Source organism: Microbacterium sp. NPDC087589 (assembly GCF_044743635.1).
Lineage (GTDB): Bacteria > Actinomycetota > Actinomycetes > Actinomycetales > Microbacteriaceae > Microbacterium.
In genome coordinates, this window is the sequence record NZ_JBIUWV010000007.1 from 1 (window position 1) to 108,619 (window position 108,619).

Annotated in this window: 117 protein-coding genes, 3 tRNA genes and 2 pseudogenes; 66 read left to right on the forward strand and 56 right to left on the reverse strand. The window is 66.2% G+C overall.

The window, feature by feature from the left end:
- Nucleotides 1–129: 129 nt before the first annotated feature.
- The 7 genes from ACIOU8_RS14200 to ACIOU8_RS14230 all read left to right on the forward strand — a co-directional run bounded on the left by ACIOU8_RS14200 (nt 130) and on the right by ACIOU8_RS14230 (nt 5,651).
- The gene (locus ACIOU8_RS14200; RefSeq protein WP_400790714.1) at nt 130–993 is read left to right on the forward strand and encodes a hypothetical protein; all 864 of its coding nucleotides are present in this window, start codon (nt 130–132) and stop codon (nt 991–993) included.
- 296 nt (nt 994–1,289) lie between these two features.
- Nucleotides 1,290–1,613 carry a hypothetical protein gene (locus tag ACIOU8_RS14205; RefSeq protein WP_400790717.1) on the forward strand — a complete coding sequence of 108 codons (324 nt, stop codon included), beginning with the start codon at nt 1,290–1,292 and terminating at the stop codon, nt 1,611–1,613.
- A gap of 123 nt (nt 1,614–1,736) precedes the next feature.
- Complete coding sequence (locus tag ACIOU8_RS14210; RefSeq protein WP_400790720.1) at nt 1,737–2,270, forward strand: hypothetical protein; 534 nt, start codon at nt 1,737–1,739, stop codon at nt 2,268–2,270.
- Between the two features lie 21 nt (nt 2,271–2,291).
- Nucleotides 2,292–3,083, forward strand: coding sequence for an ATP-binding cassette domain-containing protein (locus ACIOU8_RS14215; protein WP_400790723.1), 792 nt, complete (start codon nt 2,292–2,294; stop codon nt 3,081–3,083).
- 116 nt (nt 3,084–3,199) lie between these two features.
- Nucleotides 3,200–3,745: a hypothetical protein gene (locus ACIOU8_RS14220; RefSeq protein ID WP_400790726.1), complete on the forward strand. Its 546-nt coding sequence runs from the start codon at nt 3,200–3,202 to the stop codon at nt 3,743–3,745.
- A 1,066-nt stretch (nt 3,746–4,811) separates the two neighbouring features.
- Entirely contained in the window at nt 4,812–5,012 is a 201-nt protein-coding gene (locus tag ACIOU8_RS14225; protein ID WP_400790729.1) for a hypothetical protein, read from the forward strand.
- A 57-nt stretch (nt 5,013–5,069) separates the two neighbouring features.
- Nucleotides 5,070–5,651: a hypothetical protein gene (locus ACIOU8_RS14230; protein ID WP_400790732.1), complete on the forward strand. Its 582-nt coding sequence runs from the start codon at nt 5,070–5,072 to the stop codon at nt 5,649–5,651.
- Nucleotides 5,652–5,687: 36 nt separating this feature from the next.
- Here the strand turns inward: ACIOU8_RS14230 and ACIOU8_RS14235 are convergent, their stop codons facing one another.
- The 6 genes and pseudogenes from ACIOU8_RS14235 to ACIOU8_RS14260 form a co-directional block, all read right to left on the reverse strand.
- Nucleotides 5,688–6,707 (reverse strand): lipoprotein ABC transporter permease, encoded by a 1,020-nt coding sequence (locus tag ACIOU8_RS14235; RefSeq protein ID WP_400791326.1) that lies wholly within the window; start codon nt 6,705–6,707, stop codon nt 5,688–5,690.
- Between the two features lie 71 nt (nt 6,708–6,778).
- Nucleotides 6,779–7,429 (reverse strand): ABC transporter ATP-binding protein, encoded by a 651-nt coding sequence (locus tag ACIOU8_RS14240; protein WP_400790735.1) that lies wholly within the window; start codon nt 7,427–7,429, stop codon nt 6,779–6,781.
- Entirely contained in the window at nt 7,429–8,493 is a 1,065-nt protein-coding gene (locus ACIOU8_RS14245) for a peptidoglycan-binding protein (RefSeq protein WP_400790738.1), read from the reverse strand. Before ACIOU8_RS14245 ends, ACIOU8_RS14240 begins: the two co-directional genes overlap by 1 nt.
- Nucleotides 8,494–8,725: 232 nt before the next feature.
- Complete coding sequence (locus ACIOU8_RS14250; protein WP_400790740.1) at nt 8,726–9,196, reverse strand: hypothetical protein; 471 nt, start codon at nt 9,194–9,196, stop codon at nt 8,726–8,728.
- On the reverse strand, nt 9,193–9,513 hold the full coding sequence (locus ACIOU8_RS14255) for a hypothetical protein (protein ID WP_400790743.1): 321 nt from the start codon (nt 9,511–9,513) through the stop codon (nt 9,193–9,195). Before ACIOU8_RS14255 ends, ACIOU8_RS14250 begins: the two co-directional genes overlap by 4 nt.
- Nucleotides 9,510–10,667: pseudogene (locus tag ACIOU8_RS14260) on the reverse strand (S8 family serine peptidase); the annotation flags it as partial. The gene ACIOU8_RS14255 and the pseudogene ACIOU8_RS14260, both read right to left, overlap by 4 nt.
- Nucleotides 10,668–10,734: 67 nt before the next feature.
- Between ACIOU8_RS14260 and ACIOU8_RS14265 the strand changes: the two are divergent.
- From ACIOU8_RS14265 to ACIOU8_RS14280, 4 genes are all read left to right on the forward strand, one after another.
- The gene (locus ACIOU8_RS14265) at nt 10,735–12,939 is read left to right on the forward strand and encodes a helicase C-terminal domain-containing protein (protein WP_400790745.1); all 2,205 of its coding nucleotides are present in this window, start codon (nt 10,735–10,737) and stop codon (nt 12,937–12,939) included.
- A 95-nt stretch (nt 12,940–13,034) separates the two neighbouring features.
- Nucleotides 13,035–13,385, forward strand: coding sequence for a helix-turn-helix domain-containing protein (locus ACIOU8_RS14270; RefSeq protein ID WP_400790747.1), 351 nt, complete (start codon nt 13,035–13,037; stop codon nt 13,383–13,385).
- A 71-nt stretch (nt 13,386–13,456) separates the two neighbouring features.
- Nucleotides 13,457–14,044: an RNA polymerase sigma factor gene (locus tag ACIOU8_RS14275; RefSeq protein ID WP_400790749.1), complete on the forward strand. Its 588-nt coding sequence runs from the start codon at nt 13,457–13,459 to the stop codon at nt 14,042–14,044.
- Entirely contained in the window at nt 14,041–14,526 is a 486-nt protein-coding gene (locus ACIOU8_RS14280) for a hypothetical protein (RefSeq protein WP_400790752.1), read from the forward strand. Before ACIOU8_RS14275 ends, ACIOU8_RS14280 begins: the two co-directional genes overlap by 4 nt.
- 2 nt (nt 14,527–14,528) lie before the next feature.
- On the opposite strand, the gene ACIOU8_RS14285 is transcribed toward ACIOU8_RS14280, so the two are convergent.
- Nucleotides 14,529–14,957, reverse strand: coding sequence for a hypothetical protein (locus ACIOU8_RS14285; RefSeq protein WP_400790754.1), 429 nt, complete (start codon nt 14,955–14,957; stop codon nt 14,529–14,531).
- Nucleotides 14,958–15,334: 377 nt separating this feature from the next.
- The gene (locus ACIOU8_RS14290) at nt 15,335–15,568 is read right to left on the reverse strand and encodes a hypothetical protein (RefSeq protein ID WP_400790757.1); all 234 of its coding nucleotides are present in this window, start codon (nt 15,566–15,568) and stop codon (nt 15,335–15,337) included.
- A gap of 50 nt (nt 15,569–15,618) precedes the next feature.
- Between ACIOU8_RS14290 and ACIOU8_RS14295 the strand changes: the two genes are divergently transcribed.
- Complete coding sequence (locus ACIOU8_RS14295) at nt 15,619–16,026, forward strand: hypothetical protein (RefSeq protein WP_400790760.1); 408 nt, start codon at nt 15,619–15,621, stop codon at nt 16,024–16,026.
- A gap of 320 nt (nt 16,027–16,346) precedes the next feature.
- Complete coding sequence (locus tag ACIOU8_RS14300; RefSeq protein WP_400790763.1) at nt 16,347–16,559, forward strand: hypothetical protein; 213 nt, start codon at nt 16,347–16,349, stop codon at nt 16,557–16,559.
- Between the two features lie 52 nt (nt 16,560–16,611).
- Here the strand turns inward: ACIOU8_RS14300 and ACIOU8_RS14305 are convergent, their stop codons facing one another.
- Nucleotides 16,612–17,628 (reverse strand): DUF4236 domain-containing protein, encoded by a 1,017-nt coding sequence (locus tag ACIOU8_RS14305; protein ID WP_400790766.1) that lies wholly within the window; start codon nt 17,626–17,628, stop codon nt 16,612–16,614.
- A 63-nt stretch (nt 17,629–17,691) separates the two neighbouring features.
- Entirely contained in the window at nt 17,692–18,042 is a 351-nt protein-coding gene (locus ACIOU8_RS14310) for a hypothetical protein (RefSeq protein WP_400790768.1), read from the reverse strand.
- 124 nt (nt 18,043–18,166) lie between these two features.
- Here ACIOU8_RS14310 and ACIOU8_RS14315 point away from each other — a divergent pair, with 124 nt between their 5' ends.
- Nucleotides 18,167–18,424 carry a hypothetical protein gene (locus tag ACIOU8_RS14315; RefSeq protein ID WP_400790771.1) on the forward strand — a complete coding sequence of 86 codons (258 nt, stop codon included), beginning with the start codon at nt 18,167–18,169 and terminating at the stop codon, nt 18,422–18,424.
- Nucleotides 18,425–18,543: 119 nt separating this feature from the next.
- The gene (locus tag ACIOU8_RS14320; protein ID WP_400790774.1) at nt 18,544–18,765 is read left to right on the forward strand and encodes a hypothetical protein; all 222 of its coding nucleotides are present in this window, start codon (nt 18,544–18,546) and stop codon (nt 18,763–18,765) included.
- A gap of 45 nt (nt 18,766–18,810) precedes the next feature.
- Here ACIOU8_RS14320 and ACIOU8_RS14325 read toward each other — a convergent pair whose 3' ends face one another.
- Nucleotides 18,811–20,124, reverse strand: a complete 1,314-nt coding sequence (locus ACIOU8_RS14325) for a hypothetical protein (RefSeq protein ID WP_400790775.1) — start codon at nt 20,122–20,124, stop codon at nt 18,811–18,813.
- Between the two features lie 220 nt (nt 20,125–20,344).
- Nucleotides 20,345–20,427, reverse strand: a tRNA-Leu gene (locus ACIOU8_RS14330).
- Between the two features lie 341 nt (nt 20,428–20,768).
- On the opposite strand from ACIOU8_RS14330, the gene ACIOU8_RS14335 reads away from it, so the two are divergent.
- From ACIOU8_RS14335 to pknB, 7 genes are read left to right on the forward strand one after another with little or no spacing between them, the layout of a single operon-like run.
- Nucleotides 20,769–21,497 (forward strand): FhaA domain-containing protein, encoded by a 729-nt coding sequence (locus ACIOU8_RS14335; RefSeq protein WP_400790778.1) that lies wholly within the window; start codon nt 20,769–20,771, stop codon nt 21,495–21,497.
- Nucleotides 21,494–22,024, forward strand: coding sequence for an FHA domain-containing protein (locus ACIOU8_RS14340; RefSeq protein WP_400790780.1), 531 nt, complete (start codon nt 21,494–21,496; stop codon nt 22,022–22,024). The genes ACIOU8_RS14335 and ACIOU8_RS14340 overlap by 4 nt, the downstream gene beginning before the upstream one ends.
- 7 nt (nt 22,025–22,031) lie before the next feature.
- Complete coding sequence (locus ACIOU8_RS14345; protein ID WP_400790783.1) at nt 22,032–23,327, forward strand: PP2C family protein-serine/threonine phosphatase; 1,296 nt, start codon at nt 22,032–22,034, stop codon at nt 23,325–23,327.
- Nucleotides 23,324–24,709 carry an FtsW/RodA/SpoVE family cell cycle protein gene (locus ACIOU8_RS14350; protein WP_400790785.1) on the forward strand — a complete coding sequence of 462 codons (1,386 nt, stop codon included), beginning with the start codon at nt 23,324–23,326 and terminating at the stop codon, nt 24,707–24,709. The genes ACIOU8_RS14345 and ACIOU8_RS14350 overlap by 4 nt, the downstream gene beginning before the upstream one ends.
- Nucleotide 24,710: 1 nt before the next feature.
- Nucleotides 24,711–26,165, forward strand: coding sequence for a peptidoglycan D,D-transpeptidase FtsI family protein (locus ACIOU8_RS14355; protein ID WP_400790788.1), 1,455 nt, complete (start codon nt 24,711–24,713; stop codon nt 26,163–26,165).
- Nucleotides 26,162–27,916: a protein kinase gene (locus tag ACIOU8_RS14360; protein WP_400790791.1), complete on the forward strand. Its 1,755-nt coding sequence runs from the start codon at nt 26,162–26,164 to the stop codon at nt 27,914–27,916. The genes ACIOU8_RS14355 and ACIOU8_RS14360 overlap by 4 nt, the downstream gene beginning before the upstream one ends.
- 55 nt (nt 27,917–27,971) lie before the next feature.
- On the forward strand, nt 27,972–29,669 hold the full coding sequence (pknB, locus tag ACIOU8_RS14365; RefSeq protein WP_400790797.1) for a Stk1 family PASTA domain-containing Ser/Thr kinase: 1,698 nt from the start codon (nt 27,972–27,974) through the stop codon (nt 29,667–29,669).
- A gap of 28 nt (nt 29,670–29,697) precedes the next feature.
- Here the strand turns inward: pknB and ACIOU8_RS14370 are convergent, their stop codons facing one another.
- From ACIOU8_RS14370 to ACIOU8_RS14380, 3 genes are read right to left on the reverse strand one after another with little or no spacing between them, the layout of a single operon-like run.
- Nucleotides 29,698–30,345 carry an anthranilate synthase component II gene (locus tag ACIOU8_RS14370; protein WP_400790799.1) on the reverse strand — a complete coding sequence of 216 codons (648 nt, stop codon included), beginning with the start codon at nt 30,343–30,345 and terminating at the stop codon, nt 29,698–29,700.
- Entirely contained in the window at nt 30,342–30,497 is a 156-nt protein-coding gene (locus ACIOU8_RS14375) for a hypothetical protein (RefSeq protein ID WP_400790802.1), read from the reverse strand. The genes ACIOU8_RS14370 and ACIOU8_RS14375 overlap by 4 nt, the downstream gene beginning before the upstream one ends.
- Before the next feature lie 21 nt (nt 30,498–30,518).
- A complete protein-coding gene (locus tag ACIOU8_RS14380) occupies nt 30,519–31,313 on the reverse strand; it encodes a class E sortase (protein ID WP_400790804.1) in 795 nt (264 codons plus the stop codon).
- Between the two features lie 86 nt (nt 31,314–31,399).
- Here ACIOU8_RS14380 and ACIOU8_RS14385 point away from each other — a divergent pair, with 86 nt between their 5' ends.
- Nucleotides 31,400–31,639 (forward strand): cell division protein CrgA, encoded by a 240-nt coding sequence (locus tag ACIOU8_RS14385; RefSeq protein ID WP_140035653.1) that lies wholly within the window; start codon nt 31,400–31,402, stop codon nt 31,637–31,639.
- 159 nt (nt 31,640–31,798) lie between these two features.
- Here ACIOU8_RS14385 and ACIOU8_RS14390 read toward each other — a convergent pair whose 3' ends face one another.
- Both ACIOU8_RS14390 and ACIOU8_RS14395 read right to left on the reverse strand, forming a co-directional pair.
- Entirely contained in the window at nt 31,799–32,701 is a 903-nt protein-coding gene (locus ACIOU8_RS14390) for a rhomboid family intramembrane serine protease (protein ID WP_400790807.1), read from the reverse strand.
- A 21-nt stretch (nt 32,702–32,722) separates the two neighbouring features.
- Nucleotides 32,723–33,280, reverse strand: a complete 558-nt coding sequence (locus tag ACIOU8_RS14395) for a peptidylprolyl isomerase (protein ID WP_215171201.1) — start codon at nt 33,278–33,280, stop codon at nt 32,723–32,725.
- Between the two features lie 145 nt (nt 33,281–33,425).
- Here ACIOU8_RS14395 and ACIOU8_RS14400 point away from each other — a divergent pair, with 145 nt between their 5' ends.
- Together ACIOU8_RS14400 and ACIOU8_RS14405 are read left to right on the forward strand one after the other, a co-directional pair.
- Nucleotides 33,426–33,926 carry a DNA helicase gene (locus ACIOU8_RS14400; RefSeq protein WP_400790810.1) on the forward strand — a complete coding sequence of 167 codons (501 nt, stop codon included), beginning with the start codon at nt 33,426–33,428 and terminating at the stop codon, nt 33,924–33,926.
- Between the two features lie 50 nt (nt 33,927–33,976).
- Nucleotides 33,977–34,438, forward strand: coding sequence for an aminoacyl-tRNA deacylase (locus ACIOU8_RS14405; protein WP_400791329.1), 462 nt, complete (start codon nt 33,977–33,979; stop codon nt 34,436–34,438).
- Nucleotide 34,439: 1 nt separating this feature from the next.
- Here the strand turns inward: ACIOU8_RS14405 and ACIOU8_RS14410 are convergent, their stop codons facing one another.
- Nucleotides 34,440–34,862: an NUDIX hydrolase gene (locus tag ACIOU8_RS14410; protein WP_400790812.1), complete on the reverse strand. Its 423-nt coding sequence runs from the start codon at nt 34,860–34,862 to the stop codon at nt 34,440–34,442.
- A 156-nt stretch (nt 34,863–35,018) separates the two neighbouring features.
- Between ACIOU8_RS14410 and ACIOU8_RS14415 the strand changes: the two genes are divergently transcribed.
- From ACIOU8_RS14415 to ACIOU8_RS14425, 3 genes are read left to right on the forward strand one after another with little or no spacing between them, the layout of a single operon-like run.
- The gene (locus tag ACIOU8_RS14415) at nt 35,019–35,468 is read left to right on the forward strand and encodes a hypothetical protein (protein ID WP_400790814.1); all 450 of its coding nucleotides are present in this window, start codon (nt 35,019–35,021) and stop codon (nt 35,466–35,468) included.
- 43 nt (nt 35,469–35,511) lie between these two features.
- Nucleotides 35,512–36,627, forward strand: a complete 1,116-nt coding sequence (locus ACIOU8_RS14420; RefSeq protein WP_400790816.1) for a M24 family metallopeptidase — start codon at nt 35,512–35,514, stop codon at nt 36,625–36,627.
- A gap of 51 nt (nt 36,628–36,678) precedes the next feature.
- A complete protein-coding gene (locus tag ACIOU8_RS14425) occupies nt 36,679–37,194 on the forward strand; it encodes a DUF3253 domain-containing protein (protein WP_400790820.1) in 516 nt (171 codons plus the stop codon).
- 6 nt (nt 37,195–37,200) lie between these two features.
- Here the strand turns inward: ACIOU8_RS14425 and ACIOU8_RS14430 are convergent, their stop codons facing one another.
- The 14 genes from ACIOU8_RS14430 to dnaA all read right to left on the reverse strand — a co-directional run bounded on the left by ACIOU8_RS14430 (nt 37,201) and on the right by dnaA (nt 51,378).
- Nucleotides 37,201–37,482, reverse strand: coding sequence for a hypothetical protein (locus ACIOU8_RS14430; RefSeq protein ID WP_400790823.1), 282 nt, complete (start codon nt 37,480–37,482; stop codon nt 37,201–37,203).
- A 127-nt stretch (nt 37,483–37,609) separates the two neighbouring features.
- Nucleotides 37,610–37,990 (reverse strand): hypothetical protein, encoded by a 381-nt coding sequence (locus ACIOU8_RS14435; protein WP_400790826.1) that lies wholly within the window; start codon nt 37,988–37,990, stop codon nt 37,610–37,612.
- A gap of 91 nt (nt 37,991–38,081) precedes the next feature.
- A tRNA-Ala gene (locus ACIOU8_RS14440) sits at nt 38,082–38,154 on the reverse strand.
- Nucleotides 38,155–38,179: 25 nt separating this feature from the next.
- Nucleotides 38,180–38,253, reverse strand: a tRNA-Ile gene (locus ACIOU8_RS14445).
- A gap of 85 nt (nt 38,254–38,338) precedes the next feature.
- Nucleotides 38,339–39,280 carry a DUF4097 family beta strand repeat-containing protein gene (locus tag ACIOU8_RS14450; protein ID WP_400790829.1) on the reverse strand — a complete coding sequence of 314 codons (942 nt, stop codon included), beginning with the start codon at nt 39,278–39,280 and terminating at the stop codon, nt 38,339–38,341.
- Nucleotides 39,277–39,963 (reverse strand): LuxR C-terminal-related transcriptional regulator, encoded by a 687-nt coding sequence (locus ACIOU8_RS14455; protein WP_400790831.1) that lies wholly within the window; start codon nt 39,961–39,963, stop codon nt 39,277–39,279. The genes ACIOU8_RS14450 and ACIOU8_RS14455 overlap by 4 nt, the downstream gene beginning before the upstream one ends.
- Entirely contained in the window at nt 39,951–41,219 is a 1,269-nt protein-coding gene (locus tag ACIOU8_RS14460) for a sensor histidine kinase (RefSeq protein ID WP_400790833.1), read from the reverse strand. The genes ACIOU8_RS14455 and ACIOU8_RS14460 overlap by 13 nt, the downstream gene beginning before the upstream one ends.
- A 136-nt stretch (nt 41,220–41,355) precedes the next feature.
- Nucleotides 41,356–41,760 carry a DUF3566 domain-containing protein gene (locus ACIOU8_RS14465; protein ID WP_140035642.1) on the reverse strand — a complete coding sequence of 135 codons (405 nt, stop codon included), beginning with the start codon at nt 41,758–41,760 and terminating at the stop codon, nt 41,356–41,358.
- The gene (gene gyrA / locus ACIOU8_RS14470; protein ID WP_400790836.1) at nt 41,757–44,321 is read right to left on the reverse strand and encodes a DNA gyrase subunit A; all 2,565 of its coding nucleotides are present in this window, start codon (nt 44,319–44,321) and stop codon (nt 41,757–41,759) included. The genes ACIOU8_RS14465 and gyrA overlap by 4 nt, the downstream gene beginning before the upstream one ends.
- Nucleotides 44,322–44,395: 74 nt before the next feature.
- On the reverse strand, nt 44,396–46,510 hold the full coding sequence (gene gyrB / locus ACIOU8_RS14475; protein WP_400790839.1) for a DNA topoisomerase (ATP-hydrolyzing) subunit B: 2,115 nt from the start codon (nt 46,508–46,510) through the stop codon (nt 44,396–44,398).
- 118 nt (nt 46,511–46,628) lie between these two features.
- Nucleotides 46,629–47,132 (reverse strand): DUF721 domain-containing protein, encoded by a 504-nt coding sequence (locus ACIOU8_RS14480; RefSeq protein WP_400790841.1) that lies wholly within the window; start codon nt 47,130–47,132, stop codon nt 46,629–46,631.
- On the reverse strand, nt 47,125–48,285 hold the full coding sequence (gene recF / locus ACIOU8_RS14485) for a DNA replication/repair protein RecF (protein ID WP_400790844.1): 1,161 nt from the start codon (nt 48,283–48,285) through the stop codon (nt 47,125–47,127). Before recF ends, ACIOU8_RS14480 begins: the two co-directional genes overlap by 8 nt.
- A gap of 64 nt (nt 48,286–48,349) precedes the next feature.
- Nucleotides 48,350–49,492, reverse strand: a complete 1,143-nt coding sequence (gene dnaN / locus ACIOU8_RS14490) for a DNA polymerase III subunit beta (RefSeq protein ID WP_400790847.1) — start codon at nt 49,490–49,492, stop codon at nt 48,350–48,352.
- Nucleotides 49,493–49,986: 494 nt separating this feature from the next.
- Entirely contained in the window at nt 49,987–51,378 is a 1,392-nt protein-coding gene (gene dnaA, locus ACIOU8_RS14495; RefSeq protein ID WP_400790849.1) for a chromosomal replication initiator protein DnaA, read from the reverse strand.
- 316 nt (nt 51,379–51,694) lie between these two features.
- On the opposite strand from dnaA, the gene rpmH reads away from it, so the two are divergent.
- The 12 genes from rpmH to ACIOU8_RS14555 all read left to right on the forward strand — a co-directional run bounded on the left by rpmH (nt 51,695) and on the right by ACIOU8_RS14555 (nt 62,469).
- Nucleotides 51,695–51,832 (forward strand): 50S ribosomal protein L34, encoded by a 138-nt coding sequence (gene rpmH / locus ACIOU8_RS14500; protein WP_042541555.1) that lies wholly within the window; start codon nt 51,695–51,697, stop codon nt 51,830–51,832.
- Between the two features lie 6 nt (nt 51,833–51,838).
- Nucleotides 51,839–52,183 carry a ribonuclease P protein component gene (gene rnpA / locus ACIOU8_RS14505; RefSeq protein WP_400790853.1) on the forward strand — a complete coding sequence of 115 codons (345 nt, stop codon included), beginning with the start codon at nt 51,839–51,841 and terminating at the stop codon, nt 52,181–52,183.
- Nucleotides 52,180–52,530, forward strand: coding sequence for a membrane protein insertion efficiency factor YidD (gene yidD / locus ACIOU8_RS14510; RefSeq protein ID WP_400790855.1), 351 nt, complete (start codon nt 52,180–52,182; stop codon nt 52,528–52,530). The genes rnpA and yidD overlap by 4 nt, the downstream gene beginning before the upstream one ends.
- A gap of 3 nt (nt 52,531–52,533) precedes the next feature.
- Complete coding sequence (gene yidC / locus ACIOU8_RS14515; protein WP_400790858.1) at nt 52,534–53,604, forward strand: membrane protein insertase YidC; 1,071 nt, start codon at nt 52,534–52,536, stop codon at nt 53,602–53,604.
- Complete coding sequence (locus ACIOU8_RS14520) at nt 53,601–54,092, forward strand: protein jag (protein ID WP_400790860.1); 492 nt, start codon at nt 53,601–53,603, stop codon at nt 54,090–54,092. The genes yidC and ACIOU8_RS14520 overlap by 4 nt, the downstream gene beginning before the upstream one ends.
- A gap of 34 nt (nt 54,093–54,126) precedes the next feature.
- The gene (gene rsmG, locus ACIOU8_RS14525; RefSeq protein WP_400790863.1) at nt 54,127–54,750 is read left to right on the forward strand and encodes a 16S rRNA (guanine(527)-N(7))-methyltransferase RsmG; all 624 of its coding nucleotides are present in this window, start codon (nt 54,127–54,129) and stop codon (nt 54,748–54,750) included.
- Nucleotides 54,751–57,666: 2,916 nt separating this feature from the next.
- The gene (locus ACIOU8_RS14530) at nt 57,667–58,089 is read left to right on the forward strand and encodes an ATP-binding protein (RefSeq protein ID WP_400790866.1); all 423 of its coding nucleotides are present in this window, start codon (nt 57,667–57,669) and stop codon (nt 58,087–58,089) included.
- 129 nt (nt 58,090–58,218) lie between these two features.
- On the forward strand, nt 58,219–59,094 hold the full coding sequence (locus tag ACIOU8_RS14535) for a ParA family protein (protein WP_400790868.1): 876 nt from the start codon (nt 58,219–58,221) through the stop codon (nt 59,092–59,094).
- The gene (locus ACIOU8_RS14540; RefSeq protein WP_400790870.1) at nt 59,094–60,068 is read left to right on the forward strand and encodes a ParB/RepB/Spo0J family partition protein; all 975 of its coding nucleotides are present in this window, start codon (nt 59,094–59,096) and stop codon (nt 60,066–60,068) included. Before ACIOU8_RS14535 ends, ACIOU8_RS14540 begins: the two co-directional genes overlap by 1 nt.
- A 64-nt stretch (nt 60,069–60,132) precedes the next feature.
- On the forward strand, nt 60,133–61,581 hold the full coding sequence (locus ACIOU8_RS14545; protein WP_400790872.1) for a sugar porter family MFS transporter: 1,449 nt from the start codon (nt 60,133–60,135) through the stop codon (nt 61,579–61,581).
- Nucleotides 61,582–61,590: 9 nt separating this feature from the next.
- Entirely contained in the window at nt 61,591–61,926 is a 336-nt protein-coding gene (locus ACIOU8_RS14550; protein ID WP_140038535.1) for a tryptophan synthase subunit alpha, read from the forward strand.
- Between the two features lie 12 nt (nt 61,927–61,938).
- Nucleotides 61,939–62,469: a GrpB family protein gene (locus tag ACIOU8_RS14555; RefSeq protein ID WP_400790876.1), complete on the forward strand. Its 531-nt coding sequence runs from the start codon at nt 61,939–61,941 to the stop codon at nt 62,467–62,469.
- 136 nt (nt 62,470–62,605) lie between these two features.
- On the opposite strand, the gene trxA is transcribed toward ACIOU8_RS14555, so the two are convergent.
- From trxA to ACIOU8_RS14575, 4 genes are all read right to left on the reverse strand, one after another.
- Complete coding sequence (gene trxA / locus ACIOU8_RS14560; RefSeq protein ID WP_042541543.1) at nt 62,606–62,929, reverse strand: thioredoxin; 324 nt, start codon at nt 62,927–62,929, stop codon at nt 62,606–62,608.
- Between the two features lie 66 nt (nt 62,930–62,995).
- Nucleotides 62,996–63,970 carry a thioredoxin-disulfide reductase gene (gene trxB / locus ACIOU8_RS14565; protein ID WP_400790879.1) on the reverse strand — a complete coding sequence of 325 codons (975 nt, stop codon included), beginning with the start codon at nt 63,968–63,970 and terminating at the stop codon, nt 62,996–62,998.
- An 88-nt stretch (nt 63,971–64,058) separates the two neighbouring features.
- The gene (gene murJ / locus ACIOU8_RS14570) at nt 64,059–65,672 is read right to left on the reverse strand and encodes a murein biosynthesis integral membrane protein MurJ (RefSeq protein ID WP_400790881.1); all 1,614 of its coding nucleotides are present in this window, start codon (nt 65,670–65,672) and stop codon (nt 64,059–64,061) included.
- On the reverse strand, nt 65,665–67,872 hold the full coding sequence (locus ACIOU8_RS14575; RefSeq protein WP_400790884.1) for a DUF6049 family protein: 2,208 nt from the start codon (nt 67,870–67,872) through the stop codon (nt 65,665–65,667). Before ACIOU8_RS14575 ends, murJ begins: the two co-directional genes overlap by 8 nt.
- A 99-nt stretch (nt 67,873–67,971) precedes the next feature.
- On the opposite strand from ACIOU8_RS14575, the gene ACIOU8_RS14580 reads away from it, so the two are divergent.
- The 4 genes from ACIOU8_RS14580 (at nt 67,972) to ACIOU8_RS14595 (ending at nt 72,528) form a co-directional block, all read left to right on the forward strand.
- The gene (locus ACIOU8_RS14580) at nt 67,972–69,504 is read left to right on the forward strand and encodes a methyltransferase (RefSeq protein ID WP_400790887.1); all 1,533 of its coding nucleotides are present in this window, start codon (nt 67,972–67,974) and stop codon (nt 69,502–69,504) included.
- 40 nt (nt 69,505–69,544) lie between these two features.
- Nucleotides 69,545–70,600, forward strand: coding sequence for an LLM class flavin-dependent oxidoreductase (locus ACIOU8_RS14585; RefSeq protein ID WP_400790889.1), 1,056 nt, complete (start codon nt 69,545–69,547; stop codon nt 70,598–70,600).
- Between the two features lie 132 nt (nt 70,601–70,732).
- The gene (locus ACIOU8_RS14590) at nt 70,733–71,026 is read left to right on the forward strand and encodes a hypothetical protein (protein ID WP_400790892.1); all 294 of its coding nucleotides are present in this window, start codon (nt 70,733–70,735) and stop codon (nt 71,024–71,026) included.
- 74 nt (nt 71,027–71,100) lie between these two features.
- Nucleotides 71,101–72,528, forward strand: coding sequence for a CCA tRNA nucleotidyltransferase (locus ACIOU8_RS14595; RefSeq protein WP_400790895.1), 1,428 nt, complete (start codon nt 71,101–71,103; stop codon nt 72,526–72,528).
- A gap of 297 nt (nt 72,529–72,825) precedes the next feature.
- On the opposite strand, the gene ACIOU8_RS14600 is transcribed toward ACIOU8_RS14595, so the two are convergent.
- Nucleotides 72,826–73,683, reverse strand: coding sequence for a response regulator (locus tag ACIOU8_RS14600; protein WP_400790898.1), 858 nt, complete (start codon nt 73,681–73,683; stop codon nt 72,826–72,828).
- Nucleotides 73,684–74,012: 329 nt separating this feature from the next.
- Here ACIOU8_RS14600 and ACIOU8_RS14605 point away from each other — a divergent pair, with 329 nt between their 5' ends.
- From ACIOU8_RS14605 to ACIOU8_RS14630, 6 genes are all read left to right on the forward strand, one after another.
- Nucleotides 74,013–75,338: a GAF domain-containing protein gene (locus ACIOU8_RS14605; RefSeq protein ID WP_400790901.1), complete on the forward strand. Its 1,326-nt coding sequence runs from the start codon at nt 74,013–74,015 to the stop codon at nt 75,336–75,338.
- 211 nt (nt 75,339–75,549) lie between these two features.
- Nucleotides 75,550–77,115 carry an aldehyde dehydrogenase family protein gene (locus tag ACIOU8_RS14610; protein WP_400790904.1) on the forward strand — a complete coding sequence of 522 codons (1,566 nt, stop codon included), beginning with the start codon at nt 75,550–75,552 and terminating at the stop codon, nt 77,113–77,115.
- An 81-nt stretch (nt 77,116–77,196) separates the two neighbouring features.
- Nucleotides 77,197–77,598: a DUF779 domain-containing protein gene (locus ACIOU8_RS14615; RefSeq protein ID WP_400790907.1), complete on the forward strand. Its 402-nt coding sequence runs from the start codon at nt 77,197–77,199 to the stop codon at nt 77,596–77,598.
- Nucleotides 77,599–77,656: 58 nt separating this feature from the next.
- Complete coding sequence (locus ACIOU8_RS14620) at nt 77,657–77,932, forward strand: type II toxin-antitoxin system Phd/YefM family antitoxin (protein ID WP_400790910.1); 276 nt, start codon at nt 77,657–77,659, stop codon at nt 77,930–77,932.
- The gene (locus ACIOU8_RS14625; protein WP_400790912.1) at nt 77,929–78,207 is read left to right on the forward strand and encodes a type II toxin-antitoxin system RelE/ParE family toxin; all 279 of its coding nucleotides are present in this window, start codon (nt 77,929–77,931) and stop codon (nt 78,205–78,207) included. Before ACIOU8_RS14620 ends, ACIOU8_RS14625 begins: the two co-directional genes overlap by 4 nt.
- 98 nt (nt 78,208–78,305) lie before the next feature.
- Complete coding sequence (locus ACIOU8_RS14630) at nt 78,306–78,770, forward strand: HIT family protein (RefSeq protein ID WP_400790915.1); 465 nt, start codon at nt 78,306–78,308, stop codon at nt 78,768–78,770.
- A 125-nt stretch (nt 78,771–78,895) separates the two neighbouring features.
- On the opposite strand, the gene ACIOU8_RS14635 is transcribed toward ACIOU8_RS14630, so the two are convergent.
- The 8 genes from ACIOU8_RS14635 to ACIOU8_RS14670 form a co-directional block, all read right to left on the reverse strand.
- Nucleotides 78,896–79,669, reverse strand: a complete 774-nt coding sequence (locus tag ACIOU8_RS14635; RefSeq protein ID WP_400790918.1) for an ABC transporter ATP-binding protein — start codon at nt 79,667–79,669, stop codon at nt 78,896–78,898.
- Nucleotides 79,666–80,463, reverse strand: coding sequence for an ABC transporter ATP-binding protein (locus tag ACIOU8_RS14640; RefSeq protein ID WP_400790920.1), 798 nt, complete (start codon nt 80,461–80,463; stop codon nt 79,666–79,668). Before ACIOU8_RS14640 ends, ACIOU8_RS14635 begins: the two co-directional genes overlap by 4 nt.
- Entirely contained in the window at nt 80,460–81,320 is an 861-nt protein-coding gene (locus tag ACIOU8_RS14645; protein WP_400790923.1) for an ABC transporter permease, read from the reverse strand. The genes ACIOU8_RS14640 and ACIOU8_RS14645 overlap by 4 nt, the downstream gene beginning before the upstream one ends.
- On the reverse strand, nt 81,317–82,279 hold the full coding sequence (locus tag ACIOU8_RS14650) for an ABC transporter permease (RefSeq protein ID WP_400790925.1): 963 nt from the start codon (nt 82,277–82,279) through the stop codon (nt 81,317–81,319). Before ACIOU8_RS14650 ends, ACIOU8_RS14645 begins: the two co-directional genes overlap by 4 nt.
- 52 nt (nt 82,280–82,331) lie before the next feature.
- Nucleotides 82,332–83,825 (reverse strand): ABC transporter substrate-binding protein, encoded by a 1,494-nt coding sequence (locus tag ACIOU8_RS14655; RefSeq protein ID WP_400790927.1) that lies wholly within the window; start codon nt 83,823–83,825, stop codon nt 82,332–82,334.
- A 28-nt stretch (nt 83,826–83,853) separates the two neighbouring features.
- Nucleotides 83,854–84,549: a DUF1684 domain-containing protein gene (locus tag ACIOU8_RS14660; protein ID WP_400790930.1), complete on the reverse strand. Its 696-nt coding sequence runs from the start codon at nt 84,547–84,549 to the stop codon at nt 83,854–83,856.
- A gap of 385 nt (nt 84,550–84,934) precedes the next feature.
- Nucleotides 84,935–86,068: a hypothetical protein gene (locus tag ACIOU8_RS14665; protein ID WP_400790932.1), complete on the reverse strand. Its 1,134-nt coding sequence runs from the start codon at nt 86,066–86,068 to the stop codon at nt 84,935–84,937.
- A complete protein-coding gene (locus ACIOU8_RS14670; RefSeq protein WP_400790935.1) occupies nt 86,065–87,027 on the reverse strand; it encodes a hypothetical protein in 963 nt (320 codons plus the stop codon). Before ACIOU8_RS14670 ends, ACIOU8_RS14665 begins: the two co-directional genes overlap by 4 nt.
- Before the next feature lie 236 nt (nt 87,028–87,263).
- Here ACIOU8_RS14670 and ACIOU8_RS14675 point away from each other — a divergent pair, with 236 nt between their 5' ends.
- Nucleotides 87,264–87,623: a hypothetical protein gene (locus ACIOU8_RS14675; RefSeq protein ID WP_400790937.1), complete on the forward strand. Its 360-nt coding sequence runs from the start codon at nt 87,264–87,266 to the stop codon at nt 87,621–87,623.
- On the opposite strand, the gene ACIOU8_RS14680 is transcribed toward ACIOU8_RS14675, so the two are convergent.
- Nucleotides 87,624–88,211 (reverse strand): Lrp/AsnC family transcriptional regulator, encoded by a 588-nt coding sequence (locus tag ACIOU8_RS14680; RefSeq protein ID WP_258184332.1) that lies wholly within the window; start codon nt 88,209–88,211, stop codon nt 87,624–87,626.
- A 149-nt stretch (nt 88,212–88,360) separates the two neighbouring features.
- Between ACIOU8_RS14680 and ACIOU8_RS14685 the strand changes: the two genes are divergently transcribed.
- The 6 genes from ACIOU8_RS14685 (at nt 88,361) to ACIOU8_RS14710 (ending at nt 94,384) form a co-directional block, all read left to right on the forward strand.
- Entirely contained in the window at nt 88,361–89,947 is a 1,587-nt protein-coding gene (locus ACIOU8_RS14685) for an ABC transporter substrate-binding protein (protein ID WP_400790939.1), read from the forward strand.
- A 13-nt stretch (nt 89,948–89,960) separates the two neighbouring features.
- Nucleotides 89,961–91,022, forward strand: coding sequence for an ABC transporter permease (locus ACIOU8_RS14690; RefSeq protein WP_400790941.1), 1,062 nt, complete (start codon nt 89,961–89,963; stop codon nt 91,020–91,022).
- On the forward strand, nt 91,019–91,930 hold the full coding sequence (locus ACIOU8_RS14695) for an ABC transporter permease (RefSeq protein WP_400790943.1): 912 nt from the start codon (nt 91,019–91,021) through the stop codon (nt 91,928–91,930). Before ACIOU8_RS14690 ends, ACIOU8_RS14695 begins: the two co-directional genes overlap by 4 nt.
- Complete coding sequence (locus tag ACIOU8_RS14700) at nt 91,927–92,823, forward strand: ABC transporter ATP-binding protein (RefSeq protein WP_400790946.1); 897 nt, start codon at nt 91,927–91,929, stop codon at nt 92,821–92,823. Before ACIOU8_RS14695 ends, ACIOU8_RS14700 begins: the two co-directional genes overlap by 4 nt.
- The gene (locus ACIOU8_RS14705; protein WP_400790949.1) at nt 92,816–93,655 is read left to right on the forward strand and encodes an ABC transporter ATP-binding protein; all 840 of its coding nucleotides are present in this window, start codon (nt 92,816–92,818) and stop codon (nt 93,653–93,655) included. The genes ACIOU8_RS14700 and ACIOU8_RS14705 overlap by 8 nt, the downstream gene beginning before the upstream one ends.
- Nucleotides 93,656–94,105: 450 nt before the next feature.
- A complete protein-coding gene (locus ACIOU8_RS14710) occupies nt 94,106–94,384 on the forward strand; it encodes a hypothetical protein (protein WP_400790951.1) in 279 nt (92 codons plus the stop codon).
- Between the two features lie 249 nt (nt 94,385–94,633).
- Here the strand turns inward: ACIOU8_RS14710 and ACIOU8_RS14715 are convergent, their stop codons facing one another.
- The gene (locus ACIOU8_RS14715; RefSeq protein WP_400790954.1) at nt 94,634–95,335 is read right to left on the reverse strand and encodes a hypothetical protein; all 702 of its coding nucleotides are present in this window, start codon (nt 95,333–95,335) and stop codon (nt 94,634–94,636) included.
- Nucleotides 95,336–95,560: 225 nt separating this feature from the next.
- On the opposite strand from ACIOU8_RS14715, the gene rpsF reads away from it, so the two are divergent.
- The 5 genes from rpsF to dnaB all read left to right on the forward strand — a co-directional run bounded on the left by rpsF (nt 95,561) and on the right by dnaB (nt 99,410).
- Complete coding sequence (gene rpsF / locus ACIOU8_RS14720; protein WP_042541520.1) at nt 95,561–95,929, forward strand: 30S ribosomal protein S6; 369 nt, start codon at nt 95,561–95,563, stop codon at nt 95,927–95,929.
- 5 nt (nt 95,930–95,934) lie between these two features.
- A complete protein-coding gene (locus ACIOU8_RS14725; RefSeq protein WP_056311050.1) occupies nt 95,935–96,447 on the forward strand; it encodes a single-stranded DNA-binding protein in 513 nt (170 codons plus the stop codon).
- A 71-nt stretch (nt 96,448–96,518) separates the two neighbouring features.
- Nucleotides 96,519–96,773 carry a 30S ribosomal protein S18 gene (rpsR, locus tag ACIOU8_RS14730; RefSeq protein WP_042541518.1) on the forward strand — a complete coding sequence of 85 codons (255 nt, stop codon included), beginning with the start codon at nt 96,519–96,521 and terminating at the stop codon, nt 96,771–96,773.
- 11 nt (nt 96,774–96,784) lie between these two features.
- Nucleotides 96,785–97,237, forward strand: a complete 453-nt coding sequence (rplI, locus tag ACIOU8_RS14735; RefSeq protein WP_140038506.1) for a 50S ribosomal protein L9 — start codon at nt 96,785–96,787, stop codon at nt 97,235–97,237.
- 799 nt (nt 97,238–98,036) lie between these two features.
- Nucleotides 98,037–99,410, forward strand: coding sequence for a replicative DNA helicase (gene dnaB, locus ACIOU8_RS14740; RefSeq protein ID WP_042541564.1), 1,374 nt, complete (start codon nt 98,037–98,039; stop codon nt 99,408–99,410).
- Nucleotides 99,411–99,428: 18 nt separating this feature from the next.
- Here dnaB and ACIOU8_RS14745 read toward each other — a convergent pair whose 3' ends face one another.
- Together ACIOU8_RS14745 and ACIOU8_RS14750 are read right to left on the reverse strand one after the other, a co-directional pair.
- Nucleotides 99,429–99,890 carry a low molecular weight phosphatase family protein gene (locus tag ACIOU8_RS14745; RefSeq protein ID WP_400790958.1) on the reverse strand — a complete coding sequence of 154 codons (462 nt, stop codon included), beginning with the start codon at nt 99,888–99,890 and terminating at the stop codon, nt 99,429–99,431.
- A gap of 21 nt (nt 99,891–99,911) precedes the next feature.
- The gene (locus ACIOU8_RS14750) at nt 99,912–100,544 is read right to left on the reverse strand and encodes an ArsR family transcriptional regulator (RefSeq protein WP_400790961.1); all 633 of its coding nucleotides are present in this window, start codon (nt 100,542–100,544) and stop codon (nt 99,912–99,914) included.
- Here ACIOU8_RS14750 and ACIOU8_RS14755 point away from each other — a divergent pair.
- Nucleotides 100,531–100,860: pseudogene (locus ACIOU8_RS14755) on the forward strand (aquaporin family protein); the annotation flags it as partial. The gene ACIOU8_RS14750 and the pseudogene ACIOU8_RS14755 sit on opposite strands and share 14 nt — an antisense overlap.
- Before the next feature lie 257 nt (nt 100,861–101,117).
- Here ACIOU8_RS14755 and ACIOU8_RS14760 read toward each other — a convergent pair.
- The gene (locus ACIOU8_RS14760) at nt 101,118–101,873 is read right to left on the reverse strand and encodes an SDR family oxidoreductase (RefSeq protein ID WP_400790964.1); all 756 of its coding nucleotides are present in this window, start codon (nt 101,871–101,873) and stop codon (nt 101,118–101,120) included.
- An 87-nt stretch (nt 101,874–101,960) separates the two neighbouring features.
- Nucleotides 101,961–102,722 (reverse strand): SDR family oxidoreductase, encoded by a 762-nt coding sequence (locus ACIOU8_RS14765; RefSeq protein WP_400790967.1) that lies wholly within the window; start codon nt 102,720–102,722, stop codon nt 101,961–101,963.
- Between the two features lie 246 nt (nt 102,723–102,968).
- On the opposite strand from ACIOU8_RS14765, the gene ACIOU8_RS14770 reads away from it, so the two are divergent.
- Together ACIOU8_RS14770 and ACIOU8_RS14775 are read left to right on the forward strand one after the other, a co-directional pair.
- Nucleotides 102,969–103,868 (forward strand): RNA polymerase sigma-70 factor, encoded by a 900-nt coding sequence (locus ACIOU8_RS14770; protein ID WP_400790970.1) that lies wholly within the window; start codon nt 102,969–102,971, stop codon nt 103,866–103,868.
- The gene (locus tag ACIOU8_RS14775; protein ID WP_400790973.1) at nt 103,865–104,275 is read left to right on the forward strand and encodes a hypothetical protein; all 411 of its coding nucleotides are present in this window, start codon (nt 103,865–103,867) and stop codon (nt 104,273–104,275) included. The genes ACIOU8_RS14770 and ACIOU8_RS14775 overlap by 4 nt, the downstream gene beginning before the upstream one ends.
- Here the strand turns inward: ACIOU8_RS14775 and ACIOU8_RS14780 are convergent.
- Together ACIOU8_RS14780 and ACIOU8_RS14785 are read right to left on the reverse strand one after the other, a co-directional pair.
- A complete protein-coding gene (locus tag ACIOU8_RS14780) occupies nt 104,272–105,057 on the reverse strand; it encodes a DNA/RNA non-specific endonuclease (RefSeq protein WP_400790977.1) in 786 nt (261 codons plus the stop codon). The two genes, ACIOU8_RS14775 and ACIOU8_RS14780, sit on opposite strands and share 4 nt — an antisense overlap.
- Before the next feature lie 103 nt (nt 105,058–105,160).
- Complete coding sequence (locus ACIOU8_RS14785; RefSeq protein WP_400790980.1) at nt 105,161–106,057, reverse strand: SDR family oxidoreductase; 897 nt, start codon at nt 106,055–106,057, stop codon at nt 105,161–105,163.
- A 293-nt stretch (nt 106,058–106,350) separates the two neighbouring features.
- Between ACIOU8_RS14785 and ACIOU8_RS14790 the strand changes: the two genes are divergently transcribed.
- Nucleotides 106,351–106,908, forward strand: a complete 558-nt coding sequence (locus ACIOU8_RS14790) for a dihydrofolate reductase family protein (RefSeq protein WP_400790983.1) — start codon at nt 106,351–106,353, stop codon at nt 106,906–106,908.
- 18 nt (nt 106,909–106,926) lie between these two features.
- Here ACIOU8_RS14790 and ACIOU8_RS14795 read toward each other — a convergent pair whose 3' ends face one another.
- The 3 genes from ACIOU8_RS14795 to ACIOU8_RS14805 form a co-directional block, all read right to left on the reverse strand.
- Nucleotides 106,927–107,154 (reverse strand): RNA-binding S4 domain-containing protein, encoded by a 228-nt coding sequence (locus ACIOU8_RS14795; RefSeq protein WP_201470604.1) that lies wholly within the window; start codon nt 107,152–107,154, stop codon nt 106,927–106,929.
- Between the two features lie 38 nt (nt 107,155–107,192).
- Nucleotides 107,193–107,495, reverse strand: coding sequence for a hypothetical protein (locus ACIOU8_RS14800; protein WP_400790985.1), 303 nt, complete (start codon nt 107,493–107,495; stop codon nt 107,193–107,195).
- A gap of 162 nt (nt 107,496–107,657) precedes the next feature.
- Complete coding sequence (locus tag ACIOU8_RS14805; RefSeq protein ID WP_400790987.1) at nt 107,658–108,506, reverse strand: hypothetical protein; 849 nt, start codon at nt 108,504–108,506, stop codon at nt 107,658–107,660.
- Nucleotides 108,507–108,619: the final 113 nt, after the last annotated feature.

Here is a 108,619-nt window from a genome sequence, read left to right on the forward strand (position 1 = left end):
ACGCCGCCTCGGAAGACTCACGCCCATCGAGTTCGAGATAATCAACACACCGGCCGCTCACGCGGCCTGAAAACCCAAACAAGACGAGTCAACCAGATCGTCAGCAGTCCCCTGAGCTTCCCGGTCCTCATGACCGGTGCTTCATGTCAGCACCCCGGCCGCAACAAGTACGGGCCCCTCCGCGCAGTGAAGCAGCACTGCAAGGTCTTCGACCGCAACACGCGGTATCGCCTCATGGGCGACCAGGCCTACAACTATCACGACGTCGAGAATTTCCAGAACGAGATTCGTAAGCTCGGGTTCCGCGGCGTCTGGAACTTCGGCAGCCGCGACCAGAAGCGCTCAGGGATTCATGGATACATCGAGGATGCCGTCGCCGCGGACGGGTACCTCTACCTCAAGTGGACACCGAAGGACGCGCTGACCGCGACCACCGACTACGAGAATCGTCGCATCACGAAGGAGACGTTCAAGGCGCTCATCAGTGCTCGACGCCAGTACGCGCTCACCCCGCACGGACGCGCAGATGAGGATGGTTTCCAGCGCTGGACCTATCCGTCGCCGAAGGGACTCATGCTGTTCGATCCGGCGACGGGCGAGAAGCTGAAGCGCACGCCGACGCTCAGCAAGGGCTCCCTCACCATCGGGCCCGACAGTCCGGGGAGTCTGCGCATCATCAAGCACCTGTCCGCGGTGCAGTATTACACCGAGGAATGGCATGCCTGGTTCGGGCTCCGCAACCGCGTTGAGGAGAACAACGACTGGTTCAAGAGTGACGAGGCCACCGACATCGGCAACCCGAAGAAGCGACGGGCTCGCGGATACGCGTACAACTTCCTCGTCGCAGGCACCGCGGCAGCAGTGAGCAACATGCGCCGCATCGTCAACCACCTCGAGGCCGAAGCCCTCGAAGTCGTCGACCGTCCCACCCTCCGCGCGCGCCGACGACTCGACATCGACGGCAACCGACTCGAGCACGCCATCGCGGCCTGACCCACGAAGCTGGGGGTGCTCATGCTGAGCTCGCGCAGCTGACCTCTGGCAGGTAGCGCGTCCACGCATGGAAGAGCCCCGACTCGTGAGAGTCGGGGCCCACGCGCTGTTGCTACAGAGGGATCGACGCACCGAATGCGTCGAGCTCAGCGGCACCTGTCTCCAGGATCACGGACAACTTCTCGACTCACTGCCTGGAGATCTGGTCTGCGCGCATGGTGCCCGCAGAGCGACTCTGGCATGTTGTGTCCCGCGGTCGGCACTCGGCTGTCCGCCACTCACCCAGGGGGGTAAATATGCGAAAGACAACCAAGTTCCTGTCGGTTACCGCGGTTGCTGCCGCGCTCATCTTCGGATCGGTCGTGCCGGCATCTGCCGATGCGACAGAAGCGTACGTCGGCGACTGCGGTGGGCCCACCGCACCTACGAACAAGTTCAAGATCAACAGCTACGGCGATTCTGCCTGGCTCACCTCGAAGAACGGCTCTTACCTCACGAGCATCCAGTACGCGCCGAATACGGGCGTGTACCACACGGCAGGCCGCAAGACGAAGTCGTACAGCTACGTCTCGTACGGCGCCGGGAAGACGTTCCAGTACTTCACCCGCGCCTGCCTGTAACCGGAGGTGGCGGTCGTGAAAGGAAACCTCTGGCCTGTGGCCGCGGCACTCATCGTCTTGCTCCCTCTCGCAGGGTGCAGCGCCTCTGAGGAGTCAATCGACGCGATGCCGAAGCCACCTGTCATGCAGTCCGCAGAGAGAGATGGCCAACTTCAGGCTGCCCAGGAACAGGCTGAGGGACTCTTTCACGACCGCTTCCCCGACCAGCCCGTGCCGGAGGCGAGCCTGATTCGTGCGGTAGCCCCAAGCGAATGGTCCGAGACGACAGCCACGTGCATGACCGAGGCAGGGTTTGAAAGCCACGTGAAGTCGGGGTATGTGGAAACCGCCTCGTTTCCCGCAGAGCAGGAGCTAGCGCAAGCAATTGCTGTCTACCAGTGCCGCGTGTCCTACCCCATCGATCCCGCGTACCAGCAGCCGTACACCGCAGAAGAAGCCACGTACCTGTACCGCTATCTCGTGGACACCGTTGTCCCGTGCCTCGACGGCGAGGGATACACGGTGCCTGACGTGCCGAGTGAAGGTACGTTCGAAGATCAACTCAACTCCGGCCAGGAGTGGAATCCGTTCGACTCGCTGGATCCTGGCTCCGAGGAGAAGTACATGGCATTGATGGCGGCCTGCCCGGCCAAGCCTGCAGGATTCCGCGGAAACTGAGTCGCCCAAAGGAGGAACACCATGACACCGACGCTGCGCCTCGACAGGGTGGGCGTTCGTCGGCGCGGACGGGTCATCCTGAATGACGTCTCCATGGAGTGCCAGCGGGGCACAGTCACATCGATCCACGGCGCGAACGGGGCCGGGAAGTCGACACTTCTGGGTGTGGCGACCGGATTGATGGAGCCAAGCTGGGGGACCGTGCAGAATCGAAGCACCAGCGCCTCCTACCTGCCAGAGCGGTTCAATCCTCCATCCGGCATGAACGTTGCCACTTACATGAAGTGGGTCGCTGGTACCCGGGGGCTCCAGCGCCGCGCTCGCGACCGGGCTGTCTCGACAGCATTGAATTCATTGGGCTTCACGGGCCCGTGGGGACCGTTGCGACTGCTGTCGAAGGGGAATCTGCAGCGGGTCGGGATTGCCAGCGCTCTCATCGGAGCAACCGGGCTCATCGTGCTCGACGAACCGTTCACCGGGATTGATGCCGCAGGTACCGATCTTGCCACGCGAGCGATAGATGAGGCCCGTGCCATGGGGAGCACCCTGCTCGTCGTTCACCATGGTGCAGTCCCCTTTGCCGCTTCGCAGTCCCTCTGGCTCGAGGAAGGGAAGCTCACGCCTCGGGCACCTACCCGTTACGTCATTCACGCGTTGACCAACGATTCCCTGCCGGCGCTTCCTGACACGACGATGGTCATGCCCGCCTCGATGGGGCACGCCGTCATCAATTCAGCTTCTGACACAGTTGAAGCCACGCTCCGAGCAATTCTCAGCGCTGGGTGGGTCGTGGAAGGAGTGGAGCGGGAGTGAGGTCTACTCGTTATGTTCTGCGCCGGAATGTTGTCCGGCTGACGTGGCTCGGGCCCGCAGCGGGGTACCTCATCGTGGTGGTCGCGCTTATGCCGTACTCGGCGCCACTGCCGAGTATGTTGCCGATCCTTGGGATCGGATCCCTCTTCGTCGGCGCCTGGGTGTCGGTGACGACTATTGACGGCGATGACCCCAGCCAGAAGAGTGTGGTTGCGCTCGCGAGCGGAGGACGCGTCCGAGCTCGAGCGGGTGAGGCCTTGGCATCCTTCCTTTTCGTGACCGGATTGTCCGTCCTCGGATTGACGGCCGCGTTCGTCCGCGCGTCGCCTGCGCCGACTCCTGATGCGATAGTGCCTCAAGTCTCCGGCTGCCTCCTGGCTCTCACTTCGTCTGCGCTCGTCGGTGTCGCTCTCGGTTACCTGGGTGCCTGGCCAGTCCTTCAGCGCACCCCACTCACGCTGGGCGTCGTGTTCCTGGCCGCGGTCGCGCTCATCATCGTGCCGATGTCCCCGATGAACACACTGTTGAGGCGAGTGGACGACCATGTCGACCTTCTCGGAGTGGTTGCAGCGTCGGCCGGCATGCTCTTGATCGCCGCCGCGTGCTTCGGCGTTGGCAGCCTCCTCGTCGTGCGTCGGTGGCGACTCACCTCACCTAGTTGACGCCGGCGCCCTTACCGCGAGCACAGGAGCGTGTCGGAAGCGGCCGCCGGAATAACGGGAAACGACGTCTCCTACGGCCGACAACACCATGCGAACTACCATCCTCAGTTTCCGCCTTCGACTCTTTCCTCGACGCGGAAACAGGGTTGTCGATCTGCGAGTTCGAGACAAGTTCACTCTGCGGGACGATATCGAGCGGCCGCCCGACGATCCGTGGGTTTCTTGGCGATCCGCTCCGTTCGCTTCTCCTGTCGGGCCTGGGACCGAGGGGTACACACTGCGCTGGTGCAATCAGCCTGGTGGTCTACGTCGGAAGATGATGGACAGCACCTTCCGTGCGTTCTTCCCCCGTGGGCCTGTACCGAGAACCGCCACCCACATGATGGGCATGATGACGACGAGAGCGAGCAGCGACAACGGTCCGCTTGCCTCAGTGAGCAATGGGGCGATGTCGAACATCGCGTCTCCCAACTAGTGCGGAGCCCAGGACAAGGCACTGATGGTTGACGGGGATGCTAACGAAAGTTCGAGCGTGGCTGATGAGATCGACGACAAGTCGGGCCTCCGAGAGCCTGCCTGGGGACTCGAGGTATCCGTCTCGTTCGTTCTCGCCACTTCGCGTCCAGCGCGCCTGGCGCTTTCCGCGACACCGGCCGGGTTCCCGCCCGCTGCCGGTGTCCTGCCACCGCCGTGACGAATCGCCTACGGTGGTGTGTCGAAGGGCGAATCGCCCATCGACTATTGTTCCGCGCCGGCCTCTAGCCTTTGCGGATTCGCTCCCGGCCTCTAGCCGGTCGCGTCAAACTGTGCGGACTCAATCCGCCCATGTTCCCTTTCGGACTCCACCCGTGTGGGAGGAGTGTTCTCATCCACCTGGGACAGGAACGTCCCCCACAAAGTAGCACACACATACGCATCTGGTGTGCCGCCCACTTCGCACCATGCGAACCTAAGTTCGTGAACATGTGACGAACTACAGGATCTGAGACAACCATCGCGCGCCCCTGTCTGAGGCGGAGTTAACCTCGGCCGACGTCGGTGCGACCTCCGACACCCAAGCCTGCGGATGCACCGTGTAGCTGCGCGCTATTACCTGGACGACACGAAGCTCGAGATCCTGGAAGCGGATCAGAAGTGGCTCGACAATCGTGGCCTCATCACGCGCATCGGGCTCATCTGCCTGGCCGCGAGCATCGCCGTAGGGCTGGCCGGGTCCATCGCCGCATTCCCCCTAGAGGTCCCGCCGGCTCCGACCCCGACCCCCTAGGACGATTGCGTCTTTCGTGTCGATGGGTTCAGTCCGCGGCGAAAGCGCCCGCTCGTCATGTCCGAGGCTCCCGCTACCGTTCGAGAAACACACGAGGGAGGCGCGATGCACGTAGGGCATTCATCACTAACCGAAGACGATCAGGCACTGGTTGCCGACCTTCACGACTGGCTGACCGGCAACCGGCAGGTGGAAGGCCTGTTGAACGACTACGTGTTCCGCGGCAACGTGCCCCCGTGGTACTCCGAGCTCCTCTCCAACCTCACTCTGCTCTGCGGTGGCGACATGGTCGAGGCTGCATTCGTCGATGTGGACGTGGACACGTACATGGTCATTGTCCGGGTGGTGACGACACATCGGATCGTTGAGGCACGGGCCACGGGGCGTCGAGAAGCCCGGGACCTCGAGTGCCGTGCCGTCTCCCGTCGCGGCGTCAGCGAGATTCGCACAGAGGAGCCATTCGGTCTTGTCGACCGTGACGAACGACGCACCTGGCCCGGTGTCTTCGTGCTGACCGTCACCGTCGAAGGCTTCGATGAACCGTTGCGCCTTGCGCCTAGCAACCAGTCGAGCTTCGGAGCCCGCCAGCCTGACATGAACGCTCTGACACGCTCATTCCTTACCAACCTCGACGGGTAGAGACGGAGTGCGATAGGGCGAGGCCCCTCTTCGGCATCAGGGAACGCGGAGTTCTCGGATTGGTTCACGGCGGCTCGCAATCGTGGCTGGCACAAGCGCAGCGAGAAGTGCGGTGATTAGCGTGAGGATGCCGAGCGCCGCGGTGAACGCAAGCCCGGGCCATGGATCCCCGGAGGCGAATAGCATCACCCCGGAGAGCACTGACCCCACGAGGATCCCGGTGAGTGCGAGCATCCCCGTCTGAGCGAGCAGGAGACCGATGATGAGGCCGCGGGTGGCACCGAGGGCCCTACGCCGTCCGAAGTCCTTCCTTCGCATCATGACGAGGCTGTACAGGAGGACGGCGACGAGCATTCCAGTCAGCCCGAGAAGCGCGACGACCAGTCCCCGCGAGAATGATCCCAGTTGCCCTTCAATGAGCCCGCGAAGATGCGCGAGGGCTTCGCTGGTCTGAACGGTGATCTTCGTCGGGTCATCGGCGCCGAGGACAGAGACAACTGCGTCGCTGACCGGAGCCACCAACTGTGGAGAGTCGGCGATGACGATCACGACGCTCAGCACCTCATCACCCGAGGGCGTCGGTTGAGGAACAAAGACGGCCGGTTCGAGCCCCCGGAGGAAGTCGGGCACGTCGAGGATTCCCGCCACGCCGTAGGCGGCCCCGTTCGTGAGCGCCACCCCGCCGACACCATCGGGCATTCCGAGTTGCTCGAGTGCGGCCGCGGAGACCCACGCGGTCGACCCTGGAACCGCGATCCTGGACGGAACACCGAGACGCTCAAACTGAGACCCGAAGGCAAGACGCACCGGGACCTTGACGCCGTCGGGCACGGCCGAGTTCGTCGCGTCCACCGCCTGGGAGAACCCCGCCGCCCACTCGATGCCTTCGATGCCAGCGAGACGATCCATGACGCTGCTCGTGACGCCCGCACCCGCCTCGGCACGCACCGTGATGGAGCGGGTGCCTGCTGAGTCAATGGAACCGAGAACCTGCTGCTCCGCGCCCACTGTACGACCAGTGGTGAGCATCACGGTCAGGATCGTGCCGACGACCATGAGCACCGTGACAGCAGACGCTACCGGTTGTGAGCGCGCGGATGCGGCCCCCTCTCTGACTACGGCCCACATCAGAGGCGAATCTCCGCGTCGCTGGCTGCCGCGACACTTGGCGAATGGGTGACGACGATGACGGCATTGCCCGCGTGCGCGTGCCCTCTGAGCGCCTCGACAACGAGTTCACTGGTCGTCGGATCAAGGTTGCCGGTTGGTTCGTCGGCGAGTAGCACTCGTGGCGCGTTCAGAAGCGCCCGGCACAGTGCGATTCGTTGAGCCTGCCCGCCGGACACCTGGCCGGGTTTACGGTTCGGCGGGAGGTCGACCCCGAAGCGTTCCAGCAGATCTCGCGCTCTTCTCTCAGCGGCAGCGCGTGACTCGCGCCGGTAAAGAGCCGTCTCCGTGACGTTGTCGAGGATGCTCCGCGTCGCGTCCAGCGCGGCGTCTTGGAACACAAAGCCGAACTGCTGCGCGCGAAGGCGTGCTCGAGGAGCGTCCCGAGCGCTTGCAGCATCTTCGCCGTTGACGATGACCTGCCCAGCCGACGGGCGGAGCATCAATCCCAGTAAGTAGAGCAGCGTGGACTTCCCCCGTCCGGACGGCCCGGTGATGGCGGTCATGCTACCGGCAGAGAACTGCGCCGACCATCTATTCAGGACCAGCGAGCCGGGCACGTAACCGAAGTCGACGTTCCGCGCCTCTAATGGCACTCTCAGGTCCGTCATCAGCCTGACTCTTCCGTTGCCGGCACGCGCACCCGCAGACCCTCCGGCGCGCCCGTGATCACCGACATGCCTTTGGCTGAGGCTACGACCTCGACAGGCACTCTGTTGTCGTCGCTGTCGATCACGGCCGTGTCATTGGTCGCAGTCGTGACCAGCGCTGCGGACGGCACAACGAGCCCGTCGACCTGCTCGACGGTGACAATCTTGGATGGGAGCGTGGCCTGCCCCGATATGGGCACCTGACCACAGGAATCACCGCACAGCACCGCCCCCTCGGCTCCCGCCACGGCGATGGTCACTGTGCCGTCGTCCGCGTTCCTCTTCTGCTCTCCTGCAACGCCCGGCCACACCTGACCGTCCGGTGCCGTGACCTCGACGGAGCCTCCTGCCGGAATCATCGCTGCCTGCGCGTCCGTCACGGGGATCCAGAATGCGGGCGCCGGAGCCAAGCCGAGAATTGCTGACTCTCCACCAGAGAGGGTCAGCCCTCTCGCGATGAGCTCTGGATCGAAAGCCACACGCGACGGGAGCTGGGGAAGGAAGACAACATCTCCGAGAGCAACCACACCAGTCTTGTCCACGCCCAGCGACCCCTGCCACGACGTGATGGCCGTGACTGTTCCTCTCCCCGCCTTGCCGTCGATGGCGCCACCGTAAAGGCCCAGGGATGCAAGCATCTGCTGCAGTTGGCTGACATCCGCACCGGTAGCCTCCGCACCGATATCTCGGAACATCGGCACCTCGCCTTGTGCTGCGACCACGGGCCGGAGCCCGACTGTGTACAGGGTCGCCCCCTGAGCAACCTCAGCGCCCGTCTCGACGGTCATCTCAGTCACGATGCCCGTCGCCTGATTGGCGGCGACAGGGACCTGACTCCATGCAGCGACAGTGTTCAACGCGATGGAGGTACCGACTGACCCTGCCGTCACCTCGACGTAGGTGTGCTCCGTTGAAGCGAGCGGGTCATCCGTCGGGCGCAGGACCGCCAGCGCTGCCCATGCGCCTGCTGCGCCCAACGCCAGGATCGTGACGCCGGCCACTACTAGCCAGGGCCAGCGGTGCACTCGTCCCTCTATTGCCACGGCAGCTGCCCTCCACTCGCGTCGGCTCTAAGCGAGCGTATGAGCCGAACGCGGCTGTTCCCCAAGTGACGCTAGGTCCTGGCGCGAATCCTGTAGTCGTGGCCTAAGGAGGGGGCGACGAGCAGGCGACACCCCCTCGTTCACAGCCGTCACTCCGATTCGAAATGTCGGTGGCTGCCCTTTGCACTTCAGTCCGCACTATGCCGAACGCAGATCAGGGCAGGACGAACCCAAACAGGAGCACTGCAACACCGGCGCTCGCTGCGACGATGGCGACCAAGGTGGCAATCATCGACGTTTGCAACCACCAGATGCTCTTGCGGACCTCAGCCCGTTCCCACGCCTTGACCTTGTTCAAGCTGAGCGATTGAATCTTCGGCCAGCCGAAGGATGCCCGAAGGCTCCCGCCGACCGCGACGAGCGTCGCGACGAGAGCTGCCAGAACAACCCAGCCGCCCTGTATCCGCTGAGATTCGCTGGCCGTGGCCAAGACCTCCGGGGACGTCAGCAGCGACGCCGCGGCGACAGCAGCCCCGGAGAGCCCCAAACCGTTACGCCACTTCTCGGCAGCCTTGCGCACAACAGGCAACTGGTTCGCCTGCATTGCCTTGACGCGTTCATGGGTCGCAATCTGTTCCGTCGTGGGGCGGCGGATCGCGGTCACCTTGTACGTGCTGCCGGTCATGATGCCTCCAACTCGAGTGTCCACATCTGGCCGCAGCCGGGAACTCCAGCCGGGCGGCCCGAGTGCGCGGCGGAGCAGGTGCACTCGATCATCAGTACCTCCGATGACTCGGACTGGGCGACGAGGTCCGATGTGTCGCTCGGGACACCTTCGCGTTCGATCTCGAACTTCACCTCCCCCGCGCAGTACGGGCATGGTCCTTCGACCACCCAGGTCTTGCCTCCGTGGCCCTCTTTCACGGTGAACGCGAGGTACAGCTCGTCGTGGAAAGGCGCTGAGGGGTCTTGGCCCCACGCCGAGGCAATGTGCGGCATCATGAGCGGCCCCGCTCTCGCTGTCGGCCCTGCTGGCGCAGCTGCGCTTCTGCTGCCGCATGAAGATCCAGTTGAGGACGCCCGTGAGCGAGTAGCTCCACAGCGATTGCGTAGTCCTGGATCGGCGTATCCTTCTTCTGCGATTCGGTCCACGGGCTCGAGGAATGGGTGAGTACGAGGAAGTAGTTGTGGTCATCCGGGTCCCAGCCGCCCTGCCGGCGAATGCTCCGGCACATGACGGTGTCCAGGTTCACAGAGTTCGAGCCCGGCAGGAGGTTGATGGCGTTGCGGCCATCAGGCAGGTCGAATGCTGTCGCGCCGGCCGCTCGTTCCTTGACCGTCGGCTGTTGACGGAAGATCTGTGTGATCTCTTCGAGTGTGTGATTTCGATACAGCTGTACCTTGATGCGGCCGGAAATGTAGTCCCGGCGGCTGCGGCGCACCGCGGGATCGAAGGCGAGTGCCACGCGAAGCTCGCGGTCGAAGGTCTCCTTCGCGAACTCCTCCGGGATGGGGACAGAAATCACCTGGTAGGTGTCGCGTTCGATTTCGCCGTCGTGAACGAAGATCGCGCGGGGACCGTCGCTTTCGAGCACCTGAGAGGCGTCGGGTACCCCGTACGCGCTGTGGATGATGGCGGGCATGGGGTCAGGCGGCAATGCGGACAGCGCGGTGAGCGCCCGCAGGCGGTTCGCGCTGGCGTCCGGATAGCGCCTGGCGATCTTCGCCACCTCATGTGCGACGAATGGAGCCGCAAAGCTCGTACCGGCGACAGCGCTGAACAGTCGCCCGCCGGGTTGGGCGGTGAGGGTCGTCGTAGCGATGTTCGCGTCTTTGGTAAGCAGCACACCAGTGGCCTGATCCCAGGACCAGCTTCCGCCGTGACCGCTGAACTCCGGCTTGTGGCGACCGGTGACCGTGGGGCCAGTGCGGGAGAACGGAGCGGGCTGGCCGATGTCAGCGATGCGCACAGCACCCCGGGACGCAGTCGTGTCGGGGGCGTCAGAGTGTGCGACAGACCCGACGGTCAGCGCCAGCGCGGCCGCGCCCGGGGACGCGATTCGAGCGGAAGGGTCGTGGAGATACGTCGGGTAGTCAGTCTTCCAGTGCGTGCCATCGGGAAGCGCAGTGAGGTTCCCGGCGCTCAGGACCACGACGAGGTTGAGCTCTGGCGACTGGGACGCGTCAGCGAAGACGTCCTACGAGCGCGCTCGCGCGGTTGCCGTGACAACGTACTCCGCAATCTTCAACACCTCGCCCAAGCTCATCGACGCGGACGTCATCGTGTTCGACGACGCTCACGCCGGTGAGCAGTACGTGTCCCACGCGTACACCGTGGAGGTGTCCCGGGCGAAGCACAACGACATCTACACGGCGGTCCTCGAAGCCGTCCGCTCGACCCTGTCCCCGGATCGCTACAGCCAGCTCATCATGAACAACCCGGGTTCCGGCACCCGGGAACTCGTCGATGCCCTGTTCCTCGCGCAGCACGAGGACTGGATCGAGCCTCTCAGCAACGCCCTGAACCTGTTCGGGAAGAAGGACGACAGCGCAGCCCGGAGCGCCATGTTCGCCCACAGGGCCATCGACGGCCACCTGTCCTCGTGCACTCTGTACCTGGCGTGGAACAGGATGGAGATCCGGCCGGCGACACCGCCGACGTTCGAGAACAGCTTGTTCACGAACGCGAACCAGCGCATCTATCTGTCCGCGACCATGGGCGCGGCCGGTGAGCTGGAGCGTGCATTCGGCCGGCCGTCTATCAAGAAGCTGTCCCTCCCGCCCGAGGCGCCAACGCCACGATCCGGGCGACGTTTCCTCGTCTTTCCGCATCTTGTCGACGGCGTGGACCCGGAGGCGTTCACCAAGGAACTGCTGGCGAAGATGGGCAAGGCTGTGATCATCGCCCCCAGCGACCATGAGGCTGAAAAGGCAGAGGAGGTTCTCGTCCCTGACGGGTGGAGCGTGTTCCACAAGGGGGACGTGGAGGAGAGCTTCGATGCGTTCGCATCCGCCACCGAAGCCGCCGTGGTCCTCGCCAACCGGTACGACGGCATCGACCTGCCTGGTGACGCCTGCCGAGCGGTGAGCCTGTACGGCTTCCCCGGCACCACGAACCTGCAGGAACGCTTCTACAAGTCCCGTGCCCGTTCCAGCTCGGTCACGGACGAGCGAGTGCGCAGCCGCGTCGTGCAGGGGATCGGCCGTTGTACCCGACACCGCAGCGACTGGGCTCTCGTCGTCATCGCTGACTCGGAGACGACCACCTACCTGTCTCGCCCCGAAGTGACGCGCGCGTTCCCTCCGGAGCTGCAGGCAGAAGTGCTCTTCGGCCTCGAACAGTCGGAGACAACGCCCGCCGAAGTTCTCGAGAACATTGACGCATTCCTCGAACAGGGCACCAATTGGCGAGACAACGCCGAGAAAGACATCACCACCAACCTCACCTCCGTTCAACAGGTTGTGCCAGCGGCCGCTGACGCCCTGGCCAGCGCTGCACGCTATGAGGTGGAATCGCTGGAAAGCCAGTGGCACGAGGACTGGAAGACCGCGGCCGACAAACTGCACGAAGCCGCGACCGCGCTCGGTAGTGCCCAGGACGCTCGCGGCTACCGGGCGACGCTGCTGTTCCGGGCGGCCGTGCTCATGGACAAGGCCGGCAGGCTGAGGGAGGACCCCGCATTGGCGAGAGCCGCCGACACCCTCGCAGACCAGGCAGTCCGGGCAGCGACCCCTGCCACCTGGATGAACTCGTATCTGCCTTTCGCCGGGAGGACCGCGATGGCGGCGAGCCCGGCGTTCACCAGCGCCGTAGTGAGGCTGTCGGCGTACATCGGCGATGTCGGCACTCCTGCCCGGCTGTCGCAGATCATCTCCGAAACCATCTCCGGCCTCGGCGCCATCGACCACGGCACGTATGAGCCGGCGCTGAGCGCTCTCGGAAAGCTCGTCGGCGCAGACGCCACCAAACCGACCGGTGATGCCCGAACTGACTCGCAATGGTGCTGGGATGACCACCTCTGGCTCAGCCTCGAAGCGAAGAGCGAGCACGTGCCGGAGGGACTCATCGGTGCGGAGGATGTGCGGCAGGTCAACGGACATCTGGGGCTTGTGGCCCACGACCGCGGCGTTGCAGCGGTCCCCACGGGAAGCGCCGCGGTGATGATCTCACCGCGCACTCTCGTGAACCGGACAGCCATGGCTCTCGCCGAGCCGGGCACGTGGCGAGTCACTCCTGCGGACGTTCTCGCGCTGGCCGTCGACGTGCAGCGTCTGTGGTCTCACCTTCAGACGCTGCGAACGATGGATGTCAAAGCGCGGCGCGCGCCGGTCGCAGAAGCATTGAAGAATGCTCGGCTGACACCGGAGGACATCGTTGACCGCCTGACTCTGACGCCTCTGGGCGACGAGAACAGCGCCAGCGAATAGCCCCACCACCTGTGGCCCCGGCTGTCTCGCAGCCGGGGCCACACGTGTGCGTATCGAATATGGAACCAACCGGCGACTGCCGGACATTTCGAAGTATGGGGTCCACTGATCTAGTCGCTCTTCGAGAGCAGTGCTTCGCCCTCATCGAGGCGCACTTCAAGCGACCGGACGTCAATCCGGTCTGGCTCGCCCAGGAGCTGTACGTGTCCCGAAGGCAACTGGACCGGGCATTCGCGGGTGGTCCCGGAGTCGCGGAGATCCTGGGACGCCGACGACTGAAACAGGTGGTGATCATGGCCGCCCGAAACCCCACGGTGGCGATGTCGGTCATCGCCGTCCATTGCGGCTACAGCACGTACGAGTCGTTCCGTTCACAGTGCCACCGGTACCTGCACAGGACCCCTCGTCAGGCGCGCCGCGACCTCAGCGTCACCCTCGCCGCCTGAACCGTGCTTCTCACACGCGTCATAGACTCGATGAAGGTCTGGATGTCGACCGGAGTGCGTGAGGTGAGATCGTGTCGGAACCGGGTAGATCCACGGACGGCGAGCTCCTCTTCCGACTATCCCGCGGTGACGAGCCGGCGTATCGGCTACTACACGACCGCCATCAGGCGCCGGTGTTTCGGATGTCGCTCGTGCTGATGCAATCCACGTGGGATGCCGAGGAGGTCGCCGCCACCGCATTCTTCGAACTCTGGCGCAAACGCGACAAGGTCCGCGTTGTGGACGGCTCAGTACTGCCGTGGTTGCTCGCGACGACGTCTTTCGCCGCCAAGAACAGTCAGAGAAGTCGCCGCCGGTACCAACGCCTGCTTCATCGGATCCCCCACGACAACCACGTGCCCGACCATGCCGACGAGGTCGCACAGGCGATGGATTCCCTGAAGATCTCGCAGAGCGTGCGCGACGCGCTCCTGCAGCTGAACAACCGCGAAGCGAGCGTCGTGATCCTCTGCGTCATCCAGGAGATGCCGCTTGCAGACGCCGCCGTCGTCCTCGGCGTGCCTGAAGGAACAGTGAAATCACGGCTATCTCGAGTGAAGACCCGCCTGCGGGGAGCGCTGGAGCAGTACGCTCCGACATCAGAGGAGGCCCGCGCGTGACAGACCGCATGCCGCATCATCGCGAAGTCCAAGATCTGCTCATCGAGCAGATGCGCCGCGACCTTACCCGCCCGAAATGGTGGAAGACCATCTGGGGCCGTGCCGCCATCGCCGGCGGTGTCCTCGCTGTCGCCGGCACAGGTGTCGCCGCTGTGGTTCTGCTCAAGGAGAAGCCCGTGAGCGAGACCAGCGTCGTCCACTGTCTCGAAGGTCCGTACCGCAACTCCGACGGCACGCTGTCTGGTGCAGCAGCGAGCATCGCCACACCACACGGCGTTGTAGCCATCACGGATGCTGAGGCCGTCTGTGTGCAGATGTGGGAAGGGGGCGCCTTCGAAGACCACGACCCGTTGGTCGCAACACCTTCCCCCGCAATCGCGCCCACGGAGTTCACCACGTGCGTCACCGACGAAGGCGAAGCCGCGGTCGTGCCCGGGGTCATCGAGTGCTCAGTGCTGAGACTGCATCCGTTCCAGAGCTGACATCATCCCCATGTTCCGGTGGGGCGATACACGATGGACGATGTCTTCGCGGCGAAGGATCCGAGGGTGGCGCAGTACGGCGTGCAGTTCAGCAGTGTGCCGGTATAGCTCGTTCCGTCGTATTGCGTCGACCAGCAGTTGTTGAGGCCCTCAGCGGAGCGAACGTTGTTGTTCCATGTCGATGCGATGGTCGGGAAACCGAACGAGACGCCGTAGCACCCGGTGCCGGAGCCGTAATGGATGAGTACGGTGCCTGAGCGTGATGTGCCCGTCCACGCTTTCCCGACGATGACTGTCGCAGCTGCCGCGCGTGAAGCGAGATTCGTCTCACCGACCTGCTCGAGGTCGCCGGGCGCACCGTCTTCGATGAACTGTTCGGCTTCCTCGACAGAGGCGAAGCAGGAGATCACCGTCGGGGTCTCCTCAGGCATCGGAGTGCCTTCTGGGACAGCGACGCCGGCGACGGTGCAGGCAGCTGGTTCAGCGGCTGCGAGGGCAGAAGTGGGGGTGGCGAAAGCAAACGTTGCGATGACTGCAGCGGTCGCGAACCATGGGCGTAGGGACACGGGAAGCTCCTCCGATAGGGGTTGGATTCGCTTCGGTATGTCCAACCCGTGTTCGGGGGTTCCGGCGTGACCGGAGGGTTCTGCTGTGGTGCCGCGGAATTACGCGGGAGCGTCAGATAAACCTGGCGGGATTCCTGCATTCCAGGTGGGGACGGAGACACAGAGTTTGAGACAGCTCTTCATGTGTTCACGCGGGGTCGCCAATCCTGCTGCTCGTCGCATGTCACGATGACGTGGCAGCGTCACTCGAATCGGCGGTGCCACTCTGCGATGGCGTCGAAGGTGTAGTAGACGACGCCTTCGAAGAGGATTGCGCTCGGGGCACACCCGCTCCAGCGAAGAAGACGCAGACGCGCTCGGCTGATCCCGAGATCGTCAGCGAGCATCCACTCCGTGCGTGCGTTCTCCGCGAGGCGCAGACGCTGTGCCGAAGGATCACGGACGACATAAGCGTTCGAGTTGAGCAAGTGAGACATGGGACTCCGATCTGAGGGAACGGAAGCCCTATGCGCGAGGAGGAATCAGGATGAGGGACATCAACACCGGCGGCAACGTGTACGGGGGAATCCACGTACATGACCAGCAACAGCAGTATGTCCCGTACGAGCAGTGCAGTGACGAGCAGCTCAAAGTCGAGAGCGCTCGTCTCCGCGGGGGCCGCAACCACCTGCAAAAACGAAGGCTCATCAAGCTCGCTGCTTTCGGCACGCTAGGCATCGGCGTCGGGTTCCTTGGTCTTTGGCTCCTCAACACCGTCGATACGTCACTTCCAGGGATCGTCGGCATCGTGATCGCCGGACTCACGCTTTACTTCTCGTATGACGCGTGGGCAAGGCCCAAGGACCAGGAGGCGGGCTATGCGAGTTCGCTCCGACACATTCGACAGATCCAGCAGCACCGCGACGATCCGAGGAAGAAGCGAAAGGACAGGTAGAGCGCGGTGAGCGGTTCGGTCCTCCCGGAACCCTATGAACCAGTGACCTCCGACGTCGCCCTGTGGCGGAACGCTCTCATCGAACTCTCTACGCTGGAGAACGTTCGACCGGAGAGTGGTCTGCTGCAGCAGATTGACCTCGGACCCGTAGAGCTGGAAGTGACGCTCACCACGGGCCACCAGCTGACGGTGCCCCCACGGCATCGCGGGACGAGATCGCGGATGCCGTCTCGAACGTTCTCGGCGAAGCGGTCGCCGCGAACCCGAACCCAGAGTGGGCCCCACCGTTCCAGACGGAGAACTTCTGGTGGGCGGAGACGTTGTACAACTTCGGTATCCTCGCCCCGAACGGCACTGTCATGAAGCCCGATGTGCTGTTCCACCGCATCTCGCGACGCAATGGTGTGGCGACGATTGAGGCCAGCGACGACCACCGTCGGGTGACTGTCGACTTCGACCTGACGGCCGATGCTCCACCTGTCGACGTGGTCACACACGTCCTCGACGCTCTGACCAGCTCTTCGTCGACGTGATTCGAACGGTGGGCGCCTCGATACTCATCGAGGCGCCCACCGCTTCCGCGACTCAGCTGGCAGCAGCCCCGAGCATCTCCTGGAGGCCTGGGTAGGCGGCGTTGTCAGCCAGCACCCGCTCGTAGTCCTTCCGAGCCATCGCCTTCTTACCTTCCGCGAGGTACGTGTGCCCGCGCGCAACGAGTGCGAGGTGCCTCAGCTCGACGGGTCGTGACCGAGGCCGCAGCGCCTCTTTCAGCGCCTCCCGTGCAGCCTCGAAGTAGCCCTGCTCTCGAAGCGCCGTTCCCCGTTGGATGAGAAGGAAGGTCGCAGCGACATCGTCGTTGCTCAGGCCGTTGGTGAGATCGACGACATCAGCCCACCGCTCAGCCTCGGCATAGAGCTCCGCCAGCGACACCGCGGCGACGGTGGTCGGATCAAGACTCTCCACGACGGCGGTGGCACGTGGGAGGTTCCCGCTCGCCTGTTCAAGTTCTGCGACAAACAGCCCCATCGCCTGCCGGTCCCAGAGCATCTCGGCGGTCACTCCCGTCGCCACCGGGATGCTGATCTCGGGGTTCTCGAGGTACTTGATGATGAACGGGTCCCGGGACGGGTCGTAGCCCGTATCAAACAGCCATCCGAGGAGGACGCGGGCACGCTCTGCATCCTTATTGGGTCCCACGACCCGCAGGATCTCCACCATCGCCGCGGTGGCCGCAGCAACAGGGTGCTGCTGCCCCACGGCGTGGATAGCAGTCGCATCCGGAGTGCCCGAGAGCTGCTTGAAGAGCTGCTTCTCCCACGCCGGAGCGGTGAGCCCGGGCTTGACCTTCTTGGGCACGGGAGCGCGAACGGGTTGCGGTGCCCGCGCCGGCGGTCGAGCGGAGGAAGCGCGCTTCTTCGTCGATGTCGTGGACGTGTGCGAGACGCCGGTGCCCGGAATCCCGATGGTGCGCGTCGTGCGCCCATTGGTATTGACGCTCACGCGCGCACCGCGCACACCCGCAGACAGCCCGACGTTCTTGCTCGAGACGTTCAAGCGCACGCCGGGCGCGATCTTGATGGACTTACGGACCTTGAACCCCATGGTCGCCCTCACTGATTGTCATGTCTTCAGATGCACCCTACTGGCGGTCGGTCGACGGCACCTCTAGAGCGCAGTGATGGGCAGCGTCATCTGGACGGTCGCGGTCTCCACGTTGCAGTCCACGACGATGTGCTTCGCTTCGTTGCGAAGCAGAACCGCTACGACTCCGTGCCCGCCCATGTACTCCTGCAGATCACCGTCTGCCATGACGGTCATGTCCGTGGGATGGACGTTCTGCGGCTTCAACACCACGAGCGCGGCGTCCCTGTTCCAGAAGGACTCAAGGTGCAGAGCCTGCCACTGGTCCGGATACGAATCCTGGGCCGCTCGAATCTCTGCGAGTCGTGCCTCGACCGCGTTCACGGCAGCTCGAATGGTCGGCTCGAACGGTTGCATGGTGCCGTTGTCGGTCATGCCGCAAGGCTATCGAGGGGTACCACCGCTAGCCCGAGGCCTCGACTACAAGATTGAGGACCAAAACGGTGTGCCGCAGGGTACTTATCGACGCCCCACAAAGGGCGAAGAACGAGCCAAGCCCATGACCCCTACGACAGACAGTGTCGGCGCCCAGAGTCGCATCCTCCTCCGCGCACTCGACATCACGGTGGAAACTGACGGCCAGCTCGGCGGCGACATCGCACGGACGAGGGAGGCGGCCGAAGCCCTGCTCTCCGAGTCGGCCGGCGGCCCATATAGTGCGCGTCTGCGCGCCGCGCTCCGCGTCGGCGAGCACAACGTTCTCAGCCGTCGTGACCAGGACGCTCTCGCCGTGGTGCACAACCGTCTGCTCGTCTGAATAACCCGCGAACCTCATACGGTCGAAGCGTTTGGCTACCGAAAGGAACGCACATGTCGACACTGTTGAGCGGCGGAAACTGATGGGCTCGAGTCGAGGAGAAAGGTGCTGCCCAGAATGTGGTCTACTGGCGCGTGATCGCTTGGGAGAGCGTGGAGTCGACCAACTTCGATGAGAAGCCCGGGCTAGTCGCGTGGATCAACGGGCGTGAACCGATCCGCTCCGACTACTTCAAGGAACGCGTGTTCGGCGACTACATCCACACCGGCTACGTCGATGAACTTCCAGAAGATGCGGTGGTGAACAGCTGGTCCTCAGTTAGGCATGGGAGGCGTGCGTGAATCCTTGCGCACCCCCGAGCCAGCCAGCACTCGCCGAGTGCCTAACTACTGGTGTGCCGGGACTCGGGCGAGGGAGCGCAGAGCATCATCTCTAACAGCTTCCGGAAGCAAGACTGACGGCTCAGCCTGCGCACGCTCCGGCAGGCGGCGAAGCAGCGCCGTCAGGATGTCATCGACCGAACGGAGCATCCATGGCAACACGAACTCGTAGAAGATATGTGGGTCAATCAGATGACCGTCGGTGAACACCTGCCGAACTCCGTAGTTCCGCTGATCAACGAGCGTGTCCAGCGACTCCCGTACTCGTGACCCGACGTCGAAATGGAAGGCCAATCCCACTTGGTCAGCTCCGTGCTCGTCTCTGAACGGGACGATGGATGGCGCAACATCGTGAATCTCGTTGCGTATGACCCGCATGGCGTGATTAAGGCGCTTCGCGTACCCGTCCGCACTCCAGAGAGCCCGGAGCTCAGGGAACTGATCAATAGCCCGCTCGCACCACGCATGGTTCTGCCACTTGATCCGCTGAGGTTCGGTCTCTGGCTGCTTCAAGCACTCGTTGACTACACGTGCGAGAACATCATGGAACGCGACCATATCCACGAGGGCGTGGGTGAAGGTGAGCGAGATCTCCTCCGCGATGTCCTCCGTCGCCGGCTCGCTCGTCAGAAGGGCGATGCGATCCCGGGCCGCAAACAGCGAGCGTGCACGACTCAGCACAGTCAGGAGTCGGGCCGCAGTTACACGACCATCCCCGCGACGAACGAAACCCGCGAGTGACGGAATGTGCGCCTCCGCCATCTGCTGGTAGAAGCGTGTCGGTGTGGCCGTGAAGCTCCATGAATCTAGCTTCGCGGTGATGAACTCTCCGGCAGCCCGGAGGTAGAGGGCGACCAGCGCCAGTGCGTCGGCCGGCCCTGCGACCTGACAGTTCCCCCTCTCCAACAGTCGAGTGTCGAGGAGGGAGGCGCGTTCTGTGATCAGCAGATCGGCGCCGACCTCCTGAGCCACGGTAATGAGTAGAGCATCGCGTTCATCTGCCGCAGCCCGCTCTTGTCCAAGGATCATTCTCGCTTCGAAGACCTGGCCCTCGAAGAGAGCGCCACCCGTAACCCTCTTGGTGGTGGCTGTCGTGATCTCGTACGGGACCAACTGGTCGTCTGTCTCCATGACGACTGTCCAGCCGATTGCTTCCCCGCCGCCGAACAATGAATCCATCGGCCGACGCTCGACCCCATCCGGCGGGCCATCGTCTCCATAGAGCGTCATGGTTATCCGCTCGCTCAGAATCAGCGTTCGAAGCAGGATGTCGGGAAGGTCGTCGCTCTCTTGGACCCTCACCCAGGCTGATGCGTCCACGAGGACCCTCAGCGCTCGCGCCGCACGGCCATCGCGAAGCAGCGGATCGTCGCTGGCGTGGTGTGCTCGAAGCTGGAACGGCGGGTTCACTGTCTCCGCATGCCTCTCGCTCGATCACGACCAACTTCGCCGGATATAGAAAAGGCCGGTCAGTTTTTGGCCTGACCGGCTCTTTCAATTTACGAACAGATTGGGCTGAATAAACGAATACAGCCCGCTGTGCGCGAGGGGGGACTTGAACCCCCACGTCCATAAGGACACTGGCACCTGAAGCCAGCGCGTCTACCATTCCGCCACTCGCGCGAGTATGTCGGGCTCCGAAGAACTCAACTTCCCAAAGATATCACGCGTTTCGCGTGTCGATGAAACCGAGGCCAGCGCCGGGCGCAGGACCCTCGGCGCACCGGGCTCAGCACCCTCGGGAGGAGAACTGCCCCTGGGGAGGAGGATCTCCTCACTTTCCTCCTCCCCGGGCGCAGTTCTCCTCCCGAACGGCGCACCCACGACCGCCGCGAGACGCCATCTCAAGCCCGCACACCCCTCCCCACTCCCCCGGATTCTCGGCGTTTTCCCGCCTCGCGACGGCGTTCACCCAGCACACCTGGCTACGATGTCCCTACCGGTCGGCATGCCAGAGGAGCCCAGTGGGACTACTTGACAGCTTTGAGAAGGGTCTCGAGCGCGCTGTGAACAGCGCCTTCGCGAAGACCTTCCGCAGCGGCATCCAGCCCGTGGAGATCGCTTCGGCCCTTCGGCGCGAGGCGGACACCAAAGCGGCTGTGGTGAGCAGGGACCGCATCATCGCGCCCAATAACTTCGTCGTGCGCCTCAGCACAGACGACGCCGAGCGGATGCAGGGGCTCGGCGCAGCTCTCACCGATGAGCTGCACGCACTGCTCACGAAGCATGCGAAGGCCCAGGGCTACAGCTTCTCGGGCCCGCTCTCGATCTCCCTCGAGGGCGACGACAAGATCGCGACCGGCACGATCAACGTCAGCTCGGGCACGGTCGAAGGCCGCGTCAACTGGCAGGCCGTGATCGACGTCGACGGGCGTCGCCATCCGCTCACCCGCGCACGCACGGTCATCGGGCGCGGAACGGATGCCGACATCACGATCGCCGACGCCGGATCCAGCCGCAAGCACGTCGAGGTCCTGTGGGACGGCGAGCGCGCCATGATGCGCGACCTCGGCTCGACCAACGGCACCAAGGTCGACGGCCAGAAGGTGCGCGAAGCGGCGATGCCCTCCGAGACCACCCTGACCATCGGACGCACCGATCTGGTGTTCCGCATCGTTCCCGTCGCCACTCCGTCACGCCCGCCGCGGCCGCGCGACGACGACGCGACCCGCGCGTTCGGAGCCATCTCGTGAGCACTCCCAGCGAGCTCGTCCTGCTCCTGCTGCGCATCGGCTTCCTGCTGATCCTGTGGTTCTTCGTGTTCGGGGTCGTCTACTCGCTGCGCGCCGACCTGTTCGGCATGAAAGTGCGCAAGCTCCCGGCCGAGGCCGCCGCGGCGATGCCCGCCCCCACGCAGGCACCCGCCGCAGCCCCCGCATCTCGCCCCGCGTCTTCGAAGCCCAGCACGGGCCCCGCGACCGTCGCGACGGCCAAGCGCCTCGTGATCACCTCCGGGCCGAAGGCGGGGCTCGAACTCCCCCTCGGCACCGAGACCCTGACGATCGGTCGCTCGAGTGAGTCGGCTCTCGTGATCCGCGATGACTACACCTCCAGCCATCACGCGCGCCTGCTGCTCCGAGGAGACAGCTGGGCCATCCAGGACCTCGACTCGACCAACGGCACATACGTCGCCGGCCAGCGGGTGACCGGCGGTCCGGTCGGCCTCTCCCTCGGCACGCCGATCAAGGTGGGCGCCACGACCTTCGAGCTGCGAGCCTGACCCCGGCATGGTCTTCGAAGGCTCGAGCGCCGCGATCTCCCACACCGGGAAGGTCCGCTCCAACAACCAGGATTCCGGATACTCCGGGGCGAACCTGTTCGTCGTCGCCGACGGCATGGGCGGCCACGCGGGCGGCGACGTCGCCTCGAGCATCGCGATCCACCGGCTCGAGCCGCTCGACCAGCCCTACACCTCGGTCGAAGACGCGCAGGCCTCCCTTCAGGCCGCCGCGACCACGGCAGCCGGCGATCTGATCCGTGCCGCGAAGGACCGCCCAGAACTCGCCGGTCTCGGCACCACGCTCAGCGCCGTCATCATGGTCGACGACTACGCGGTCATCGGCCACATCGGCGACTCGCGCATCTATCTCTATCGCGACGATGCGGTCACCCAGATCACGGCCGATCACACCTTCGTGCAGCGGCTCGTCGACTCGGGTCGCATCACCCCCGAAGAGGCGCGATACCACCCGCGCCGTTCGGTGCTCATGCGCGTGCTCAGCGACATGGACGCCGACCCGGAGCTCGACATGTTCGTCATGCACACCCAGCCGGGCGACCGCTGGCTGCTGTGCTCCGACGGGCTCTCGGGTGTCGTCGACGAGGCGCACATCCTCAAGGCGATGCGCATGGGCATGGCACCGGGGCGCACCGCAGACAATCTGCTCAAGCAGGCACTCGACGGTGGCGCGCCCGACAACGTGACGATCGTCCTCGTCGAGGTCGGCGGACAGCACGCCATGCACTCCGGCACCGCGACGATCGTCGGATCGGCGTCGAACCCCGCCAACATCACCGTGCCGCCCGTGCGCGCACCGCGCGGCAACTGGCTGCATCCTGTTCGGCAGGCGGCGAACGAGCCCAGCCACTTCGAACCGGCCCCCGAGTACCTCGAGGAGCTCATCGAAGAAGACCGCCGGCGTGCCAAGCGCCGCCGGCTCGGCTGGATCGCCGGCATGCTGGTGGTCGTCGCGATGCTCGTGTTCGCCGCCTTCGCGGCCTATAGCTGGACCCAGACCCGCTATTTCGTCGGCGCCGACGAAGACAGTGTCGTGATCTACCAGGGCGTGCAGCAGAACATCGGCCCGATCACGCTGTCGACGCCACTGCGCGACACCGACATCCTGCTCGCGAACCTGCCGCCGTACCAGCGCGATTCCGTCGAGCGCACGATCACCGCCCGTTCCTTCTCGGATGCCGAGGCGATCGTCACGCGGCTGCAGGCCGGAGCAGACCGGGTGACCGGCGAGACTCCCCTGCCGACTCCCGCGCCCACCGCGACGCCCACGGAGGATGCCGGATGACCGCCGACGTCACGGCCGACACGAGCGTCATCACGGCCCTCAAGAAGATGCGGATGCCGCAGACGCAGCGCAACCGCGAGTTCTGGCTGCTGTTGTTCGCCGTCGCGATCAGCGGCGCGTCCCTCACCCTCGTGCAGCTCGGCGCCCTCGGCCTGATCGACCCGATGATCCTCGCGATCGGTGGTGGACTCGCCGTTCTGGCATTCGCGGTGCACTTCGTGCTGCGCGCCGTGGCCTCCGCAGCCGATCCCTTCATCCTGCCGATCGCCACCCTGCTCACCGGACTCGGCATCGCGATGATCTACCGCATCGACATCGCCGAGTCGCTGACCGGATGGAACGCGTACTCGACCAAGCAGCTCGCGTGGACCGCGATCTCGCTCGCGGGCGCGATCGCCGTCGTGATCCTGCTGCGCAACTACCGGGTGCTGTTCCGCTACACGTACATCTTCGGCCTCTCCGGCATCCTGCTCCTGCTGCTGCCGTTCGTGCCCGGCCTGCGCATCCCCGACGCGAACGCCCAGGTGTGGGTGTCGCTCGGCGGCATGTTCGCCTTCCAGCCGGGCGAGCTCGCCAAGATCTGCCTCGCCATCTTCTTCGCCGGCTACCTGGTGCGCACCCGCGAGAGCCTCACGTCGGTGGGCACGAAGTTCCTCGGCATCACCTGGCCGCGCATGCGCGAGCTCGGACCCGTGCTCGTCGTGTGGGCGATCTCGCTCGGCATCATCGTGATCCAGCGCGACCTCGGCACCGGAACCCTCATCTTCGGCATGTTCGTCGCGATGCTCTACGTCGCCACCGGCAAGACCAGCTGGGTGCTGATCGGCCTCGGCCTGGTCGCCGCGGGCGTCGCGGTCGCCACCCAGATCCTCAGCTACGTGCAGGGCCGGTTCACGAACTGGCTCTTCCTCTTCGACTCGGAGAAGGTCGACCCGGACGTCGCGGGATTCCAGCCCATGCAGGGCCTGTTCGGCCTCGCGCACGGCGGTCTGCTCGGCACCGGCTGGGGACAGGGTCGTCCCGAGGTCACCCCGCTGGCGCACAGCGACTACATCATCACCAGCCTCGGTGAGGAGATCGGCCTGATCGGGCTGTTCGCCATCCTCTGCCTCTACATGGTGTTCGTCAGCCGCGGCGTGCGCATCGGGCTCGCGGGCCAGGACGACTTCGGCAAGCTGCTCGCGATCGGCCTCTCGTTCACCATCGCGCTGCAGGTGTTCATCATGGTCGGCGGTGTGACCAGACTCATCCCACTCACCGGTCTGACCACCCCGTTCCTCGCCGCCGGTGGCTCGTCGCTCGTGGCCAACTGGCTCATCGTCGCGATCCTGCTGCGCATCTCCGACGGTGTCCGCAGCCAACCCAGGGCGGTGATCGGCTGATATGACGAAAGAGCTCCGCCGTCTCAGCATCGTGATGCTGTTCATGTTCCTGTCGCTGTTCGCGGCGACCAGCTGGATCCAGGTCGTCGAGGCCGATTCCCTCGGGCAGAACCCGAACAACAGGCGCACGCTGCTCGACAGCTACGAGATCCAGCGAGGATCGATCATCGTCGACGGCGTCGCGATCGCCTCCTCGACGCCCTCGGACGACCGCTACCAGTTCCAGCGCGTCTACACGGATGCTGCGATGTGGGCGCCCGTCACCGGGTACTTCAACCCCGCCCTGCAGTCGGCCACCGGTATCGAGCGGGCGATGAACGCCGACCTCTCCGGCACCGGCTCGAGCGCGTTCTTCGCAGAGATCGAGCGGATCCTCTCGGGCCAGCCGCAGAGCGGATTCAGCGTCGAACTGACTCTCGACACCGCTGCGCAGCGAGCGGCCTACGAGGGCCTGCAGGGACTCAACGGCGCCGTCGTCGCGATCGAGCCGAAGACCGGACGCATTCTCGCCTTTGTGTCGACGCCCGGCTTCGACACCAACCAGCTCGCGACCCATGACGCGGATGCCGCGAACGCGACCTACGATCAGCTCGACGAGGACCCCACGAAGCCGCTCTCGAATCGGGCGATCGCCGGTGACCTCAACCCGCCTGGCTCGACGTTCAAGCTCGTCGTGGCCGCGGCGGCGTATGAGTCGGGCAACTGGACGCCCGACTCGACACTCCCGAACCCCGCGCGGTACACGCTGCCGGGTTCGGACAACACGGTCGCCAACGCCTGGGGCGGCACGTGCGGCAGCGGTGACACCGTCACCATCGCCGAGGCCATCCGGTTGAGCTGCAACATCCCGATGGCGCAGCTCGCGGTCGAGCTCGGAGACGACGCGATCCGCGAGATGGCCGAGAAGTTCGGCTTCAACCAGAGCTTCTCGACGCCGCTCGAATCCACGCCGTCGAGCTACCCCCGGGCGCTCAATGACCCGCAGACCGCACTCACCGGATTCGGCCAGGGGCAGGTCACCGCGACACCATTGCAGATCGCGATGGTGGCGGCCGGCATAGCGAACGACGGCGTCGTCATGAACCCTCGCCTGGTCGACACGGTGATCGGCAACGACCTCTCGGTCATCCGTTCGTACGAAGACACACAGTTCGGCCAGGCCACCGATGCGACGACCGCCGAAGAGGTCGCGGCGTCGATGGTCGCCAGCGTCTCAAACGGCGCTGCGCAGGGTGCAAGAATAGACGGGGTCGATGTCGCGGGAAAGACAGGCACGACCGAGAACGGTAACAAGCCCTACACGTTGTGGTTCACCGGTTTCGCACCGGCGGACGACCCGGAAGTGGCAGTAGCGGTCCTCGTCGAAGACGGCGGCGGACAAGGGCAGTCAGGATCCGGCGACACCATCGCCGCTCCGATTGCAAAGAAGGTCATAGAGGCGGTGCTGGGCAGATGAGACCGACGCAGGGTGTGTCGTTCGGTGGTCGCTACGAGCTGCAGTCGCGTATTGCGATCGGCGGCATGGGCGAGGTGTGGGAGGCGACGGATCACGTCATCGGCCGCACCGTGGCCATCAAGATCCTCAAGGACGAGTACATGGGGGACCCCGGGTTCCTCGAGCGGTTCCGCGCTGAGGCGCGCCATGCCGCACTCGTCAACCACGAGGGCATCGCGAGCGTCTTCGACTACGGCGAGGAGAACGGCAGCGCCTACCTCGTCATGGAGCTCGTGCCCGGCGAAGCGCTCTCGACCGTGCTCGAGCGCGACGGCGCGCTGAGCGCCGACAAGACCCTCGACATCGTCGCGCAGACGGCATCTGCTCTGCAGGCCGCCCACGCAGCCGGTCTCGTGCACCGTGACATCAAGCCGGGAAACCTGCTGATCACGCCAGACGGCCGCGTCAAGATCACCGACTTCGGCATCGCCCGCATCGCCGACCAGGTGCCGCTGACGGCCACCGGTCAGGTCATGGGCACCGTGCAGTACCTCTCGCCGGAGCAGGCCTCCGGGCACCCGGCGTCTCCTGCGACCGACACCTACTCGCTCGGCATCGTCGCGTACGAGTGCCTCGCAGGCAAGCGCCCGTTCACGGGTGAGTCGCAGGTCGCGATCGCGATGGCGCAGATCAACGAGCAGCCTCCGCCGCTGCCGCCGACCGTGCCGATCCCGGTGCAGAACCTCGTCATGGCGATGATCGCCAAGAAGCCGGCTGACCGACCCTCGTCGTCCGCGACGGTGGCACGCGCCGCGCAGGCGCTGCGCCGCGGCGACCTGAACTCCGCAGCGATCGCCGTGCCGGCCATCGCGACCGGCGGCGTGGCATCCGACGACGCCACCCGTCTGCTCACCGCATCGGGCGACGACGGCACGACTCGCATCCTCCCCACCACCGCTCAGCTGCCCACCGGCGAGCAGGCCGATGAGGACGCCGAGAAGCCGAAGAAGAAGCGCAGCCCCTGGACGTGGCCGCTCATCGCACTGATCGCCCTGCTGGTGGTCGTGCTCGGCGGAACCGTGTTCGCGCTGATGAACCCGGGCGACCCCGAGCCCGCGCCGACACAGTCCGAGACGACCTCGCAGACGCCCAAGCCGACGCCCAGCGACACCGAGACGCCCGAGCCCGAGCTGGTCGACGTCGATGCTCTCGGCCTCGTCGGCATGCAGTGCGAGGCCGCGCAGGCCGCGGCGGTCAACGCCGGACTGCAGGCCGAATGCACGGTGGGCAACACAGTCGCCCCGAGCGCGAATCAGGTCGGAACGGTCGAATCGGTCCAGCCCGGCGGCAACGTCCCCGAGGGTACGACCATCATGCTGACGACCTTCAAGGAGCAGGTGAAGGTGGGCAAGCCCTCGGGCACCCCGACCATCGCCGGCACCGCCACCGAGGGCGAGCCCGTGACGCTCAACTGGCCGAGCTTCGAGTGCCCCTCCGGCACCCCGGCGCGGTCCGCCTTCGAGGTCACGCTCACCAACGCGACCTTCGAGGGCGGGAACTCGGGCGAGTCCATCCGCAGCTTCGGACCGAGCGTCCTCTCGACACAGATCATCCCCGGCACGGCTGGACAGACGATCACGGCCACGTTCCGCGTCTTCTGCGGAAGCGACATGCCGTCTGAGCAGTCCGACGCCATGCCGGGCGTCGCCATCCTGCCTGCCTCACCGGATGCCGGTGAGGGTGACGCAGACGGCGGCGACTCAGGCGAATGAACCGCTCTCGCCCTAGGCTGAGAGCATCCACAAGGTCGTATCAGGGGGTCAGTACGTGTCGACAGAGCCACGGGTTCTCGCGGGTCGCTACCGCGTAGACGAGCTCATCGGGCACGGCGGCATGGCGAAGGTGTACCGCGGGTACGACCTGACGCTGGGCCGCGCGGTGGCGATCAAGATCCTCGACCCCGAGCTCGCTCGCGACACTGCGTTCCGCACCCGCTTCCGGCTCGAGGCGCAGTCGGCCTCGCGCATGTCGCACCCGTCGATCGTCCGCGTCTATGACGCCGGCGACCCCTCGACCACCGACAGCAGCACCGATGAGCCGCCGTACATCATCATGGAGCTCATCAGCGGAACGCTGCTGAAGGACATCATCGCGAAGGGGCCGGTGCCTGTCGAAGACGCCGTGCGCTATGTCGACGGCATCCTCGAGGCGCTCGACTACTCGCACCGCGCGGGCGTCGTGCACCGCGACATCAAGCCGGGCAACGTCATGGTCACCGACAAGGGCCAGGTCAAGGTCATGGACTTCGGCATCGCCCGAGCCGTGTCCGACTCGTCGTCGACGGTCGCCGAGACCACGCAGATCATCGGCACCGCCGCGTACTTCTCGCCGGAGCAGGCCAAGGGTGAGCCGGTCGATGCCAGGGCGGACCTGTACTCCACGGGCGTGGTGCTCTACGAACTGCTCACCGGTCGTCAGCCGTTCCGCGGAGAGTCACCGGTCGCAGTCGCCTATCAGCACGTGAGTGAGACCCCCGTGCCTCCGACCGAGGTGAACGAGGACTCCCCCGGTGCTCTCGACCCGATCGTCCTGCGCGCACTCGCGAAAGACCCGTACCAGCGGTATCCGGATGCCGCGCACTTCCGCGCAGCGCTCGACTCTGCGGTCTCCGGCAATGCACCGAGCCGCAAGGAACTCGGCGCGCTCACCAGCGAGCTGTACGGCCCGAGCCCGCGCGCCGCGCAGGAGACCGCCCGATCGCTGCGCCAGCTGAGCACCGACACGACGATGGCTCGCACACAATCGGGCCCGCCTGTCGCGTGGATCTGGGCCGGCGTCGCGCTGCTCGCGGTGCTCCTGGCATCCGTGCTGTTCTGGGTGTGGACGCTCAGCATGCGCCCGGATGACGTGCCGTCGAGCGCTCGCGTCGTGCCGGACCTCGTCAACGTCTCATCCGAGCGTGCACAGGACGATCTCGGCGAGCTCGATCTGACGTCGAAGCTGGTGCTCGAGTCGAGCAACGACATCGTCGAGGGCAACGTGATCCGCACCGACCCCGAGAGCGGCACAGCCGTCAGCGAGGGTGATTCCGTCACCATCTACGTGTCATCCGGCAAGGAGACCGTGATGGTGCCGATTCTCGAGGGTCTCTCGTTGACGGCGGCCAAAGACGCCCTCGCTGCAGCCGGTCTCGAACTCGGCACAGTGATCCAGCGCAACGACAAGGGCCTGGCAGCAGAGACGGTGATGGAGGCGAGCGAGGCCGCCGAGAGCGAAGTCGCGCCGCAGACCGTGGTGAATCTCGTGGTCGCCAGCGGCCGCGTGACCCTCACCGACGTCACCGGGTGGACGATGGATGCCGCGCAGGCCGAGCTCGAACGCATCGGACTCACGCCGAGCCCGGTCGAGCTGATCGACTGCACGCCGACCGAGCCACCGACCGTGTCGTCGATGTCGGCCGCGCCGGGCGATGTCGCGATCGGCTCGACCGTCGAACTGCGCTACTGCGTCGCCGCGTCCGACTGACCCGCTGCACAGCGGTCGAGACGACACGTCAGTGACGCTTCGTCTCCCCCGCCAGCGGGTGCAGGTTCGATGACAGCGCCACGGCGTCTGCGTCGCCGCAGAGTTCGAGCCAGTTGGCGAGCAGACGGTAGCCGCCTTCGGTGAGCACGCTCTCGGGGTGGAACTGCACCCCGAGAATCGGCAACCGGGTGTGCGCGAGCGCCATCACGGTGCCACTGTCGGTGCGCGCCGTGACGACCACGTCAGGCGGCAGCTCCGACTCCGCGAGAGCGAGGGAGTGATACCTGCCCGCATCGAACGGCGAGGGGATGCCGGCGAAGAGAGCCGAACTGTCATGCGCGACGCGCGACACCATGCCGTGCATCAGCTCTGGCGCCTCCGACACGGCGGTGCCGAACGCCGCGCCGATCACCTGATGCCCGAGGCAGACCCCGAGGAGCGGCATCCGCATCCGCGTGGCGAGGCGCACGGCATCGATCGAGACCCCGGCATCGGCCGGAGCGCCCGGTCCGGGCGAAAGCAGCAGCGCATCGAACGCGGGCAGCATCCCCTCGAGCTGCGCGGCGTCGATGGCATCCGCTTCGATCAGGGTGACGTGCGCGCCGAGTTCACGCAGGTATCCGACGAGGGTGTGCACGAAGCTGTCGTGGTTGTCCACCACGAGCACGCGCGTCATTCGAGGTCGACCTCACCAGGGGTGATCAACGGGCTGACCCAGGGGAAGACGTACCAGAACAGTCCATAGAGCACGGCGGCGATCAGCGCGAGCAGGATGAACAGCTTCACCCACCACGGACCGGGAAGGATGCGCCAGAGTGCGGCATACATGAGTCGTCTCGTTCCGTTCGGCTAGATCGACGGCGCAGCCGGCGGAGGCGGGAGGTCGGTGAGGGCCTGGGGCGGGCCTTCGGCGCGCGGCTGGAAGCTCTCGAACACCCCGTAGGCGACGATGCGCTCGGCCAGCGAATACAGCGGAGAGCAGGCGGTCAGCGTGATGTACTTCTCGCCGGTCTCGACTCCGGGCATCTGCGGCACATCGAGCAGCACCTCTGTCTGGGTCGGTTTGACGTACTCGAGCGTTCGGAACCGATAGGTGAACCAGCCGTCGGGAGTCTCGACGACGATCGCGTCACCGACCTGCAGCTTGTCGAGCTGATTGAAGGGCTTGCCCCACGTGGTGCGGTGGCCGGCCATGGCGAAGTTTCCGACCTCACCGGGCATCTTCGAGTCGGTGTACACGCCGATTCCGAGGTCGTCGAGAGTGCGTGCGCGGCTGGTGCCGCCATAGATCCCGACGTTGTAGTCGGCACCGAAGCGCGGGACCTGCATCTGTGCGAACCACTGCGCGTCGGCGGGCACTGCAGGGATCACGGGCTCGTAGTAGGTCGTGCCGTCCTCCCCCTCGACCAGGGGTGGTGGCTCGGGCGCCGGACCCTCGGCGAGCGTCTGAGACATGGCCGCGCCCTCGTCGTTCTTCTGCGCCGCGATGATGATGTCGCCGATCCACATCTGCCACGCGACGAAGAGGAGCACGAGCACTCCACCGGTGAGCAGCAGCTCACCGAGGACGCTCGTGAAGGTGGCGCGCGACCGGGGGCGACGGCGGTGTGCACGTCGCTCCCCCGAGACGACGGATGCAGTCATGGCCAGATCTTATCCGTCGGACCTGGACACCAGCCGTCTGGCCCTGCTTTTCCGCGCGATATGACACTCTTGGGTACACTGTGGGAATGGCACGCGACCGCAAGACCGAAGAACCCGAAGCTCCGCGCAGCGAAGGGGAAGCCGCACCCAACGCCGTGTGGTTCAAGCCGGTGATGATCGGCTTCATGCTTCTCGGTCTGGTGTGGATTCTCGTGTTCTACATCTCAGGCATGCAGTTCCCGATCCCGGGTCTCGACAACTGGAACCTCGCGATCGGCCTGGGCATCGCCCTGATCGGCTTCCTGATGACCACTCGCTGGCGCTGACGCCGCCGCTTTCTTTTCGAAGAAGGCCCCTCTCGCTCCGGCGAAAGGGGCCTTCTCTCGTTTTCGGCGAGCGAGAGTTATCCACAGGTTATCCCCACCCTGGGGAGAATTACACCCATGTTATTCACAACGGTTGACAACCCTGTTAACAACTCTTGATCAGGAGTAAACCGTCGTGATCAGGAACGGTGCCAGGAAGGCGACGATCAGCACGAGCGCCACGACCACCGCGGAGAGCAGCAGAATCTGCAGCGTGCGCTGGTCTCGCCTTCGGGTTCTCGTGAGGATGAACGCGATCAGCGCACCGATGATCGCTCCGCCGAGGTGCGCCTGCCACGCGATGTTCTGAGAGAACACGAATCCGACGACGAAGTTGATGCCGAGGATCACGAGGATCCCCGTCACATTCGCACCGATGTGCCTGCCGATGATGAGCAAGGCCGCCATCAGGCCGAAGATCGCCCCGGATGCGCCGACCGTGGCGGTCCCCGGCGCGAGCAGGGCGACCGCGACCGATCCGCCGAGGCCGCTGATCAGATACAGCGCGAGGAAGCGGACCCGACCCAGCATCGGCTCGAGACTCTGCCCCAGCATCCACAGAGCGAGCATGTTGAGTGCGAGATGCAGGAACCCACCGTGCACGAAGACGGCGGTGAGGAGTCGCCAGGGCTCGAACGGCATGAGCGACAGGTTCGGATACAGATATCCCGCCGCGAAGAGCAGCTGGCCCGTGATCGCGTCGCCGATCCCTGGGATCAGCTGCACCAGGCCGATGAACGACGTCACCGCGAGCAGCGCGTAGGTGACGATCGGCTTGCCGCTGCGCACAGTTGCGGTCGCGGAGTTGCGGCCGCCCCAGCGGCGCTCTGCGCGCTTCTGGGCCGGAGTGCGACCCTTGCGCTGCTCCGCCATGCACTCGGGGCAGATCACTCCGACGGGCGCCTGCGTCTGGCACTCGGGGCAGATGGTGCGCAGGCACCGCTGGCAGAGCACGAAGCTCTGCCGATCCGGATGCCGGTAGCAGAAGTTGTCGCGGTTGTCCGCGAACTCAGGCGTGGTCATCCGGATCGGCCAGCGTCGGCGTCAGGCCGCGACGATGTCGATCGACTGCAGCACGACGGGCTCGATGGGGCGGTCGCCCGCGGCCGTCGGCACTGCGGCGATCGCGTCGACGACAGCCTTGGAGGCGTCGTCGGCGACCTCGCCGAAGATCGTGTGCTTGCCCTGGAGCCAGGGCGTGGGGTCGGTCGTGATGAAGAACTGCGAGCCGTTGGTGCCCTCGGGCTTGCCCGTGATGGCGTTGCGACGGAGGCCCGCGTTGGCCATGGCGAGGATGTAGGGCTCGTTGAAGTTGAGCTCCATGTTGATCTCGTCGTCGAAGTTGTAGCCGGGGCCACCGACGCCCTGTCCGAGCGGGTCGCCGCCCTGGATCATGAAGTTCGGGATGATGCGGTGGAAGACGACGTCCTTGTAGAGAGCGCCCTCGCCGGGCTTGCCGGTGGCGGGGTGCGTCCACTCCTGGGTGCCGTCGGCGAGACCGACGAAGTTCTTGACCGTCTTCGGGGCGTGGTCGCCGAAGAGGTTGATGACGATGTCACCGTGGTTGGTGTGCAGGGTTGCGACATGAGAAGCGTGAGCCATGCGTCCATTCTCGCAGAGCTTCCCATGAGTTGGCCCGCGTCTAGCGCTGTTCGCCCTTCGACGCAAGGGTTCGGCGATTCCCTCGCCCCATCCAGGGTCGCGTGGCAAGATGGGGAATCCGTACTCCAATCGACAGGAGAGCATCGTGAGCATCAGCCGCAAGCGGAAGAAGGAGCTGCGTCGTCTTCAGAACGACGCCAACCAGCTCTGGGAGAACCAGCAGGTCCTGGTCGGCCACGCCGCCGACGTCGCCCGTGAGGCCGGACGCCAACTCGGCCACTTCGGCCGCGAGCAGGTCGGCCCTGTCGTGCAGGACACGTACAACCGTCGCGTCGCCCCGGTCGTCGACCGTGGCGTGCGGTTCGGCCACCACGTCGTGGACGACAAGGTCGTCCCGATCGTCGGCGGAGTCGTCGGAACCGCGCTCACCGCGTGGGACGTGGCGAACGCCAAGCGCGAGGGTGTCGTTCGCAAGGTCCGCAAGGCCACCAAGCCCGAGCCGAAGGGCCCGAGCGTCGGCTCGATCGTCGCCCTGATCCTCGGAGTCGCCGCCGCAGCCGGTGTTCTGTACGCCGCGTGGCAGGCACTGCGCGCGGACGACGAGCTCTGGGTCGCCGACGACCCGCTCTCTGCACCTGACGCGTGACCTCGACATCGCAGCCCCCGGCCTCCGAGCCGGGGGATCTGCATGCCCGGGTGAGGGATGCCGCGGCCGCACGCGGTCTCGACATCGAGATCCGTGAGCGGCCGGCCGCCAACAGCCTCGTCGAAGCTGCGGAACTGCTCGGCATCCTGCCCTCCGACATCGTCAAGACCCTCGTCGTCAAGCGCTCGGACGACACCTACCTGTTCGCGTTGGTTCCGGGCGGCAGGTCGATCTCGTGGCCCAAGCTGCGGGCAGTGGTAGGTGTGAACAAGCTGCGACTGCCCGAACCGGATCTCGCCCTCGCGGCGACCGGCTACGAGCGCGGAACCATCGTGCCCATCGGCAGCACCACCGAGTGGCCCGTCTTCGCCGATGAGTCGATCGTCGGACAGCAGATCGCCATGGGAGCCGGTGCCCACGGGTACAGCCTCTTCGTCGATGCGGACGACCTCATCGCCGCCTACGGAGCCACGGTGGCCGACATCTCGGTTCCCGAAGAGGCGCGCGACTGATTCAGAGGATGCCGGCCATTCGCAGTGCGATGTCGACCAGCTTCACCCTCTGCAGTTCTTTCACGGCCTTGAGTGGGAACCACTCCGCCATGTCGGTCGATCCGTCGGCCTCGAAGGTCAGCTTCCCGCCCGTGACCGACGCGCGGTAGACGATGCGCAGCGTGTGCAACGGCTGGTCTGAGTCGTGCACCCGCTGGCCGGCGGGGATCACCCGTGAGTGGATGCCGAGCAGCTCTCCGACTTTGACCGTATAGCCGGTCTCTTCGCGAAGCTCCCGCCGCACGGCGTCTTCGGGTGCCTCTCCCGCCTCGAGACCACCACCGGGCATCGTCCAGGCGAGTCGGCGCCCCTCGGTCCAACGCGCCAGAAGTATGCGTCCGTCGTCATCGGTGACGACCGCGTATGCCGCGACCCGCATGTCCATGACCTCACCCTAGCCGCCGCGGAATGACGTCGAGCGCTGTGTGTCGAGTCGTGGTCGCAGAGGATGGCCGGATCAATCAGGAATCGAGAAGCACAGCCTGCCGTGGCATCCGTAGTGTGATGATCATCGCAGATCACGCCGAGAAAGGAACCCGTAATGGCTGACAACGAGAAGAACTTCAGTGCTGAGGAACGCGAGGCCATGAAGGAGGCCGCGGCCGACAAGCGCAAGTCTCGCTCTCGGGCGAAGAAGAGCCCTGAAGAGGTGCGCGCCGAGGGCGTCGCCGACCTCGAGGCGGCAGTGGCGAAGCTGCCCGACGACAAGGATCGCGAGTTGTCGCTGGCGCTGCACGCCCTCGTCACCGAGGTCGCTCCCGAGCTGATGCCGCGCACCTATTACGGCATGCCCGCATGGGGAAAGGACGGCAAGGTGCTCTGCTTCTTCCAGCCGGCGAGCAAGTTCAAGGTGCGCTACGGCACCTTCGGCTTCGAGCCCATCTCGAACCTCGACGACGGCACGATGTGGCCGACCGCCTACGCGCTGCTCGACCTCACCGCTGCGAACCGCACGCTGCTCACCGAGCGCATCCGCCTCGCCGTCAGCTGAGTCGCCGTTCCCTGGCGAAGGCGCGAGCAGTAGCGTGGATGCCGTGAGCACACTGCCGTTCCCCGCCTCCGTGTACGCCGCCCGACTCGACCGCGCCGCATCTCTCGCCGCCGACGCCGGTCTCGACGGGATCGTCGTCGGCCCCGGCCCCGACCTGCAGTATCTGGTCGGCGTCGAAGGCGACACGATCGAACGCCTCACCGCACTCGTGCTCGGACCAGGACTCGCTCCCACGATCATCGTGCCGCGGATGGAGCTGGCGAAGGTCAGGACCACCGCGGTGGGGCAGCTCGGACTCGCGGTGTCCGACTGGGTCGATGGCGAGAACCCCTACGACCTCGTGGCCGAAGCCCTCGGCTCCGTCTCGAGGGTGGGCGTGTCCGATGCGCTTCCGGCACTGCACGTCATTCCGCTGGCCGATCGCGTCGACGTACGCGCCGAGCTCGCGACGCCGGTGCTGCGTGAGGGTCGCATGATCAAAGATGCCGATGAGGTCGCCGAGCTGCGCCGCGCCGGTGCCGCGATCGACGCCGTGCACAGGCGCGTGCCCGAGTGGCTGCGAGCAGGGCGCACCGAGCGAGAGGTGGCGGCCGACATCGCGGAGGCCATCATCGCCGAGGGGCACCGCACCGTCGAGTTCGTCATCGTCGGCTCGGGTCCGAACGGCGCCGACCCGCACCACGAGGTCTCGGACCGCGTGATCGCCGACGGAGAGATCGTGGTCGTGGACATCGGGGGAGCAGTGCCCAGCGGCTACAACTCCGACAGCACCCGCACCTACGTCGTCGGGACCCCTGACCGCGATGCGGCCGATCGCATCGCGCTGCTCGTGCGTGCTCAGCAGGCCGCGGTCGACGCGGTACGCCCCGGAGCGACGGCCGAGGAGGTCGACGCGGCGGCGCGGTCGGTGCTGGCCGACGGAGGGCTCGGAGAGGCCTTCCTGCATCGCACCGGTCATGGGATCGGCGTTTCGGTGCACGAGGAGCCCTACATCGCGCCCGGCAACGATCTGGTGCTGCGCGAGGGCATGGCTTTCAGCATCGAACCCGGCATCTACTTCGCGGGCGAGTGGGGTGCACGCATCGAGGACATCGTCGTCGTAACCGCCGACGGATGTGAGCGCCTGAACGTCGCACCCCACGAGCTGCGCGCTGTCTGACAACGGTCAAGCCCCTTTTGTCCGCGGTGAGGGTTGCCCGAGACTCTCCTCATGGCATCCGCAGATGGCGAGCGCACCGACCCCGCCGTCGGCCCGCAGAAGACGGCCGACGGCCACCATGTCGTGATCGACGGGCGCAAGTGGCGGGCTACCGACCCGACGATCCCGGAGGGGTTCCGTCGGGAACTCGTCGACGAGCTGATGGCGGCACGCAGAGGCGTGAAGGCACAGGATGCCGACGCGCGACGCCGCGTGCAGGATGCGAAGACGGCCCTCGGTGAACGCGGATCACCATGGTGGGAGGAGCGCGGCGGTGAGGCCTTCGATGAGCGGATCGCAGCGGCGCTGCGTGCGCTCACTCGGAAGCGTTCTGAATCGTCGATCTGTCCGAGCGATGTCGCCCGCGCTGTGGGCGGTGAGACCTGGCGTCCCCTGATGCCGGACGTCAGGCGCGTCGCGGCAGAACTGGCGGACCGCGGAGAGATCGTCGTGATTCAGAAGGGCGATCCCGTGAGCATCCGTGAAGCCAGAGGTCCGGTGCGGATCGTCCGCGGCCCGGAACTCTGACCGCGGTCAGAGCGCGTCGTAGTCCCCGCTGTACGGGAAGTCGACGTCGCCCGTGTCACGCGGATCGTACGCGACGCTCGAGACGCTGATCGTCACCTGCGTGCTCGGCGTGATGAGAACGCTGATCGCCCTGTTGCCCACCACGACCATGTCGACGAAAGTCCCCCCGGTCTTCGCCGCCGCTTCGATGAGTCGTCGCAGCTCATCGACGTCCTGGTCCTGCGCAAGCAGGAACCGGGAGCCGTCGAAGACTATCTCGGTCTGGACCATCGTCTCCCCGTCGCTCATGCGAGCACGCTACGGGCTCGCGCACGAAGTGTGAAGGGGGGTTGATAACTAGACGGACTCCTGAGAGGGAACCGCGGCCGGAGTTGTTAACAGGGTTGTTAACACCTGTGGAGGAATGCGGGAGGAGCTAGTTGAGGGCGGCGGTCTCGGCGATCAGGTCGAGTCGATCCAGGAGCAGCTGCCCTGTTCCGCCCATCGCGGCGATGGCGTTCGCGGTGACGATGAACGCCACCAACGCGAAGAAGATGACACCGGGGAGGCTGCGCCGAGACGTGAGCGTGATGACGAAGGCGACCAGCGCCCCCAGGATCGCGACGGTCTGGCCTGCGACCGAGGCGAACGCCATCCGCAGCGCGGAGTCGACGGTGAGGGGTCCGTAGCTGTTCATGGATGCGGAGAGTGCGATCGGGATGACGAACAGACTCAGGATCAGCACGAGTCGGCGTCGGGCGAACCAGCGCGGGGGCCGGGCCACCACCTGAGAGGAATCCGTCACCGATGCACTCATCCCACGATCGTAGCTGCCGAGCGCTCGCGGAGGGAGAAACGAGAAGGCCCCGCACGATGGCGGGGCCTTCTCGAACTGTCTCAACACAGTGTGGAGCCTAGGAGATTCGAACTCCTGACATCCTGCTTGCAAAGCAGGCGCTCTACCAACTGAGCTAAGGCCCCGTGAGGGAATTTCTTGAGTTGAGAGTGGGCCCACCAGGACTTGAACCTGGGACCTCTTCATTATCAGTGAAGCGCTCTAACCGCCTGAGCTATGGGCCCGTCAACCTCCGAAACTTTACCGGAGATTTCTGGAAATACCCAATCGAGGGCAGGGGCACCGGCGCGCCCCTGCCCTCGATCATGGTCAGCGCCCCGGGCGGATGGTCACGCTTCCCGCTGAAAGCGAGACGTCGATCGCGTTCCGGGTGCCGGATGACTGATCGACCTTGGCGTCGAGCGATCCGGCGCTGACGTCCTGGGTGATCGAGTACGACTCGTCCGGAACGGTGAGATCGACCGATCCCGCGCTCACGTCGATCGTCGTCTGCGACGGGGCACGCCCGGTCAGCTCGACGTTGAGATCGCCCGCCGAGACGCTGAGATCCGCCTCGTCGACACCGTCGAGCAGCGCGTCCGCACGGCCGGCGCTCATATCGATGCTGAGGCTGCCTGCGGCTCCTTCGACGTCGAGCGCACCCGCGTTGACGGTGACGTCGAGAGCGCCGAACTCACCGACCACGTCGAGGCTGCCCGCATCGAGGGTCAGGTCGGCGTCGAGCTGCGCGTCGAGAAGGTTCTCCGGGAGAGTCAGCACGGCCGACTGGTCGTCACCGAACCAGCTGCCGAACCACCATCCGAAACGGAACTCCGGACTGCGCACCACCAGCTCGTCGCCGTCGCGCTCGAGAGTCCATGCGGGGCCACGGGCGTCGGTGACCGCAAGCCGGGCCTCGTCGACGTCTCCGAATTCGATGCGCATGTTGCCCGCGTCCACATCGAGGTCGATGCCCTCGATGCCCGATGCGTCCTCGGTCAGCACCGAATCACTGCCCTCCGCAGAGCCCACCATGCTGCCGGTCGCCGCGAAGGCGGCAGAACCTCCTGCGCCGAGGAGCGCGATTCCGCCGACGATGGCCGTCACGATCATGATCGCGGTCGTTCCCGATGAGCGTCCAGCGTCGGCGGTCGCGGCCTGCGCCTGAGCAGCGGCAGGTGCCGGAGTCGGCTCGTGGCCCTGAGGCGGAGAGGCCGGCGGGGGCGTGAGCGGAGTGTGTCCGCCCTGGAAGTCGTCGTCGTTCGTGGTCATCGTCCCAGTCCTGTCTGTCCGGTCGGCGGCGTGCCGCCCGTGTTCTCGATGTGTGCAAGGGCCGCCAGCACGCGCCGGTTGCCCGACTCGCCCTGCTCGAAGCCCAGCTTCTGGAAGATCGCGGTGATGTGCTTCTCGACGCTCGCCTCCGAGAGGAAGAGCAGGCCGGCGATGGCCTGGTTCGACTTGCCTTCGGCGATGAGCGACAGCACGGTGCGCTCGCGCTCGGTGAGACGCTGCATGCGATCATCACGGTTGCGGCGGGTCAGCAGCTGAGCCACGACCTCGGGGTCGAGCACCGTGGCGCCCTCCGAGATCCGCTGCACCGAGGCGAGGAACTCCGAGACATCGGCGACTCGGTCCTTGAGCAGATAGCCCAGCGGCCCGCCCTGTGCGGCGATGAGGTCGGACGCATACCGTTCCTCGACGTACTGCGAGAGCACGAGCAGCGGCAGCGCAGGATTCGTGACACGGAGTCCGAGCGCCGCGCGGATGCCCTCGTCGGTGAACGTCGGCGGCAGTCTCACATCGAGGATGCAGAGCTCCGGATCGGTCTCGATCACGGCTTCGGTGAGACCGCCGGTGTCGGGGAGAGCCGCGACCACCGTGTCGCCGGCGTCCTCGAGCAGTCGCACCAGTCCTTCGCGCAGCAGGACGGAGTCCTCGCAGATCAGGATGCGCATGGCACGTTCACCTCCAGGCTGGTCGGCCCGCCGACGGGGCTCTCGAGGCGGAAGGTCCCGCCGGCTGCCAGCACGCGGTTCGCGATGCCGTCGAGGCCACCGCCTGGTTGCACCTGTGCGCCGCCCATGCCGTTGTCCTCGACACGAGCCCAGAGGACTCCACCGTCACGGAGACGAACGGTGACCCGCGCCTCGCTGGCTCGCGAGTGCTTCGCGGCGTTCGTGAGCGACTCGGCGATCGAGAAGTACACGGCGGCCTCGGCCTCACGGCTGCAGCGTCCGTCCATGCGCACGTCGAGACCCACGGGAATGTGCGACCGGCCTGCGAGAGCGGACAGCGCTGCATCGAGGCCTCTATCGTCGAGGACGGACGCATGGATGCCACGGGCGAGCTGTCGCAGCTCGGTGATCGCCGCCTTGGTCGAGGTGTGTGCCTCGGAGATCAGCTCTTTCGCGGCATCCGGATCGTTGTCGATCTTCTGCTGCGCGAGGCCCAGGGTCATTCCGACGGAAACGAGGCGCGGCTGGACCCCGTCGTGCAGGTCGCGTTCGATGCGGGTGCGCTCGACATCTGCGGCGCGCACCGCGCCCTCACGCTGAGCGGTGCTGGTGCGCACTCGCTCCGTGAGCTCTGCCTCACGGCTGCGAACGACGATGGCGAGCGAGAGCACCCGGTTCAGGAGTGCCAGGCCGATCATTCCGGCAAGGCAGGCTGCGATGCCGAGGATGCCGATGAGCGGGGCCCATGCCGGATCGATGCCGCCTCCGCCGAACGGGCCCACCACGGCATCCGCCCCGGTGAGGGGTGCGAACGAGATCGTGATCGACCACACCAGGCCGAAGGCGAGGCGCAGCACGATCCAGCCGAGCACAGCGGTGATCGCGAAGTTCGCGAGGGCCCGCCACATGCGGCCGTCGATGGCCTGACGCCCGAGTGAGCGCAGCCACCCCACGAATCCGGGCCGATCGCGCGGACGCCATCTGAGCGGCGTGATCGGTGACCGGTAGAGGGCGCTGACCCGCGCCACCTCGAACCAGCCCACGCCGAACAGGGCGTAGACGAGTCCGACCAGCAGCACGATGCCGACGCCCGCCGCGAAGAGCAGGCCGAGGCCGGTGCCGAGGAGTCCGGAGAGAGTAGCGAAGATGAAGCCGCCGATGACTCCGATGCCTGCGAGGTGCAGGATCGTGAGCACGATGCGCAGCGGCGGCTTCGTGGCCGTCGCCGGTGGTGGCGTGGCAGTGTGTGTCGTCATGGTTCAAAGGTACGGCGGCGCCGATCGGGCCGACACCGAGGCAACCAGACACCCGGCTTCGGGTTTTCCCTACTCCATCGCAGAACGGAAAAAGGGGCGGATGCCGCAGCATCCACCCCTCTTCGAATCCGGAGGATCAGTTCGACATGAAGCCGACGAGCAGACCGCCCGTCACCTTCACGGCGACGTTGTAGATGCCGGCGACGACCGCGCCGAGCACCGTGAACACGATGAGGTTCAGAATCGATACGACGGCGGCGAACGCCATCACCTGCGGCAGACCGGCCACCTCGGAGATGCGCACCGAGTTGTCGGTGATCGCACCGATGATCTCGTCGGCCTGGGTGAGGAGTCCCGTCGCCTGGAGCACCAGGAAGATCAGGAAGAACGACACCATCGTGACGATCGCGAGTGCGACCGCTCCGAGGAACGAGAGCTTCACGGCCGACCAGAAGTCGACGTAGACGAGACGCAGGCGCACCTGCTTGCCACTGGTCTTGCGCGTGGACTTCTTCGCCAGCTTGTCGGCTACTGTGCTCATGCGTCTGCTTCCTCAGGGTTCTCGTTCGTCTCGGGGGCGGTGGACTCGGAGTCCACCTCAGCCTCATCCGATTCGTCTTCCTCGGTGAGGCCCCGCTCGCCGTTGCGCGCGATGGCGAGGATCCGGTCGGCTTCCGTCGTCCGTGCGAACACCACTCCCATGGTGTCTCGGCCCTTGGCGGGCACCTCGGCCACGGCAGAGCGTACCACCTTGCCGCTGGACAGAACCACAAGGACCTCGTCGTCGGCAGAGACCATCAGACCACCCGCGAGAGTGCCCCGATCGTCGTGGAGCTTGGCCACCTTGATGCCGAAACCACCGCGTCCCTGGACACGATATTCCTCGACGGCCGTGCGCTTCGCGTACCCGCCGTCCGTCACCACGAACACGAACTGACCAGGGGCTGCGACGGATGCCGAGAGCAGGCTGTCGCCCTCACGGAACTTCATGCCCTTGACTCCGGCGGTTGCGCGTCCCATCGGCCGCAGCGCATCGTCGGTCGCGCTGAACCTGACCGACATGCCACGGCGGCTGATGAGAAGGATGTCGTCCTCGGCGTTCACCATGAGCGCCGAGACGAGCTCGTCCTCGTCGTTCAGACGGATCGCGATGACGCCGCCCTGGCGGTTGGTGTCATAGGCATCGAGGCGCGTCTTCTTGACGAGACCGTCGCGCGTCGCGAGCACCAGGTAGTCGGCGACCTCGTAGTCGCGGATGTCGAGCACCTGCGCGATGTTCTCATCCGGCTGCAGCGCGAGCAGGTTCGCGACGTGCGTTCCCTTGGCGTCCCGCCCGGCCTCGGGGACCTCATAGGTCTTCGCGCGGTAGACGCGCCCCTTGTCGGTGAAGAACAGCAGCCAGTGGTGCGTCGTCGTCACGAAGAAGTGCTCGACGATGTCATCAGCCCTCAGCTGGGCGCCCTTGATGCCCTTGCCGCCGCGGTGCTGCGACCGGTAGTTGTCGCTTCGCGTGCGCTTGATGTACCCGGCACGGGTGATGGTGACGACCATCTCCTCCTCGGCGATGAGGTCCTCCATCGAGACATCGCCGTCGAAGCCGTGCAGGATGTGCGTGCGACGGTCGTCACCGAAGCGGTCGACGATTCCCGTGAGCTCTTCGCGGATGATGTCGCGCTGCAGCGCCTCATCGGCCAGGATCGCCTGGTACTCGGCGATGAGTCGTTCGAGCTCGGCCGCCTCGTCGAGGATCTTCTGCCGCTCGAGCGCCGCGAGGCGACGGAGCTGCATGTCGAGGATGGCCTGGGCCTGGTCGTCGTCTATCTCGAGGAGCTTCTTCAGGCCCTCGCGAGCGTCTTCGACCGTGGCGGAGCGGCGGATCAGGGCGATGACCTCGTCGAGCGCGTCGAGCGCCTTGAGGTACCCGCGCAGGATGTGCATGCGACGCTCGGCCTTCGCCAGGCGGAAGCGCGTGCGGCGGACGATGACTTCGAGCTGGTGGGTGATCCAGTAGGTCACGAACCCGTCGAGCGCCAGCGTGCGCGGCACGCCGTCGACGATGGCGAGCATGTTCGCGCCGAAGTTCTCCTGCAGCTGCGTGTGCTTGTACAGGTTGTTGAGCACGACCTTCGCGACAGCGTCGCGCTTGAGCACGACGACGAGGCGCTGACCCGTGCGGTCCGAAGACTCGTCGCGGATGTCGGCGATGCCGCTGATCTTGCCGTCACGGACGAGGTCGCCGATCTTCACGGCGACGTTGTCGGGGTTGACCTGGTACGGCAGCTCGGTGATCACGAGGCAGGTGCGGCCCTGGATCTCCTCGACGTTGACGACCGCGCGCATCGTGATGGACCCGCGGCCGGTGCGGTACGCCTCGTGGATTCCCTTGGTGCCCAGGATCTGAGCGCCTGTCGGGAAGTCGGGGCCCGGAACGCGCTGGATCAGCCCGTCGAGGAGCTCCTCACGCGGGAGCCCGGGGTTGTCGAGAGCCCAGAGCGCAGCATCCGAGATCTCACGCAGGTTGTGAGGGGGGATGTTGGTCGCCATGCCGACTGCGATTCCGACCGAGCCGTTGACGAGCAGGTTCGGGAACCGGGCGGGAAGGACCGTCGGCTCCTGGGTCTGACCGTCGTAGTTGTCCTGGAAGTCGACGGTGTCTTCTTCGATGTCGCGCACCATCTCGAGCGCGAGGGGAGCCATCTTGGTCTCGGTGTATCGAGGCGCCGCGGCTCCCATGTTGCCGGGGGAGCCGAAGTTGCCCTGACCCAGTGCGAGCGGGTATCGCAGCGCCCATGGCTGCACGAGACGAACGAGGGCGTCATAGATCGCCGAGTCGCCGTGCGGGTGGTACTGACCCATGACCTCGCCGACGACGCGGGCGCACTTGGAGAACGACTTGTCGGGGCGGAATCCGCCGTCGTACATGCCGTAGATCACGCGGCGGTGCACAGGCTTCAGGCCGTCGCGCACGTCGGGGAGGGCACGGCCCACGATCACGGCCATCGCGTAGTCGAGATAGCTGCGCTGCATCTCGGACTGCAGATCGACCTGGTCGATCTTTCCGTGGTCGTGTGCCGGGGGCTCGGGGCGTACGTCGTCAGTCATGTGTCATTTCCTGGGTTGCTGAGCTTGTCGAAGCATCCGGACCCCGTCGACAAGCTCAGGGACCCAGATCTCCACTAGATGTCGAGGAAGCGGACGTCCTTGGCGTTGCGCTGGATGAAGCTGCGTCGGGATTCGACGTCCTCACCCATCAGCACGCTGAAGATCTCGTCGGCTGCCGCGGCATCCTCGATGGTCACCTGGCGGAGCGTCCGCGTGGTGTGATCCATCGTGGTCTCCCACAGCTCCTTGGCGTTCATCTCGCCGAGACCCTTGTACCGCTGGATGCCGGCATCCTTCGGGATGCGCTTGCCGTTGTCGAGGCCGAACTTCAGCAGCGCGTCGCGCTCGGTGTCGCTGAACACGTACTCGTGTGCGGAGTTCGACCACTTGAGGCGGTACAGCGGCGGCATCGCGAGGTACACGAAGCCCGCCTCGATCAGTCCGCGCATGTAGCGGAACAGCAGTGTCAGCAGCAGCGTCGTGATGTGCTGACCGTCGACGTCGGCATCCGCCATCAGCACGATCTTGTGATACCGCGCCTTCTCGATGTCGAACTCCTCGCCGATGCCCGTGCCGAAGGCCTGGATCATCGCCTGGACCTCGCGGTTGCCGAGCGCCTTGTCGAGACGTGCGCGCTCGACGTTGAGGATCTTGCCTCGGAGCGCGAGGATCGCCTGCGTGTGCGGGTCGCGTCCTTGCACCGCCGAGCCGCCGGCCGAGTCACCCTCGACGAGGAAGATCTCGCTGATCGACGGGTCTTTGCTGGTGCAGTCCTTGAGCTTGTCGGGCATCGCCGCAGACTCGAACACGCTCTTGCGTCGTGCGGTCTCGCGCGCCTTGCGAGCGGCGAGACGTGCCGTCGCGGCGTCGAGCGCCTTGCGGATGATGTTCTTCGCCTGAGCCGGGTTGCGGTCGAACCAGTCGCCGAGCTGATCGCCCACGACCTTCTGCACGAACGCCTTGGCCTCGGTGTTGCCGAGCTTGGTCTTCGTCTGACCCTCGAACTGGGGCTCGCCGAGCTTGATCGAGATGACGGCGGTCAATCCCTCGCGCACGTCGTCACCGGAGAGGTTCTCCTCCTTCTCCTTGAGGATGTTGTTCGCGCGCGCATACTTGTTCACCAGCGTGGTGAGTGCCGCGCGGAAGCCCTCTTCGTGGGTACCGCCCTCGTGCGTGTTGATCGTGTTCGCGTAGGTGAAGACGTTCTCGGTGTACGAGGTGGTCCACTGCATCGCGACCTCGAGCGAGATCTTGCGCGCCGTGTCCTCGGACTCGAAAGCGATGATCTCGTCGTTGACGACCTCGGCATGACGCACCTTGTTCAGGTACTCGACGTAGTCGACCAGCCCGCGCTCGTAGAAGAAGACATCGCCGGGCTGCGTGGTCGTGGTCACACCGGCGTCTTCGACCTCGTAGGCCGAGGAGGCGCGCTCGTCGAGCAGCTCGATGCGGAGTCCCTTGTTCAGGAACGCCATCTGCTGGAAGCGCGTGCGCAGGGTGTCGTAATCGAAGTCCGTCGACTCGGTGAAGATCGAGGCATCCGGCCAGAACGTGATGCTCGTGCCGGTGTCGTCGGTCTCCTCGCCCTTGATGAGCTTCTGCTGCGGCACTCCGCCGTCGGCGAAGCTGTGCCGCCACACGAAGCCCTTCTGCTTGACCTCGACATCGAAGCGGGTCGACAGGGCGTTCACGACAGAGGAGCCGACGCCGTGCAGACCACCCGAGACGGCATAGGCACCGCCGCCGAACTTTCCGCCCGCGTGCAGGATGGTCAGCACGACCTCGACCGTCGACTTCGACGGGTCGGAGGAGTGCGGGTCGACCGGGATGCCTCGGCCGTTGTCGATGACACGCACGCCGCCGTCCTCGAGCAGCGTCACGTAGATCGTGTCGGCGTAGCCGGCCAGAGCCTCGTCGACCGAGTTGTCGACGATCTCGTAGACCAGGTGGTGCAGGCCGCGCGGACCCGTGGATCCGATGTACATGCCGGGTCGCTTGCGCACCGCCTCGAGTCCCTCGAGGATCTGGATCGAGTCGGCACCGTACTCGCCGGGCTGCTTGATCTTGGGGGAGATCGATGTAGACCGCGTCTCCGCTTCTGCGGGAGTCTGGGTCGCTTCGCCCTGTGAGGGGTCAGGGGTTTCCCCGGTGGTCGATTCCGTCTCGTCAGCAGGGAATTCAGGCGTCATCAGAGGGCATTCTCCACATCGATATCACGAACTCCCATTCTAGCGGTCTTTCGACTCGAAATCCCGCTGGAAGGCCGTGTGTGGCCCTCTGAGCCTCCCGAACCCCCTGGACGGTGCCCTACCCGTAGGTATCGCGTGGGCCCCGTCCTGGAACGACTCTGGGACCCCATTTCCACGAGGGTACGTCCGGTCCGATGAACCGGAGGTTCTCGACGCCGGCATCCGGATACCGTCGACCGATCTCGGTGAGGATGGTGCCTCGCATGTACTGCAGGTTCTTCGCCCAGGCCGTCGAATCGCACTTCACAGTGAGCACTCCACGCTCGAGCGAGACCGGCTCGGAGTGCTTCGCCGTGTCGGTGCCCGCGAGATCGGCCCACTGCCTGACCAGGTCTTCACGGGCGAGAGTCTTCTGCCACCCGGAGTCACGGCTGAGCTTGTCGAGCACTGCCCCGAGGGGACCAGGATCGCGGCCGGGCGTGAACGGGGCGTTGTCATCGTCGGTGACGATCCGCCGCTTGCGCTTCCACGACTTCGAACTCGGCGCGAGACCGCGCAGTCGCAGATAGGTCGCGACGGTCTCGGGGGTCTCGGATGCCGGAACAGGTGGAGTGTCACTCATCGGGCACCTCCCTCTCGTCGCTGATGGTTCCGGCCGTGATCCTCACCACATGCGCATGGAGCACCTCGGGGATGTCCTCCTCAACCGCTGCGGTCACGACCACCTGCTCGTACCCCGACGTGAGCGCGGCGAGGCGCTGGCGTCTGTCGGCATCGAGCTCGGCGAACACGTCGTCGAGGATCAGCACGGGGTCGCCGGCGGGGGACTCGCTGCGCAGCAGCTCGGCCGAGGCGAGGCGCATAGCAAGAGCCACGGACCAGGATTCTCCGTGAGATGCATACCCCTTCACGGGCAGACCGCGCACCCGGAGGACGAGATCATCACGATGAGGACCGGTGAGGGTGAGCCCGCGCTCGAGCTCGTTCGAACGCTTGGCGAGCAGCGCGGCGTGAAACATCTCGGCGATGTCGCCAGAGGTCTCGGCCGGCGCATCGACGCCCTCTTCAGGGTCTGCACCGCGCACGGAGAGTGCCCAGTCGAGCTGGGGACGATGGTCCTCGCCCGCGATCGATGCATATGCCTCCGCGACCGGATGCTGCAGATCGGCCGCGAGTCGCTGACGCGCCGTGATGATCTCGGCGCCGAGTGAGACGAGCTTGTCGTCCCACACATCGAGCGTGCTCAGGCCCTCGCCCTTGATGCCCCGCGCACGCGCCGATTTCAGCAGGGCGTTGCGCTGCTTGAGCACACGGTCGTAGTCGGCGAGCACCGAGGACATGCGAGGGGTGCGCTGGATCAGCAGCTGATCGACGAAGCGGCGCCGCGAGGACGGGTCTCCGCGCACGATCTGCAGATCTTCAGGGGCGAACAGCACCACATGGGCATATCGGGGAAGCTCATTCGTCTTCGAAGGCGAGCCGTTGATCCGCGCCTTGTTGGATCCCTGCTTGTTGAGCTGGACCTCGATCAGGACCTTGCGTTCGCCGTGCGAGAGGCGCGCGCGGATGATGGCGAAATCCTGGCCTTCGCGCACCATCGGCGCATCCGACGACACTCGGTGCGAGCCGAGAGTGGCGAGGAAGACGACCGCCTCGGCGAGATTGGTCTTGCCCTGACCGTTGCGACCGACCAGAACGTTCGGGCCCTTGTGCAGAGCGAGATCCGCGGTCGCGTAATTGCGGAAGTCGACCAGGCTCAGGTGTTCCACAATCACGCTGTCAGCCTACCTTCGGGGTCTGACACCGCTGTCGCCGCGCGGACGCGCGCCCGTCGCAGGATCAGCGGAGCAGCAGGTTGGGCTGCAGCAGGTACTTGAACGAATCGAGTCCGGCCTGATCGACCGAGGTCTGGCTCGTGATCAGCACCGGGCTGAGCTTGTTCGCGTTGTCGCTCGAGGTGAACGTCACTCGGACGAACTCGCTCTTGACCGCTCCGAGCGCCTCGATGAGGTACTGCGGGTTGAGGCCGAGAGTGACATCGTCGCCACCGTTCAGGATCGCGTCGACGGATTCGGATGCACGTGCGTGCTCGCTGCCCGATGCGTCCATCGTGACGCTGTCGGACGTGAACGTGAAGCGCAACGGTGCTGCCCGATCCAGCACGAGCGACACGCGACGGACCGCTTCGACCAGGTCGGCGGTGTTCACGACCGCGTAGTGCTCGGTCTGCTCGGGGAACAGACGACGGACAGGCGGGAAGTTGCCCTTGATCAGCAGCGAGGTGACGGTCTTGTTGCCAGCCGTGAAGGCGATGATCTCGCGATCGCCGGCTCCGGAGAAGGCGATCTGGATCGTTCCTGCGTGGCCGAAGGTCTTTCCGACCTCGAGAAGTGTGCGTGCCGGAACCAGGGCGCTCGCCTCGACGGCTTCGCCATCCCACGGGACGTCTCTGAGCGAGACACGGTAGCGGTCGGTCGCGACCAGACTGAGTGTGTTCCCGGAGACCTCGAGCTGCACGCCGGTGAGCACGGGGGTGACGTCATCGCGCGATGCAGCGAAGCCGACCTGGGCGATCGCCGTTCCGAAGTCATCGGCAGGAACCACACCCGACGAGCCCGAGACCTCGGGGATGGAGGGATATTCCTCTACCGGCATGGCTGCAAGCGTGAATCGGGCGGAGCCGCAGGTGACCGTGATGCTTCCGTCGTCCTCGACGGCGATCTCGATCGGAGCGTTCGGAAGGCGGCTCGCGATGTCGGAGAGCAGTCGGCCGTGGACGAGGATCGTGCCGGGTGTGTCGACCGTGGCTTCGATGGTGGTCCGAGCGGATGCTTCGTAGTCGAAGGCCGAGAGCGTGAGTCCGGATGCGTCTGCCTCGATCAGGACTCCGGCGAGGATCGGCTGCGGGTTGCGCTGCGGAAGCAGCTTGACGACGAAAGATACAGCCTCGCTGAAGACATCGCGGTTGACCTGAAACCTCACTGGTGCTCCCTTGTCGTCGTTCTGAGACGTGTCGTCATCGGTCCTGCCTGTGCAGGGCTTCCCATGCTAGCCCCACAGTCGGGCGTATCCCTACGACCGGAGCAAACCTCCGGTTCGTCGGACTTTCCCCACCGTCTGGTGATCGGATCGCCCTTGAATTGAATTAACTCCTTAACGGTGTTAACACCTGTGGATACTGTGGATAACTCGGTGGAAAGCAGACGCGAGTAGGGAACTACACGGTTGTCAGTTGTGGAAACCCTGAGGAATCCGCGGGTGGACAGCTTCCCCTCCGTGAAACCGTCTCCCTCAGTTATCCACAGGTTCGGCGGTTTCACACACATCCGTCCCGATCTTGAGGCGAATCATCCACAAGTTATCCACATGTGCAAACTGGCATCGATCCAGCCGTTCATATGCCTCCCACACGCACGGAAAGGGGGTCATGGCGTCCTCTCGGAAGCTATGACCCCCTTTTTCGAGGTGTCGTGGACTCAGCGTCGACCGAGCTGCGTGGTGATCTCGGTCACCTGGTTGTAGATCGAGCGACGCTCCTTCATGAGTTCGCTGATCTTCTTGTAGGCGTACATCACGGTGGTGTGATCGCGGTTGCCGAACAGCTGCCCGATCTTCGGCAGAGACAGGCTCGTGCGCTCTCGGCACAGGTACATGGCGATCTGGCGCGACGTGGCGATCTGCTGAGACCGGCTCGAGCCGTAGAGGTCGTCGACCGTCAGCTTGAAGTACTGCGCGGTGGCAGTGATGATGTCGGTCGGCGAGATGATGTTGTCCTCTGCCGTATCGATGATGTCGCGCAGCACTGTCTGTGCGAGCGAGATGTCGAGAGCCGAGCGGTTCAGGCTGGCGAAGGCCGAGACCCGGATCAGCGCACCCTCGAGCTCACGGATGTTCGACGACACCACCGTGGCGATGTACTCGAGTACCTCATCGGGAATATGAAGTGCCTCGCTCTGAGCCTTCTTGCGCAGGATCGCGATTCTCGTTTCGAGGTCGGGGGCCTGTACGTCGGTGATGAGGCCCCACTCGAACCGACTCCGCATCCGGTCCTCGAATCCGGTCAGATGCTTCGGAGCCACGTCGCTCGTGATCACGACCTGCTTGTTGTGGTCGTGGAGCGTGTTGAAGGTGTGGAAGAACGCCTCCTGGGTCTCGGCGCGGCCCTGCAGGAACTGGATGTCGTCGATCAGGAGGATGTCGACGTCGCGGTAGCGGGCCTGGAAGGCAGCACCGCGGTTGTTCGCGATCGAGTTGATGAAGTCGTTCGTGAATTCCTCACTCGACACGTACCTGACCTTGACGCCTGCGTAGAGCGACTGGGCGTAGTCACCGATCGCGTGCAGCAGGTGGGTCTTGCCGAGGCCGGAGTCACCGTAGATGAAGAGCGGGTTGTAGGCCTTGGCCGGCGCTTCGGCGACAGCGACGGCTGCAGCATGGGCGAACCTGTTGGACTGCCCGATGACGAAGTTGTCGAAGGTGTACTTGGGATTGAGGCGTGACTCGTGACGCTGCTGCGTCGGCTGCTCCATCGGAGACTCGATGCGGATCTGCTCCTGGCGGCCGTAGTCCGCGACGGCGATGGGTGCCGTCGGCTGCTCGGCGAGCTCGTGATTGACGACCACTCGGTAGGAGGTGACCTCGTCGCCGATGTGAGAGAGAGCCTCCATGATCGGCAGGCGCAGCCTCTTGTTGATCTGCGCGGCGGTGAGATCGTTGGGGACCTCGAGATAGAGCGTCGCAGCCATCACACCGGCCGGAACTGCCAGGCTGAGGAATCCCTGGAGCTGAGGGGTGACTCTGTCATCCGCTTCGAGGAGGTCCTGCACCGTGGTCCAGATCGGAACGTCGGGCTGGGCAGGTGATGACATGACGCTCCGTGCTGAGGGGGCGACGGGCCGTCGGGATGACGCGCCTCGCCTGTGGATAACTTCGGATGCCACGGTAGTCACCACGGCTGTGAACGGCAACCTGCCCCGGGAAATCCGCGCGCGTGTTGCGCATACGTGCACGTCGCAGGTTGTGGATAATAGCTGTGCGGATCCTGGCAGGATCCGGGCCGAAGCGCGCAGATTTGCTCTGTGCGCCGTCAGGACGTACCCTTAATCGGTTGACTTATGCCTGAATGGCAGATCCCTATGTCTCCGGTCAAGATGATCCCGGTGGCAGCATTCCCGGAGTGATTTCATGAGCAAGCGCACCTTCCAGCCCAACAACCGTCGTCGCGCCAAGAAGCACGGCTTCCGTCTTCGCATGCGCACCCGCGCCGGCCGTTCGATCCTCTCGGCCCGCCGCGCGAAGGGCCGCACCGAGCTCTCCGCGTAGACCGCTGTGCTCGCCCGCCCGTTTCGTGTGACCCGCGGGAGCGACTATCGCCTGGTCGTTCGACGTGGATCCCGTTGTGGCGGAGCCAAAGTCGTCACCTCGATGTTGACGACGGGCGAGAGCAGAGCCGCGAGGTTCGGTTTCATCATCAGCAAGCAGGTGGGCACCGCTGTGGTGCGCAACACCGTGCGTCGGCGACTCAAAGCCGTATGTGCGGAGGCGCTTCCGCGGGTCCCCGAGGGCACGGATGTCGTCATCCGTGCCCTTCCTGCATCCGCGACAGCTACATACGCAGAGCTCAGCGCCGATGTGAACCGCTGCATCGAGCGCCTGGGGCAGGTTCGACCATGACGGCTCTTCCGGCATCGTCGATCGGCACCGCGCACATGCAGACCGGCGATGTGCTTCGCAGCATCCCGCTGATTCCGAGGAATCTCGTTCTGGGGTTCCTGGCCGGGTACCGCAAGGTGATCTCTCCGATGTATGGAGATGTCTGTGCCTATTACCCATCCTGTTCCGCTTACGCTGTAGGTGCGGTGCAACAGCATGGCGCGGTGAAGGGAGCGGTGCTCTCGGCATGGCGCATCGTTCGTTGCAATCCCTGGAGCCATGGCGGCGTCGACGACGTCCGTCCGCACCAACACTTCCGTTATGACCTGACCGCTCGCGGTTTCGTCGTCCCTGCCCGAAAGGATTGATCGGTGGGTCTTGACCTTCTGCTCGCCAGCGCAACACCTTCGCCGGAGCCTGCCTCCGGCGGCTTCGATCTGATCGGAACCATCCTCTGGCCCCTCAAGTGGGTCGTCGAGCTCGTGCTCGTCGCGTGGCACTGGCTGCTGACTGCTGTCGGTCTTCCGGCTGCATCCGGTCTGACCTGGGTGCTCTCGATCGTCGGACTCGTGATCGTCGTGCGCGCTGCGCTGATCCCGCTCTTCGTGAAGCAGATCAAGAGCCAGCGAAAGATGATGGAAATTGCTCCTGAACTGCGAAAAGTTCAGGAGAAGTACCGGGGCAAGAAGGATCAGCTCTCTCGCGAGGCGATGAGCCGCGAGACCATGGGTCTCTATAAGAAGCACGGCACGACACCGATGTCGAGCTGTCTGCCGCTTCTTGTGCAGATGCCGATCTTCTTCTCGTTGTTCAGCGTGCTGAGCGACGTCTCGAAGCATTACATCGCGGGCACTGGCGGTGTGGGTCTGCTGAATGCCGAGCTCACCGAGCAGTTCTACAAGGCAGAGCTCTTCGGTGTCGCATCGCTGCACGAGACGCTCGGCAACGCCGTGGATGCCGGCAACACCGTCGCTATCGTGATTCTCGTCGTGCTTGTCGTGCTCATGATCGCGTCGCAGTTCTTCACACAGCTGCAGATCATCTCGAAGAACCTGTCGCCTGAGGCCAAGACCGGCCAGGCGTACCAGATGCAGAAGATCATGCTCTATGTGCTGCCGCTCGGCTTCATCTTCTCGGGTATCTTCTTCCCGCTCGGTGTCGTCGTCTACTGGTTCATCTCGAACCTCTGGACCATGGGTCAGCAGTTCCTCGTCATCCGTGAGATGCCGACCCCGGGCTCTGAGGCAGCGAAGGCGCGTGAGGAGCGATTGGCTCGCAAGGGCAAGGCGATCGACTCGTCGGGCAAGGTCGTTCCCATGGCGGCCTATGAAGCAGAGCAGCAGCGCCTGCTCGAAGAGGCAGAGCGCGCGAAGGCGCAGACTCCGAAGCGCCAGCAGCCTGTGGGCAAGAAGCGTGCCAAGAAGAAGGGGAGCGGTTCGTGACCGACAACCTGACCGAGACCGTGGAGCCCACGGTTGCCGAGCTCGAGAACGAGGGCGATGTCGCAGCCGACTACCTCGAGGAGTTGCTCGACATCGCCGACATCGATGGCGATCTGAATCTCGATGTCCGGCAAGGCCGCGCGTATGTGTCGGTCGAGGCTGAGGGCGATGGACTTGCTGTGCTGTCGGCGCCCGACACGGTGCAGGCTCTTCAAGAGCTGACCCGCCTCGCCGTTCAGAACAAGACCGGTTCGTTCTCACGACTGATTCTCGATGTCGGCGGGTCTCGCGACGCGCGCCGCCGGCAGCTCGAGACGCTGGTCAACGCAGCCGCTGCGAAGCTGGATGATGGCGCGACGCAGGCGTCATTGCCCGCCATGTCGAGCTACGAGCGCAAGCTCGTTCACGACATCGCTGCCGATCAGGGTCTTGTTTCTGAATCGTACGGCGAGGGCGCTGACCGCCACACGGTTCTGCGCCGCCGTTGACGTTTCACGTGAAACATCCGGTCGGAATGCCGTCGTGAGTGGCGTTGAGATTGAGCCAGCCGTAGCGGTTGAGCTGTTCGGGGATCGGATCGAACTGGCTCGCCAGTTCTCGGCGGCCCTGACTGAGCACGGCGAGGAAAGAGGTCTGATCGGGCCCCTCGAACTCCCACGTCTGTGGACCAGGCACATTCTGAACAGCGTCATTGCGGCGCCCTTGTTCCACGGCTCTGTTGCGGATATCGGCTCTGGTGCCGGACTGCCCGGAATCGTGCTCGCGATCGCCCGCCCGGACGTGCGATGGACCCTCATCGAACCGATGGAGCGTCGCATCACCTGGCTGAACGAGCAGGTCGCGGAGTTGCACCTCGACAACGTGGAAGTGCTCCGCGCGCGTGCCGAGGAGGTGCGTCGCCCTGCGGGCTTCGATATCGTCACGGCGCGGGCCGTCAGCGCTTTGAAGACGTTGATCCCGCTCACCGCTCCACTTGTTCGTGACGGGGGAGAGCTGCTGCTGCTCAAAGGGATGAATGCCGGCAATGAGATCGACGCGGCGCAGAAGCAGATCAAGAAGTTCCGGCTCTCGGACGTCCGCGTCGAGGTGCTCGGTGAGAGCGTGCTCGCTGAGACGACGCGAGTAGTTCGGGCTGTCGTTCGATAGCTACCGGCCGAGGAATGGCGGTTCCTCGTCGTTCTTCATTGCTGTGGTCGGCGGACGCTGGCAGGTACGACCTGGGCTGATGCATCGCACGAGCGCGCCGATCCGTGTCCGCGAGAGAGTCAGGGGCGCAACTCGCGGTTGAAGGCGACTCTGCGTGAGAGTGGACGAACGACGCTTCTGACTCGAGTGTCCGTCGACGCGCTCGTATGTGGATCCTCTGCGATCCACCCCGCCGTGGTGTGTGGCCACGCGGCTCGCTCGCCTGTTCGATCGCCGACGAGGCAGGTGGCCAAGTCGCTATTGTTCCCGATCTTGCAATCGACGACCTGGGCCGGAGTGGGCTACCTCGGGTGACGCCCCTTGCGACCCTGGCCGTGGGTGGATGGCCACGCGGAGCTCTCGCTCCGACGAGACTGATCGCCGCCATGCCGTTCCTGTGGGTCGGTATGCGCGTACATCAAGCGTCGACAGGGCTGATGCCGGGCACCGGGGTGGTCATCAGTTGTGTTGACGTGTACATCTGCTGAGCTGAGTAGCTCTCCCTGCGGTTCGGGGGCAGAGAAGCCTCCGACGAGGGGAAGGCGTAGCTGGGACGACTATTGCTCTGTGTCTGCGTCGTCATGCGTCGGGTGTACTCAGGAATGTAGGCGGACGGTGTTTCACGTGAAACGTACCGTGGCTTCCGTGGTTCGATCCGTGTCGAAGGGACTTCCCCATGCACTCCAGTAGCTAAGTTCTGGAACAAGACGGGAAGGTGCTCACATGGCTGGGATCCCATACAGGTGAAGGGGTTTGAGACCATGTTTCACGTGAAACGCGCCGGTTGGGCGGCCGCTCCAGCACGAAACGAGTCAAAGTGCAGCGGTGGGTCGACTCAGCGGGAAAGTGGCTCCTGTGTGGGTTGGGCCGACCTGGCGGACTTTCCCCTTCACCGAGCTCTCGCGAGGCGCCGAGCGGCGGAGCGTGTGGGCATCGGTAGGTCCCGCGTACGGCACGCCCCCACCTGGCAGGGGATCGCATACTCTCGCCTGCGAGCTGGGTGTGAGCATGCGGCGGATGCGGCTTCTCGTGGCGGCAGGATCGAGAGAGCTCGCAGAGTCTCTGTCGCTGCCTCTGTCTCTGTCTCTCTCTCTGCCACTGTTCCTTTCCCTATCTCCCTCGGAGGTGAGGCGCGCGGGGGATGAGACAGGTGCTTCGCGAGGGAGAGCATCTCTTTCGCCGCAACGAATGGCTGCCCCGGGCAGGTGTGGGCTGTGTCACGTCCGCTGTGAGAGTGCGATTGGCCGCTGCGTCAAGATCCGGACTTAGGACCCCAAGATCGAGGGTCCTGGTGTTTCACGTGAAACATGAGGAGTCGTGGGCCTGTCGTTCGCGGTCAGAGATCGGGCACGGGACGGGACTGCACTGTGGTGGACCGGCGTCCACTCCGATAGCGATGTGGGCGTCATGGTCCGGGGAATCAGCAAGCCTGAAGACGTACGAGCACGGGCTGGACGAGGGCTGAACTCGTTCAACGACTAACCAGCCGCAACCTGATATCGCGCGCAAGGGGCGTGGACGCCCGATCCCTTCGGTGATCCGGAGGGGGAGCAGTGAGCCGTCTCAACGTGGGATGCCGAAGTGGGGTGGCTTCGCGCTGCGCACACACAGAAGAGAGTCGCGTCGGCTCGCCCTGCATCGGCACCGTGGCGAGCCGGCTATCGATCAACGCCCGCTGTGCCGCGGCACTCACGCCCAGCGTGCGTACTGTCGAGTGAGGTTCTTTGGCTGAGGCGAGACCGAACAATTCGCGCGTGGACGCGGTAGAAGGAGGTATCTGGCGGTGATTCGTGTGCATGACGTTGGAAGATACGAGCGTTTCACGTGGAACATTCACGCTGGCACAAGCCGGATGGTCTGATGCGATACGGGGACCTCCAGGGTGGGCAGGGTACGGCGTGGGGCACGATGAGGTCACGGAGAGACCCGTGATCCGCTCAGTTCAGGATCCAGAGGACATGTCTTGCCAGTGGCTCGTGTGGGACAGGGGAGCTCCGACACACGCGTGAGCAGCAGGCAGTCTCCATGAATCTCGCCACGGATGCCGCGCGTTCCGCAACAGCGCGTCGATGCCGCTGAAATCTGGAGCGGAGTGGGCTGACACCAGCTCCGCTCGCCGTGATCCTGAGGTGGTTCAGCAGGGCGGCGAAGACGGTTCGGCAGTGAATCCGAGTGGGACATGTGCGCCGCTACGCCGAGGATTGGTGGGTCAGCGGCGAGAAGGCTGGCGTCGATGCCCTCGCTGCAACGCGACGATGGGTGATGATCCTCACGCGGGGCGTCGCACGTCGTCGCGGATGTGTCCCTGCGAGGGTGCGTCGCCGGTGGGCAGTTGGCCACGGAGGTAGGCGTCGCTGCGGAGCCGCGAGGATCCGCTCACATGTTTCACGTGAAACAGGCCTGTCGCGACCCTCCTGTTGCGCCACGGAGTGGGGGAGGGGAGGGGCCGGCCCGCGCGCAGCTATGGCGTGACGCGGGTAGGGATAGATAGTGAGCGCGTAGAGACCCCCGAGCGGCGCGCCGAATCTGCGAGCCTGAGAGATACACCGAGTAGAGCGAGCATCCGCCCACTGAGCACGCAGTGCGGGAACCAAGAAGGACCGCAGAACCGAAGATCATGGGGACGGTAGTGAGCACCAGGGCGATGCTCGTCAATCTGGATCAGCCCCCTCACGCTGGGAACCCGGGGGGACACCGTGTCCACATCGCGTGCCCGGTGTCGCTTTTGCGCACGGGCGGCGCGCGCGTCTCGCCCACGATCCCAGGGCAGCGTCGACCGCCGATCAACCCGAACACACGGCTGATGCGCTGTCAGACCATCGGTTCCACGTGAAACACCGATATTCTGACTGCATGGTTCGCCTACTCATCACCGGCATGTCAGGCGTCGGCAAGTCGAGTGTTCTTCGTGAGCTGGGGGAGCGGGGTTACCCTGTCATCGATACGGACTACGGACCGTGGACGACGGGGTCGGGCCTCTGGGATGACGTGCTGATGGGCGCCCTTCTCGGGGAGAGCACCGAGGTGGTGGTAGCCGGCACCGTCGAGAATCAGGGAGACTTCTATGATCGCTTCGATCATGTGGTTCTGTTGTCGGCGCCTCTCTCGGTGCTACTCGACCGCGTGAGTGTGCGCACCACGAATCCCTATGGTTCAACTGCGGACGAGCGCGAAGAGATCAGGTCGAATCACGCTTCGATCGAGCCGCTGCTGCGTGCGACGGCGACGGTGGAGATCGACGCTACACAGCCACTTCATCACGTCGTCGATCGAGTCGAAGACCTGCTCCGTAGCCCGTGACCGTCTGGCCGGAGCCACCTCCGACACGGCAAGGTCCGTCGCAGCGATTAGAGTGGAGGACGGCCCCGAAAGGAGTGGATGTTTCACGTGAAACAGCCCGAAAAGGCATCACCGAAGGACTCTTTCGGGATGGATACGCCGCTCGCGCGCGAACTCGCCGACCTCTCTGCTCGACGCCGCGTGCTCGAGACGGTGAACATCGACTTCACCGGAGACACCCGCATCCTCACGGTCTCGAATCAGAAGGGCGGCGTCGGCAAGACCACCAGCGCCGTCAATGTCGCCTCGGCTCTGGCGGGTCTCGGCGCGAAGGTCCTGGTGATAGACCTCGACCCTCAGGGCAATGCGTCGACCGCTCTCGGTGTGCCGCACAACGCCGACACTCCCAGTGTGTATGACGTCCTGATCGAAGAGGTCCCGCTCGCCGACATCGTGCAGCAGAGTCCGGAGGACGAGAATCTCTTCTGCGCTCCGAGCACCATCCACCTCGCCGGCGCCGAGATCGAGCTCGTGGCCCAGGTAGCGCGTGAGCATCGTCTGCGACGAGCGCTCGACGACTACCTCGTCGACCAGCCGATGGACTTCGTGATCATCGACTGCCCTCCGTCTCTCGGACTGCTCACGATCAACGCCTTCACCGCGGCGAGTGAGGTCTTCATCCCTATCCAGTGCGAGTACTACGCACTCGAAGGACTCAGCCAGCTTCTCGGCAGCATCCAGATGATCCAGAAGCACCTGAATCCCGGGCTTCATCTCTCCACGATCCTTCTGACGATGTTCGACGGCCGCACCCGACTCGCGCAGCAGGTCGCTGACGAGGTGCGCACACACTTCCCCGATCAGGTGCTCGACACCGTCATCCCGCGCTCGGTGCGGGTGTCGGAAGCACCGAGTTTCGGTCAGACCGTGATCGCCTACGATGGGCAATCCGCCGGCGCCGTCGCCTACCGCGAGGCCGCTGTCGAGATCGCGTCGCGGACGGCGACGCAGAGCAAGGAGAAATGATGGCGAAGCGCACTGGACTGGGTCGGGGCATCGGTGCCCTCATTCCCACAGCTGATCAGTCCGAGCGTCCCGTGGACGTGTTCTTCCCCGGCGCCAATCTGCGTCCGGCGACGGATCAGGCCAGTGACCAGCCCGCCGCGGAGGAAGCCGACCTCGAGGTCGTTCCCGGCATCCACCTGATCCAGGTCGACCCGCAGAAGATCGTGCCGAACCCGCGCCAGCCGCGTACGCACTTCAATGCCGAGGATCTCGCGGAACTCGTGCACAGCGTGCGCGAGTTCGGAGTGCTGCAGCCGGTCGTCGTGCGCAAGAACAGCGATGGCGACTACGAGTTGATCATGGGGGAGCGGCGCACCCGCGCCGCGCGCGAAGCGGGCCTCGAGAAGATCCCCGCCATCGTCCGCGAGACTGCCGATGAAGACCTCCTGCGCGACGCACTGCTGGAGAACCTGCACCGCTCCGAGCTGAACCCGCTCGAAGAGGCATCGGCCTACCAGCAGCTGCTCGAGGACTTCGGCATCACTCAGGAGGAGCTGGCCACTCGGATCGGTCGATCGCGTCCGCAGATCAGCAACACGATCCGTCTGCTCAAGCTGCCCGTGCCGGTGCAGCAGCGCGTAGCCGCCGGTGTTCTCACGGCGGGTCACGCTCGTGCGATCCTCAGCCTCGAGTCGCCGGAGGCGATGCAGCGTCTCGCAGACAAGGTCGTGAACGAAGACCTGTCGGTGCGAGCCACCGAGGTCGCCGCGAAGAACGAGCCTGCCGGCCCGGCTCGCTCGGCGGCGAAGGCGACCCCCGGTGCCCGCCGTGCGTATCTCGACGAGGTCGCCGGCAACCTCGGGGATCGCCTCAACACTCGGGTCAAGGTGTCACTGGGTGCACGCAAAGGCCAGGTCATTATCGATTTCGCCTCGATTCAGGACCTCAACCGCATTCTCGCCGAACTGGGCGAGTCGGGATATGGCCCGGCGTGATCTACGCACGTTCAGCCGCGTGTTCGCCTAGACTCGCGACATCTCGACGATGAGGGGGAAGGCCATGTCCGGAGTACAGGATCCCGCGAAGTTCCAGCGACGAGTGATCGCGGTGAGTATCGCCGCAGCACTCGGCGGATTCCTCTTCGGCTTCGATACGGCCGTGATCAACGGTGCTGTCGATGCGCTCGCGGGTGACGTCTCAGGATTCGACCTCGGGGTCGGTCTCAAGGGCTTCGCGGTCTCGTCGGCCCTGATCGGCTGCGCGGTGGGAGCCTGGTTCGCCGGCCCGATCGCGAATAAACGCGGTCGGATCCCGGTCATGGTCTTCGCCGCCGCCATGTTCCTCGTCTCGGCCATCGGCTCGGGTCTCGCGTTCAGCGTCGTCGACCTCATCATCTGGCGTGTCATCGGCGGCCTGGGTGTCGGCGCAGCATCCGTCATCGCTCCCGCATACATCGCCGAAGTCTCGCCCGCCAAGGTTCGCGGGCGTCTCGGCTCCCTGCAGCAGCTCGCCATCGTCACCGGAATCTTCGCCGCCCTGCTCTCGGACGCGTGGCTGGCCGGGCTTGCCGGGGCCGCTGATCAGCCCCTGTGGGGCCTCACGGCCTGGCGGTGGATGTTCCTCGTCGAGACGATTCCCGCACTCGTCTACGGGATTATGGCGTTGCGTCTGCCGGAGTCCCCGCGCTATCTCGTGCGCAAGGGTGATCTGAAGCGCGCCTCGGAGGTGCTCGAGACCGTTACAGGTGCCGTCGATGTCGAGGCCAAGATCGCAGAGATCACCAGCACGATCGACACAGAGCGCAAGGAGTCGCTGCGCGATCTGCGCGGCAGCCGTCTGGGGCTGAAGCCCATCGTCTGGGTAGGCATCCTGCTGTCGGTGTTCCAGCAGTTCGTCGGCATCAACGTCATCTTCTACTACTCGACGACCCTGTGGCAGTCGGTCGGTTTCGACGAGTCGAGCGCACTTCTGACGTCCGTGATCACCTCGGTGACGAACATCGTGGTGACGATCATCGCGATCCTGCTCGTCGACAAGGTCGGGCGTCGCATCATGCTCCTGGTCGGTTCGGTCGGCATGACGGTGACTCTCGGCCTGATGGCGCTGGCCTTCTCGTTCGGCACCCTCGACGCCGAAGGGGCGGCGACGCTGCCGGACCCGTGGGCGACGGTCGCACTGGTCTGCGCCAACGGATTCGTGGTCTTCTTCGGAGCCACCTGGGGTCCGCTCGTGTGGGTGCTTCTGGGAGAGATCTTCCCGAACTCGATCCGCGCAGGCGCCCTCGCTGTCGCCGCGGCGGCCCAGTGGGCTGCTAACTTCTTCATCTCGACGACGTTCCCGATCTTCGCGGAGATCGGACTCACGTTCGCCTACGGCTTCTACGCGTTCTTCGCTCTGGTGTCGTTCTTCTTCGTGTACTTCAAGGTGCCGGAGACCAAGGGCAAGGAGCTCGAGGAGATGACGGACGAGTTGAAGGTGGAGCGCCGGGGCACTCGGAAGGCGTCGTAGGCTGGAAGCATGACCGAGTCCGTTCCGCGCCGCGCCAGCCTCGAGGTGCTGCGAGCTGAGGCGTCGGACGAACTCGCCGTGCTGATCCAGGAGAGGCTTCTCGGCGGAGAAGACCCCTGGGACTTCATGGAGGAGCTGCCGAGCGTCGATGAGCTGGTCGTGTATCTGTTGCGCGCCGACAACATCACGGCCAACGACGGCGTGCGCCCGAATGAGGCACGCCACTATCGGGTGCTTCGCCAGATCGCGCTGGAGTACCCGGAGCTCACCCCGGCGGTCTGGGGGCTTCTCGACGAGAAGCAGCGCCACCGTCGGTGGGATCCCTCGGTCGCCGACCGCTCCTGAGGACACGACACGATGCCTCGGATGCTCGTCGGCTACGACCCCAGCTGGCCGGAGCAGTTCGAGAGGATCGCGGCAGAGATGCGCAGGCTCGGGGATGCCGACTGGGTGATCGAGCACATCGGTTCGACGGCGATCCCGGGGATGCGCGCCAAGCCCATCATCGATCTGGCCGTGCGCGTCGTGGGACGCCCCGACGACCTGGAGGCCCACAGTGCGGCGCTGGAGGCCGCTGGGTGGCGCCTCGGCAGCGCCGTGCGCACGCATCCGGTGATGATCCTCGAAGCCGACGGCATCCGCACCGCGATCGCGCACTTCTTCACTGCGGAGGAGTGGGATGCCGTGCATCAGCGGCTGATCAGGGACTGGCTGCTCGCACACCCGGAGGATGTGGAGCGGTACTCCCACGCCAAGTGCGACGCCGTGGCTGCCGCCGCACGCGGGACGTCTGCGTACAACGCCGCGAAGACTCCCGTGATCCAGGAGATCGTCGACCGAGCCCGGGCAGCACGGGGACTTGCTTCGGTGCCGGTCTCCGACAAGTAGGCGGAGGAGCTGTCCCGATCGGCGGACGTCGCCACGATCTGCGTGCGTTCTGGCTGCACCCGTCCGCAGAACGGGACGGGGGAGACCGGAAAGGGCCGCCACTCCCGGAGGAGTGACGGCCCTTGTCGACGCCGGATCAGCCGATGAACGCGGCGAGATCCTGCTCGAGGGCCGGCTTCGGCTTGGCGCCGATGATGGTCGTCTTGACCTCACCGCCCTGGAACACCTTCATCGCGGGGATCGAGGTGATCTGGTACTTCATCGCCAGCTGCGGGTTCTCGTCCACGTTCAGCTTGAGGATGGTGATCTTGTCGGGGTTGTCGGCCTGGATCTGGTCCAGAACGGGGGCGACCATGCGACACGGTCCGCACCACTCGGCCCAGAAGTCCACGAGGACGGGACCTTCGGCCTGCAGAACGTCCTGCTCCCAGGTCGCCTGGCTCGTAGCCTTTGCACTCATCAGAGTTCTCCTTGTTCGAGGTTCGCCTGCTACAACAGCAGACGCGGTGAAACTGTTCCCTGCCGGTCAGGCGGTGATGATCTCGGCGGCCTCCGCAGCCGGGAACTCGACCGAGGCATCCTCGAGATCCGCGAGGAAGTGCTCGGCATCGAGGGCCGCGACCGTCCCTGAGCCCGCGGCCGTGATGGCCTGACGGTAGGTGGGGTCGATGACGTCACCGGCGGCGAAGACACCGGGCACCGAGGTGACCGACGAGCGGCCGTCGACCCAGATGGTGCCCTCTGCGGTGAGCTCGAGCTTGTCATGCACGAGGTGCGTGCGCGGGTCGTTGCCGATCGCGATGAACAGGCCGTCGAGCGAGAGGTCGCTCAGCGTGCCGTCGACCGTGTTGCGCAGCTGCACGCCTGAGACGGAGTCGCCACCGAGGATCTCGGCGACCTCGCTGTTCCACACGAACTCGATCTTCTCGTTCGCGAAGGCGCGCTCCTGCATGATCTTCGAGGCGCGCAGCGAGTCCTTGCGGTGGATGACGTAGACCTTCTCGGCGAAGCGGGTGAGGAACGTGGCCTCTTCCATCGCCGAGTCGCCGCCGCCGACGACCGCGATCGTCTTCTCCCGGAAGAAGAAGCCGTCGCACGTGGCGCACCACGAGACGCCGTAGCCCGAGAGGCGCTCTTCGCCCTCGATGCCGAGCTTGCGGTAGGCCGAGCCGGTCGCGTAGATCAGCGACTGGGCCTCGTGCACCGTGCCGCTGCCCAGCGTGACCTTCTTGACGGGGCCGGCGACGTCGAGCTCGGTGACGTCGTCGTAGACGACCTCGGTGCCGAACTTCTCAGCCTGCTCCTGGAACTTGGCCATGAGCTCGGGGCCCTGGATCCCCTCGGGGAACCCCGGGTAGTTCTCGACCTCGGTGGTGTTCATCAGCTCGCCACCGACCTCGACCGTGCTCGCGATGAGCAGCGGCTTGAGGTTCGCGCGCGCCGCATAGATGGCGGCGGTGAATCCGGCGGGGCCGGAACCGATGATGATGACCTGACGCATGTGCTCTCCGTCGTAGATGCTGAGACGCCGAAAGACGTTCGACTGCTTCAACCAATGGTAGCCGCGCGACATTCCCGCGCGAGGGGGCTCAGCGGCCCGGCAGGAATCGTCGCAGCATGGATCCTGCGACCTTGAGCTCGGGCGCACGCAGCAGGGCGAGGATGCCGATGTAGACGACTACGACGGCGACGCCGATCATGCAGGTGCCGAGGGCGCCGAAAAGCTGACTCTGGAGAGTCCAGCCGGCGTCGCCGCCCAGGAGGAGGAAAACACCCCAACCCGCGGCTCCCGCCGGGATCGCGGCGAGAGCGAACCGGCCGATCGACAGCATCCACGAGCCGATCTGCAGCCCGCCGATCTTGCGGTGCAGCATCCAGATCGCGAGGAGCGTCTGGGCCGTGCTCGCGATGGACTGGCCTAGGGCGACCGCTGCGGCGAGCAGGCTTGGGGGGAGGATGTCGGCGGCGTACAAGAACGATGCAAGCAAGGCAGTGCCGACGACGAGCGCACACTGGAAGATCGTGAACCAGAACGGTGTACGGGTGTCGTCGTAGGCGTAGAACGTCCGCTGCACGATGAACAGGATCGTCAGGGGCAGCAGTCCAATGAGGTACGCGATCAGCACCGGGGCTGCCTGGAACGTCTCGTCGATCGACCTCGTGAACACGCGTGACGCCGGAAGAATGGCGGCCGCGACCGCGGCGATCGCGGCCATGATGAAGAACACCAGCGTGCGGATGCTGCGGCTGATGTCGGCACGCACCTCATCGTCGCGACCGGCAGCTGCGTGCTCACTGATCTGCGTGAAATACGGGGTGCCGATCGAGAGCACGATCACGGAGTACGGCAGCATGAAGACGAGCCAGGCGTTCGCCATCACCGTGGTCGAAGCGTTGGTGCCGGACACCGTCGTAGCGATGCTGGTCTGGAAGAACCCCGCCGCGATGCCGGCGAGAGCCATCAGCAGGGTCCACCCGGCCAGTCGTCCCACAGTGCCGAGGCCCGCGCCTCGCCAGCGGAAGTCGGGGCGCAGCGAGAGACCGGTGCGCCGCCAGAAGACGAGCAGGACCAGCGCCTGCAGCACGATGCCCAAGGTGGCCGTGCCTCCGAGCATCGCGGTCATCTCGGGCGTCCAGGCGGCGGCTCTGGTGGGCACGTTGCCGAACAGTGCTCCGAGCGCCAGGAAGCCGATGATGGACACGACGTTGTTGATGACGGGCGCCCACGTGAACGGGCCGAAGATGCGACGCGCGTTGAGTGTCTCGCCGAGGAGCGCATAGATGCCGTAGAAGAGGATCTGCGGCAGGCACCAGTAGGCGAGGGCCGTCGCGAGTGCGCGCAGCTCCTGCTGCTTGTCGGAAGTGGCAAGAGCGACGAGTCCGGGGGCGGCAATCATCGCGATCGCCGTGCAGATGAGGAGCACCACCACGCCGAGTGTGAACATCTTCGAGATGAAGGCCCCGCCGCCGTCCGGCTTCGCAGTGGCCTTGACGATCTGGGGCACGATGACAGCTGTCAGCACACCGACCGAGATCAGTTGGAAGACGCTGTTGGGTAGCTGATTCGCAACCGTGAAAGCGTCGGCGGCCTGGGAGATGGATCCGAGTACGCCGACGAGCACGATGCTTCGGAGGAGACCCGTCACCCGCGACACCATCGTGCCGGCCGCGATGACTGCGCTGGCGCGCCCGAGACTACTCATTCATCTCCTCGACGGCATCCGAGTCGGATGTCGTCTCCTGGTCGTTCTCTGCGGCGGCCTCGCGGCGCCGGCGGCGGATGGTGCGGATGATGCCGAGGCCGAGGAGCAGCACGATGAGACCGCCGAAGACCCCGAGACCGATGGCCTCCCATTCGGCCCGCACCGAGACGCGGACGCTCTCAGGCTGACTGATGGGCACGCCGGTGGGGCTCGAGAGCGACAGCGTCAGGGTGACCTCGCCGCTGCCGACTCGGGCCGACACCGGGACCTTGACTCGCGTCGTGGTGCCGGGCTGGATCGTCCACGGCGTCACCGACTGCACGTCGAGACGCGGGTCGCTCGGCTTGACGCTGAGCTGGATGTTCACCGGCCAGGGCAGATCGTTGCGCACCGAGAACGGCAGGTCGGCGTTGGCAGAGAGCAGCTGGATGGTGCTCGCCGGAGGGATGTCGACGGCGTTCAGCGTGTCCGCCGTCGCGACATTCACGTCGGAGACGGCCTCGTCGAACCCCTTCTCGGTCAGGCCCACGGCGGTCGCCCGCATGATCTGGATGCGCTTGGGGCTCAGCAGCACCTGACCGTCGTCGAGGATGGACGAGAAGTCCCCGAGCACAACCTCGCTGTCGAGCATGCCCCGCAGTGCCAGGGCACGCGATTGGTCTTGCTCGGTCGAGAGCGTCGCTGTGGTGGCCGGGACCGAGAAGACCTCGGAGAGACCGAATCCGGGAGAGTCGACCGACGCGACGGCCTCTCTGAGCGCCTCGGCCGTGCGCGTCTCGTCGCGGTCGAGTCCGATCAGGAGCGGCGTCGTCGGATTCGACTGGCTCGACAGAGAAAGATGCGCGCTCGCCTCAGCGAGCCGCTGCTGACGCGCGGCGGTGTCGTCTTCACCTGCGGCCTGCGAGAGGGCATCGGATGCCGCGGCGGCGGTGACCAGCACGCTGCGGCCGCCCACGCCGGCGTGCGCACCGACGGCGCCCCCGACCGAGGAGGACGACAACACGGTGACCGCGCCGTTGCTCACGTACGTCGAGAACACGTCGAGGTCGGCGGCGGACACATCGCTGCGCGGCCACAGGATGCCGGGAGTCGCGCCCTCGATGGCGGTGAGTTCGGCATCACCGGGCAGCACGGGGCCATCGGTGGGCTGAGGTGTCGGTTCGTCACTGGGGGTCGGGGCCGGCGTCGGCTCAGCGCCTTCCGAGGGCACCGAGCCCTCTGACGGCAGCGAGGCCGGAGTCGGCGCGGGAGTGGCAGTCGGGGTGGGAGTCTCGTCTGCGGGCTCAGTGAAGTTGCTCGGGTTGAGGAACGGCGCGAGCGTCGTGGGCTGCAGGAGCCCGGGAAGGCCCGCTTGCGCCTGCGTCGTGGCGTCGGCATCGCCGAACTGCAGAGCGAAGCGCTCGTTCGGCAGTGCGTCGAGAAGTCGCAGCCATTCGCGGGCGCTCTCCGGAGCGGAGGAGCCGAGCACCCTGATGGCGGCAGGGATCGCCGGGTCGATCGCCAGGATCGCCGACGTCCCGCGCACTCCCTCGACCACCGCCGTGAGTGCGCCGTCGGGGGCGGTGAGAGCGCTGAGCTCGTCCGCGGTCAGGAGGGCACCGTCGTCGGGTGTGGCCGTGACCGGCACCATCACGGCGATGGGCGGGTTGGCCGCAGCGGCCACGACGAGCACCGTCGTCGACGTCACCGATCGCGCATCGTCCTGAGCGTCGGTCTGCGCTCCGCTGAGGGTCGCGCGCAGCGGGTAGACGCCGGGGGCGAGATCGCCGAGGACCTCGGGCGGGAGGGAGAGGCTCGTGGTCTCGGATGCCTCGGCGTCGACGGGCGCGGTCGTGTCTGCGCCGAGCTGTTCGAAGCCGCCAGCGGCGTCGGCGTCGTCGAGCCAGGTCGTGATCGCGGCCTCGTCGGCGAGCGGAGTGCGGTTGAGCTCGACCGTGACGCGACCGGACGAGAGCTCGGACTCGGAGTCGTTCTGCACGGTGATCGATGCCGTCGTCGCGGCGCCAGGAGCCACCGTGCCACGCACTCCCGCCGAGACGAGCAGGTCGACCGACGAGCTCTCGGACTCGGCATCGGTGGCCGCGAACGCGCCGGGAGCGCCTGCGCCGGCCAGGCCGAGCACGATCGCCGAGATGACGGATCCGCGTGCCAGGCGGTGCAGGCGCGTGCGGAGGCCGTTCTCGGAGGTGGTCGCGGTCATGAAGGTCTTCCTCGAACGCCGGGGATCCCAGGCTGCTCGTGAGTGCTGACCTTGTGATTCTAGGCGGCTGGCTGAATGAGAACCCTGAAGACGCGTAGAGTGACGGCCGTGTCCGACACCCTCGCCCCCACGCCCGATCCGCTCCGCAGCACCGCGCTCGCCGCAGATCTCGACGACGCGGATCTGCGTTCGGAGCCTCTTCGTCGGCTCTGGGGCGAAGAAGAGGACGACGCACTCGCCCGAGGCATGCGGGAGCCGATCCTGCGCGCGATAGCCGATGACGACGGCGTGCTCGCGACTCTCGGCAGGCTGCTGGTGCTCGGAATGCCGCAGCCGCTCGCCGCTGTGACCGAGGCTCTACCGAGAATCGGGGCCGACGGCCTCGCCGCTCTCGGCCTCGCACGGATCGAGGGGAGCACGGTGGTTCCCACCGCCCTTCTGCGGCCGCAGTCGTTCGTCGACTCCGACGGCATCGGTGAATGGTGGATCGCCAGCGACCTGGATGAGGTGGCGCTCGACGGTGCGCTTCCGGCAGACCATGTGCTCGGAGTCGGCGGAGCGTCGCGCACCCTCGCCGAGATCATCATGCCGATCGAGGTCGACCGCGCTCTCGATCTGGGCACGGGCTGCGGCATCCAGGCGCTTCTGGTCGCTCGCCATGCAGGTTCGGTCGTGGCCACCGACATCTCGGCGCGAGCGCTCGCCTACGCCGAGTTGAACGCCCAGTTGAACGGCGTCTCGAACATCGAGTTCCGCCTGGGGAGCATGTTCGAACCTGTAGCGGGGGAGGCCTTCGACCTGATCGTCTCGAACCCGCCGTTCGTGATCACCCCGCGCGCGGAGGGCGTGCCCGAGTACGAATACCGTGACGGAGGCCTCGTCGGCGACGCGCTCGTCGAGCAGTTCCTGCGTGCGGTTCCGTCGTTCCTGACCCCGGGAGGTGTCGCGCAGCTGCTCGGCAACTGGGAGTCGCGCGCGGGTCAGGCATCGCTGACCGGGCGCTCCGGTCTCGACCGTCTCTCGTCGTGGGTCCCCGGCGGCCTCGACCTGTGGGTGATCCAGCGTGAAGAACTCTCGCCGCTCGGGTACGCAGAACTGTGGATCCGAGATGGGGGAACGACGCCGCGAGACGCCGCGTTCACCCCGCTGCTCACGGCCTGGCTCGACGACTTCACGGCCCGAGGCGTCACGGCGGTCGGATTCGGCTACATCCTGGTGCGCCGGCCGGTTGCCGACGGCATCCCGCTGCGCCGTCTCGAGCGGGTGACGCAAGCCGTCTCGAACGTGGGCGGTGCACTGCGCTCGGGCCTCGCGGCCCATGACGTGCTCGCGGCAGGAGTGCCCGCGACGCTGCTCGTCGCGCCCGATGTCACTGAGGCACGCCATCTGCTTCCCGGAAACGACGATCCGAGCATCATCGAACTCCGACAGGGCGGTGGATTCGCTCGCACGCTCGCGGTCGATCCCGCGCTCGCCGGATTCGTGGGAGCGTGCGACGGCGATCTCACCGTCATGCAGATCGTCTCGGCCCTCGCCGACCTGTTCGGGGTGCCGCTCGTCGACCTGTGGGCCGACCTCGAACCCCGCATCCGACAGCTCGTGCTCGACGGCCTGCTGGTCGCGGGGGAGTGATGCAGGAATACCGCACCGCATCTATGCGTTCGAATACACCATGAAGGCTTTCGGATTCCTCTCCTTCGGGCACTACGCAGACGTGCCCGGTTCGGCGACCCGCACTGCGGGAGACATGCTGAAGCAGACCATCGAGATCGCGGAGGGTGCAGACGAGATCGGCGTGAACGGCGCCTCGGTGCGCGTTCACCACTGGGCTCGACAGGCCGCCTCGCCCATGCCGCTGCTGTCGGCCATGGCTGCGCGCACTCAGCGCATCGAGGTAGGCACCGGCGTGATCGACATGCGGTACGAGAACCCGTTCCAGTTCGCCGAAGAGGCGGCAGCCCTCGACCTGATCGCCGACGGGCGCATCGCGCTCGGCGTGAGCCGTGGGTCACCCGAGACGGCACTGCGCGGATACGAGACCTTCGGCTTCCACGATGAGGAAGACCCCGAACGGGGCAGCGTGATCGCGCGCGAGAAGTTCGACCTCTTCCTCCGCGCGATCGACGGCGAGGGTCTCGCTCCCGGCGACCCCCGCATGGTCGGCGCCGGCCGCTACCTCGCGATCGAGCCGCAGTCGCCGACTCTGCGCGACCACATCTGGTGGGGCTCCGGTTCACGGGCCACGGCTGAGGAGACCGGCCGCAAGGGCCTCAACATGATGAGCTCGACGCTCCTCACCGAGGCGACGGGAGTGCCGTTCCACCAGCTGCAGCGCGAGCAGATCGACCTCTTCCGCGCCGCGTACAAGGAGGCCGGTCACATCGGAGCACCTCGGGTCTCGGTGAGCCGCAGCGTGTTCCCGCTGGTCTCCGACATGGACAGGGCGTACTTCGGCCTGCGCAGCGAGGAGAACGCCGACCAGATCGGCATCATCGACGGCTTCCGCTCGACGTTCGGCAAGACGTATGCGGCCGAACCCGACGTGCTGATCCAGCAGCTCCTGGCCGATGAAGCTGTGATGTCGGCGGACACTCTGCTGCTGACGATCCCGAACCAGCTGGGCCCCGCCTACAACCTGCACGTGCTCGAGTCGTTCGCGACGCACGTCGCTCCGGCGCTCGGCTGGAAGCCCAACACAGAGGGCCCGGTGCAGGGCGATCCGGTCTGAGAACCGACCGGTACACCCGATCAGAGGGGCGGATGCTGACAGCATCCGCCCCTCCCTTGTCACGATGCGCCGGTCCGGCGGGATGGACGACGCCGCACGTGGCGCGGAACGCGACGCCGGTAGCGTGGAGGCATGAGTTACGCAGGAGAGTCCTCGATCGACGCGCGCGTCCGGGCTGTCAACGCCGATTTCGACCGTCGCCAGACGCGGCTGTTCGTCACGTTCGCGCTGATCGAGGGCCCGGTGCTGCTCCTCCTCGCTGTCGCGGTCTACGGCTTCGAGCTCATAGACCCCGAGATCGGGATCTGGTTCATCGTCGCGGTCGCCGTCATCGGCGGGTTCCTGATGAGCATGCTCCTCATGCGGCTGATGCAAGCGAGAGTTCGCGCGGTCGCGCAGGCCAGGGGCGAGAACCCGCTGTTCTGAACCTTCGCCCCCTACGCGCGTTCGACGCACCCGGCGCCGACGGATGACACCCGCACCCCGGTACGCTGGAACCCATGCTCAACATGGCTGACGGCCTCGCCCGTCTCGGTGCCCTCGCCGAGAATCCGGTCGTCCGCACCCTCGCCGAGGCCTTCGAGGCAGCGGGCTTCGACCTCGCCGTGGTCGGCGGCCCCGTCCGCGATGCGCTGATCGGCAGGCCGACCCACGACCTCGACTTCACGACCAACGCGATGCCGGACGACATCCTGCGCATCGTCAAGCCGATCTCGACCGCCCAGTGGGACATCGGCCGCGCGTTCGGCACCATCGGCGCACGCGTGCAGGGCGAGCAGGTCGAGGTCACGACGTATCGCGCCGATAGCTACGACGGGGTGACCCGCAAACCGACCGTCGAATTCGGCGACACGATCGATGCCGATCTGCACCGACGCGACTTCACCGTCAACGCGATGGCGCTGCTGGTTCCGGCTGTGAAGCTCGTGGATCCGACCGGGGGAGTCGAAGACCTCATCGCGGGTGTCCTGCGCACACCCGCCGACCCTCACGTGTCGTTCGGCGACGATCCGCTGCGGATGCTGCGTGCTGCGCGTTTCAGCGCCCAGCTGGGTTTCCGCGTCGACGACGACACATTCGACGCGATCGCACAGCTGCGGGCGACCCTCGAGATCGTGAGCCCTGAGCGCATCCAGTCGGAGCTCGTGCGGCTGATGCAGACCGATGACCCCGTGCGCGGCACCCGCGTGCTCGTCGACACGGGGCTGATCGAGGAGTTCCTGCCCGAGGTGAGCGCTCTGCGACTCGAGGTCGACGAGCATCACCACCACAAGGACGTCTACGAGCACTCGCTCACGGTGCTCAGCCAGGCGATCTCGCTCGAGCAGACTCGCAACCCGGGCGCAGAGCCCGACGTCGCCCTGCGCATAGCGGCGCTGCTGCACGACATCGGCAAGCCCCGCACCCGCAAGCTCGAAGACGGCGGCGTCGTCACCTTCCACCACCATGACGTCGTCGGGTCGCGCATGGCACGCAAGCGGCTGCAGGCGCTGCGGTTCGACACCGACACGACCGAGGCTGTGTCGAAGCTGATCGAACTGCATCTGCGGTTCTTCGGCTACGCCGAGGGAGCCTGGACGGATGCCGCGGTGCGCCGCTACGTGCGCGATGCGGGCGACCAGCTCGAGCGACTGCACATCCTCACCCGCGCCGACGTCACCACGCGCAACAAGCGCAAAGCGGGGCGGCTCGCCTCGGCGTACGACGACATCGAGTCGCGTATCGCCGCGCTGCGCGAGCAGGAGGAGCTCGACTCCATCCGCCCGGAGCTCGACGGCAATCAGATTCAGAGCATCCTCGGCATCGCACCGGGGCGCGAGGTCGGCGAGGCCTATCGGTTCCTGCTCGAGCTGCGCCTCGACGAGGGTGTCATCGGAACGGATGCCGCCGAGCAGCGCCTCCGCGAATGGTGGGCCGCCAGGGCCTGAGCTCACCGAGCAGCTCGGCTCCCTGACGGCCCGCGCGTGGCGCGCCCATGAGGGGGGTCCCCCCAGTCGAACTCCCCCTCACGGCGAAGAGCCTCATAGGCTCCTCTGACGCAGACGTCCGAGGACGTGTGCCGTGTCGCGCCCCACGCGCGACCGAGGTCGCGTCGCACGAGCGGCGATCACATCGCCTTTCGACCCACAGCGACCTCCCGAACATCTTCTCGGCTCCCGTCGACGCCCCTGACCGCGGCGGGGGTCTCCCGCATCAGCCCGACGCGTTCTGTCCGTTTTCCGTCGCTATTCCGACTCGTCGATCTCGACCGTCGCGTGCGCGGCTCGCCAGCGGGCGGGAGGAACCCCGTGCACGTCCTGAAAGGCGCGTCGCAAGCTGCGCGGACTGCTGAAGCCGCTTCGCCGAGTGATCTCGGTCGCCGTGAGGCGCTCCACTCCGAGCGTCAGCATCGCGGCCACCCCGACGCGATGATCGCGGATCGCATCCTGCACCGAACGTCCGTCGCGTGCATACGCCCGCTGCAGCTGGCGTGCCGAGACGTGCAGCGCGTCAGCGAGGGCGTGCAGCGTGAAATCCATCGAGTGGGCCTGCTCCGAGATCGCGAGATCGGCGCGCTCACGCAGAAGATCGAGTGGATGCCCGGCTCGGATGTCCTGATCGGTCGGGTCGTCGGGTCGGCTGGGCGAGTTGTCGACGACGAACTCGCCGTGCATGACCTCGTCGATCTCGGATTGGCCGTCGAAGCTCTGTCGGGATGAGAGGGCGCTGCGCACCCGGGCCACCGATCGGAGCCGAGAACGAAGCTCTCGCAGCGAGAACGGTTTGGCGAGATAGTGCGCGACGCCCAGCATCCGCATCTGCGCGACGCTGCTCGCCCGGCGATCCGCGGTGACGGCGATGACATCGACATCGTCGCCGTGATGCGTGCGCAGCAGGCGCAGAACATCGATTCCCGAGATGCCGGGAAGCTGCAGGTCGAGCAGGACGACGTCGGGACGGTCGCCCTGCACCATCTCGACCGCAGCCTCGCCGGAGGACGCGATGCCCGTCACGACGAAACCGGGGGTCCGCTCGACGAACATCCGATGCAGCTGCGCGACCATCGGGTCGTCATCGACGATCAGTACGCGAAGCTCAGCCATCGCCAGACCTCGAACGGCGCGACGGGGTCTGTTCGCATGATCCCTCCGATCCCGACGATGCACCTCGCTCATCTGCATCGATCTGGTGGGCCGAAGTGTGCGCCGCGAGGGGTCGCCTCGGGTGTCACCGCGCCCCGCGGCGTCGCACGGGTCGCGAGAGGCCGTCAAGGTCGCACCAGCAGGTGTCTTCGTGCATATTACGGACTCTGGGCCGAAGTGCCGGTATACCAGTTAGGGCACCTGTGCGCGGGCGGAATATCGCGGGTTCCGCCCGCGGCATCCGGCTCCTACACTGGGGTAACGCTCCACCGACGACGAATGGAGACGCTGTGGTCGCGTCGTGGCAGGTGTCACGTGATGGTCCTCCTGAGGCCTCTCGTCTGCTGATCGAGCGTGCACATGAAGAACTCATCGCCGGCAACCTCGACGATCATCGACTGCAGCAGGTGCGTCCTCTCGTCCGGGAGTCATGGGTGCGCTCATGGAGAGGTCGGGTCGGACCCGAGGAGGCGCCGCGGATCGAGCTCGTGACTGAGGAGCTCGAGGAGTACCGCCTGGCGCATCCGCTGGCATCCGCCATGGACATGATCCGCGCGCTGCTCCTGCCCGGCACCCCCGAGGAGTCGGGGGTCGTCGTCGCCGTGGGCGATCAAGCCGGTCGGCTGCTGTGGATCGAAGGCGACCGCCAGTTGCAGTCGCTGACGGAGGGCATGGGATTCGTCGCCGGTGCGAACTGGGCAGAGGATGCCGTCGGCACGACCGCCCCCGGCACCGCGCTCGAGCTCGATCAGTCGGTGCAGATCCGCGGAGCCGAGCATTACAACCGACTCGTGCATCCGTGGTCGTGCACCGCAGCGCCCGTGCGCGACCCCGAGACGCGGCGGGTGCTCGGAGTGATCGATGTCACGGGCGGAGACGACGTCGTCTCGACTCAGGCGCGGCTGCTGGTCGATGCCACGGCGCGCGCGGTCGAGTCCGAGCTGATGGTGGCGAGGCTCCGGGCGCGCAGCGACGCACCACGCCCGACGACCTTCTCGTCTCGCGCCAAGCCCACGACTCGCGCGACGCTGCACGTGCTCGGGCGAGACCGAGCGCGCCTCGAGTCCGAGACCGAGCTCGAGGAGTCGATGATCGAGCTCAGCGCTCGCCACGCCGCCATCCTGCTGATGCTCGCGGTGAACCGTCAGGGCCTGTCTGCCGAGCGCCTGAGCGAACTCGTCTACGGACCCGACGCATCAGCCGACACCCTGCGCCCTGAGATGGTGCGCCTGCGCAAAGTGCTCGAGAAGCACGCACCCAGCCTCGTTCCCGAATCCCGGCCCTATCGGCTGACGGTGCCCCTCGAGACGGACGCGCACGATGTGCTCTCGCTGCTCGACCGAGGCGCGCATCGTGTCGCCCTCACCGCCTACCGGGGGCCCGTGCTTCCCGAATCGACCTCGCCGGGGGTGGAGGAGTTCCGTGAATCGGTGAGAGCGGCGCTGCGCGAGGCGATGCTCTCGGAAGCGAGCCTCGACGTGCTCCTGGAGTACTCCGATATACCGGAGGGGCAGGGGGATGCCGCTGCTCTCCGTCTCGCTCTCGAGATGCTGCCGGCCCGGTCTCCGAAGCGAGCCGGCCTCGTCGCACGCATCGAACGCATCGAAGACCGCTGACGCGGGGTCATTCGGCTGACGGCTCCCCGCTCGGAGGTGTACACGCCGACCATATGCCCGCCATCCGGGGAATCATCAGCCGTTCGAGCGGTTGCAGCCCGTGACCGCCCTGCAACCGTTCGCAACGTTGCGCATCGGAGCGCAACCTCCGCCGACCTACCGTCGGAGGACAGCCGCAGCACCGACGCCGTGGCCCGTCGAAGGAGTTCCGATGACGATCGTCGAAGAAGACGTGTCCACCGCCCCCGCATCCTCCGCGTACGCTGCTCCCGGTCAGCCGGGCGCTGTCGCGACCTACCGTCCGCGGTACGGCCATTACATCGGCGGCGAGTTCGTGGATCCCGTGAAGGGCCAGTTCTTCGACAACGTGAGCCCGGTCAACGGCAAGCCCTTCACCGAGGTGGGCCGCGGAACCGTCGAAGACATCGACCGTGCCGTCGACGTCGCCTGGAAGGCCTTCGCGAGCTGGGGCAAGACCAGCCCCGCCGAGCGCTCGGTCGTGCTCAACAGGATCGCCGACCGCATCGAACAGCACCTCGAGGAGATCGCCGTCGCCGAGACGTGGGAGAACGGCAAGCCGGTGCGTGAGACGCTCGCCGCCGACATCCCCCTCGCGGTCGATCACTTCCGCTACTTCGCCGGCGTGCTCCGGGCGCAGGAGGGCGGCATCAGCCAGCTCGACGAGAACACGGTCGCGTACCACTTCCACGAGCCGCTCGGAGTGGTCGGCCAGATCATCCCCTGGAACTTTCCGATCCTCATGGCCGTGTGGAAGCTCGCTCCCGCGCTCGCCGCAGGCAACTGCGTGGTCATCAAGCCGGCCGAGCAGACGCCGGCATCCCTGCTCTTCCTCTTCGACATCATCGGCGACCTGCTTCCGGCCGGCGTCGTGAACATCGTCAACGGATTCGGCATCGAGGCGGGCGCACCGCTCGCGCAGCACAAGCGCATCCGCAAGGTCGCCTTCACGGGTGAGACCACGACCGGGCGCCTGATCATGCAGTACGCGTCGCAGAACCTCATCCCTGTGACGCTCGAACTCGGGGGCAAGAGCCCGAACGTGTTCTTCGAGGACGTCGCCCGCGACACCGCCGACCCGTTCTACGACAAGGCGCTCGAGGGCTTCACGATGTTCGCGCTGAACCAGGGCGAGGTCTGCACCTGCCCGTCGCGGGCACTCATCCAGCGGTCGATCTACGACGGCTTCCTCGCTGACGGTCTCGAGCGCGTCGGCAAGGTCGTGCAGGGCAACCCGCTCGACCCCGCCACGATGATCGGCGCCCAGGCGTCGAACGACCAGCTCGAGAAGATCCTCAGCTACATCGACATCGGAAAGCAGGGCGGCGCGCGACTGCTCACGGGTGGCGACCGCGTCGATCTCGGCGGTGACCTCAGCGAGGGCTTCTACGTCGCACCGACCGTGTTCGAGGGCACCAACGACATGCGCATCTTCCAGGAGGAGATCTTCGGCCCCGTGCTCTCGGTCACCTCGTTCGACGGCTTCGACGACGCGATCTCGATCGCGAACGACACGCTCTACGGTCTGGGTGCCGGCGTCTGGAGCCGCAGCGGCGACACCGCGTATCGCGCGGGCCGTGCGATCGAGGCCGGTCGCGTGTGGACGAACACGTATCACCAGTACCCGGCGCACGCTGCGTTCGGCGGGTACAAGCAGTCGGGCGTCGGGCGCGAGAACCACAAGATGATGCTCGACCACTACCAGCAGACCAAGAACCTCCTGGTCTCGTATGCAGAAGGCCCGATGGGCTTCTTCTGAGTTCGACCCCGGGCGGGCGCTGCACCCTCAGCGTCCGCCCGGAACGAGCTGCCCTCGAACCACCCCAGGAAGGCGCGGACCATGGTGAGCATCGGCACCTATCAGCGGGTCGACGTGACGGATGCCGCGGCATCCCTCATTCGCGACCTCACGGTGCAGCACGGACCCTTGATGTTCCATCAGTCCGGCGGATGCTGCGACGGCTCGTCGCCCATGTGCTACCCGGTGGGGATGTTCATCACGGGGCCGGGCGATGTGCTGCTGGGTGCGCTCGACGTGGGGCTCGACGCCCCGGTCGAGGTCTTCATGTCGGAGTCGCAGTTCGAGTACTGGAAGTACACACATCTGACGATCGACGTCGTGCCTGGTCGCGGTGCGGGATTCTCGGTCGAGGGCCCGACGGGCATGCGGTTCCTGATCCGCTCCCGGATGCTGAACGACGCGGAGCTGGAGTACTTCGGGTTGCCGGGTTCGGCGGGCTGACGGAAGTCGGTGTGCCGCGGCTCTGTGAATTAGCCTGACTTAAGGCTATTATTCGACGATGCAGACCGTACCGCTGAGTGAGGCCAAAGATCATCTGTCGCGTCTCGTGGATCAGGTGGAACGTGAGCACGAGACGATCGAGATCACCCGTCACGGGCGGAGCGCTGCGGTACTGGTGAGTAAAGAAGCACTCGACTCTCTATACGAGACGCTCTTCTGGTTCTCACAGTCGGGGACTCGCGAGGACGTCGATGATGCGCGCCGTCAGTCCGCGGCGGGCGAGTTGCGAAGTGCTGAAGAGACGATGAAGCGATATGGAGTTCGGCCCAGGTGAACTGGGTCACCTCATTCGCCGATTCCGCATGGCGGGACCTCGATGGACTGCCGCCGAAGATTGTGCAGGCGATCGTGGAGTTCGCCGTCCATACATTGCCGGAGAACCCGTTGCGGATGAGTAAGCCTCTGCTCGAGGACTTCGAAGGGTTGCAGTCGGCGCGCCGCGGCGACTATCGGGTGTTGTTCTACCTGGAAGAGCCGAACCAACTGATCGTCGTGCGCGCAAGGCACCGACGCGATGCGTATCGACCACCCGCACCCCACACCACCTGACGTGTGTCACGCCGAGGCCGTCAGTACGTAGTTCGAGGATAGTGACCTTCGGCGCTGGAGGCGACTGGCAGCGGAGTTCTCCTGGTTACCATGGGCCGATGTGGTGGACGGATGAGGAGTGGGCTGAACTCGTGGACCCTGAGCTCTGCGGGATGTGCGCCGACGCTCATCTGTCGGAGAACGAGCACAGCATCCTCGTGGCCTCGACCGAGATGACGCACATCCGATTGGTGCGCAACCAGGCGCATCCCGGCTACACCGTCGTCATCCTCCGCGAGCATGTCACCGACCTCGGTCAGCTGCATACGGACCAGCTCGGCGCGTTCTGGCGTGATGTCCAGCGGGCGGGTCGAGCTGTCGCGGCAGCCTTCGACCCGCGGAAGATCAGCTATCTGGTGATGGGGCATCGCGCTCCGCATCTTCACTGCCACGTGTTTCCGCAGCATCTCGCGGACGACCCTCTTCGGAACGTGAACATCTCTGATGGCCCTGTGTATCTCGGCGACGCAGGGATGGCCCATTCTGTGGCGGCAGTGCAAAAGGCCTGGCACGCGGTCGCCTGAGACCAGGAGCGGTCTGCGGCCAGTTGGCTGGGAGAAGCACGCCTGGCTTGAGACACGCCGTCGGGAGGGCAGCCAACCGTGAAACGGCCAGCCAACCGGGACGAATGTGAGGGACGGCTTTCGGATCAGCGGGGGAGGCGCGGCACCGCGTCGACCAATGCCCGCGTGTACGGGTCCTGCGGGGCATGAAGCACGGATGCCGTCGCACCCTGCTCGACGACGCGACCGTGCTGCAGCACGACCGTGCGGTCGCACGCCGAGGCGATGGCCGTGAGGTCGTGCGACACCATGATGAGCGACAGGCCGTTCTCGCGACGCAGCCGATCGAGCAGTTCGAGCACCTGCACGCGGGTCGTGACGTCGAGTGCGCTGACCGGCTCGTCGGCGAGAAGTACTCGCGGGCGCGAGACCACCGCCCGCGCGATCGCGATGCGCTGGCGTTGCCCGCCCGAGAACTCGTGCGGGTAGCGGCGGGCGGTGTCTGCGGGAAGCCCGACCGATTCGAGGGATTCGGTGATGCGGCGCTGCGCGTCGGCGCCGGAGGCGAGGCCGAGTGAACGCAGGGGCTCGCCGATGATGCGGTCGATGCGCTGCCGAGGGTCGAGTGACGAGTACGGGTCTTGGAACACCGGTTGCACGCTGGCGCGGAAGCGACGCATCTGCGCGCGGCGCTTCGACAGGCTCAGCGACCCCGTGTTCAGCGGCTCGCCGTCGAACAGCACCTGTCCCTCTCGCGGTGCCGAAAGCCCCAGGAGCAGACGCAGGATCGTCGACTTGCCGGCACCCGACTCGCCGACGAGACCGAGGGAGTCGCCGTCGTCGAGGCTCAGGGAGACGTCGTCGAGCACCTGACGGGATCCGTAGGCGAAGCCGACGTTGCGCAGCTCGAGAAGGCTCATCGCTGGCCCTCCGCGGCGTCGAGGAACGCATCGAGTGCACGCGCGCTGTCGACCAGCATCCGCGTGTACGGCTCCGCGGGGCTCTGCAGCACCTGCGCGACCGCACCCTCCTCGACGACCAGCCCGTCGCGCAGCACCACGATGCGATCGACCATGCGCGAGACGACGGCGAGGTCGTGGCTGATGAACAGCAACGCCATGCCGCGCTCGGCGATGAGGCGCTCGAGCAGGGTGAGCACGGCATCCTGCACCGTCACGTCGAGCGCTGTCGTCGGCTCGTCGGCGATGAGCAGCTGCGGCCGGGCGGCGAGGGCGATCGCGATCGCCACGCGCTGGCGCTGACCGCCCGAGAGCTCATGCGGGTAGGCGCGCGCGATGCGCGGATCCGACAGGGCGACCTCGTCGAGAGCACTGGCGACAGCCGAGCGAAGCTCCACACCCCGCAGCCCGAGATGACGACGCAGCGGCTCAGCGATCTGCCGACCGACCCGCATCAGCGGATCGAGCGCGGTGAGCGGCTCCTGGAACACGATCTGGGCCACAGGTCCGCGGAGCGGCCGCAGCTCGGCATCACGACTTCCGACGACCTGGTGTCCGTCGAGCAGCACTGAACCGGAGGCGACGAGCGCGTCGGGCAGCAGGCCGGTGACCGCGAGTGAGGTGAGCGACTTGCCCGACCCCGATTCGCCGATCAGGCCCAGGCGCTCGCCGGCCTCCAGCGAGAACGAGACATCACCAACGAGGGCGCCGGATGCCGAACGCACAGTGAGGCCTGAGACGTCGAGAATGCTCATCGGCTCCTCCTGCGGGTCGGGTCGGCGAGGTCGCGCAGGCCGTCTGCGAGGAAGTTGACCCCGAGCACGAGGGCGATGATCGCGATTCCGGGAGCGATCGCACCCACCGGTGCGGTCAGCACGGTGCCCTGCGCCTCCTGCAGCATCCGACCCCATGACGCGTTGGGCGGCGGTGCGCCGAGGCCGAGGTACGACAGGCTCGCCTCGGCGAGCACGGCGGCACCGAACTGCAGCGCGAGGCTGACGGCGAGAGTCGGCGCGATGTTCGGCAGCACATGCCGGAATACGATGCCGAGCACGCTCGTGCCGCTGGTGCGGGCCGCCGTGACGAACTGCTCCTGCAACACGCGGCGCGAGAGGATGCGGGTGAGCCGCGCGACGACAGCCGACATCGCGAGACCGATCGCGAGCACCGCAGACCACAGCGACGCTCCCTGCACCGCGACGACGAGCATCGCGAGCAGCAGCACGGGGAAAGCGATCACGACGTCGAGGCCGGCGGAGAGCGTGTCGTCGACCCAGGGGCGGGAGAACGCGGCGACCAGGCCGACGATGGTGCCGAGCACGGCGGCGATCGCGACCGAGCAGGTGCCGACGATGAGGGCGATCCGCGCGCCCCACATGAGCTGCGAGAGCAGGTCGCGGCCGAGTCGATCGGTGCCGAGCAGGTGCAGCGCGCTCGGGCCGTCGAGGCGGCTGCCGCTGGTGTCGGCGAGCGGATACGGCAGCCAGAACAGCGAGACCAGGGCGATCAGCACGATGATGCCGGTGAGCACGAGTCCGATGAGCAGGGTCGCCTTCGGCCGACGCCGCTCGGGAACGGAGCCGGTGATCAGCTGCTCGCCGACGCGGCTCATCGGTTGCCCGAGACGCTCGTGCGCAGACGCGGATCGATCAGGCGCTGCACGATGTCGGCGGCGAATCCGACCAGCAGCACGAACAGGGTGCTGACGACGAGGACGCCCTGGATGACCTGGAAGTCGTGCTGCTCGATGGCTGACAGCAGCAGACTGCCGAGCCCGGGGAGGGTGAAGACGCTCTCGACGACGACCGCGCCGAGCAGGGTCGTCGACAACTCGATGCCGAGGATAGCGACGACGGGCACGGAGCCGTTGCGCACACCGTGACGCAGAAGTGCCTCGGCGGTGCCGGAACCCCCGGCCCGTGCGGTGCGCAGGTAGTCGCTGCCGATCACGTCGAGGGTGGCCGAGCGCACGTATCGGCTGAGGGAGGCGCTCATGACGATCACGATCGTGATCACGGGAAGCGTGAGCGAGCGCAGCGCATCCGCCGGATCCTCCCAGTCGTCGCGCGGGAATCCGCCGGAGGGCAGCAGGCCCAGTCCGAGCGCGAAGACCCAGACGAGCACGACGCCCACCCAGAACACGGGCACCGCGACGCCGAGCTGCGCGAAGCCCGAGAGCGCGATGCCGTACCAGCGGTCTGACTTCACCGCTGCCGTGATGCCGATCACGAGCGAGACGACCAGCGCCACCGTGAAGGCGATGAGAGTGAGAGGAAGAGTCACGGCGAGGCGGTCGGCGATATCGGGCCCGACCGGGCGAGAGCTCAGGAACGACTCTCCGAGATCGAAGCGCAGCAGCTGCCCCGCCCAGGTCGTGAACTGCTGCAGCAGCGGCTGATCCGAGCCGACCTGCGCGCGGGCGGCGGCGATCTGCTCGGGGGTGGCGTTCACCGAGAGCAGGGCGTTCGCCGGGTCACCGGGAAGCAGCCGCAGCAGCACGAAGATCGCGATCATCGCGACGATGAGCGAGATCACGAGGAACGCGAGGCGGCGGATCAGATAAGCGAGCATGACTGTTCAGGATGAGGAGGGGGATGCCTACGCGCGGCATCCCCCTCGCGCGTCAGGACTTGACGATGTCGTAGGCGAAGAACTGGGAGTTCAGGCCGTTGACCGGGTAACCGCTGAGGTCGCTCGAGGCGACCACGATCTGCGGGTAGAGGTACAACCATACGCTCGCGGCATCCTCGGCGATCTTCTCGTTGACCTGCTTCAGCAGAGCCGTCTGCTCGTCGGTCGTGGCGGCCTGCTCGGCCTCGGCGACCCACTGCTGCACCTGGGCGTCGTCGTATCCCCAGTAGAAGTCGGGGTTGCCGTACCAGACCACGTCGCGGTCGTTCACGTGCTCTTGGAGCGTGGCCTCGAAGTCCTGCTCCTTGAACACCTTCGTGTACCACTCGTCGGCGCTGATCGTGTTGATCTCGACCGTGATGCCGACCTCGGCGAGCTGCGACTGCAGGAACTCCGCCACCGCGGGGTGCGGGTCGTAGCTCGGGGTGTCGAGCGTGAACGTGAAGCCGTCGGCGTAGCCGGCCTGGGCGAGCAGATCCTTCGACAGCTCGACGTCATAGGGGTTCACCGAGGTGAGGTCTTCGTACCAGGGGTCGGTCGGCGGCACCATCGAACCGATCAGCGTGCCGTAGTCGCCCCAGATCGACTCGAGGAGCTTCTCAGTGTCGACGGCCGAGTAGATGGCCTTGCGCACGAGTGCGTTGTCGAAGGGCGCGACGCGATCGTTGAAGGCCAGCAGCTCCTTCGTGGTCGAGGTGCCCTCGCTGATCACGTAGTCGTCGCCGGAGAACTGCGCGAGCGAATCGGGGCTCTGCACGCTGGTGATCACGTCGATCTCGCCCGTGGCCAGAGCGTTGTTCTCGGCGGTCGCGTCGGTGAAGTACGTGTAGACGACCTCGGCGTTCTTGGCCGGCTCGCCCCAGTAGTCGTCCCAGCGCTCGAGGGTCAGGGTCGAGCCCTTCTTCCATTCGTCGAGCGTGTAGGGGCCCGTGCCGTCTTCCGATCCGGTGATGTCGCCGGCCTCGTCGTTCACGACCCAGACGTAGCTGAGGTTGTAGAGGAACGAGATCGACCGCTGCGACAGCGTGAAGACCACGGTCTGGTCGTCGGGGGTCGCGATGTCGGCGATGGTCGTGAAGCTCGACTTGCGGGCCGAGACCGAGTCCTCGGCGGTGACGGCCTCGACGCTCGACTTCACGTCGGCGGAGGTGAGCGGGTCACCCGAGTGGAACGTCACGTCGTCGCGCAGCGTGATCGTGTAGGTGAGTCCGTCGTCAGAGACCTGCGCGTCCTCGGCGAGAAGCGGCTCGACCTCGCCGTCGTCGGTCAGCCGATAGAGGCCTTCGTAGACGTTGCCGGTCAGGGCCTCGGTCACACCCTGACCGCCGCCCTGGATGTTGCTGAGGTTGGTCGGCTCGTACAGCGACCCGATGAAGATCGTGGCGTCTTCGCTCGAGGCGTCGTCGGTGGCTCCCGAGGCGCAGCCGGCCACGAGCGCGAGCGCGGCGACGGCGCCGAGCGCGCCGAGAATTCGGGTTCTTCTCATGAGTGCTCCAGGGTGAGAGTGTGCGGCGTCACGCCGCGTAGATGTCGAAGCCGTCGCGGAAGACGACGTTCTTCTCGCCTGCTCGGATAGGCAGGGGGAAGCGGTTGGATGCCGGCGGCAGCGGGCAGTTGTACTGGGCGCTGAATCCGCACGGCGGCACGAAAGCGCGGTTGAAGTCGAGGGTCACGGTGCCCTCGTCGTCTCGGAGCTCGACGAACAGGAAGCGGCCGGACCCGTAGGTCTCGGAGCCGTTGGTCTCGTCGCCGAACACGAGCAGCAGCGTGCCGCCGTCGTCGAAGGCCGCCAGGGTGTACTCGCGGCCGTCGAGCTCGACATGGATGTCGCCGGGGACGACGAGCTCCCGGGTGCCGCCGTTGTCGCGGATGTGTTCGAACGACACCCGCCGGTCGCCGGACACCGGGGTGAAGTGCCCCTCGAGCACCCACGCGGGGTCGTACTCGTAGGTGTCGGTGCGGTCGAAGGCGCGGATCGCGGGTGACTCGGCATCCCACAGGCGCAGTCCGTGCTCAGCCTCACCGGTCTCGATGTTCGTGCGCTGGATCGGCGTCACGGTCACCGTGTCGGATGCCGCCTGCTGCTCGGCATCCAGATCGGGTGCCTCGCCCGTCCAGCGGGTCTCGATCAGGGCGAGGTTTCCGGTCGCCGCGGTGACGGAGGCACGGCGCTCGGCCTGCCACTGGGTGTGATCTTCGCGTTCAGACATCACCTTCCATTCTCTTGCATGCAGAAGAGGGTGGGGCCGAGTCCGTCACTCTGGGTAATGCGCGACGTCACGGGTGACAGGGCTTTCGCGGGGATGCACGAATGTCGCGTCAGAACGGGGCTGCAGGCCCCCATTCCGCACGTTTTTGGACGCGATACAACGCGTTCGGTCGAGTCTCATCCGCGCAATGGAATGCAACGTATGCCGGTATACCATTACTCATATACGCGCAGAGTCGTCAGTCCCCAGCTGACCCGCGCGTGGACGGTTCGACCGTCCTGCGGAGGGAGTGTCAGATCTCCTTCTGATCCCGAGGGGGGATGGGGTGGGAACGCTGATCCCCAGTCAGCACCCACCCCCACAACCCACCCTCGGGGGTTCGCGTTCAGAAAGATCTGGACCAGAACCAGAACGCCGCGAAGCCGATCAGGACGACGACCGGCAGCCACGGGAAGCTGCGCTTCAATCTGCGTCCTTCGTGGGCGACGCCCGGCGGCGGCGACAGCAGGCCGACCGGCGGAGCGAACGGAAGACGCTCGTTCGAGGGTCGGGCTGAGGTGGCCGGGGAAGCGGATGCTGCAGCCGACGGATTCTCGACAAGCAGACGCTCGTCTCTCCAGCGCTCCCACTGATCGAGCTTCGTGATCAACGCGCCGACGGCACCGAACAGCCACGCCCAGGTCGCGGGGTCGAGCGTCGACACCCTGCGCTGCGTGTAGAGGAACATCCAGTCGTCGACGATCTCGACGTCGAGCTCGGCGGCGTTGTCGATGAACCGGGCCATGATGTCGGGGCTGAACAGGTACAGCGCGTCGCGCTCGTACCCCTCGGGACAGTAGAGGGTGAAGTACTCGTCGAAGTCGCCTTCGAGCGACAGCCGCTGCTCCTTCTGGAACGACGCGGGCAGGTTCGACCCGAATCCGTTGTTGCCCTTGGCATCGAGCACGATGTTGGGCAGCGGCACGTCGAGCTTCACCGCGACATAGCCCCAGCGGTAGGTGGTCGAGCTCTTGCCCCGCTTCACCGTGTACTGGTAGTTGCCGAACTCGACGAACCGCGGCGACGTGCCGCGAACGAGATCGGTCGACATGCGCGAGCCGCCGAGGCTGAAGATCATCCCCGGCAGCGCGGGCGAGGCGACCCTGCCCTCGTACGACATGCCGTTCGCCTGCGCGAAGCGGTGCAGGCGGTAGCGGGTCACGCGCGCCCGCCGCCAACCGATGACACCGCCGATGCCGATCACGACTGCGATGACGCCGAAGATCACCAGCGGGACAGCCGCGAACCCGGATCCCCCGGGTGTGGAGACCATGCTGACGATGGTCATGAAGACCACCGGGACCACGACGAGGGCCATGAGCGCGATGACGACGATCGCGAAGATGGTCGTGCCGCGCGTGCCGCTGGATCCTCGGGCGCGCAGCTCGGCGGCGAACGCGGTGACCGCCTTCGGATCGACCGGCTCGGTGAGAGGAGCAGCGTCGAAGGTCGGCCCGGTCTGCGGCTGCGGGGTCGTCATCGATTCACCTCGTCGGCATCCCAGGTGAGGTCGGCGTTCTCCCGGATCTGGAACGCCTCGAGCCTTCCATCGGCGCAGATCGCAGCGACCAGCTCGGCGGGCCCGGCCACGATCGTCGAGTCGTAGTCGATCTCGCTCACCGTCACCCAGGCGTGGTCGTCGGGCCACAGGATGCTCGGAGTCTGGGCCGACGGCTCGAACCCGTGCTCCTCGGCCGGGCGGTCGCGCCAAGGGACGTCCAGAATCCAGTCCGGGCTGGCGAAGGCGCTGATCGCTCCGCCGAAGAGCACGTGATCCCGTTCAGGCAGACGGAACCGTGGACCCTCCGAGATCTCGCGCGCCAGGATGCCCTCCTGCCAGGTCTGCTTGCGGAAGACGTTGTTGAACGGATCCTTCACGCTGCGATCGAGCATCGCCTGATGATTCGGGTCGTCGCTGAATGTGAGGAACGCGCGGGACGGGCCGTGGCCCATGTGGCCGACCAGAGCGCCGCGGCCCTCCCAGAGCGCCGCGAAGCCGGCATCCGGAGTCGTGGTGTGAGCGATGAGATGCGAGGCGATGGATGCGAGCATCTCGGGTGCCAGCTCGCCTTCCGTGGGGGCAGTGAACTCGCGCCCGTCCGGAGAGATCCGCGTGCGCCAGTCTCCGTCCACCGGGGTGCGCACGATGCGCTGCCACTGCGCCAGCGGGTGCAGCGTGGTGCCGAAGGCGGAGGCCGTCTCGGCCCAGGTCGCAGGTGCATCGATGAAGTGATCGAGGAGGGACTGTCGCTCGGCCTCGGGCATCGCGTCGTACTCGTCATAGGTCGGCACCGGCCGATCGGGCAGCGAGCGGACAGTCGCGGGGTGCAGGATGCGGGCATAGGCCGGGAAGCCGTGCGGCACGACGGCGTGCATCGACGCTTTCCATGGGTCGTCGAGGCGCTCGCGCAGCCAGTCGCCGGCCGAGGTGTCAGACATCCAGTGCATGCGATCCACGGTACCTGCGAGATATCGGATCATCCCTGCGCGCGGCGGAGGTGGCGGAACATGTGGGGTCGCGAGCGGGTCGTGGAGGTCGAGAAGCGCCAGACGAAACGCCGCGGGCGTCGGGGCGCGGAGAGGTTTCGTCTTGCTCGGTCTGCCCGGCGAGAGGCCCGGGAAGACGCTTGCCGGAGCGGCTTCACCGCCCCGAGAATGCCCTCCATAATCGGAGGGTGAGCTCGATTGCAACCATCCCCTCGCTCGACGGCCGCCGGTTCCGGATGGTCTCCTCCACCACCTCGGCGGTCGACCCCGAATCGCCCAGCGAGTTCGTCTATCGGGAGAAGGACGGCGCGATCTGGGGCGACTACTCCGGTGACACCGTCACTTTCGGACGCTTCGTCGGCACCCGCACCGGCGACACCATCTGGGTGTCGTTCGTGCACGTGCTCGTCTCCGACGGCGCCGTCGTGACCGGAGACGGCGAGAGCCAGCTCGAACTCACGGATGACGGTCGCATCCGTCTCGTCGAGCACTACGAGATGCACGGACTGCCGCAGCTGAGTGTCTGCGAAGAGGCAGCAGCCGCCTGATCAGCGCGGCGGGAGCATGTCGCGACCCGGCGTCGCCGGCGTCCATCGCGTCATGCCCAGCGGTGTCGCCAGATCGCGCTCCGGCAGGTCGCTCGGCAGCAGGAACGACCGGCGGATCACCTCGTCGAGCACGACCACGCTGACGACGGTGCGCACCTCGGGCAGCTGCGCGATGACGCCCGTCGTGAACTCGTGCACGCCGCTCACATCGACGGCGCGGATGAGCAGCATCGCGTCGTGCTCGCCCGTGGTGATGGCGCACCACTCGACGTCGGGCATCTCGAGCACGCTCTCGCGGAACGACGCCCAGGCCTGCGGGTGCACGGTCACGAAGACGAGCGCGCCGATCGAGAGCCCTGCCTTGGACTGGTCGACCCGGGCGCTGAATCCGGTGATGACGCCGTCCTGCATGAGCGTCTCGACGCGCGTGTAGGCGTTCGCGCGGGAGATCCCCACTGTCTCGGCCAGCGCGGCGATCGAGATGCGACCGTTATCACGCAGCGTCTCGAGGATTCTGTATCCGATGTCGTCCAACGGGGCGGCACTTCGTCCAGATTGCTTCACGGCTTCGTCGCTCTTGGTGGACACAATGCTCCTCATGGGCGGGGTCTTGGACAGACTGTGATGACGTCTGCATTCTTGCTGGACACATAGTCCCATACAATGCGAATCTGATCACCGGTCGTCCACCCGGCGTCGACCGAACCCGATGAAACTCCTCGCCCCTGGAGGCCCCTATGTCGTCACGTCGCAGCACGTCCGTCATCGCGATCGGAGCTGTCGCGCTCTTCGCTCTCGCTGGTTGCTCCGGTGGCAACTCGGCGAACGACGGCGGAGAGTCCTCCGGTTCCGATTCGCTGGTCATCGACACCGCGTTCTCGATCGAGACCGCCGACCCGGGTCACACGTACGATCCGACCGGCAACATGATCGCCAAGGCGCTCTACGAGACGCTGGTCGACTTCGAGGGCTCGGATGTCTCGACCCCCGTGCCCGGCCTCGCATCCTGGGAGCAGAACGACGAGGCGACCGAGTTCACGTTCACGCTCGAGGGTGACCGTGTCTTCTCCGACGGCACGCCGATCGAGGCGAAGGACGTCGTCTTCACCCTGCAGCGCATCCAGGGCATGACCGACGCCAAGCCGAACTTCCTCCTGGGCGGCCTGACGATCACCGAGGTCGACGAGAAGACGATCTCGATCACCTCCGAGACGCCGCTGCTGCAGCTGCCCGCGATTCTCGCCAACCCGGCACTCGGCATCGTCAACTCCGACGTCGTGATCGAGAACGGCGGATCGATCGACGGCACCGACAGCGCACAGAGCTTCCTCGACGGCGAGTCCGCCGGTTCCGGTCCCTTCGTGCTCGACACGCTCGACCTCTCGTCGCAGGTCGTGCTGACCAAGAGCGACGAGTACAACGGCGACGAAGAGGCCGCCTACGGCCGCGTCGTCGTGCGCAACGTCTCGGAGAGCGCGACGCAGCTCGCCAACCTCAAGGGCGGCGACTCGATGGTCGCGATGGACCTCAACGGCGACCAGGTCTCGGGTCTCGGCGACGGACTGAACGTCGAGTCGGTGCCGTCCGGCCAGACGATCTTCCTGCTGCTCAACCAGTCCGAGGCCGTCGCGGGCGAGCTCGCGAACGTCAAGATCGCCGAGGCGATCCGCTACGCACTCGACTACGACGCGCTGCTCGAGCTCGCGGGTGCGGGTGCCGTGCAGGCGACCGGCGTGATCCCGCCCGGATTCGAGGGAGCCCTCGACACCGGTGTCGAGCAGGACCTCGACAAGACCGAGGCCGCTCTCGCCGAGGCCGGCTACACGGGTCAGACCCTGAAGCTGCAGTTCCCGAATGACTACCCGGTCGGCGGGGTGGAGTTCACCCCGCTCGCCGAGCGCGTGCAGGCTCAGCTCAAGGATGCCGGCATCGCCGTCGAACTCGCTCCGGCGCCGTTCGCCACCGAGCTCGACGCCTACGTCAACGGCACCGAGGGCTTCGGTCTGTGGTTCTGGGGTCCCGACTACGCCGACTCGGCGAACTTCCTCCCCTTCGCCCCCGGCCTGAAGGTCGGCCTGCGTGCCGGCTGGGCCGCCGAGGCCAACCCCGAGATCGCGGGCATCGCAGCCGGTGCCGCAGCCGCGACCGATGAGGCCCAGCGCAGCGAGGCCTTCACCTCGTTCGCCGAGGCGATGCAGGCCGAGGGTCCGTTCGTGCCGCTGATCGTCCCCGGCCGCAACATCGCCACGGCGGATGCCGTCACCGGCGCCGTCTACAACTCGGTGTGGGAGATGGACATCGCCGAGATCACGCCCGCCGGCTGATCGGGGCTGACTGATGACGACGGTGGCCGTGCGACGGCAGGCCCAGCGTCGCAGGTCACCGCTCGTCGGATACCTGCTGCGCCGGATCGGCACCTCGCTGCTCCTGCTCGTGGGGGTCACGATCGTGACCTTCGCGCTGACGAACCTCGTGCCCGGCGACCCCGTGTCGGCAGCGCTGGGTGAGGGAGCATCGCAGAACCCCGAAACGCGCGAGGCGTTCATCAAGGCCCAAGGTCTCGATCAGCCGCTCTTCGTGCAGTACTTCATCTACATGGGCAACCTGCTCCGAGGAGACCTCGGAACATCGCTGGTGACCGGGCGACCGGTCACCAGCGACCTCGCCACCGCGGTGCCGGCGACGATCGAGATCGCGATCGGCGCCATCATCCTCAGCCTCGCGGTGAGCGTCGTGCTCGGAACGCTCGCGGCCTACCGTCGCGGTCTGGTCACCGATCAGGTGATCCGCATCGTGACCCTGATCGGCCTGAGCGTGCCGACGTTCTGGCTCGCGCTCGTCAGCTTCTACGTGTTCTTCCTCGAGCTGCGCATCGCGCCCGGCTCCGGTCGCATCTCGCCGTCGATCACCCCGCCTCCCCGCGTCACCGGGCTCTACACGGTCGACTACCTGCTCAACGGAGACGGCGTCGGGTTCGCCGACGCCCTCGCACACCTGGCCCTGCCGGTGATGGTCCTGTCTCTCGTGACGATCGGTCTGCTGACGCGCTTCATCCGCACCTCGGTGCTCGAGGTGCTCGGCAGCGACTACGTGCGGGCAGCCCGCGCCAAGGGACTCCCCGCCATGCGCGTGATCCTCGACTACGTGCTCCGTGGAGCATCCCTGCCGATCCTCACCGTCGTGGGCGTCGCGTTCGGCTCACTGCTCTCGGGCACCGTGCTCGTCGAGTCGGTGTTCGCGTGGCCTGGCCTGGGCACGTACGCCTACAACTCCGCGGCGAACCTCGACCTGCCGGGCATCATGGGCGTCGGTCTCGTCGTCGGATTCATCTACCTCCTCATCAACTTCGTCGTCGATCTGCTCTACGGCGTCCTCGACCCGAGAGTGAGGATCGCATGAGCCGCATCGACTCGGCATCCGGCCCCTGGCGGTTCCGCTTCCGCTGGCCGCGCGCCTGGCGCACACCGCTCGGCGTGATCGGCACCGTCGTCGCCGGAGCATGGATCATCGTCGCCTTCACGGCGCAGTGGTGGGTGCCGTACGGCCCGAACGCCCAGGTGCTTCCTCGTCTGCAGGCGCCGGGCATCGACACACTGCTCGGCACCGACGGCAACGGGCGGGACATCTTCTCGCGTCTGATGACCGGCGCGACGGTGAGCCTTCCCCTGGCACTGATGCTCGTGATCGCGGCGATGCTCATCGGCACCGTGATCGGCGCCGTCGCCGGATACTTCGGCGGCTGGGTCGATGAGACGCTGATGCGCATCACCGATCTGTTCATGGCGTTCCCGACCGTCATCCTCGCGATGGTGGTGGCGGCATCCCTCGGCCCGTCGCTGTTCAACGCGGTGATCGCGGCGATCGTCGTCTCGTGGCCGCAGTACTCGCGAGTCACGCGCAGCATCGTGCTCGGGCTGCGCGGACAGAATTACGTGATCGCCGGTCGCCTGCTCGGCCACTCGCCGCTGCGGACGCTGTTCATCGACATCCTGCCGAACATCGCCGGCCCCGTGCTGGTGCTCGCGACGCTCGACATCGGCGCGGCGATCCTGCTGCTGTCGGGTCTGTCGTTCCTCGGCCTCGGAGCGCAGCCGCCCACCGCCGAGTGGGGCTCGATGATCTCCGCCGCCATGCAGAACTTCGACGCCTGGTGGCTCGGAGTCTTCCCGGGTCTCGCGATCCTCACCGTGGTGCTCGCCTTCAACTTCCTCGGTGACGCGATGCGCGACATCCTCGACCCGACGGCCGAGGTCACGCACGAGAAGCAGGCAGAGCACGTGGCATCGGCGAAGGGGGCGGCAGCATGAACGGCGCACCCGTGCTCAGCATCCGCGACCTGACGATCGACATCGGTCGTCCGCTCGTGCACGGCGTCTCGCTCGACCTCGAGGCCGGACGCATACACGGCCTCGCCGGGGAGTCCGGATCAGGCAAGACGCTCACGTCGCTCGCCGTGCTCGGGCTCCTGCCTCGGCAGGCACGCACCGGCGGATCCATCCTGCTCGCTGGCGAGGAGCTGGTCGGCATGCGCCGTCGGGCTCTCAATCGCATTCGGGGCAAGCGCATCGCGATGATATTCCAGGACCCGTCGGCGTCGCTGCACCCGCAGCTGCCGATCGGCCGACAGCTCACCGATCACATGCGCGTGCACCTCGGCCTGCGCGGCGAGACCGCGAAGGCGAGGGCGATCGAGCTGCTCGAAACCGTGCAGGTTCCGAACCCGGATGCCGCGCTCAAGCGCTACCCCCACCAGTTCTCGGGCGGGCAGCGGCAGCGCATCGCGATCGCGTGCGCTCTCGCGTGCGACCCCGAGGTGCTGCTGGCCGACGAGCCGACCACCGCGCTCGACGTCACGGTGCAGGCCGGCATCCTGCGCCTGCTGCGCGACCTGGCCACCGAGCGCAACCTCGCGGTGCTGCTCGTCACGCACGACCTGGGCGTCATGAGTGCGATCGCCGACGAGGTCGCCGTGATGAAGAACGGGCAGATCGTCGAGCGGGCAGACCGAGAGACGCTGTTCCGCGACCCGCAGCACGAGTACACGCGCACGCTGCTCGCGGCCCTGCCGGGGTCGAAGCTCGAGCTCGCCTCGCCGGAGCCCGCCCTCATCGATCCGGTGACGTCGGATGCGGTGATGCCGGATGCGGTCGTGACGGATGCCGTCGTGAAGGATGCCGAAGAGGAGGCCGCAGATGAGTGAAGTCGCCGTCCTCGACGCGCAGGGCGTGGTCGTTCGCTACCCCGGGAGCCCGCCGGTGGTTGCCGTCGACGACGTCTCGCTGACCGTCGCACCCGGAGAGACCGTGGCTCTCGTCGGCGAATCCGGCAGCGGCAAGTCGAGCCTCGCCCGCGCGGTCGTCGGCATCGAGAAGCTCGCCGGGGGAGAGGTGCGCTTCCGCGGAGCGCCCGTGAAGCCGCTCGGCATCCGTCGGCGCGACCTCGCGCTCACCGGCATCCAGATGGTGTTCCAGGATCCGTCGACGTCGCTCAACCCGCGGCGCCGCGTCGGAGACCAGATCGCCGACGGCATCGCCACCGCCCGCGCTCGCGGCGCCGAAGGGTCGACCGTCGCGGAGTGGCTCGAACGGGTCGGGCTGCCGACCGAGGTCGCCACTCGCTTCCCGCACCAGTTCTCCGGGGGCCAGAAGCAGCGTCTCGCGATCGCCCGGGCGCTCGCCGCACGGCCGTCGCTGCTCGTCGCCGACGAGCCGATCTCGGCCCTGGACGCCTCGACCCAGACGAGCGTCGCGGGGCTGATGCGCGACCTCGTCGCCGAGTCCGGTGCGGGGATGCTGTTCATCTCGCACGACCTCGCGGTCGTCCGACGCATCGCCGACCGCACATTCGTGATGTTCGCCGGACGGGTGCTCGAGGCGGGGGCGACCGACCGTGTGTGGTCTGCGCCGCAGCATCCGTACACGCAGGCGCTGCTCGCCGCGATCCCCGAGCCCGACGGCGCAGGACGCATCCCGGTCGCACCCTCGACGAACGAGCGCACCGTCTGGTCGGAGATCGCCCCCGTCATCGACTGACTGCGTCGGCTGTTCGTTCGGCTGTTCGGGTCTGCTCGGGCGTTCGGGTCTGCTCGGTTCTGCGCTCGCTCGGGTGGTTGGCTGCGCCTCGGGCGGAGATCTGCGCCTCGGGTGGTTGGCTGCGCCTCGGGAGGAGATCTGCGTCTCGGGCGGACGGATGAGCGCGAAGCATCCTCCCGTGGCGCAGTTCTCCTCCCGTCCAAGGCCCCCCGGCGCCTCAGCCTGACGGGAGCTCGCGGCGCTGGCTCAATACGGCCGGTGCGTTCGCGCCCGCCCCTGGGGAGGAGAACTGCCTTTGGGGAGGAGATTCTGAGCCTGATCCTCCGCCCGAGGCGCAGTTCTCCTCCCCGGCGAGTGGCCCGAGGCACCCCGATTGGATGCTGCGCGGCGGCCCTCGACACGTGGATCTCCGTCGTGTTGAGGGGAGACCCGCGCCGTAGAGTGGCACCCATGGCTGAGAACCTTGGCAATCTGCGAAAGCTCCGGGAGATCGTCGGGGCATACGTCGTCGCTCTCGAACGGCCCGAAGAACTGCTGCGGATCTGCGCAGACACCCCCGGTGATGTGGCGTCTGCGGTGGCGGCCGTGGCCGAGGCTTTCGAGGTGAGCGACGACGCGGCCCAGGCGATCCTCGACATGCAGGTCCGGCGCTTCACCCCGGAGTCCTTCGTGCAGATCCGAGCCGAGCTCGCCGAGATCGATCGGCGTATCGCGGACGCCACAGCCTGACCGGGAGCTCGCGGCACCGGTTGAACAGGGCGGATGCGTTCGCGTCCGCCCCTCGGGAGGCGATCTGCTCCTCGGGAGGACGTTTCGAGCCTGATCCTCCTCCCGAAGGATAGTTCTCCTCCGGAAGGGGCGGCCCGAGAGTTGGCACGAGATGCCCCCGGGAGGGCCCGAACGGATGCTGCGCCACGAGACCTCGGAACGCACTGCGGGCCGAGGCGATCGCCCCGGCCCGCAGCATCCGCTCGTGGATCAGAGAGGTGCGACGATGTCCTGCTCGACGTCCCACTCGGTGATCTCGAGCGAGGTCTCGATCATCTGGCCCGCGGCCTCGGTGCTGCCGCTCGTCGCCAGCACCACGTACTCGTCGGTCACCTCGAACACCACGTCGACCGGCACGCCCTGCGCCTCGGACGTGCCGCTCACGAGGTAGACGTCCTGACCCAGGCGGCTGCCGGTTCCGGTGACGGTGAACTCGCCGGTCAGCGCGCCCGCGGCCGTGGCCGGGTCGGTGCCGGCCGCCGTCGCCGCACCGCTGCTGAGCGCGGCGACGATCGGGTCGCTCGAGTTCGGGTCGGCGACCTGCCAGTCGGTCGTGGGCGTCTTGACCCAGGCGTCGTCGCCGATCAGGATCAGCGACCCCATGGGCGTGATCGTCTCGATGGCATCCGTCTCGGGGTTGTACCGGGCGGTGGTGTCCATGCCCAGGATCGACGTCTTGGCCTGGTAGCCGGCCGTGTCGGTCATCGCCTCGGTGATGCAGGCGCCGAGCGCGGTGCCGTCGACGGTCGCCCCCTCGGTCAGCTCGGGGCAGTCGGACTCGGGCGCGGTGGTCTCCTCCGCGGCCGCCGTGGGCTCTTCTTCTGCGGACTCCTCAGCACCTGCGGTGCACCCGGTGAGCAATACGGTGGCGGTCAGGACGATGCCGACCCCCCCCCACTTGTTGACGCGCATGGCGTTCCCCCTTCGGTCGCGTGCGCCCTGAACGTCAGCGCGCACGCGTTCCAGCATGCCAGTGCGCCGCAATACGCGTGGGGGCAGAGCGAAGGTTTCTCCGCTAGACTGTCAAGGTTGTCTGCCATCAGGCGCCCACTCGGGCGGCTCGGCGGATGACGATCACACACCCTCCTGCTTCCGGGAACGTCCCGGAAGCCGTTCTAGTCCGAAGGAGGTGGGTAAGTGACGCACCAGTACGAACTCATGGTCATTCTGACCCCCGAGATCGACGAGCGCCAGGTCGCTCCTACGCTCGACAAGTTCCTGAAGGTCATCACCAACGATGGTGGCTCGATTGACAAGGTCGACATTTGGGGCAAGCGCCGTCTGGCTTACGAGATCCAGAAGAAGAACGAGGGCATCTACGCCGTCGTCAACTTCACCGCTACCAGCGAGGCCACGCAGGAGCTCGACCGTCAGCTGAAGCTGAACGAGCAGATCATGCGCACCAAGGTCCTCCGTTCTGAGGAAGCTCAGGCGATGGTCGCGTTCGAAGCGAAGCGCACCGAAGAGAAGGCTGCCCGCAAGGCCGCCAAGGCTGCGAAGGCCTGAGTCCGATGGCCGGCGAAACAGTCATCACCGTGGTGGGCAACCTCACGGCCGACCCCGAGCTGCGCTACACGCAGAACGGACTGCCGGTGGCGAACTTCACCATCGCCTCGACGCCTCGGAACTTCGACCGCGCCGCCAACGAGTGGAAGGACGGCGAAGCGCTGTTCCTCCGTGCGTCGGTCTGGCGCGAGTTCGCCGAGCACGTGGCGGGTTCGCTGACCAAGGGCATGCGCGTCATGGCGCAGGGCCGTCTGCGTCAGCGCTCCTACCAGGACCGCGAGGGCAACCAGCGCACCGCTATCGAGCTGGAGGTCGACGAGATCGGCCCCTCGCTTCGGTACGCGACCGCGCAGGTCACCCGTGCGGCGTCGACCGGTGGTGGCGGCGGTGGCGGCGGACAGTCGCGCCCCGCACAGCAGCAGCAGGTGTCGGAAGAGCCGTGGTCAACGCCCGGCTCGTCGACGAGCGCAGATGCCTGGAGCACTCCGGGCAGCTTCGGCGACGACACCCCGTTCTGAAACAACTTCTGGAACCGGGTCCCTGAGCCTGTCGAAGGGCTCGGCATCCGTCTCATCATTAAGGAAAAACAATGGCTGGAAAGTCTAGCGGCGACCGCCGCAAGCCGCGGAAGGGTGGCAAGCCCACCGCTCCCGCGAAGTCGATCCGGGTCGGAGTCATCGATTACAAGGATGTCTCCACCCTCCGCAAGTTCGTCTCGGAGCGTGGCAAGATCCGCGCCCGTCGTATCACCGGTGTTTCGGTGCAGGAGCAGCGTCTGATCGCCACCGCGATCAAGAACGCACGCGAAATGGCACTCCTGCCCTACGCTGGCGCCGGCCGGTAAGGGGTATCGAGATGGCAAAGCTGATTCTCACGAACGAGGTCGCCGGGCTTGGTAGCGCCGGTGACGTGGTCGAGGTCAAGAACGGGTTCGCCCGCAACTACCTCATCCCCAAGGGCTTCGCTACGGCGTGGACCCGCGGTGGCGAAAAGCAGGTCGCTTCGATCCAGGCTGCTCGTCAGGCTCGCGCGATCCACGACCGCGACGAGGCCGTGGCACTGAAGAACTCCCTCGAGGCCACCAAGGTGCGCCTGGCCGTCAAGGCCGGCAACGAGGGTCGCCTCTTCGGCTCGGTCAAGACCGATCACATCGCGGATGCTGTCGCAGCCGCGGGTCTCGGCTCGATCGACAAGCGCAAGGTGCACATCCCGTCGGCGATCAAGTCGACCGGTGAGCACGAGGCCACGGTTCGTCTGCACGACGACGTGACCGCAGTCATCACGCTGCAGGTCGTCGCCGCCAAGTGACGACGTCGGCAGGTCACTGAGCCTGTCGAAGTGCGAACACCCCCTGTCCATCGGGACAGGGGGTGTTCTGCGTTCGCGGCCGGTCGGCGCCGCGGATCGTTCGGCGCAGTCGAATCGTTCGAGCTGTCGTCCGCGCTCGCAGAAGACCCGCTCGTGAAGATCGTGATCGCCGGCCACGCGACCGCACCGAGGACACCCCAGAGGGCGACGGCCGGAAGGCTGCGCCGGGTTGCCTGAGCGTTCACGTCGACTTCCCTCCCCCGAGAGCCGTCGTTCGTCGTCGATGCACACTGCGTCGATTGCCGGTGACGATACTCCCGGTATATCGCGATGTCTAGAGGGTTCCGCTCGAAATAGACGGCATCTCGCGCACATTTCGGAGGGTTGCTCAGTGTGACGCGCCCGGTTGAATCTCGGCTTGACTTTCCCCAGGTTCTACACATCCCCCACCGGATTCGATCAACCTTCAATGCGCGGTTGAACCACGTTCTCATCCACAGGCTGGGGAAACTGTAAACCCCAGGCCAGGCTGACAAATAGAACTCAATTTCAAGGTACTCCACCGAGTTATCCACATGTGTTCTGCACAGACTCTCCGGACTTGTTCGCACGCTTTCCACATAGTTATCCACAGAGCGTGTTGCGACCGAAAACCCCCGCTCGTAGCGTGGTCCGGCGACCCGATGTCGGAAGTGCCTGATTTGCTGTGCGGACGGTCCTTCTCGAGCTGAATCGCATCGAGTGACTGACGCAGTCGGCACCGAGCACACCGGAAGAACGTCGCATCGAAGGGAGCAGCGTGTCGATCGCCGACATCTCAGAGGAGCGCCTCGGGGGCAAGCGTCCACCAGAGCGCACACCCCCGCACGACACGCTCGCCGAACAGAGCGCGCTGGGCGGAATGCTCCTCTCGAAGGATGCTGTCGCCGATGTGATCGAGACGCTCAAGGGCGCTGACTTCTACATCCCCAAGCACGAGCTCATCTTCGAGGCGATCCTGTCGCTCTACTCGCATGGCGAGCCGACGGACGTCGTCGCCGTCACCGACGAGCTCATCAAGACCGGCGAGCTGAGCCGCGCCGGCGGTGCCGATTATCTGCACACGCTCACCTCGATCGTCCCCACCGCCGCGAACGCCGGCTACTACGCGGGCATCGTCTCGGAGCGGGCGATCCTGCGTCGTCTGGTCGATGCAGGCACCCGTATCGTGCAGCTCGGCTATGACGGCCAGGGCGACGCGACCGACATCGTCAACAACGCCCAGGCGGAGATCTACTCGATCACCGGCTCGGAGACCGCCGAAGACTACGTTCCGCTGCAGATCGCGGTCGACGCCGCGCTCGAAGAGATCGAGGCCGCCAGCGGCCGCGACGGCTCGATGACGGGTGTGCCGACCGGCTTCAAGGAGCTCGACGAGCTGACCAACGGTCTTCACGGCGGGCAGATGATCGTCGTCGCCGCGCGTCCTGCGATGGGTAAGTCGACGCTCGCGCTCGACTTCGCACGTTCGGCATCCATCGGCCACAACATCCCCTCCGTCTTCTTCTCGCTCGAGATGGGCAAGAGTGAGATCGCGATGCGTCTGCTGAGCGCCGAGGGGCAGATCCCGCTGCAGAACATGCGCAAGGGAAACCTCGACCCTCGCGACTGGACCACGGTCGCCGCGACTCGAGGACGCATCAACGACGCGCCCCTCTACATCGATGACAGCCCGAACATGACGCTGGTCGAGATCCGCGCGAAGTGCCGTCGACTCAAGCAGCGTGAGGGGCTGCGGATGGTCATCATCGACTACCTGCAGCTGATGACATCGGGCAAGCGCGTCGAGTCGCGTCAGCAGGAGGTCTCGGAGTTCTCGCGAAGCCTCAAGCTCATCGCGAAGGAGCTGCAGGTTCCGGTCATCGCACTGTCGCAACTGAACCGTGGTCCCGAGCAGCGCACCGACAAGAAGCCCGCGATCAGCGACCTGCGTGAGTCCGGCTCGATCGAGCAGGACGCCGACATGGTGATCCTGCTGCACCGCGACTCCGTCTACGACAAGGACGTTCGTCCGGGCGAGGCCGACCTGATCGTGGCCAAGCACCGTAACGGTCCGACGGCGACGATCACCGTGGCCTTCCAGGGTCACTACTCGCGCTTCATGGACATGGCGCCGGGCGGCGACTTCAACTGATCGATCGGGTCACCGTGCTCACCGAGCGCGCCGTCCGCAGCCGTCTCGCGAAGCAGCCGTTCGCCGCCGGGCCCTCGAGCTCAGCGCGTGAGCAGCGTCTCCCGGATCTTCTCGGCGACGGCCTCGCGCAGCGGGCGCACCGCGTCGGCATCCCACGACTCGGGGTTCGGGAACGACCACTCCAGCACCTCGCCGCTGGGGGGTGGATGGCAGGGTGAGCCCTGGCTTCATCAGCACCACGACATCGGCCGCATCGAGGTCGTCGCTCGAGACGGCGCGGGGTACCCGGTCGGTGATGTCCATGCCGAGCTCGGCGACCGTGGCGGCCACTGCCGGATTCACCTCGTCTGAGGGTGAGAGCCCGGCGGAGGTCGCGACGAAGCGGTCACCGGCCAGGTGCTGCAGCAGCGCGGCGCCGAGCTGCGAGCGGCCGGCGTTGTGCTGGCAGATGAACAGGACGGTCGGACTGGTGTCGGTCACGGGTTCTCCTTCTGATGGGATTCAGCTCGCGGCGAGACGGGGCGCGAGCTGGATGATCCGGCGCTCCAGCTCGTCATAGGCGGTGTCGAAGGCGTCGACCGAGCCGACGCGCACCGGGTCGGGGATCGACCAGTGCAGGTGACCCGAGACGCCGAGCTCTTCGTGCGCGTTGTCGCAGACGGTCACCACGAAGTCGGAGTCGGTCAACACGGCATCCAGAGCGCGGGGCGACCCATCGGGCAGATCGAGGGAGTGGCGATCTGCCGCCGCCACTGCGCCGGGGTCGATCCGCTCGGCCGGGTGCGTCCCCCCGGAGGATGCGGGGATGCTGCTGTGGGCCGACCACAGAGCGGCGGCCAACTGGGATCGGGCTGAGTTCGCGGTGCAGACGAACACGATTCGGCTCGCGCGCTCGACTCGACCCGGCGTGAGTCCGTGGAGTGCGGTGTCGGTCAGGTGGACGTAGCTGCGCCGCTTGTCGGCCTCCGACCGCGAGCGTGCCACGATCCCGACGGCTTCGAGCGCATTCAGGTGATGCGTGATGAGGTTCGCCGGAACCCCCAGTGCTACGCGGATCTCGGTGGGGGACAGATCACCCAGCGTCAGCAGGTCGACGATCCGCAGGCGGGACGCGTCACCCGAGGTCGTCGCCACCGCCGGTCTGGTGCTGCTGATCTTCGCGCTCGCCCGCACGGGCACGGCATCGGCGACGGCTGCCGCGGTCGGCGCCTACATCGGTGCGGCGTACTGGTTCACGAGCTCGACGTCGTTCGCGAATCCGGCTGTGACGATTGCTCGCATGTTCACAGACACGTTCGCCGGCATCGCACCCGGCTCGGTGGTCCCGTTCATCCTCGCGCAGGTCGTCGGAGCCGCTCTCGGCCTCGCGCTCCTGCTCGTCCTCTACCCGACGGCCGTCCGCACCGCTGATCGTGTCGTGGTTCCCCCGCACCTCGAAACCCAGCTCTGAAAGCATCGCCGGTCAGCGGGGATCGTCGGTCGATTCAGGGGAGGACGGGACGCCCCCACCACGGGGGAGGCGGCAGAAAGGGCGCCCCATCCGATGCCGTCAATGGACGGCACCCCAGCTGTCGCGTTACAGCGCGACAGAACTGTGTGGCAAGCGTGGCACCAGCCGCCTCGCCGCACAAGCCCTATCGATGACGGGTATGCGGCTGATCGGTGCAGTTCCCGCGGCCGTCATGTGCTCAGCTGGCGCGCCCCTCGCTACTTGCGAGGCGGGTTCCGCGGCAGCCACTCCTCAAGCGTCGTCTTGAAGATCTGTGCGCCCTCGACAGGGATGAGCGTGCGCTCCTCGATCACCGCTCCGTAGTACGGGGCGCTGTCATCGCGCACGACAGTGCGGGGGTCGCCACGGAAGGCCAGCGCGCGGCGTGCGAACTCGTCCATGCCGAAGGCTTCGGGTCCCGCGATCTCGATGTCGCCCATCGGCACTCCGACGGCTGAACGAGCGACTGCGGTGGCGACGTCGTCTGCGGCGATCGGCTGGATGAGCGCGCCTGGAAGGGTCACGGTGTCGCCCTCTGTGGAGATGTCGGCGATGCTGCCGACGAACTCGAAGAACTGCGTGGCGTGCACGAGCGAGTAGGCGATGCCGGAGTCGCGGATGAGCTTCTCCTGAGCGACCTTCGCGGCGAAGTATCCGATGTGCTGCGGGCGGTTCGTGCCGACGATCGTCAGGGCGACGTGGTGCTCCACGCCCGCCTCGACCTCGGCCGCGAGCAGGTTGCTCGTCGACGTGGTGAAGAACTCCATCACGTCGTCGGGCGCGAATGAGGGGGAGTTCGACACGTCGACGACGGTGTCGGCACCGATGAGCACCTCGTCGAGGCCTTCGCCGGTGAGCGAGTTCACACCCGTGTTCGGTGACGCGGCGACGGCTTCGTGGCCGTGCTCGGTCAGGTTCGCGACGACCTTCGAGCCGATGAGTCCCGTGCCTCCGATGACGACGATCTTTGCCATGTCCAAGCCTTTCGTGTGAGCGACGCCGGTGGTGGCGTCTGTCAGGGGTGACCGAGCAGCGGCCGAGGATGTGACGACCTCCGTCGTTCAGGCGGCCCCGGGGGCCTGCACGCGCCAATCGTGATACCTGGTGGGTGCGAGCGTCGCCGTAGCCTCGGGCAACAGGTCGCGCGCGCCGAGATGCGCTCCGAAGTAGGTGCCGAGCGGATCCGCGACCACCTCGCGGTCGTCCTGACGAGAGCGCAGGTCGAGCGAGGCGAGTTCCTTCAGGCTGAACACCTCGGGGCCGCCGAACTCGCCCGTGCCGAAGAGAGGCTCCGCGAGTGCCGCCTCGACGACGGCGCGCGCGACGTCGTCCGCGGCCATCGGCTGCGCGAGCACATCGGCGATGTGCGCCGCGCCCTCTCGCATGGCGTGGTCGGTGATGCTCCGGATGAATTCGAAGAACTGCGTCGCGTGCACCAGGGTGAACGGGCGACCGGACGCCGTGATGAGGCTCTCCTGCTGCTCCTTGGCGACGAAGTACCCGCCCTGCGCGCGCGCGAGCCGGTCGGTGCCCACGACGGACAGCGCCACGTGATGCGCGACACCCGCTGCCTGGCCGTATGCGAGCAGGTTGAGGGTCGAGGTGTAGAAGAACTCCTGAGCGCCGGCGCCGTCGGTGTACGACGAGTTCGACACGTCGACCACCACCGATGCGCCGTCCAGGGCATCTGCAAGACCCTCACCTGTGAAGGAGTTCACGCCTGTCGCTCGTGCGGCTGCCACCACGTCGTGTCCGCGGTCGTTCAAGATCCGGACGACCCGGGTGCCGATCAGCCCGGTGCCGCCGATTACCGTGATTCTCATGTCGCTCCTGTGGTCGATGGGGATCACGCGGGGGTCCGCGTGTACTTGTCTGACCGGGTAGCGATCACGGATGTGACAGCTCGCCTCTCTGCCGGCGAGAACCGCCGGGGCCGAGCAGCACCTGTCGCTCCGTCACACTTCGAGACGCTGCGCTGTCATACATCTCAAGGGCCGGGTCGGCCGGATGGTGGTGGCGCACGCTTGCCGCCGCTCCGTGAACGGGAGGAGAGTGGAGACGTGATCGCGATGAGCGAAGAGCACGACGGACCTCGGGGCGACCTCGATACCGCGCTGGCGGTGTTCGCCACCCATCGGCGACGCCTCTTCGGCATCGCGTACCGGATGCTGGCCACGGTCGCTGACGCGGAGGACATCGTCCAGGACACATGGATCCGCTGGCAGAACACCGATCGGTCGCAGGTACGGGAGCCTGCGGCCTTCCTCACGACCATCACGACTCGTCTGTCGATCAACGTGCTGCAATCGGCCCACGCGAAGCGGGAGACCTACATCGGGCCCTGGCTGCCGGAGCCCGTCAACACCGACGACGACCCGGCGCTCGGGGCTGAGCGCGCCGAGGCGCTGCAGTTCGCGATCCTGATGACCCTCGAGAAACTCACCCCGACCGAGCGCGCGGCGTACATCCTGCGCGAGGCGTTCGACTACCCGTATCCGCGCATCGCCGAGGTCATCTCGTCGAGTGTGGTGAGCGCTCGACAGCTGGTGAGCCGAGCCCGCGCGCATCTGTCGTCGGAGAAGCAGGCGACCGTCGAGCCGACGCACCAGCGGCGCCTGCTCGAGGCGTTTCTGACCGCGGCCCAGAAGGGCGACGCCCAGGAGCTCGAGAAGCTCTTCGCCGATGACGTGGTCAGCTACACCGACGGCAACGGCGTGAAGCTCGCCGCACGGATCCCCGTGATCGGCCGCGGGCGCGTGGCGAAGTTCGTCGCGGCGTTCGCTCACCACTTCTGGACGGGCAAGTCGGTGGACTGGGTGGAGGTCAACGGGCAGCCGGCCGCGACGCTCGCCGAGGGCGGCGAAGTCACCACGATCGTGACGGTCACGACCTCCGACCAGGGCATCGAGCAGCTCCTCTGGGTGATGAGCCCCGACAAGCTCCGGCACGTCACCGCGGTCTCCGCATGAGCCGCGGGCAGGACCCGGCGCGGCTGCGTCGGAGACATCGTGATGCGGCCGCTCAGACCACTGTCGCCGAATTGGCGGTCGCACTGGCTGAGGGCGATCTGTCAGGCATCCGTGCGGTGCTGCGCGCCGATTCGGTGCTGATCGTCGACAGTGGCGGTCGGATGCCGGAGTCGTCCGCTCTCGTCGAGGGGCGCATCGCGGCATCCGCAGCATTGGCAGCACTGATGACGACCGGGACCGCGGTCGTGATGGCCTCGATCAACAGCGCGCCCGGCTTCGTGATCGTGCGCGACGACAGAGTCGTCGCGGCGGTGTCGACCGAGGCGAGATCCGGGCTGCTGGCGACCGTCTGGGTCGTCTGCAATCCCGACAAGCTCAGGCACTGGAATCTCAGTGTCGACGGCTAGAGCGTGATGTCGGATGCTGAGACCAGCGGCCGCCACTCCGTCGATCGGGCAGTGCGCCGGGCGAGCACATCGGCATTGAGCAACGGCCCCACGTCGAGCCCCGTCACCCGGCCGACTTCGGAGATCGGAACCTGGAACGTGCGGAACGCACCCAGCGGCGGCGCAGCGAGCATGCCGTCCGGGCTCTCGACGAGCTCGGATTGATCGAGCACGAACCCGGCGGCTGACAGACCATCGGACGCCTGCCAGGCCGCGATCTTCCAGAACCGGAGCGGGATGCGGATGCCGCGATAGGGCGGATCGCCGTCGCCCAGCACAGGAGCGGTGAACACCGAGACACGCTGATCGGTCGTCTCGGCATACTCGATCACGTGGTCTTCCAGCCCGAGCCAGAGCTCCTTCGACTGGTTGAATCCGGCCGCCTGCGGGGCGGCGTTCGGATAGAAGAAGGTCGCCTCGGTGGCATCCCTCGCCTCCTCGACATCGCCCCATCCCGGATCGACCCGCCGCACGAGATGGCCGCGGTCGAGGTCGTTGCGCGAATAGACGTCGGGTCCCGTCTGCAGTTCGGACCGCACACGGGGGTCGAGCCGCCACTCGCCGGTGCGTGGTACTTCGCGCAGCAGCGCTCCGTCGATGTTCACGCCCGTCACAGCGGCCAGCCGACGGCGGCCGTCGAGCAGCACCGTGAAGCGTGGATAGGTCAGCTCCGTCGCATCCTGTGCCGGCCGGGGCAGGGGAACACGCGTCGGGAGGAAGTCGAGGTCGTATCCGTCTGCCATACCGTCATATTGCCTCGTGTCACCGACATCGCCATGGAGCTGCCGAACGCGGGAACGCCTCCTCTCGAGTGCGACTCGGGAGGAGGCGTTCGCGGTCAGCGGCTCAAGGGGTGGGCATGCCGCCGTTGACGTTGAGCGTCTCGCCGGCGACGTAGCTCGACTCGGCCGAGGCGAGGAACACATAGGCGGGTGCCAGCTCGGCCGGCTGCCCCATACGCCCGAGAGGCGTGTCCTCACCGAACTCCGGGAGCTTCTCCTGCGGCTGTCCGTCGCTCGGCTGCAGCGGAGTCCAGATCGGGCCCGGAGCCACAGCGTTGACGCGGATGCCCTTGGGCGCGAGCTGGTCGGCGAGGCCCTTCGTGAACGCGTTGATCGTTGCCTTGGTCGACGCATAGTCCACGAGGATCCCCGACGGCGAGTACGCCTGGATCGACGTGGTGTTGATGATCGTCGACCCTGCAGGCAGGTGCGGCAGCGCCGCCTTCGTGACCCAGAACATCGCGTAGACGTTGGTCTTGAAGGTGTCGTCGAACTGCTCGTCGGTGATGTCGGTCAGCGACTCCTGGTAGACCTGCTTGCCGCCGTTGTTGACGAGGATGTCGAGGCCGCCGAGCGCGCCGACCGCCTCAGCCACCAGAGTGCGGCAGTACTCGGGGTCGCGCAGATCGCCGGGGATCTGCGCGACGGTGGCGCCGGCGTCACGAAGGATGCCGGCGATGCGCGCAGCATCCTCCTCCTCTTCGGGCAGGTAGGAGAGCGCGACGTCGGCGCCCTCGCGGGCGAAGGCGATCGCGGTCGCCGCTCCGATGCCCGAGTCGCCGCCGGTGATGAGAGCCTTGCGACCGGTGAGTCGGCCGGTGCCGCGGTAGCTCTCCTCGCCGAGGTCGGCCGTCGGGGTGAGGTCGGCGTCGAGGCCCGGTTCGGGCATGTGCTGCTTCTCGGGCTCGATGTCGGAGTAGAGCTCGGCCGGGTTGACGAAGGTGTACTGGTCGCGAGACATGGTGTGTCCTCTCGATCGCTGGTCTGGGGGTATGTCCACAGCGTGCGCCGAGGTCGTGACGTAGGCCAGCGCCTTGCGTCTCGGGACTCAGGTCGCTAAGGGGGAGCCGGGTATGGTCCGACGCCGCGTGGGGAGGAGAACTGCTCTTGGGGAGGAGAGATTCGCCGGATTCCTCAGCCCGAGGGGCAGTTCTCCTCCCGAGAGGGCCGGCAGCCCGAGGCGCAGTTCTCCTCCCGAGAGGGCCAGAGGCGAGGGGGTCGACCAACCCCCGGCGCCCGGAGTAGCCTCGCCGCATGGCCCGACTCATCTACTCCATGATCACGTCGCTCGACGGATACGTCAGCGGGCCCCACGGGGGATTCGATTGGGCGCTCGATGAAGAGCTGCACGGCTTCATCAACCGGCAGTTCGCCGACGTCGGCACGTATCTCTATGGTCGGCGCATGTACGAGACGATGGTCTATTGGGAGACTGCCCACCTCGAGCCCGATCAGCCGCAGGTCGGCATAGATTACGCACGGGTGTGGCAGGCGGCCGACAAGGTCGTCTTCTCGAAGACGCTCGCCGAGGTGTCGAGCGAGCGCACGCGGATCGAGCGCACGTTCGATCCTGAGGCCATCGAACGCTGGAAAGCCGAATCCGACCGCGACCTCACGGTCGACGGACCCACCCTCGCCGCCGAGGCGATCCGCGCCGGCCTGGTCGACGAGTTCGGCCTGTTCATCGGCCCCGGGATCGTCGGGGGCGGCCAACCGTTCTTCCCGGGCGGTGTGCACGTCGATCTCGAGCTGCTCGACGATCGGCGTTTCCGCAGCGGGGTGATGTTCCTCCGCTACGCGATGCGGCGGTGACCGGTACGGTTGCCGAGATCAGGGGCGCACGCGAACGGTGCGGCCCTCGAAGGTGACCAGGTCGCCGTCGTGCAGCTGACGGCCCCGGCGACGATCGACCTCGTCGTTGACCTTCACGAACCCGTCGATCACGACCTCCTTGGCGTTGCCGCCCGAGTCGAGCAGCCCCGAGTACTTCAGGAACTGGCCGAGGCGGATCATCTCGCCGCCGATGGAGACATCGTCGATGCGGCCGGAATTCGTCATGACTGAAATGGTAGCCGCCGGATGCGGGTCGGCGCCGATCAGCCGAGCGCCCGCTGGATCCGTTCGCTGAGCCGGTCGGCCGCCTTCGCGGTCATCCGGTGCCGGGTGGGTGACTGCAGCGCGATCCTCACGTCGGATCCGCCCGTGGTCATGGGAGTCGCGACGACCCTCACGTCGGCGGGCCCGCCGAACAGCGTCCGTCGTGTGCTGAACGCCACGGAACGGCCATCGGCGACCCGCCACTCGACGTTCCTCAGTTCTGTCGTGAGCTGCTGCAGCACCCGCACGACGGAGTCCGCCTGCGCGGGAGTGTAGAAGTACGTGTGCACCGTGACCGGCATGGATTCCCCTGACGACAGCATCTTCGGTCTGCGATCCAGACCGTACCCACCTACACAGACCGCACGGTGAACGGATCATGATGCGAAAGTGCCGAACTCGTCAGAGATGCGTCGAGCCGCCGACCCCGAAGGGCCGGCGGCTCGAAGAACGACGCGGGTCGTTCAGTCGGCGATGTCGGTGCCGCCGACCGCGAAGTCGGCGCTGAAGTCGATGTCGATCGAGCGACGGTCGCTCGTGAGCACCGACGCGTCGTAGGGGCTGACCTCATCGTTGTCGGCGTCGAGGTCGGTGATCATGCCGTCGGCCTCGGCCAGCGCGGCGTCGACGAGTGCACGGATGGCCGCCTCGTCGAGGGTGCTCGTGGGGGCGGAGTCATCGTCGTCTTGCTCGGTCGAGACGATGGTGGCCGCGAGGTCGGCATCCACACGCACCTCGGTCTCGTTGCCGTTCGCCGCCGTCAGCTGCACCTCCCAGGTGCCGTCGCGCTTCGCGTCGATCGAGGTGACGCCGCCGTCGGCTGCGCCGCGGGCGGCATCCGCGATCTCGACGAGCTCGTCGGCCGAGTCCGTGCCGATTCCGGTGACCGGGCCTCCGCCCTGCGGCGCGCCCTGCTCGTCGTCGCGGTCGTCGTCGTCGCGGTCGTCGCGGTCGCCGCCCGGCTGTCCGCCGTGGTCATCGGCATCGCCGCGGGGGCCGTCCGAGACCGAGGGGCGGTCGTCGTCGTCGCCGAACTCGTCTCCGATCGCTGCTCCGATGGCCACGCCGCCGCCGGCGAGAACAACTGCGGCCGCGATTCCGCCGCCGATGAGCAGGGCGCGCTTGCGTCCGCGCTTCGCGGGGGCTGCGGGAGCGGATGCCGGAGCGTCGGTGTCAGCGGCGAGCGGTGCGACAGGCACGGTCTCGGCGTCGTGGGCCTGCGCCGGGGCAGGGGGCGCGGGCGGTGCCGGCGGAGTCGAGTTGGCGGGGAGGTTCTCGGGCGTCTGGTCGGGGTTCGGGTTCTTGTCGTTCATGTCTCGATGCTCTCCCGGCGGTGCTGAAGCCACCCTGAAGCGTCCTGAAGAGTTCTTCAGGAAGCGGTGACCGGCCCGGTTGTCGACCGGCCCGGGTGTCCCTGTGCTTCCCT

What these genes read in the sequence shown, in the direction of transcription:
- ACIOU8_RS14650 (WP_400790925.1), bottom strand. Translation starts at nt 82,279, where the DNA reads ATGCTCGCTTATCTGATCCGCCGCCTCGCGTTCCTCGTGATCTCGCTC.
- ACIOU8_RS14530 (WP_400790866.1), top strand. Translation starts at nt 57,667, where the DNA reads ATGTCAGGCGTCGGCAAGTCGAGTGTTCTTCGTGAGCTGGGGGAGCGG.
- ACIOU8_RS14535 (WP_400790868.1), top strand. Translation starts at nt 58,219, where the DNA reads ATGGATACGCCGCTCGCGCGCGAACTCGCCGACCTCTCTGCTCGACGC.
- ACIOU8_RS14805 (WP_400790987.1), bottom strand. Translation starts at nt 108,506, where the DNA reads ATGAACGACAAGAACCCGAACCCCGACCAGACGCCCGAGAACCTCCCC.
- ACIOU8_RS14360 (WP_400790791.1), top strand. Translation starts at nt 26,162, where the DNA reads ATGAGACCGACGCAGGGTGTGTCGTTCGGTGGTCGCTACGAGCTGCAG.
- ACIOU8_RS14220 (WP_400790726.1), top strand. Translation starts at nt 3,200, where the DNA reads ATGTTGCCGATCCTTGGGATCGGATCCCTCTTCGTCGGCGCCTGGGTG.
- ACIOU8_RS14645 (WP_400790923.1), bottom strand. Translation starts at nt 81,320, where the DNA reads ATGAGCCGCGTCGGCGAGCAGCTGATCACCGGCTCCGTTCCCGAGCGG.
- ACIOU8_RS14775 (WP_400790973.1), top strand. Translation starts at nt 103,865, where the DNA reads ATGAGCCGCGGGCAGGACCCGGCGCGGCTGCGTCGGAGACATCGTGAT.
- ACIOU8_RS14455 (WP_400790831.1), bottom strand. Translation starts at nt 39,963, where the DNA reads ATGCGCATCCTGATCTGCGAGGACTCCGTCCTGCTGCGCGAAGGACTG.
- ACIOU8_RS14345 (WP_400790783.1), top strand. Translation starts at nt 22,032, where the DNA reads ATGGTCTTCGAAGGCTCGAGCGCCGCGATCTCCCACACCGGGAAGGTC.
- ACIOU8_RS14410 (WP_400790812.1), bottom strand. Translation starts at nt 34,862, where the DNA reads ATGGACATGCGGGTCGCGGCATACGCGGTCGTCACCGATGACGACGGA.
- ACIOU8_RS14670 (WP_400790935.1), bottom strand. Translation starts at nt 87,027, where the DNA reads ATGTCTGACACCTCGGCCGGCGACTGGCTGCGCGAGCGCCTCGACGAC.
- murJ (WP_400790881.1), bottom strand. Translation starts at nt 65,672, where the DNA reads ATGAGTAGTCTCGGGCGCGCCAGCGCAGTCATCGCGGCCGGCACGATG.
- ACIOU8_RS14635 (WP_400790918.1), bottom strand. Translation starts at nt 79,669, where the DNA reads ATGAGCCTTCTCGAGCTGCGCAACGTCGGCTTCGCCTACGGATCCCGT.
- ACIOU8_RS14705 (WP_400790949.1), top strand. Translation starts at nt 92,816, where the DNA reads ATGAGTGAAGTCGCCGTCCTCGACGCGCAGGGCGTGGTCGTTCGCTAC.
- ACIOU8_RS14225 (WP_400790729.1), top strand. Translation starts at nt 4,812, where the DNA reads ATGCACCGTGTAGCTGCGCGCTATTACCTGGACGACACGAAGCTCGAG.
- ACIOU8_RS14290 (WP_400790757.1), bottom strand. Translation starts at nt 15,568, where the DNA reads ATGTCTCACTTGCTCAACTCGAACGCTTATGTCGTCCGTGATCCTTCG.
- trxA (WP_042541543.1), bottom strand. Translation starts at nt 62,929, where the DNA reads ATGAGTGCAAAGGCTACGAGCCAGGCGACCTGGGAGCAGGACGTTCTG.
- ACIOU8_RS14380 (WP_400790804.1), bottom strand. Translation starts at nt 31,313, where the DNA reads ATGACTGCATCCGTCGTCTCGGGGGAGCGACGTGCACACCGCCGTCGC.
- ACIOU8_RS14785 (WP_400790980.1), bottom strand. Translation starts at nt 106,057, where the DNA reads ATGTCTCGCGACCAGTACACCTTCGTCAACCCGGCCGAGCTCTACTCC.
- ACIOU8_RS14770 (WP_400790970.1), top strand. Translation starts at nt 102,969, where the DNA reads ATGAGCGAAGAGCACGACGGACCTCGGGGCGACCTCGATACCGCGCTG.
- ACIOU8_RS14575 (WP_400790884.1), bottom strand. Translation starts at nt 67,872, where the DNA reads ATGACCGCGACCACCTCCGAGAACGGCCTCCGCACGCGCCTGCACCGC.
- ACIOU8_RS14250 (WP_400790740.1), bottom strand. Translation starts at nt 9,196, where the DNA reads ATGACCGGCAGCACGTACAAGGTGACCGCGATCCGCCGCCCCACGACG.
- yidD (WP_400790855.1), top strand. Translation starts at nt 52,180, where the DNA reads ATGACGGCTCTTCCGGCATCGTCGATCGGCACCGCGCACATGCAGACC.
- ACIOU8_RS14415 (WP_400790814.1), top strand. Translation starts at nt 35,019, where the DNA reads ATGGCTGACAACGAGAAGAACTTCAGTGCTGAGGAACGCGAGGCCATG.
- ACIOU8_RS14665 (WP_400790932.1), bottom strand. Translation starts at nt 86,068, where the DNA reads ATGACGACCCCGCAGCCGCAGACCGGGCCGACCTTCGACGCTGCTCCT.
- ACIOU8_RS14800 (WP_400790985.1), bottom strand. Translation starts at nt 107,495, where the DNA reads ATGCCGGTCACGGTGCACACGTACTTCTACACTCCCGCGCAGGCGGAC.
- ACIOU8_RS14315 (WP_400790771.1), top strand. Translation starts at nt 18,167, where the DNA reads ATGACCCCTACGACAGACAGTGTCGGCGCCCAGAGTCGCATCCTCCTC.
- ACIOU8_RS14215 (WP_400790723.1), top strand. Translation starts at nt 2,292, where the DNA reads ATGACACCGACGCTGCGCCTCGACAGGGTGGGCGTTCGTCGGCGCGGA.
- rpmH (WP_042541555.1), top strand. Translation starts at nt 51,695, where the DNA reads ATGAGCAAGCGCACCTTCCAGCCCAACAACCGTCGTCGCGCCAAGAAG.
- dnaA (WP_400790849.1), bottom strand. Translation starts at nt 51,378, where the DNA reads ATGTCATCACCTGCCCAGCCCGACGTTCCGATCTGGACCACGGTGCAG.
- ACIOU8_RS14660 (WP_400790930.1), bottom strand. Translation starts at nt 84,549, where the DNA reads ATGTCTGAACGCGAAGATCACACCCAGTGGCAGGCCGAGCGCCGTGCC.
- ACIOU8_RS14550 (WP_140038535.1), top strand. Translation starts at nt 61,591, where the DNA reads ATGACCGAGTCCGTTCCGCGCCGCGCCAGCCTCGAGGTGCTGCGAGCT.
- ACIOU8_RS14355 (WP_400790788.1), top strand. Translation starts at nt 24,711, where the DNA reads ATGACGAAAGAGCTCCGCCGTCTCAGCATCGTGATGCTGTTCATGTTC.
- ACIOU8_RS14555 (WP_400790876.1), top strand. Translation starts at nt 61,939, where the DNA reads ATGCCTCGGATGCTCGTCGGCTACGACCCCAGCTGGCCGGAGCAGTTC.
- trxB (WP_400790879.1), bottom strand. Translation starts at nt 63,970, where the DNA reads ATGCGTCAGGTCATCATCATCGGTTCCGGCCCCGCCGGATTCACCGCC.
- ACIOU8_RS14375 (WP_400790802.1), bottom strand. Translation starts at nt 30,497, where the DNA reads ATGTATGCCGCACTCTGGCGCATCCTTCCCGGTCCGTGGTGGGTGAAG.
- ACIOU8_RS14205 (WP_400790717.1), top strand. Translation starts at nt 1,290, where the DNA reads ATGCGAAAGACAACCAAGTTCCTGTCGGTTACCGCGGTTGCTGCCGCG.
- ACIOU8_RS14480 (WP_400790841.1), bottom strand. Translation starts at nt 47,132, where the DNA reads ATGAGTGACACTCCACCTGTTCCGGCATCCGAGACCCCCGAGACCGTC.
- ACIOU8_RS14640 (WP_400790920.1), bottom strand. Translation starts at nt 80,463, where the DNA reads ATGAGCATTCTCGACGTCTCAGGCCTCACTGTGCGTTCGGCATCCGGC.
- ACIOU8_RS14595 (WP_400790895.1), top strand. Translation starts at nt 71,101, where the DNA reads ATGCTCAACATGGCTGACGGCCTCGCCCGTCTCGGTGCCCTCGCCGAG.
- ACIOU8_RS14615 (WP_400790907.1), top strand. Translation starts at nt 77,197, where the DNA reads ATGGTGAGCATCGGCACCTATCAGCGGGTCGACGTGACGGATGCCGCG.
- ACIOU8_RS14240 (WP_400790735.1), bottom strand. Translation starts at nt 7,429, where the DNA reads ATGACGGACCTGAGAGTGCCATTAGAGGCGCGGAACGTCGACTTCGGT.
- ACIOU8_RS14725 (WP_056311050.1), top strand. Translation starts at nt 95,935, where the DNA reads ATGGCCGGCGAAACAGTCATCACCGTGGTGGGCAACCTCACGGCCGAC.
- ACIOU8_RS14385 (WP_140035653.1), top strand. Translation starts at nt 31,400, where the DNA reads ATGGCACGCGACCGCAAGACCGAAGAACCCGAAGCTCCGCGCAGCGAA.
- ACIOU8_RS14395 (WP_215171201.1), bottom strand. Translation starts at nt 33,280, where the DNA reads ATGGCTCACGCTTCTCATGTCGCAACCCTGCACACCAACCACGGTGAC.
- ACIOU8_RS14465 (WP_140035642.1), bottom strand. Translation starts at nt 41,760, where the DNA reads ATGAGCACAGTAGCCGACAAGCTGGCGAAGAAGTCCACGCGCAAGACC.
- ACIOU8_RS14700 (WP_400790946.1), top strand. Translation starts at nt 91,927, where the DNA reads ATGAACGGCGCACCCGTGCTCAGCATCCGCGACCTGACGATCGACATC.
- ACIOU8_RS14545 (WP_400790872.1), top strand. Translation starts at nt 60,133, where the DNA reads ATGTCCGGAGTACAGGATCCCGCGAAGTTCCAGCGACGAGTGATCGCG.
- ACIOU8_RS14710 (WP_400790951.1), top strand. Translation starts at nt 94,106, where the DNA reads ATGGCTGAGAACCTTGGCAATCTGCGAAAGCTCCGGGAGATCGTCGGG.
- ACIOU8_RS14435 (WP_400790826.1), bottom strand. Translation starts at nt 37,990, where the DNA reads ATGAGTGCATCGGTGACGGATTCCTCTCAGGTGGTGGCCCGGCCCCCG.
- ACIOU8_RS14350 (WP_400790785.1), top strand. Translation starts at nt 23,324, where the DNA reads ATGACCGCCGACGTCACGGCCGACACGAGCGTCATCACGGCCCTCAAG.
- ACIOU8_RS14310 (WP_400790768.1), bottom strand. Translation starts at nt 18,042, where the DNA reads ATGACCGACAACGGCACCATGCAACCGTTCGAGCCGACCATTCGAGCT.
- ACIOU8_RS14285 (WP_400790754.1), bottom strand. Translation starts at nt 14,957, where the DNA reads ATGCCTGAGGAGACCCCGACGGTGATCTCCTGCTTCGCCTCTGTCGAG.
- ACIOU8_RS14610 (WP_400790904.1), top strand. Translation starts at nt 75,550, where the DNA reads ATGACGATCGTCGAAGAAGACGTGTCCACCGCCCCCGCATCCTCCGCG.
- rplI (WP_140038506.1), top strand. Translation starts at nt 96,785, where the DNA reads ATGGCAAAGCTGATTCTCACGAACGAGGTCGCCGGGCTTGGTAGCGCC.
- ACIOU8_RS14685 (WP_400790939.1), top strand. Translation starts at nt 88,361, where the DNA reads ATGTCGTCACGTCGCAGCACGTCCGTCATCGCGATCGGAGCTGTCGCG.
- ACIOU8_RS14630 (WP_400790915.1), top strand. Translation starts at nt 78,306, where the DNA reads ATGTGGTGGACGGATGAGGAGTGGGCTGAACTCGTGGACCCTGAGCTC.
- ACIOU8_RS14460 (WP_400790833.1), bottom strand. Translation starts at nt 41,219, where the DNA reads ATGACGACACACACTGCCACGCCACCACCGGCGACGGCCACGAAGCCG.
- ACIOU8_RS14600 (WP_400790898.1), bottom strand. Translation starts at nt 73,683, where the DNA reads ATGGCTGAGCTTCGCGTACTGATCGTCGATGACGACCCGATGGTCGCG.
- ACIOU8_RS14540 (WP_400790870.1), top strand. Translation starts at nt 59,094, where the DNA reads ATGGCGAAGCGCACTGGACTGGGTCGGGGCATCGGTGCCCTCATTCCC.
- ACIOU8_RS14450 (WP_400790829.1), bottom strand. Translation starts at nt 39,280, where the DNA reads ATGACCACGAACGACGACGACTTCCAGGGCGGACACACTCCGCTCACG.
- ACIOU8_RS14210 (WP_400790720.1), top strand. Translation starts at nt 1,737, where the DNA reads ATGCAGTCCGCAGAGAGAGATGGCCAACTTCAGGCTGCCCAGGAACAG.
- ACIOU8_RS14370 (WP_400790799.1), bottom strand. Translation starts at nt 30,345, where the DNA reads ATGACGCGCGTGCTCGTGGTGGACAACCACGACAGCTTCGTGCACACC.
- ACIOU8_RS14590 (WP_400790892.1), top strand. Translation starts at nt 70,733, where the DNA reads ATGAGTTACGCAGGAGAGTCCTCGATCGACGCGCGCGTCCGGGCTGTC.
- gyrA (WP_400790836.1), bottom strand. Translation starts at nt 44,321, where the DNA reads ATGACTGACGACGTACGCCCCGAGCCCCCGGCACACGACCACGGAAAG.
- ACIOU8_RS14695 (WP_400790943.1), top strand. Translation starts at nt 91,019, where the DNA reads ATGAGCCGCATCGACTCGGCATCCGGCCCCTGGCGGTTCCGCTTCCGC.
- ACIOU8_RS14585 (WP_400790889.1), top strand. Translation starts at nt 69,545, where the DNA reads ATGAAGGCTTTCGGATTCCTCTCCTTCGGGCACTACGCAGACGTGCCC.
- ACIOU8_RS14780 (WP_400790977.1), bottom strand. Translation starts at nt 105,057, where the DNA reads ATGGCAGACGGATACGACCTCGACTTCCTCCCGACGCGTGTTCCCCTG.
- ACIOU8_RS14690 (WP_400790941.1), top strand. Translation starts at nt 89,961, where the DNA reads ATGACGACGGTGGCCGTGCGACGGCAGGCCCAGCGTCGCAGGTCACCG.
- ACIOU8_RS14270 (WP_400790747.1), top strand. Translation starts at nt 13,035, where the DNA reads ATGGGGTCCACTGATCTAGTCGCTCTTCGAGAGCAGTGCTTCGCCCTC.
- ACIOU8_RS14655 (WP_400790927.1), bottom strand. Translation starts at nt 83,825, where the DNA reads ATGAGAAGAACCCGAATTCTCGGCGCGCTCGGCGCCGTCGCCGCGCTC.
- ACIOU8_RS14295 (WP_400790760.1), top strand. Translation starts at nt 15,619, where the DNA reads ATGAGGGACATCAACACCGGCGGCAACGTGTACGGGGGAATCCACGTA.
- ACIOU8_RS14305 (WP_400790766.1), bottom strand. Translation starts at nt 17,628, where the DNA reads ATGGGGTTCAAGGTCCGTAAGTCCATCAAGATCGCGCCCGGCGTGCGC.
- ACIOU8_RS14795 (WP_201470604.1), bottom strand. Translation starts at nt 107,154, where the DNA reads ATGACGAATTCCGGCCGCATCGACGATGTCTCCATCGGCGGCGAGATG.
- ACIOU8_RS14765 (WP_400790967.1), bottom strand. Translation starts at nt 102,722, where the DNA reads ATGAGAATCACGGTAATCGGCGGCACCGGGCTGATCGGCACCCGGGTC.
- ACIOU8_RS14235 (WP_400791326.1), bottom strand. Translation starts at nt 6,707, where the DNA reads ATGGTCGTCGGCACGATCCTGACCGTGATGCTCACCACTGGTCGTACA.
- ACIOU8_RS14230 (WP_400790732.1), top strand. Translation starts at nt 5,070, where the DNA reads ATGTCCGAGGCTCCCGCTACCGTTCGAGAAACACACGAGGGAGGCGCG.
- ACIOU8_RS14620 (WP_400790910.1), top strand. Translation starts at nt 77,657, where the DNA reads ATGCAGACCGTACCGCTGAGTGAGGCCAAAGATCATCTGTCGCGTCTC.
- ACIOU8_RS14200 (WP_400790714.1), top strand. Translation starts at nt 130, where the DNA reads ATGACCGGTGCTTCATGTCAGCACCCCGGCCGCAACAAGTACGGGCCC.
- ACIOU8_RS14255 (WP_400790743.1), bottom strand. Translation starts at nt 9,513, where the DNA reads ATGATGCCGCACATTGCCTCGGCGTGGGGCCAAGACCCCTCAGCGCCT.
- ACIOU8_RS14390 (WP_400790807.1), bottom strand. Translation starts at nt 32,701, where the DNA reads ATGACCACGCCTGAGTTCGCGGACAACCGCGACAACTTCTGCTACCGG.
- rpsR (WP_042541518.1), top strand. Translation starts at nt 96,519, where the DNA reads ATGGCTGGAAAGTCTAGCGGCGACCGCCGCAAGCCGCGGAAGGGTGGC.
- gyrB (WP_400790839.1), bottom strand. Translation starts at nt 46,510, where the DNA reads ATGACGCCTGAATTCCCTGCTGACGAGACGGAATCGACCACCGGGGAA.
- ACIOU8_RS14760 (WP_400790964.1), bottom strand. Translation starts at nt 101,873, where the DNA reads ATGGCAAAGATCGTCGTCATCGGAGGCACGGGACTCATCGGCTCGAAG.
- ACIOU8_RS14430 (WP_400790823.1), bottom strand. Translation starts at nt 37,482, where the DNA reads ATGAGCGACGGGGAGACGATGGTCCAGACCGAGATAGTCTTCGACGGC.
- ACIOU8_RS14790 (WP_400790983.1), top strand. Translation starts at nt 106,351, where the DNA reads ATGGCCCGACTCATCTACTCCATGATCACGTCGCTCGACGGATACGTC.
- ACIOU8_RS14715 (WP_400790954.1), bottom strand. Translation starts at nt 95,335, where the DNA reads ATGCGCGTCAACAAGTGGGGGGGGGTCGGCATCGTCCTGACCGCCACC.
- ACIOU8_RS14425 (WP_400790820.1), top strand. Translation starts at nt 36,679, where the DNA reads ATGGCATCCGCAGATGGCGAGCGCACCGACCCCGCCGTCGGCCCGCAG.